This window comes from Winogradskyella pacifica (assembly GCF_003386275.1).
Taxonomy (GTDB): domain Bacteria; phylum Bacteroidota; class Bacteroidia; order Flavobacteriales; family Flavobacteriaceae; genus Winogradskyella; species Winogradskyella pacifica.
The window spans coordinates 57,672-151,423 of the sequence record NZ_QREI01000010.1; the positions used below are offsets into that span (position 1 = coordinate 57,672).

Below are 93,752 nucleotides of genomic sequence, written 5' to 3' on the forward strand. Positions count from 1 at the left end.
TTTGTGAATGGATTAAGGGTGCTGCTGACTCTTATGCTGGAACAGGATTCAAAGTTATAAAATCTAATGACGAAATTATTGTAGTAGGTAATGTTCAAGCTTTTCAATTTTTACCTGAAGAGGTAGAGTTCTTAAGTTCTGACGGGAATAATATAGAAGCCTTATTCTATTCAAGCGATTATTTTTTAGCTATTTATGATACTGATGGAAATATAAAACGAATTTTAACAAATGGTATCAATGAAAATGTTTTTTTTGGTGGAAGAATAAGTGGTTTTTTTAAAGATTCTAATGATAATTATTACTTAAGTAGAAACTTATATTTTTTCGAAGAAAACCCTCAAGATTATATAAATTTTGGGCATATTATTAGAACAAATAGTGGAAATGGATCTGATGGAACCATTTCAAAATTTAAAGAAGATTGTGGTGTAGTTATAGGTGATATAATTAATCAGGATATGCCTAATTTATCTCTATGTGATAACACTTCTGTTGGAACAGATACAGATGGTCTTGTTAATTTTGATTTAACACAAAATGAAGATGAAATATTGATTAATGAACCGCTATCTAACTATCAAATTTCATATTATAAAGATTCAGGATTAACTGATCTTATTTTAAACCCTGAAGTATATGAAAATACATTTCAATCAGAAACAATTTTCATAAAAGCAGAACACTCATTCGACTCTGATAAATATGGAGAGACATCTTTTGAAATTGAGGTATACGCATTACCAATTACTAATACACCAGTGACTTTAAGCCAATGTGACGACGATTTGGATGGTTTTTCTGTTTTTAACCTAATTATAGTTAATGCAGAACTCTCCACCAACGATTTAAATGAAACCATTACGTTTCACGAAACAGAAGTTGAAGCAGATAATGGCGCCAACCCAATACCCAATACAACGGCTTATCCTAATCAAACTGTAAGTACAGATATGGTTTGGGCGCGCATAGAAAACGCAAATGAATGCCACAGAACAGCTGAGGTAAACCTTGTGGTGTCTACCACACAAATCCCAAATAGCTTTACAAAAGATTTTTATCAGTGCGATGATGGTTTAGGCCTAGCGGATGGCATTGCCACTTTTAATTTCAGTACAGTAACGAGTGATATTCAAAACTTGTATCCAACAGGACAACAACTCATCATTAATTACTACCGCAATCAAGCCGATGCATTAGCAGAAACTAATCCTATTGTAGATATTAGCAATTATCAAAATATAGGCTACCCAAACCAACAAAATATTTTTATTCGTGTGGAAAGTGCTACTAATAATGAATGTTTAGGTTTAGGACATCATATAACATTACATGTAGAACCCGCACCTTTAGTTACAGAGGTAATTAATGTAGAACAATGTGATGAAAATAATGATGGTACAGAAGCTTTTTCTACGTCTTCTTTTGAACAAATACTTTCTGAAGGACAAACTATTGATGTCAGTTTTCTTTATAATGATGAAGACGGAAATGCACTGCCTAGTCCTTTACCAGACCCATATATTGCGTCTCAACCTATAACTAATATAACAGTTACTATTGTCAGTGAAGAAGAGAATGATCTAGCAGTTTTATGTGAAGTGACTACAAATATTACATTGGTAATTAATTCTGGTTTTGATACAGGTGAGATTCCAGAGTACTTCGCTTGTGCAGATTCTCTTGATTCTCAGAGTTATACGTTTGACACAAGTAACTTAGAGAGTTCAATTGTAAACGGACAAAGCGATGTTTTAGTTTCATTTTTTGACGAGGGAGATAATCTAATAGAAAGTCCATTTCCTGATGAATACACCTTAACAGAAAGCACTATTATTAAGGCTGCTATTTCTAATGTGTTAGATCCTATGTGCACAACAGAGTTAGATATAAATTTTATTATAACTGAGAAGCCATTATTCTTGCAAATAGAAGATGTCTATTTATGTTTTGAAGAAGATGAAGCTCAGGTTTTTGATTTAAGAAATTATTTGAATAATAATTTAAGCGATAGTATGTTAGAAAATACTCAGATTATTGCTTTTGATGGCGATTTACTTCTAGATGATATCATTAATATTGATTTTGAATCAGATATGATAAACTACAGAATTGAGAATATAAACTATCCTGATTGTTATTCGATAGGTGAGTTTAATATCTATGCATCAGTTGTTCCAGCGATTGGAAATATAACGGATATGGTCATTTGTGACGATGAAAGTAATGATGGATTTGAAGCTTTTAGTTTAGAAACCAAAGATGATGAGGTTTTAAACGGACTACCTTCAGATACTTATGTGGCTTCGTATCATTTGTCTTACAATGATGCTGTCGAGAATAGTAATGCATTATCTAGTCCATATATAAATATCGTAAACTCTCAGACAATATATGCAAGATTATCTTTTCAAAATTATTTAAATTGTTATGACATCGGAGCGTTCGATTTAGTTGTGAAGTCTGTCCCTGATTTTACTGGTATTGAGAACGAGTATTATTTATGTAAAGGAGATGAAGATTTAGTGATTTCTGCAGGTGACGGTTTAGACTATTATTTTTGGTCTACAGGAGCAAGAACAACTAGCGTTACTATATCGGAACCTGGTCAATACACTATAACAGCTATAAGAGATTATGCTAATTTGTCTTGTGAAATTTCAAAGACATTTATTGTTTATGAATCTAGTTTAGCATATCAAATAGAAGTTATTGTATCTGATGGTTCATTAACAGCAAATACTATTGAAATTATAGCTGAAGGTATTGGTGATTATGAGTATTCCATAGATGGAATTAATTATCAAGATTCTAATATGTTTTATGATTTAACTGAAAGGGATTATGTGATTTATATTAGAGATAAGAATGGTTGTGGTGTTGCTACGCACGAATTATTTTTATTACGATATCCAAAATTTTTCACACCCAATCAGGATGCTAAAAACGATTTTTGGCAACTTTACAATTCTTATCAAGAACCTGGTAATATTGTCTCTATTTTTAATAGGTATGGTAAACTTTTATTACGGTTAGATCCTATGACTAGAGGTTGGGATGGTACTTTTAATGGGGTTAAAATGCCAAGTGATGATTATTGGTTTGTGTTAAAACGTCAAAATGGAGAGACATTTTCAGGTCATTTTTCTTTAGTACGCTAGGATATTTTATTAAAGTTGAATCTGGAGATACAGAATCAACTAAAAAATTCATCAAAAACTAAAGCAATCAATACGTTACAGCTAAAAACCTTTCAAGATTAAATTTTGAAAGGTTTTTTTATTGCGTTGGTTTTCTTACATTTAAGAAAACTAATCATTCATGCTTAAAAAAGTTTTCGCAAGTGCCGTTTTTGGTGTTGAGGCTTCTGTTATAACAGTTGAGGTAAACGTAGATATTGGTGTTGGTTATCATTTAGTTGGACTTCCAGATAATGCCATTAAAGAAAGCAATTATCGTATTGCAGCTGCGCTTCAGAATAATGGTTACCGAATTCCAGGTAAAAAGATTACGATTAATATGGCACCCGCTGATTTGAGAAAAGAAGGATCAGCTTATGATTTAACCTTGGCATTAGGAATATTAGCGGCAACAAATCAAATTAAAGCAGAAAATTTAGAAGATTATCTCATTATGGGAGAATTGTCTTTGGATGGAAGTTTACAGCCTTTTAAAGGTGCTTTACCAATGGCTGTAAAAGCGAGAGAAGAAGGGTTTAAAGGTTTTATACTTCCAATTCAAAATGCAAAAGAAGCCGCCATCGTTGATGATTTAAAAGTTTTTGGTGTCGAAAACATAATGCAGGTCATTAATCATTTCGATAAAGGTGAGCCTTTAGAGCAAACCATAATAAATACAAGAGAAGAATTTTATAAAAATTTAGATTTCCCTGAATTCGATTTTTCAGATGTTAAGGGTTAGACAAATATAGTTTTAATCTATTGATATGCAATTGGAAACGATTTTTTTTTTTAAAAAGCGTACAACAATTGTACAACAAAAAAAAGATATTTTTTAATTTTTTTATCAGAAAATAATAACTGATATTTTTTCTAGTTGTCTAAATGTTTTAAAAATTATTCGTTATTTCCCACAATTAGGCTTTTGAGTATAAGGTGATTCTCTGACTATTAAAAACACTTTGAATCCATTACAAACATTACTTTTAGTTTCGAAAAACCAATCAATATCTCTTCCGTGCATTTCACAAGTGTGCTTAGTGTCACACCCATCTTTAACTGTCCATTTAGTATATTTATACATAGTATTTTTATCTGCTCTTTGGTGATTCTTAATCGGAGGTTTAAAATTAGAGCCAAATTCACGATTATCCGCCTTAATAACGACCTCTTGACCTTCGATAATTAATTTGATTTCATTCATAATTTTATTATTTAATCTTCTTAAAGGTAAAATTTATTGAGTAATAATCAGAATATTAAGTAAGTTATTTTTCATTACTTTTTTCTTATTATATTTTAACCAAGGTTTCTATAACTAAAATTATTGCCAACTTAGCAATATATCATTAAATGACCTACAACATTTCAAAATAGATGTGGAATGATACTTTATTATTAAACTTCAATTAAAATTATCATTTATAATTTAAAAAATATTATTACTAGAGCAATTACACCTAAAACAAGTGGGAATACTATATCCAAAACTATGACAGAGTACTTAGTAGCGATACTTCTAGCTTTTGTTTTCTTTTCTAAATCAGCTATTTGATTCCTGATAACAGATTCATTAGGTGATGGAATACGATAGAGGTTTGATATTGAGGATGACCCTATGTTTTCTATTTTCTTGCTGTAAGATTCTTTAAAACTATCATTGTTATATCTGATTATTAAAGCCACAATAAAAAAAGCAATCAAATATCCAATGTAGTTAGGTAAAAAAACAGAATCAACAATAGGTAAGGAGAAGCCTAAAAAGTCAATTGTTCCAGTAGAAAATTTTACAAGTTTTGAAAATAAAATACCAACAGCACTTGTAATCAATAATGATTTTCTAATCTTTTTAACGTCATCAAATTCTAATTCCATACTCTAAAAAATATTTAATATCCCCAATTTAAAAATTCATTTAATACTGAAAAGAGTATTATACCAATGATTAATAATAACATAATAATTCTACCAATCTTAGTGTTGAACATCCACATTCTCCCATCATTTTTATGATAATCTTCCATTCTCTAAAAATAACTAAAAAAAATAATCTTTTAAACTGTACTTTTCTTTGGTTTCTGACTATATATAATTGTAGGCTTTTAGTTCCTAATAGCTTACATATAACATATAGAGTAAAATTAAAAAGAATGTACACAGAAAAAGTAAGCCTTAGATTAAGCGTTGAGGATAAAGAGAAATTACAAATTGAAGCGGATAGTAAAAAGATACCGTTAACAACATTAATAAGAAATAAAGTTAGTGGTGTTGAACTACCCGACAACGAACCAAAAGAATTTGGTCCGAAATTAATAACTACAGATTATAAAGAGTTTCAACGGGCGGAACGAACAACCAACTTAAAAATTAATATGGTTGATGCTGTTGTTAGAGAAGCTAAGAAACATATAACAATACCGAAAAAAACCACTAACGAATTTAAAGAGTTCTTAAACAACCCTGTTGAATACGTTACCAATGATTTATATAGTAAACATTCAAAAGGAATTAGTTTTAAAATAAGCAAATCCAAACTATTGGAACTTATGGAAATTGATTTGAGTTCATTACAAACGGCAACGGATATATTTTTAAAACACAATGGAAATATTATAGTTGATGACAATGGAAATTTAAAATCTGGTGTGAACATTGAGAATTACAGAACGTACACGCAAACCAATGAAGATAACGAGCGTTTACAATTAGCCAATCAATTAATAAATTTTCACAATAAAGCACAGGATTTTGATGCTAGGAAATTTACTAGCGGTAACGTTAAAGACTTCTTTAATCCAATATTGGTACTAAGTAGTATTAATGGTGACAAAGGGAGCTTGTCTCCTTGTGTTGGTTGGGTCTTAGGTAGAGTATAATTTTTTGTGAGTTGTAGAGCTTAGGTCATTTCAATTTATACTAAGCATACAACAAAAAAGCGTCTCATGGAGACGCTTTTTTTATGCAGTTATTTTAACTGTTGTAATGAATTTTAATCGATTGCATTTGCAATCGATTAAAATTTTAAGATACTAAGCACTTGATTTAGTGTAATAGTAATTCGATAACATTTGACCGTTATTTGGTATAGTAGTTAATGTGCCATTATACTCTGAGCCATCGTTAAATATATCAACGTGATAATGATAACCGTTTACTATGGTTGTTAATTCAACGTTATTAATCTCCACATCTTCAAGCTTCATTATAAGTGCATCGTGAAATCTATAATTTTTTATTGGTAAGATATTACTGTAATTCAGCATTAGTTTTTTTTCATTTGCGGTCATAATTTCATAAAACGCTCCTTTAGTTCCATTAGCTGTAAGCCTTGCAAGTTCCAACGCTTTAGCTTCATCATAACCACTCTCTAAATAAACCTTTTTTGCTTTGCTAACAGATAGTAAATGATTGTTAAGGGTTGAGTTATACAATACTTTGGCATCGGTTCGGCTTATACCTTTATTATTCATTAACGATTGGTAAACGTTTAAACCTTGTTTGGTACCTAATATATAATCACAGATTTGAGCGTTAGCACTTGTTAAATCTATACTAACAAACTTAATCGGAATTATACACCTCATTTTTTGCGGTAACTGTGTTATTGGATTGTACTGCCTGTTCTTTACATCTTTAGAATCTGTTATTTTACCATTTGTCAATAAATATAGTAATGCATTTATCATTTTAGATTTAATATTCTTACGGCTGTTATTATGACTAAATGTTTCGTTATTGTCTAAAGCTTTATAAATCGATTTAACGACCTCCTTTAACCATTTCAACTCATTATCATTTGGACTAATTAAGTTATCAATACACCCCTTTAAAATAGCTTTAACGGTGTTCCTTATCCTGTTCTTGTTTCCATCATATTTAATACACAATTCCACATTATAAAACAACTTGTATAGCTTAATTTCACGTTCCACAATTGGAGGGAATACGTTATTTGTAACCAAATGACAAGCATATAAATATTGCCAATCATTTGTTAACCATTTTATCTCATTCAGAATATCGTTATTTATTACACCATTAACCTTTTTAAATTGGTTAGATTGGAATTGTTTAAAATAATAGGTTGTATCTACATTTGACCTGAAAAATAAATCGACTGAATTATAAAATTCGTTTGGGTACACCCTTTTACATTCCAACATTTTAATAATTTGTTTTGCATCTGTTTTTATTATTAAATATGCAGTTAGATACTCTAAAGCTATTTTTTTTGAAAATACACCCTCATCTTTATACTTCAAATTCTTTTTAATGTGTATGTATGAGTAATAAAGTTGTTGTTTATCCAATTCCAATAAATTTTTTAATCTATCCTTAAATTGTGTTTGTGTTGGTGGTTGTATGTCAATTTCATTAGCATTATCATAATCACTTAAAATGAAATTATAACCTCCCAGGACCTCTTTTAAGACACTTTCATTATATAACTGATAATCATTAACAGCCTTTAGGGTTGAAGTCATTAAAAACGCTCTATTCACATAATTTGCTCCTGTAACTTCTTTGTTATCGTAGAACTCAAAATCATACGTTCTATTAATAACCTTTTCACTCCAATAGTTTACATCTTTGTTAGCGTTATTTATTAATTTATCAATATCCTGTTTTGATGTCGGGTAATAAATCGGTGTGCCATTCATTTGCATTGATGCAGTCGCATTTACAAATAAAGAATCGTAAACGGTTGCCCTACATCTACCGTAAGCTTGTACGATGTTGTTAGGTTCGATTTTATACGCTTCATTACCTTGCTCACTAATTATACAGATACTACAATCTTTATCTATATCAAATCCCGCATAATAGGAACTTGAAAGGAATATAATATCATTATCATATAAATCACTATCTAGTTTTAAACCTCGCTTATATGCTTTTAGTTTAATATCTAAATTTTGCCCTACAAGGTTTGTAACTTTATAAGCGGTAAAGGATTTATGATAGTTGATATTATTAGTGAAACACACCACCAATCTTTTTTTATCAATTTGGGATTGAATAAACCTTTTAGCATCCTTAAGATTATTACTAATTGTTAAATGTTTCTTAGCTTCATTGGTGCGACTGATTTTATATACATCAATTATCTTGTCTGTTGGCAAATCGATAAACTCATAATTAGGGGTTGCGGTGCTTAGTTTAAACTTTGCCCTCCATTCATTATAGATTAACTCCATAAACTCCCCTAAAGATTGCCTGTAAGCCGTATCTATTGTGTATGCGTGTGCTTCATCAATAAAAACAGGTGTATCGATTAATTTGGTGTATAGATTAAAATCCTTTGACCTTAGCATTATTATTTGCTCTGGTGTAGTGTTTATAATTACATTAGATGAAATATCTAAATAATCTTTAACATCACTCCATTTGTGAGCGGAACCACCATATATAAAGAATTGTTTATCACTTTTATATTTACCTTGTTGTTTGCTCTTAATCATTCCAACATTTGGACTTATGATTAGGCAATTTGATTTAGTGTAGTTTAATAGGGCGGTTGTACCTCCTATACCTGTACTACCTTTGATTATATATGTGTTATTTGTAAAGTCTGTTATAGTTTGTAAGGCTTGACCGCTCACATATTTAGTATTGAAATTAACTTCATTAATCTTTGTGTCATTCGTTAACATTTAAAAGGTTAGTATTAAAAAAATCCCCTGATTAACCTATACTTTTAAGGTTTTTAGCACTATATATAAGTAGAATGTTTTTAGTGCCTTTAATAGGGTATGTTATTAAAAGTGGTTGCCATGCAACCACTTTTTTTATGCTCTAATTTGAGCGTGAAGCGGTGTATTAAACGACTTCAATAATGTATTCATCAATTATCGAGTTTAATTTTCTCCAATATTGTGACCTTATAGCCTTTTTGCTATTGTAGTTATTGTGGTTAGGTCTTGGTAGTGGGTAAATTTTTCTAACCCATCTATTACGGATTAATTTAATTGCATCCTCACGGTTGCCAGCTTCATTAAAATACATTAGAACTAATAGAACTAATTTCTTTTTACTCGATGGAATTTGGTGCCATTCGTCTTTATGTGTGTACTTTGTTTTCTCAACTTTAGTTTTTGTTTTTTTCATTTTCAATTTTTTTTCGCTTTGTCATTATTTTAGGTTTGCGCTCCCTGTAATTATATATAGTCCAGACCACCTATAAAGTGAAGTTAATTATTGACCTTTTTTTGCATTTTTATCATATTCTTAAAGAAACATCATTACCACTAAACAATTATTAATTTTACCGTGTTTAAATTGAATATTTTGCAATTGAATGTTTAAGGTTATGTTTTGAGTGATTTAGGATGCCAAAAACCAACCAACGGCATCCTAAAACATTTACACTATTTTAGATAAACTCAGTAATAACAAGGGTTTCAAGCGTTTTTTTAATAGCGTGCTAAGCTTAGTATCTTTTAGTATCAATTCTAAGCACGGCATTAAAACTAAACTAAGATGGTTAACATACTTTTTCTACACACGACCTAAAGTAGTTGGTATATAGTAATAATAGTTTAGGTCGCTAGTAGGCTTTAACTTCACATTCAAAATTTAGATACTCTCAATGATAGCTTTCATTATATCCTTTGGCTCTTTACCTTTCGTTAAGGTATTAAGTTTATTATATAAATCATAGCTACGACGATATAGGAGGGCTTTAGAATCACTATCTGTAATCGACTGGTGTATTTTATTCTGTTCACTTATACGCACCTCTAAGACCATTATATTAAATGTATATTGGTACTGCCTAACTCCAATGTGTGGCACCCCATTAGCTTTTAAAAGGTTTGAATAACAGTGAGTAAATTCCATAGCACAAATTTACTATCATATGTAGCTGAGTACTGCTTAAATTTGTAGCGAATAAACAAACCCACCACCACCACCAACAAAATCAATATATCAAGAAATGTATATTGTATTGAATCTGTATTGAATTTGTATTGAATTTGTATAATTTCAGTACAGTTATAAATTTTTTTTTATATATTTGTATAAATAAAATACCCCACCGAAGTGGGGATAGTATTACGAAACATTTAATTGTCTACGAAACTCTTAAATGTTTCTACAGAAAAATCTTCTCTAGTATTATAATAGCGGTGAAACTATGTATATAATACTAGTAACAAAGTAAAGAATAGCTGCAATCCAATATAATGTTTGCAGTTTTTCTTTAGAACTAGGTTCTAACATATAATTTTATATTTTAAGTTAAAATATAGTCTCACTGACCTTCAGGAGACCATCAATTTGTTCAAATATATAGAGAACATTTCAATTTTCAGAAAAGAGTTATCAAGAGTTTTTAACACAAATTTTTTTTTTATATAAATATTTTTTTATATAGGAAACATAAACAATTGATAAACAGTAAGGTAATAAAATGCATTGAAGTGGTTTTTCTACTAATATCCTTCACAAGTTGTTGTAAAGTAGTAACAGGTTAAGTTCTGAGAACATATTTCAGATTCAAAAATCTAAAATACACTAATTATAGGCTTTAGTCTAATCGTGGTACACTTGAAATAATTTTCACAACGATTTTACTAAGCTTCAAGTGTACTAAATATAACCACTCTAAAATTAGTACAATAAATTAATAAAATGTATATTTGCTTAACTTCAAAAATAACTTAGATATGAAAGCAAGGTATAACAGAATTTCAACGACTAGCCAAAAACTAGATAGACAAACTAATAAGGCTAATTCTAATGAATTAATCTTTAATGATGTTATAAGCGGTTCTATTCCATTTAAAGAACGTCCAGAGGGGTTGAAATTGATTGAAGCAATTAACGAGGGGCAAATTAATTATGTGAGTGTATCTTCAATTGACCGCTTAGGTAGAAACACACTTAATATTTTAGAGACAATCCAATTTTTTAACGATAACGCAGTAACATTGAAAGTCGATAATTTAGGTATAGAGAGTTTGACCAATGGAAAGCCTAACAGTACATTTAATCTTATTATTAGTGTTATGGCTAACGTTAGCCAAATGGAGCGTGAAACGCTCTTGGAACGTCAAAGGGAGGGAATCGCAATAGCCAAAGCAAACGGAACGTACAAAGGACGTGTAAAAGGCTCAACGGAATCTAAACAGGAATTTTTATCGAAGCATAAAGAAGTTGTTAAACACTTGAAAGCTAAGCAGTCATTACGAAACACGGCTAAATTATCCAATGTTAGTTTGGGTACGGTTCAAAAGGTCAAAAAATTAGTATTATCATAATCGCGATAAAAAACCCTGCTTATTATATCTATTTTAGTTTATTGATTGTTAAATTATCATATTCTTATTAATATAAGCTTTATGTTGAGAATAATTCAACCCCTTATATAGTACCCTAAGTTTAGGAGGGGTGGAGGGGGTCTGAGGGGTGTTCGATTTATGTCATTCGGTGCAAATTGCTATTAATGAATCCTTGACCTCCCTATATTGTACCCTACATTATGATATACGCAATACTCCAAAACCTTTGCGTTTTAAATACTTTTAAGAGTTGTACATATTCACTAACTATTTAGTTTAATTTAATTGGATGATTTTCTTTATCTTGCAGTTAGAATAAAATGAATTGTAATACTTTATAAACTTCTAAAAAAAGCTTATTTATTAAGGGTTATTCTTACTTTAATTTACTGTTTGTCGAATAATTTAACAATCTATTGCGGTTTATCGAATAAGTAGGTGTCTTAAACGAAATTGTTTAATTATCTTTTTAGCTTTGTGGTAATTAATCCTTTTACCCCTTATTATTATGTTACAAGCTCTACCACTTATTTTAACTACAGCCATTATTTCAGTATTGGTTACAATTGTCTGTAAAAAATATATTGAACCAGAATTACCTGACAAAAAGATATTCATTAAAATTATATCTTACCTACCACCATTGTTGGTACTTGCATATATATTCTTTAATTATGAAAATAATGCGTTAAATATTTATGTTATTTGTTCTTGCTTTTTAATACTTTCAATTTTGATAGTCCGAGATGTGGTTAGTAGATTTATTAAATAATGATTTTCGATTGATAGTGTTTTTAGTAGTGGTTAAAATATAAAACCCTTGATTCTATGTTTAAAAATCAAGAGTTTGTTAATAAAGTTAGAATTAATTATCCGTTATTCTCAATTGCGGTTATTACATCATCTAACCTATTACAAATATCACTAGCATCATAAGCTGGATTAGTATTTGAACTTATACTATCTAGATGACTATTCATTGATTCTAATAATTCTATTATTCTGTTCCCTTGTTCTTCTGTCATTTTATTTATATTTTATGTTAAGCCTAAATTTATGAAATTATTTATCTGTTAACAATGAAAATCTGACGTTTACTTTAAAAAAAAATGCAAATCCTTGTTAACAACTTCGACTTGTAATACATAAAAAAATGTATTTCTTAAAAATTTATTTAATTCTTAAAATTGTACTTTTCAAGTATATTAATAGATACAAGATACGGAATGTTAATTCTTATCATTTGTTTATAAGTTTGTTTTAAAGTAGAAATAAAGTATAGTATCTTTGAATTGTAGGAAACTACAAAAGAAAAGCACCCATTTAATGAGTGCTTGTTATTCAATAGGAAAAGGATTTAAAGATAATCCATATAAATCGAAGGTCTCCAAAACCTTTAGATAGGATTTTACTTTATTTCTGATTAGGCTTCCAAAACCAAATCTCCTTAATTAAACGTCAATGTATCAGCATTGGCGTTTTTTTTTTTTTTAACAACTTTCAAATTTATTTGCAACGTTCTTGTATGTGGTTTGTTGCGTGTGTATAATTAGTTCCGTGGTTCCCTACAAATTTAAACTACAAAATTCAATTAATATAGTTTTGTACAATAAAAATTTACTTTACTATTAACATCTTTATTATGTGTTCTCAGTATACAATAAACACTAGGCTTAATACGTATTATCCCGTACTTCCTTTTGTTCCCTTTAAGTCATTTATTACCATTGTTAATAAAATATTTTGTTATTCTTAATATAAAAACAAGAAATTTCTTCTTATTTGTGTTCATTTCTGTTCTTATATGTGCATATATATTCACATTTCTATTTTTATTAAATTTAATCTATGGAGGTTCATTATTAAAATCTATTGATTTAGTGTTAACAAATCCACCTTATTAATCTAATTATATAGACTTATTTTGTGGAATTGGCGGGTTATTACGATAGTTAGTTGTTAAAACTATCTGAAAGTCCTTTGTTTATATCCAATAGCTTCGCATTAGGTAACTGACTTATATACGTCTGCGTGGTTGTTAGATTTGAATGTCCTAACGCTTTACTAACTGCAATAATATCAGCATCACTATTTAAGATTAACTGCGTGTAGGTGTGCCGTGCAACGTGGCTACTTAAAGTTAAATTAATGTTGGATTGTTTTTGTACTTCTTTTAATAGGCTGTTATAATAACTGCGAGTACCTTGTAACCTCGCATACTGTTTGTCGGTCATATCTTCGCCATCCTTATAATTCTCAAAAAAATCATCTTTAGCGAAAAAATGAAACACAAATTTATTTGCGGTTTCGCCTTTAGATAGTTGGTTTATTAATTTGGCAAATTCATTATGGATTTTCTCATTTGCTTGGGTTAATAGCGTTTCAAATTGTGTGATTAATTTAGTTTGCGTTAGTTCCCATCCTAATCGTGTCGCTTCGTCTTTGTTCCCTTGCTCACTATCCAATAATTGTCTTATTTGGGTCATTCCCTTATCTGTTTCCGTTTGCGCTAATAATTCCTTAGCCCTGTTAATTTCAAACTTATAACGGTCATTGTTCAACTCTAAATCATTAATACGTTCAATTATATCATTGTCGAACAAACTAAGACGTTTTAAGAGTAGTTTACAGGTTAATTGAGTTAGTTTAAGAGTTATTTTTTTCTTGGTCTTATACTGCGTGTAATTAAGTAATATGGTGTTTTCAATCACTTCAAAATTAGACCATTTTAATAATTGCACGTCACTAACTCGCATACCTTGAGCAAACAATTGAAATAAGAAGATGGTAGCAATTTCGTTAAGGCTAATATTTAAACTGTTGTACCGTTTTTTACGAGTGTTTTTAAAATCCGTGGTCAATATGGTGTTAACTTCGTCTTTAGTTAATGTACGATGTTTAGTTTCTGTAAACTTAAATTTTAGCAATGCAAATGGACTATGATAATAATTAATAATTCCTGTTTTAATTGCCTTGTTAATCATAGCCTTAAAACTTTTCATATTGTAATTAGCGGTATTTTGGGCGCAACCATTTGACCGCATATAATTAAAAAAAGCCTGTACGTGGTCTGTGTTTAAGTGGTGGAACTTCAAATCCTCAAAACCTACACTTTTAAGGTATTTAAAAAAATAATCTCTTACACCTTTATATTTGGCTTTAGTTCCTTTATTTGTGGTATTTTCAATAACAGAATCATAAAAGGCTAAAATCGTTTTATTATTGGTCTGTATTGCCTGTTTAGGTGCATCGTATTTGTTTAGTTCTCTTAACGTTTCCTCAATCTTATTATTAATTTCATCTGCGTTAGGTTCATTTTTTGAAACACGTTGTTTATCTTGTAACCAATTACGACCACTAATCTTAATACCTAAACTTTTAATTTTAGTTTTACGTTGTTCGATTATTCGTATTTTTAAAAATCCTTTTTTGTCATTTGGCTTAACTGGTCTGTAAATAATTTTGATACTCATTTGGAATAGGTGTTTAGTTTTTTACTAAATCGTACAACAATTGTACAACAAATTAACTTTGTATACTAATATGAATGAATTAATAAATAATTAAAACATTGAAATACAATATGTTAATGCTTGTTGTTTTGTGATTAGTGTATGTTAAGGGCCAAGAATCTATAAAGCGTTGCATGGAAATAGCGGCAGCTGGTGGTCATAATATTATTTTAATTGGTCCGCCAGGTTCGGGGAAAACCATGTTAGCAAAGCGTTTGCCAAGCATTCTGCCTCCAATGACATTGCACGAAGCTTTAGAGACAACCAAAATACATTCCGTTGTTGGTAGAGTAAAAGAACATACGGGTTTAATGGCGCAACGACCGTTTAGAAGTCCCCATCATACGATATCGAATGTCGCGCTCGTAGGCGGCGGAAGTTACCCGCAACCTGGTGAAATTTCCTTGTCACATAATGGAGTATTATTCTTAGATGAATTACCAGAGTTTAAGCGCGAAGTTCTAGAAGTCATGCGTCAGCCTTTGGAGGATCGAGAAGTGACAATTTCTAGAGCGAAATTTACAGTTACCTATCCATCATCATTTATGCTAGTGGCCAGTATGAACCCGAGCCCGAGCGGTTATTTTAATGATCCAGATTCGCCAATAACATCATCTCCTGCGGAAATGCAACGTTATATGGGGAAAATCTCAGGACCATTATTAGATCGAATTGATATTCATATTGAAGTGACTCCGGTGCCTTTTGAAAAATTAGCAGATGAACGGAATGGTGAGTCTTCAGTAGATATTAGAAAACGCGTAACTAAAGCTAGAGAACGCCAAACGGAGCGTTTTAAAGATTTACCGAATATTCATTACAATGCACAAATGAATACAAAACAAATACGGAAGTATTGTAAACTAGATGACGCCTCTATGCAATTGCTAAAATCTGCTATGGAGCGTTTAAATTTATCGGCTAGAGCTTACGATAGAATTTTAAAAGTAGGGAGAACGATCGCTGATTTAGAAGGTGCTGATGATGTTTTGGGTGCTCATATTAGTGAAGCTATTCAGTATCGCAGTTTAGATCGCGAAGGCTGGTTAGGATAGTCAATTCCTGCGGATGCAGGAATCTCTATTTAATAAGCCAGTAAGTCATTTTAAGCGACAACTACGGTCAAATATTTTTTATTTTAGCCTGAGAAGCATCCATCTTCACAAAAGCCATATTTTTAATACAACAAAACATGAACAAACTATACATACTTTCATTAATTCTATTAGCATTAAGTTGTGGTGACACAAAAGAGCATCAAAACACCACTGAATCTGCTTTAGAGACCGAAAAAATAGCAGGAACACCATCTCTAAGTCTAATTCAGGCCAATCACTTGGCGCAATTACCATTACATTGTATTAATACAGAATACCCAAATAAACTAGGACAAACCATTGGGAGTGCTTTAGATTTAAAAACACCACAAGAGTTGCATCCAGCATTTTATGGCTGTTTCGATTGGCATTCTGCAGTTCATGGGCATTGGAGTTTGGTGTCGTTGTTAAAGCAATTTCCTGATCTGGAAAATAGAGCGGAGATTGGGCGGAAATTGCTTCAAAATATATCGAAAGAAAACATAGAGCAAGAATTGCTATACTTTGATGGTCAGTATAATAAATCTTTTGAACGGACCTATGGTTGGGCTTGGTTGTTAAAGTTAGCTGAAGAATTGTACACTTGGGATAGTGATGTGGCGAGACGGTTAGAAGCTAATCTTCTACCATTAACGAATTTAATTGTTGAAAAATACTTAGAGTTTTTACCGAAATTAAATTACCCAATTAGAGTGGGAGAACATCCAAATACGGCTTTTGGGTTGAGTTTTGCTTATGATTATGCTGTGGCTGTTGAGCATATAGAATTAAAGACATTAATAGAACAAAGAGCGAAAGATTTCTATGAAGATGATCAAGATTGTCCTATAGAATGGGAGCCGAGCGGTTTTGATTTCTTATCTCCGTGTCTAGAGGAAGCGGCTTTAATGAAGCGTGTGTTGTCTGTAGCGGAGTTTAAAGTTTGGATAAACGATTTTATGCCAGAGCTTAGTAATGATGATTTTGATATCGCAGTCGGTGAGGTCTCGGATAGAACTGATGGAAAACTAGTTCATCTTGATGGAGTTAACTTTTCAAGAGCATGGAGTCTTAATTATATAGCTAAGGATTTGCCAGAATATAAGCATCTTCAAAATGTAGCCAATGCACATATTAATTATTCATTACCTAGTATTGTTGGTGATAGCTATGAAGGAGGACATTGGTTAGGGAGTTTTGCTATTTACGCTCTAAATTCGATAGATAACGAATGAAGAAATTCTTTAAAAATATTGGGCCAGGACCTTTAGTTGCAGCCGCATTTATTGGTCCTGGAACAGTGACGGTTTGCACTTTAGCGGGAGTCAATTTTGGTTTTGCATTATTGTGGGCAATGGCATTGTCTATTTTTGCTACCGTTATATTGCAAGAGATGGCTGCACGATTAGGAATCGTATCGCAAAAAGGCTTGTCTGAAATTATTAGAGAAGAAATTAAACATCCAATTGTAAAAGGCATTGCTATATTACTAATTATTAGTGCAATCGTTATTGGGAATGCGGCCTATGAAGCAGGGAATATTAGTGGTGGTGCTTTGGGAATGGAAGCGATTGTCGGGAATGTGGTTTGGGAAATAGGTCAACTAAAACTCAATATTATGAGTTTAATTATTGGTGCTATTGCTTTTGTTTTACTTTATATAGGGGATTACAAAGTATTAGAAAAAGCCTTTGTGTTCTTAGTGATTCTGATGAGTTTTGCTTTTATAACAACAGCGATTCTCACAAAACCCAATCTTTTAGAAATTCTAAAAGCAGTAGTGATTCCAGTCGCACCAGAAGGAAGTATTTTAACAATTATAGCCTTAATCGGAACAACTGTGGTGCCGTACAATCTCTTTCTGCATGCGTCTTTAGCTAAAACCAAATGGAAGTCAAAGAGTGATTTACCCATAGCAAAGAAAGACACTTTAGTTGCGGTGATTTTAGGTGGAACGGTATCCATGTGTATCATTATTGCGGCATCTGCTATTCAAAAACAATCCATTACAAATACATCAGACTTGGCGTTGGGCTTAGAGCCATTATTCGGGAGTTTTGCAAAATATTTTTTGGCTATTGGTTTGTTCGCTGCAGGGATTACAAGTGCGATTACAGCACCGTTGGCTGCGGCATTTGTAACTAGTGGCTGTTTGGGTTGGGAAGCGGATTTAAAATCTAAAAAGTTTAAATCGGTTTGGATGGTGATTGTGGTATTGGGAGTTGTGTTTTCGAGTATTGGGGTTAAATCTATTGAAATTATAAAATTTGCACAAGTCGCTAATGGCTTGTTGTTGCCTGTTATAGCAGGTTTTCTACTCTGGGTAATGAATAAATCTTCTGTCTTAGGGTCTTATGTAAATTCGAAGTTTCAAAATGTTTTGGGTATCATTATTTTAATTATTACAATCTTTTTAGGAGTCAAAGGAATTTTAAGCGTTTTTAATGTGATATAAAATGGAAGACGTATTTAGTGTAGATATTAATGCAGATGTTGGTGAGGGTATCGGTAATGAAACGGATTTAATGCCTTTGTTGTCCTCTTGTAATATAGCTTGTGGTGGACATGCGGGTGATTTAGAAAGCATGAAAGCAGTCGTTAGGCTAGCAAAAAAGTATAATGTAAAAATTGGGGCACATCCTTCATTTCCTGATACATTGAATTTCGGAAGGGAAATGATGCAGCTCTCTGCGTCAGATTTGTATGCGAGCTTAAGGCATCAGGTGAGTGCTTTGCAGACGGTTTTGCATAATGAAGGCGCTTATTTATATCATGTAAAACCTCATGGCGCACTATATAATTTAGCAGCTAAAGATGAAAAAACAGCACGAGTTATTATTGAAGTCATAAAGAGTCTTTCGTCTCCAGTTAAGTTATATGCTCCTTTTAATTCGGTATTAGCTGAAGTAGCAAAAAGTGAAAATATTACAGTTAAATTTGAAGCCTTTGCAGACCGAAATTATAACGATGATTTATCTCTAGTTTCTAGGGTAAATAGTAATGCCATTTTACATGAAAAAGAAGCTGTTTTGAGTCATGTTTTGAGTATGGTAAAACATCAAAAAGTGACATCCGTAAATGGAGTAGAAGTGCCTATAAAAGTAGCGACAGTTTGTGTGCATGGAGACACAGAAAATGCACTTGAAATTTTGAAATATTTATCCGATAACTTGGTGAAAAATAATATTAAAATTCAATAATAATTATGAGTTTTCAGCTTCAGTATTCGCAGTATAATGAGCATTCTATTTTGGTAGAGTGGCCAGCAATTATTGATGAAAAGATACTTCAAGATATCTTAATTTTTAAAGAAAAAATTGAAAATAAATACACTAAACAATCAATTCAAGTAATTTCCGCATATAGCTCAATATTAATATTTTACAATATCACTATTGATAATGTCAATGATGTGTTTTTAGACTTAAAAGAACTATACTCAAGCCAAAGAAATCTGAAACAAATAGAATCAAAAACCTTTAGGGTTCCGGTTTGTTATGATCCTGAATTTGCCATGGATTTGGAAGCGTATTCTGAAGAAATAAAGTTGCCTAAAGATACTATTATAAGATTGCATTCAGACCCAATTTATAGGGTGTGTTTTATCGGGTTTTTACCTGGGTTTTTATATTTAGGAGGGCTCAATTCAACCTTACATTTAGACCGAAAATTAACACCAAATCTAAACATAAAAAAAGGGTCAGTTGGAATTGGTGGAAAACAAACCGGAATCTATCCACAAGACAGTCCAGGAGGTTGGCATATTATTGGAAATTCACCTATCGAATTATTCAATCCTAAACACAATCCACCATGTTTTATTAAGGCAGGTGATAGGGTGAAATTTCATCCAATTTCGAAATTAGAACATCAAAAGATGAAGTCCGAAATCAATAATCCAAAGTTCGATTTCAAAACGTTATTATTAAATGATTAAGGTAATAAAAACAGGATTCTATTCCACGATTCAAGATCAAGGGCGATTAGGCCATCGTAATTATGGTGTGCCTATCTCTGGAGCTATGGATTCATACTCTAGTCAATTTGCAAATGTCCTCGTTGGAAATGATAAAGCGGCTGCGGTTTTGGAAATGACGATGACTGGAGCTGATTTGTTATTTCTAGACCCTATCACAATTGCTATCGCTGGTGCTGATATGAGTGCGAAGTTGAATAATGAAGCTATTCCGATGTTTAAATCTATTATTGTACATAATGGTGATACAATTAATTTTGGACGCTTAGAATCTGGTTTTAGAACTTATATAGCAGTAAAAGGTGGTTTATTAACCGAGATGATTTTGGGAAGTAGAAGTATGTTAAAAGGAATTACAGATGATTTCCGAATCCAAAAGGATGACTGTTTAGAAACAATGAAATCTTCAAAATTAATACTTCCTAAAAATGCAAAGTTAAAGTTTGATGCGTCCTATTTGGATGAGGATACTTTGTGTGTTATGAAAGGTCAGGAATTTGATAAACTCTCTAAAGACCAGAGGGATTTACTTTTAAATACCACGTTTGAAGTTTCAAAATACAACAATCGCATGGCTTATCAGCTTCAGCCTTTAGTTAAGAATGATTTAAAATCTATATTAACCTCCCCAGTTTTGCCGGGAACGGTCCAACTGACTCCATCTGGACAACTTATTGTTTTGATGCGCGATTGCCAAACGACTGGTGGTTATCCAAGAATATTACAATTAACGGAAAAAGCGATTAATATCTTGAGTCAGAAAACCACTGGTAATAACCTCAAGATAAGACTATACCGTAATTAATGTAAGAAAACGTTTGATATAAGTTTTTTATATTGGATAAAATTAATAATTTACAGCCAATATTAACAGAACCAACCAATTATCATGAAAAAATTAGCATTACTTGCCTTAGGAATTGTATTGGGAGCACTAGCTATGTATTTTTACTTCAACATCAACCATAATATGTCAACAAAACCACCAACAATTAACAAAATACCAGGTCTAATCACACCTGAACAGATTAAAACTCTAGATCAAGCTTATAATGAGCGTTATGAAATTATAAATGATTCTTTATTTAAAGGATCTCCAACTGGAGACAACCGATCGTCTTGGTATAAATTAGAAGATATTGAGAATTATTTGGCTCATGCAAAACAACAAGCAAATGATAACGGTTATACCTTAGATGGATTGCGTTTGTATCTTGGAGCTCATCCTGACACTCCTAAAGAAAAAGGCTTAACCACATTGTTTTTCGTGCCTACAGGTTACAAGAATGTATCGGAAGGTAGTATATTTTCTTTACAAGACGGAGGAGGTGATCTAGAAGATGCTGATGGCTTAAACTATGGAGGAAAAGGTAAACCGCCTCGTGCAAATTATCCCCAACAATCTTTTTTTTAATATTTAAAATATAAAACCTTTAAGTGGATAATTACGATGTGTTATTTCATTATTTTGAGTTAGCTGCGGCTTTAGCAGGTTCTTATTATTGGTTAAAAACGAAAGAAGATGCCGTAAGACCATTTGTTTGGTATTTATGGATGACCGTATTCATCGAAACGGTTTCAATGTATACCTACTTGTATAGTTATTTTGATACTCCTTTAATTAATTGGATCGAATCCTCTATTATTAGTAGTAATACGTGGCTGTATAATATTTATGATTTTATTTCCTTAATACTTATTGGAATGTTCATGATTAGAAACACCAATAAGGATTTCTCACACAGAATAATAAAAATAATTGTTCTAATTGGCTCGGTGTTAAAAGTGATCTATTTTTCAATATCTGGCGATTTCTTTATAATGTCACTGCCTTATAATTTGGCAGTTCAGACATTTGCCCTTTTCATTATGTTCTTGTTATATTTAAGAGAGTTAATTCAAAGTGAGCAAATTTTAAACTTTTATAAATCACATGTATTTTATATAAGTTTAGGGATTACGTTATGGTATATTTGTTTAACTCCATTATTTATTTTTGACTCGTACTACAATGCTGTCAATGAAAATTTCATTGTTTTTAGAGGATTGTTTCTAGACACTTTTAACATATTACTTTATTCATGTTACACATTTGCATTCCTTTATTCATTAAGGCACAAGAAACAATTAGCAATGAGTTAATTGCACTTATTTCGTATGTCATTTTCTTTACATTTACACTAATTGTTGTTTTTGTTGTTTTTTTTACAACATTTCAACGACGTAAAAATCAATTACTCTTGGATAAAGTTAACCAGCAAAAGGTGTTTGATGAAGAATTAGTGAAAACCCAACAAGAAATACAAGAAGAAACCTTGAAACATATCGGCAGAGAACTGCACGATAATGTCGGGCAAATGTTAGTTTTAGCAACTATGCAAATGAGCGCTGCTGCGAGTGTTGCAAAAAATGAAGTGAAGTCTAAGGTTGAGAATGCTGCAAGTGCTTTAAAAGATTCATTAGAAGAAGTGAGAGCCTTATCTAAATCATTGAATAGCGATGTAATATTTAATTTAGGCTTTGAAGCTACAGTTAAAAATGAAGTGGCACGTCTAAATAAATCAGGACTCATAGAATCTCGTTTGTCAATAACAGGTGAGAAGGTGAATTTTGAAAACAAAAAAGATGAAATTATTTTATTTAGAATACTTCAAGAGTTTTTTTCAAATACTTTAAAGTATGCTGAAGCTGAACAATTATTAGTGTCTTTAGATTACGAAGAACAATTCTTAAATATTAAAGTAGAAGATGATGGTATCGGTTTTGATGTAAGTAATGCAGAAAAAGGATCTGGACTTATTAATATGGAAAAAAGGTCAGAATTATTGAATGCAACTCTTCAGTTAGAATCTCAACTAGAACGAGGCACCATACTTAATTTGAAATACCCTTATAGAGAAATTTAAGTATTGCAAGCATCCCAAAGAGGATCATTGGGTAAAGGTGCAGTGACGAAAACTTTTTCTTTTTTTACAGGATGCATAAATGTTAAGGTTCTGGCATGTAAACTAATGCTAGCATCTTTGTTACTGCGATCAAACCCGTATTTTAAATCGCCTTTTATAGGACAACCAATTGAGGCTAATTGCACACGAATTTGGTGATGTCGTCCGGTTTCTAAATCAATTTCTAATAAAAAGAAGTTATCGAGTTTTTGGATGACTTTATAATGTAAAACAGCTTTTTTACTAGCGTCAATTTCTTTAATATACGCCGTTGATTTATTGTTTTTTGGATTCTTCTTTAACCAATGAATTAAGGTGTCATTCGTTTTAGGTGGTTGATTCTTCACCAAAGCCCAATATGTTTTTTTAGCTGTTTTTTCTGCGAACAATTTATTAAGTCGAGGTAATGCTTTACTAGTTTTTGCAAACATAACAATACCCGTCGTTGGTCGGTCTAAACGATGTACAACGCCTAAGTAAACATTACCATCCTTATTGTATTTATCTTTTAAATACGATTTAACCACCTCGCTCAATGGTTTATCACCTGTTTTATCACCTTGTACAATATCACCAGCACGTTTGTTAACGACTATGATGTGATTGTCTTCATGGATAACCTGTAGATTGTTTTTGTTAGAAAGGATTTTGTTTGACATTTTAGATCTTTAGACTTTTAGAAAATATTAGATTAAAGTAGATTTAAACTTTGAAATCATTTTGATAATTTCACCTAATTCCGAAAGGCATGATTGGAGTTCTTTTTCTACAATAAAATTTAAATCAGCAGAAATTAGTAGTTGAGTTTCTATTTCATAGGCTGAACCTATTGATAGTTGTAAAAACCGAGCAAAATCCTTATTCGAATTTCTAGAAGATCCTTCAGCTATATTTGAGGGAATTGAAACAGAAGCCCTTCTTATTTGATTAGTTAAGCCAAATTTTTCTGAATCCGGAAACTTTGAAGTAATAGCATAAATTTCAGAGCAGAATAATCTACTTCTTTTCCAAATCTGCAATTCTTTAAATTTATGAGCCATATTTTAAGTTTAGCTATCTAAATAATCTAATAAAATCTAAGGATCTAACAATCTAAACTAATACTGCTCTTCATCATTCGGAAAATCTTCAGATTTGACGTCATCAACATATTGTCCAATAGCAGTAGTCATTTCCTCGTAAAGATTCATATAACGACGTAAAAAACGTGGGTTAAACTCATGAGTCATTCCCAGCATATCATGTAATACTAAAACCTGACCGTCAACACCAGCACCAGCGCCAATACCAATTACAGGAATGGATACACTTTCAGCAACTTCTTTTGCTAATGCAGCAGGTATTTTCTCTAATACAATTCCAAAACAACCCGCTTTCTCTAGCATTAAAGCATCTTCTTTTAATTGCTTTGCTTCTTGGTCTTCTTTGGCTCTTACCGTGTACGTTCCAAATTTATATATAGACTGTGGTGTTAAGCCTAAATGCCCCATTACTGGGATTCCAGCATTTAGAATACGTTTTATAGATTCTTTTACTTCTTTTCCGCCTTCCATCTTCACAGCATGCCCACCTGATTCTTTCATTATTCTAATAGCAGAACGCAACGCTTCTTTAGGATCACTTTGGTAACTTCCAAAAGGCAAATCAACAACCACCAAAGAGCGTTCAATTGCTCTAACTACAGAGGATGCATGATAAATCATTTGATCTAATGTGATTGGTAATGTGGTTTCATGTCCTGCCATAACATTACTAGCAGAATCACCAACTAAAATAACATCAATACCAGCACCATCAACAATTTTAGCCATGGTGTAATCATAGGCTGTAAGCATTGATATTTTTTCACCTTTAGACTTCATATCTACTAAAGTCTTAACCGTGATTCTTTTGTATTCTTTTTTTGCTGTTGACATTGTGTTTTTATTAGTTGTTTGTAAAAGTAAAGAGATTTGCTAAAATAATTATCAATCTAAGACACAAATGCTATCAAATCTGTAATTAGTTGCAAACTAGACATGGTAAACATTTGGGCGACCTGTAAGTTTTAGTCTTATGTAAAAATAAGTCATTTTGGTATTATTCTTTTCCGTTATTGCTGGTTGAAGACCATTGGGGAATTATGTATTTGAAAGATACTAGAAAATTAACAAAGGTTGAAAACAGTAACACTATAGACCTTCCCGCTTTTGAAAACGATGTTATAGCCGCCATAATCATTGAAAATAGTATAGGTGTGAAGATCTTGTATGCTAGTGCGTATGTACTTAGAATATAATTTTATGAATTCAGTTTCAGTTATGGTATGGTCTATAATAGAGTTTTTGTTCATAATAAAAACGCTATTTTCATCTAAAATAATATTGACAATTTCTGCCAAGTTTTCTTCAGGATTAACAGATAACGTCATGTTTTTATAATGATAAAATGTGTCACTATAATAAACTCCACATTCATCACTTATATTTTCGATTTTGAAAGGTTGACCGTAAGTATCAATAACAGTATTTAAGTCTACAATTAGCTTGTTTGTTTGCACTCCTTTTATTTTAAAACTTGCCTTCTCTATATATTTAGTAACCGTTTCTTGTGGTAATGGCTGTTCTAAACCATCAGCTAAAGTCAAATACATTTGTGTAGACTTTATCAACGCTGTATTATTTGTATCCGTGGCGACATCTAGTAAAACAAGATAAGCAGATTTTAGATAAGCGTAGCCGGTATTCCAAGCTAACTCTACTAAGCGTTCGGCAATCTTAAGTCGCTCATTAGTATTGCTTTTTTCTATACTAGCGTAAGTCAATGCTAAAGCATCATAATCTGGACGCTCATTAAGATATTTTCTTTGAATGTAGCGGTTGTCAGAGATATTTACCCATGCATCTTTTTCAACAGGTATATACTTTACTTGTACGGGTTCCCCCATGCTTAAGATGGTTCTGATTTCTCCAGATAAATTGGGTTCACTTCGCGCTCTTAAAGAGGCCACAGTTACAAATAAATGGTGTCCTCCGTAATAGTTATCACCATTTAAAATGGGATTGTCGCTGTCTTCTACAATATTTTGATTTGAATTGTACTTGTCTGAAAGGTGTTTTGACGGTACATAGCCTTTAGTGTCATTATCCGCTTTAACAAAACTCCAATCGGTTGTTTGTGCAGAAAGGACTTCAACGCGTGCATTGACTTTAAAATATCCCTTGAAGCCTTCATTCGTATCAGCTTCGTTGTAAAGACGTGTATCTGCGTTTAAATATTTGTGATTTTGTGCCTGAATGAGCGCTGAAACAAAAAGACATATAAAAAGTATTTTTAACCTCATAAGTCTAACAGTCTGTAAGGTTAACGCCAACAGCTAAACCACCTTCAGAGGTTTCTTTATATTTAGAGCTCATGTCTTTTGCGGTTTCCCACATGGTTTGTACCACTTTATCAAGTGGAACTTTTACGTTTTTAGGATCTGTTTCTAAAGCTAGTTCTGCCGCATTAATGGCTTTAATTGCTCCCATAGAATTACGCTCAATACATGGTATTTGAACTAAACCACCAATAGGATCACAGGTTAGTCCTAAATGATGTTCCATCGCTATTTCTGCAGCAACTAAAACTTGTTCTGGTGTGCCTCCTAATAATTCTGTTAAGGCACCGGCTGCCATTGCGGAAGAAACTCCGATTTCGGCTTGACAGCCTCCCATTGCAGCACTAATAGTGGCATTCTTTTTAAAGATACTACCAATTTCGCTCGCGACTAGTAAGAATCTTTTAATGTGGTCAAAACCAGCATCGTGATTTTCAATCACCAAATAATACATTAATACAGATGGAATAACACCAGCGCTTCCGTTTGTTGGAGCAGTAACTACACGACCCAACGAGGCATTCACTTCGTTAACCGCTAAAGCAAAACAACTGACCCATTTTAAAATCTGGCGGAATTTTACTTCCGTTTTTCTAATGGTCTCGAGCCATTCTTGTGGGTTTTCATAAGTATTATCTCCTATAATATTTTTGTGCATGTCAAAAGCACGTCGTCTTACGTTTAATCCACCAGGTAAATTGCCTTCGGTATGGCAACCTGTGTACATGCATTCTAGCATGGTGTTCCAAATACGTTTTAATTCAAAATCTATAGAGGCTTCATCTCTTATGGATTTTTCATTTTCTAAAACCACACCAGAAATTGGTAATTGTAACTGGTCACAAAACTTAAGGAGTTCTTTTCCGTAAGCCACAGGATAAGGAAATGTACAATAGAAGATTATTTTATTGGCTTTAGATACTTTTCGTTCTTCTTGTACCACAAATCCACCACCAATAGAGTAGTAGGTCGATTTATAATTTCTACCGTTAATTAGTGCTGTAAAAATCATTCCATTAGAATGAAAAGGTAACGATTTACGATTAAATATAATATTCGATTTAAAGTCGAAAGGAATAGCTCTTTCGTTATTAAAGTTTAAAACATGATTTGTCTTAACATCGGTAATAATTGTATCGATATCCTCTATAGGCATACGCTCAGGATCAGTACCAGTTAATCCTAAAATTACAGCAAAATCTGTGGCATGTCCTTTTCCTGTTAAAGATAAAGAACCGTAGAGGTCTACGGTGATTTTTTCAACCTTATCAAAACGGTTTTTAGTTTTTAATTCTTTAATCCAACGTTCGGCTGCTCTCCAAGGTCCTAATGTATGAGAACTTGAAGGGCCTACACCAATTTTTAGCATGTCGAAAACTGAAATACACTCCATCTACGAAATCGTTTTAATTATATTACAAATATAGGTAGATGTTAATTCAATGGTGGCAATTTCCGAAATAAAAAAAGCCTGAAAATTGAATATTCAGGCTTTGTGTTTTTCTTTGAAAGTAAGTTTATAGTGTTTCAAACTCTGTTATATGAAATGCTTCTATGACACTGTCTAAGTTTGCAAAATCAATATCAAGGCTATTAACAGGATCTGCAGGTAAAATAACGATTCTAAAAACCTGATTTTGAGTAAAGCCAGTATCTAAAGTTGAAAGGTTAAAGTTTCCATCTATTAACAATTTAACATCAAAAAAGGTGTGATTAAACACATATTGAATAATATCAGTGTCGTTAATAAAGAAGTTCTGAGGAAGCGGAGACCATGCATCAGTATCTTGTCCGTTAATAGTTACTACTTCATCTAATCTATAAACTAAAACAACATCGCTATCTAGCAAGTCATAAGGCAAAGCTACAATTACTTCCTGAAGACCTGTATTGTTATCGTATTGAAAATTAATTGGCGATACCTCAAATGATTGTGCAGCATATTCATCTGCTGGTATACCTGGTGCACCATCAAAACCTGGAGGGCCTTGGTCTCCTGTACAAGACGTTAATATAAAGGTAAGGGCAAATAATAAAGAGGCTATTTTTTTCATGATGATATAAAATTTAATTAATTACTAATGTATTGCTATTTGTTATCAAACAGCATGCCCTTTTAGATATTATTAAGATTTAACTTCTAAATGAAAAATGATTAAATTATTACAACAAAAAAAGCACCTTCAATTGAAGGTGCTTTTCATGGACATAAATTAGCAGATTTATTTAATTAAAAGCTTGAAGCTTTCTCCATTTCTTGTTTTCAAAATATAAGTACCAGAAGTTAAGCTTGGTAGTTTGAAATCCATTGTATTTTCCTCAGATGTTATTTCACGACCTTGAAGATCAAATAAAGTCACTGAAACCGTTTTATTAAAATATACCATTTGATTCGATTTTGAAGGATTAGGATACATTTTTAAGGATTCAGATTGCAACGTAAATTCATCTGTACTTAAGGCTGTGGCATTAAGCGCATAGAAACTTAATGTAGAACTTACCTCGTTAGCCATAATTACTAAACCTGTATCATTAGGACTGTTTTCTGGCGTCACATAAATAATACCTTCTGGTGCTAAATCACCACCTTCATCGTCGCCTAAATCTCTATTGTTCATGTATTTTTCAAATACCGGATTTGCTGGGTCGGTAATATTATACGTCATAAACCCACCAACACGTTCTAAAGTTATAAACGCATAAAATTGACCATCAATTTCTGTGACCGTTACACCTTCTGGCTCAGGACCTTTATTATCACTTCTGTTTTTAAAGTTATTATTGCTATTGCTTACGTTGAAAAGTGATCCGTAAACAGGATCGTTTGCAGTGATGCGTTCAAAATCATCAGCGCTATCATAAACTAAAGCACCTGTAGTTGCATTCCAAATGCTAAAAGAACGAGAGCCAAACACATGAATTTCATCAAAATCACCATCATTGTCTAAATCACCATTGGCATTTGTAGCGGTTAAGCGACCTAAATTGCTTTCTAGTTGTAAGAATTCCGCGTTCGGAAATACAATTGGATCTAAGTTTAAATCACTCACGTTCACTTCTTCTTCAAAAGTATCATACTCTCTAGCGTCACCTTCATTTGCAGTCACTAAATAAGTCGTTCCGGCAACTTCATAAGAGGCCATAGCATCTGGCATGTACATACCTTTTACTGGCCAATTAGATAAGAACACAAAATCTGTTTTATCTGATGTGTCTAATGTATTTCCTGCTAAAGCATGATTTTTTAAGCCTAAAGGAAGAATAGCTGAGATTGTGTTTGATGCTAAATCAATAACTCCAACGGCATTGTTTTCTTGAAGCGTTACATAAGCAGTTTGAGAATCACTAGAGAATGTAATGTATTCTGGTTCTAAATCTTGAGACACTGAAGCATTTGGTCCAAAGATTCTAACACCATTAGTTTTTAATGTTTCAATTTGAGTATCAAAAGAATTAAAGTTTATTTGCGTAACGTTAGTTTGAGAAATATTACCCAATCCACCTGTAACATCAATAACAGAAATACTACCTTCAGGATCTACAGAATAATCATCATTTGGTTGACCTTCATTAGCGACTAAAAGTTTTGTGCCATCTGGAGTAAATCCAACCATATCTGGAAGATTTCCAGCGGTCACAGTAAAAAGAATTGTACCATCAATATCACAAAAAATAACCACACCATCTTCTAAAGGCCCTTTTGAAATACCAAGAGCGACTATATTATTCATGTAAGCAACACTTGTTGGATCACCATACGTAGATAAATCAATAGCACTAAGTGTTGAGATTGCATTAATATCCGAAAAATCTATTATCTCTAATTTTTGTCCTGTGGAGTTCAATACAAATAAACGTTCAGATACAGGATCGTGAGCTACAATTTCTGCAGATCCATCAGCATCTACTAAATAACTGGTGACATATTCAATATTTAGTAAATCAGTTGCAACAGGAATCGTAGTGTCATTATCTAAAATATAAATACCAACAGTTTCATAAGCGCCAAGCGTTCCATTATTAGGATTTGAAAGCTTTAAAATGAAAAGTTCATCCATTTCGGCAAGTTCATCATCTGTAACAGGAATAGTAAGTGTAATAGCCTCTGTTGAATTTGCAGGAAAGCTAATAGTTTGGTTTACAAAAGTGAAATCATCAGTTTCAGTAGCTGTAAGTAATTCAGTGACTAAGCTAATATCAACAGAAACGATTTCTGATGTAGGTCCAGATAATTCAACTGAGATATCAATAGAAACTCCATCCTCACTAATACTATACGTACTTTGAGTAAAACTAATTTGAGGTGTTACATTAGTGACAGGAGTATAGCTTCCTGGTGAAGCAAAAATAGCGTCACCAAGCGATTGACCAACTAGGTTTGTGGCGGCCGTCCAATTGGTTCCTTCATTAAAGTCCGCATCAGGATTTAATAGCTCTAAAGAAGGACCGTCGCCATCAGCAGAAGTTGGCCAAGGAGCATCGTCGCTATATTCTACTTGAGATATAACATCTCCATTAGAATTTTTAATTTGAAGTAATTCACCACCATTGCCTATAGCATTAGAAATAGCTTGTGGCATATCTAAAAATGTTTCACCATAAAAAGCATCAGCAGTGATTTTGTCAGTAGCTAACAATACGATCTCACTAGCAGCAACTGACATTTCAGGAAATGTAAAATTAAAATTACCTTCATCGTTAACTGTTATACCCCCTAAATTAATAGAAGCTGTACTATTATTATAAATTTCTAAAAACTCTAAAGCATCAGAGTTATCAGAAGGAGCGTTGTACATGATTTCAGTAATAATTAAACCAGAAGTTAAGGCATTGTAAAAGAGGTTTTCACTAACATAAGCCGTTGTTTGTGTATTGGTAAATACATCTTCAAGATTGTTAACGGTTAGATTATATGCCAAACCTTCTGTGAAACCTGAGTGCGTCACAGTTGCTGTCATAGTAGCTATGTCATATACAACAGTGTCAACGGTCAAAGCGGGACTAAAAGTATAGTTAGTTAATATTTCAGCAGTAGTTGTTGTTACATTTTCTGTAAAGACCACTTCTAACGTTGTTTGGTCTAATGAGTATACATTAGCAACACTTGGAGGGTTGGTGTCTGTCGTGGAGATTACAAACGGAGTCGTGTTAAAGGGTAAACTAGCATCTGCTTCAAAATTGTAGTTACTCATATTATTTAAAGCAACATTATAACCATTAGCGGTATACCCCGTTCTTGGGCCATTGTAAACGGCTAATGACGTTCCGTTAACATAAGTTATAGCCGTAGAGCCTTCTGTAAGTCCGGTGCCAATTAAACCTGTTCCAACACCATCATCATAAGCCGAAGCTGAATTTGCAACAGCCGTTATAAATGTAGTAGGTGTATCTATATCGGCACCTTGGTATACAAAGATAGCTTCAGATGATGCCGAAATGCCACCAGGAGAACCAATAATAGTTCCATGAGATACGCTTGGTGTTGCACTAATAGTATAAAAGGTAATAATTGATCCTGCGACAATGACATCTGAACCAGTTTGCCATTCATAATTCGCTTCACCAGAATTAAAAGCGGTGCCTGTCCACTCTTTGTCAGAAAAAAAGATACTACTATTTGCTGGTATGTCAACAAACGTTACCAGAGCAAAGTCGTCATCGTCATTGGCATGAAAAGCCGTAAATGCCATGTCGCCAGTATTGAGCTGAGCACTAGCAATACATGTAAAAAAGATAAAAAATAAGCGTAAAAAATGTTTCATAATTTTTTGGTTGTTTTAGTTCTTGTAAAACTATCAAGCGGAGGTTTCGTTAGTATATACTCAGTATTATAATAGGATGAAGAAATTATTATGAATGTTATCTACAGGTATTTTAAGTGTTATGAGCCATTGTAACTGATAACGATTTATTAAAGTGACATCATGTCATATTTTTTGCCATGGCATAATCATTGACTAATACATACCGAGTTAAAAAAATTATAACACAACAAAACATATATATTTATTATGAGTAAGATTATTGGAATTGATTTAGGTACAACCAACTCTTGTGTTTCTGTAATGGAAGGTAATGAGCCAGTTGTAATCCCAAACGCTGAAGGTAAAAGAACAACACCTTCGGTTATCGCTTTCGTAGAAGGTGGTGAAATTAAAGTTGGTGACCCAGCAAAAAGACAAGCAGTTACTAACCCAACAAAAACAGTTTATTCTATTAAGCGTTTTATGGGTAACAAGTATTCTGAGTCTAAAAAAGAAGCAGAACGCGTACCATATAAAGTGGTAAAAGGTGATAATGACACACCAAGAGTTGATGTTGATGGTCGTTTATATACACCTCAAGAATTATCTGCAATGGTGCTTCAAAAAATGAAGAAGACTGCAGAAGATTATTTAGGAACTGATGTTACTGAAGCTGTAATTACAGTACCAGCATATTTTAACGATGCACAAAGACAAGCAACTAAAGAAGCTGGTGAAATAGCAGGACTTAAAGTTCGTAGAATTATCAACGAACCAACTGCTGCTGCATTAGCATACGGAATGGACAAAAAAGGTGTAGACCAAAAAATCGTAGTATTTGATTTTGGTGGTGGAACACATGATGTATCTATTTTAGAATTAGGTGATGGTGTATTTGAAGTATTATCTACAGATGGTGATACACACTTAGGTGGTGATGATGTTGATCAACGTATTATCGATTGGTTAGCTGAAGAGTTTATCGCTGACGAATCTATGGATTTACGTAAAGACCCAATGGCTTTACAACGTTTAAAAGAAGCAGCTGAAAAAGCGAAGATTGAATTATCTTCTTCTGCACAAACAGAAATCAACTTACCTTACGTTACAGCAACAGCTAGTGGACCAAAACACTTAGTACGTACATTAACACGTTCTAAATTTGAGCAGTTAATCGACGATTTAATCAAACGTACTATTGAGCCATGTGCTTCTGCTTTAAAAGCAGCAGGTTTATCAAAATCTGATATTGACCAAGTTATTTTAGTTGGTGGTTCTACACGTATTCCTGCAGTTGTAAATGCAGTGGAAACGTTCTTCGGAAAAGCTCCAAGTAAAGGTGTAAATCCTGATGAGGTTGTATCTTTAGGTGCAGCGATCCAAGGTGGTGTTTTATCTGGTGATGTAAAGGATGTTCTTTTATTGGATGTTACTCCATTATCATTAGGTATTGAAACTATGGGTAATGTAATGACAAAGTTAATTGAGTCTAACACTACGATTCCTACTAAGAAATCGCAAGTATTCTCAACAGCAGCAGACAATCAGCCATCAGTAGAAATTCACGTATTACAAGGTGAGCGTCCAATGGCAGCAGATAACAAAACGATTGGTCGTTTCCACTTAGATGGAATTCCACCATCAAGAAGAGGAACACCTCAGATTGAAGTAACGTTTGATATTGATGCCAATGGTATCATTAAAGTATCTGCTACAGATAAAGCAACAAACAAAACTCAAGATATCAGAATTGAAGCGTCATCTGGATTAACAGAAGAGGAAATTCAAAAGATGAAAGCTGATGCAGAAGCAAATGCTGAATCTGATGCGAAAGCAAAAGAAACTGCTGATAAATTGAATGAAGCGGATGCAATGATTTTTCAAACAGAAAGTCAGTTGAAAGAATTCGGTGATAAATTATCTGATGATAAAAAAGCACCAATTGAATCAGCGCTTGAAGAATTGAAAACAGCATACGAAACAAAAGATATCGCAGTAATCACTCCAGCTTTAGAGAAAATCAACGAAGCATGGAAAGTAGCAAGCGAAGAAATGTATAAAGCGCAAGCAGAAGGTGGAGCACCAGAAGGTGGACCAACTGACGCAGGTGCTGGTGCAAAAGGACAAGCTGCTGATGATAGTAGTGATGTTGAAGATGTAGACTTCGAAGAAGTTAAGTAAGCAGAGAACCAACTTTTGCTTTTTTGTGAAAGTTGTGTGAATTGCTTATGCCAACAAAGGTGGGCATCTTAGAGAACCAAAATATGTTTTTGGCATATTTTGAGTGAATCACTTATCCCAAACTTGTTTGGGGATCTCAACAACAATTAAAGTCAGAAGCTTGAAGAAGCTAAAGACTGAAATTATATAGTAAAAAACGCAATCATTAATTTGGTTGCGTTTTTTTATTTGCCTTTTTTCTAATTTTTTTTGATTCTCATCCAACCCTTTTAGTTTTAAAAGCGTTTTTAATAATAGAAGCGAAACTTAAGTGAGCTTTAAACAAACTAATAATCATTTAAAAACACATTTTATGAAAAAAGTAAACTACATTATTGTTTTAGCCTTTATCTTAAGTATTAATTTAATATCTGCTCAAGAAGAGAAAACGGATACATCAAAATTTTCATTAGGGTTTACTTTAAGTGAACAGTTGGTTGGTAAAGATTCTGGCGAAAACATTGAAGGAATTTTGGGCTATGCCATTACTTCCAATATGAGCATATATTTGTCAGCGGCAAATGCCACGATGAGAAGTAAAGCATTAGATTCAAATTATAAATTAGATAAATATGCGATTCAAGTTGCTCATGATTTTGCAAAATCTGAAAGCACAAAACTAGAATCTATATTAGGGTTTTCATATCTCAATTTTGATAAAAAAATTCTTGAAGACGATAACAATGGACTAGGTATAGATTTAGGAGTTCAAACCACTTTTAACTTAGAACATAGATTAAATTATGGGTTAAGAATTGTAGTAACTTACAGTAGTTTTTCACCAGGAGCTATATTGAATGCCGGTATTAATTTTAGTTACAGAATATAAATCACTTTTAAATAGCCATATTTTAAATTACCTTATTCAATTATAAGTATAAAATAATGTCAAAACTAGTATCTATAAATCAAAGTGTAAGTGAGCTGGTTGGATTAGCACAAAAATCCAATCAAAAAGCGCAGCTAGCACTATATGATACCTTTTCGGGAAAGATGCTTGGTGTTTGTAGGCAATACATTAGAGATTTACAATTTGCAGAAGATGTAATGATCACATCGTTTCATAAAGCATTTCAAAATATTAATAAATATGAGCCTTATGGTAGTTTTGAGGGGTGGTTAAGACGCATAATGGTTCGCGAATGTATTTCGTATTTACGCATTCAGAAGAATAAATTTAATGTGGTTGAAATTGGAGATTATTATTTTACACAACCAGCGTCAACGACAGACAATTCAACTTCGGATAGTATACAAAAGGCAGTCGACCAATTGCCAATTGGTTGTAAAACAATTTTTAACCTTTATGTGATTGAAGGTTATAAGCATAGAGAAATATCGGAGCTTTTAAATGTAAGTATCGGTACTTCAAAATCGCAATTAGCACATGCTAAAAAGCTTTTAAAATGTAGTCTGGCTAATTTAAATTATAAAGACAATGGAACCCAATAATATAGAAAAGTTAATTCAGGACAATTTTAAAGACCGGCATATAGAGCCGTCTTCACAAGCCAGAGAGCGCTTAATTATAGCCTTAAACTCGAAGCCAAAAAAGAAGAAAAAACTTTGGATACACTATGCGGTAGCTGCGTCTTTGGTTTTAGGTTTGATTTTTGTTGGTGGTACGTTTTTGTTTCATGAAGGAGTCGAAAAGCAAGCCATTGAAATCAGTTATGAAAAGGATGTACCTAAAGAAACACAGCAGCAACACACTTCAGATTCTGTAAATCATAATAAGGCTATAGTATTAGAAGCGCAGCAAGACTCTGAACAAGAACCTAAAATAAGAAAACAGTTTAAAATAGCTTCAAATTTAAATGAAACGGTTTCTAAAAATACAGTTACAAAACAAGACATTGAAACTACTGAGGAAGCTAAATTACTGACGGAAAATTCTACAATTGTTATAGATAAAGATCTTGTAAAAGCTAAAGAATCCGAAGATATAGCAGTTATAAAGTCTCCCCAACAATTTCAATATATTACAGCAGAGGAACTTTTGGCGTCAACAGGAAAGGATAGTAGTTTAAATTTAATTCAGAATAAAAAACAATTATCAGATTCTTATTTAAATGCTGACCAACTTTTACTCGAAATGGAAAAAGAACTATTCGACGAAAAAAACAAAAGCATTTTTAAGAAAGCAGGTAAGCAGCTTAAGCAAATAAACGAAGCTGTTGCCAACAGAAATTACGAACACAACAATTAATCACGTTAAACCATTTTATTATGAAGCAGACCATTTTATTAGTTGCCATACTATGTTGTACGCCATATTTAATGGCACAGACCAATATTTTTGAAGAAAAAGCCGCAATTATTGCTTCGAGAATTGATTCTATCACCACTTCAGAAAAAAGCATCTTAAAAAAAGAGATTAAGAAGATTGATAAGAAGGTAGAAAAAAATGAGATCACCGCAGACACAGCTGAGGTAGAAAAAAAGAAACTAGCCGCTTACCATGCTAAACGTATTAATGCTGCTGTTTTTATTGAAGAACAAAAGCTACAATTATTAATTAAAAATAAAGTTAGAGGTAAATTAGAGCGTACTGAGGAACCAAATAAACCATTCATAAGCGTTTTTGAAGAGGAAAATTTTTATAATGATTCTATTAGCGGTTTAAAAGTTGAAAAGCGTTTCACAACTCAATTTGTCTTTGCTTTAGGTATAAATACCGTTTTAAATGGAGGTGATTATTATGGAGATGGCTTTAAGGTGAATCCGATAGGTTACGGTGAGTTAGGCTTTACTTTTAAATATAGACTTAAAGAAAATACAAATCTTTGGAATCTAAAATTTGGATTATCAATGATGACAGATGAAATAAGACCAAAAGAGGATAATGATGTATTGGTTACTAATGGTAACCAAACGACGCTTGAAGATATTGGTTTTGACTTAAAAAAATCGAGATTAAATAATTTATCATTTGGAATTCCTGTGCATTTAGAATTAGATTTTTCAAAGCCACAATACCACAGTAAAACGGAGCAAACCTATTTAAGATCTCAGCGTGGTTTTAGATTAGGTCTTGGGGGATTTTTCTCAGTAAGGACTCAGACGTCTCAATTTATTAAATATAAAGAAGGAGGTAAAGATATAAAGCAGACAGAGACTTACCACTTTAATATGAACAGTTTTAATTTTGGACCAAGTGTTTATTTTGGTTATAGAGATGTAAGTATTTATGCAAAATATGATATGAATCCCGTATTTAAAGATAATCCTGAAGACATAAATACACTTTCAATTGGTTTAAGGGTGGATATAAATTAGAATGTAAATCCAATTATTTGGTTTGTAAATTCAACGTAATCACTTTAGAATTCCTTAAGTCGATTACGTTTTCTTTTATGAATTTTTGAATCTTCAATTTTAGATGAAAACCAACTCTTTGTATTGATGTTGATCCCAATTATCTTAAGTAACATGTTTAACTGAAAGCATCAATTTTCACTATTATTTATTTAAGTTTTGTACTTTCGAAGTCTAATATATAAGAATGTCTTTTTCAATCCAAATCAAAACCGATTACACCCCAAAACGATTAGCTGTAAAACTTAACGCTAAAGGAGAACAGTTCGTAGTTAAAGGGCATCCTTGGGTGTTTTCTAATAGTATAGTTAAGATTAACGATGATGCTAATACAGGTGATTTAGCTATCATTTTCAGTAAGAATAAAAACAAAGTCGTTGGTTTAGGATTGTATGATGCAGATTCTCCAATCCGTATTAAAATTATTCATAATGCCGAAACTAAAGTTGAGGTTAATGCCGATTTTTTTCAGCATAAAATTAAATTGGCTTTTGAGAAGCGTTCAGAGTTACTTTTAACCAATACTAATAGTTACCGCTTATTATTTGGTGAAAATGATGGTTTCCCTGGGTTAATAGCTGATGTATATGATTCCGTATTAGTGGTAAAAGTATACTCCGAAATTTGGTTGCCTTATTTAGAACCTATTCTAGAAAGTTTACAAAAAACGTCAAAGGCTGAAACCATCGTAATGCGTTTAAGTAGAAGCTTGCAGAATAGTAAAAACCATTCTTTAAAGGATGGTGAAGTTATTTTTGGTACACTAAACAATGAAGTTGTAGAATTTGTAGAACATGGTGTTAATTTTTCTGCCAATGTTATAAAAGGTCACAAAACGGGTTATTTTTTAGATCATAGAGACAATAGACGACGTGTTGGCGAATTAAGTAAAGGCAAATCAGTTTTAGATGTGTTTTCTTATGCTGGTGGATTTTCAGTACATGCTTTAGCAAAGGGGGCAACCGATGTTACAAGTTTAGATATAAGTAAGCAAGCTTTAGATATGGCTCGCGAAAACGGAAAATTAAATGCTTATACAGGTCAACATAAAACTATCTCGGGTGATGCATTTGCAGAAATGAAGGCGTTAATAGCAAAAGGTAAAACCTATGATGTTGTAGTAATCGATCCACCAAGTTTTGCTAAGCAACAATCAGAAATAGATTTAGCAAAAAAGAAATATGCACAATTAGCTGAACTAGGAGAGCAGCTGACTGCTAAAAATGGACTTTTAGTTTTAGCATCATGCTCTTCTAGAGTATTGGCACAAGCTTTTTTCGATTTGAATTCTCAGGTCTTAAATTCTCAATCAAGACTTTTTGAAACAGAACTTAAAACCAAACACGATAGTGATCACCCAATTGCATTCCCTGAAGGAGCCTATTTAAAATGCGGCTATTATCGATTTTTAGAATAATACAAGTTCTTTGTAAATGAAAACTACCAGAGTTTTATGGTAATTTCATAATTTAGAACTCTAATTTTAGTGTTATCTTAATAATGGTGAGATTTATTTCATAATTCGCAACCAACTGTTATGCACGCATAATAAATTACTTTATATTTGTAATCATATAACTAAGTTATAATAATACGTTTTTCATTTTATTAGCAAAAAAACTATGCAAACCAAACTTACTGAATTACTCGATATTAAGCACCCAATTATTCAAGCACCAATGTTTTTAGTCTCTAATGTTGCTATGGTAACAGAAGCTATGAAAGCGGGAATAGCAGGTTGTATTCCAGCATTAAACTACAGAACTTTAGAAGAGTTAAGATCAGCTTTAAAAGAACTTAAGGCTAGTAAAGTTGAAGGTGGTTCGTTTGGATTCAATCTAATTGTGAACAAATCTAATGTAAAGTATAAAGGACAGTTAGAAGTGATTTGCGAAGAAGGTTGTGACTTTATAATTACCTCTTTAGGCAGTCCGGAAGAAACCATCAGACAAGCCCATGCTGTAGGTATAAAAGTGTTTTGTGATGTTACCGATTTAAGATTTGCCAAAAAAGTAGAACAGTTAGGTGCTGATGCGGCAATCGCTGTTAATAATGAAGCTGGTGGACATAGAGGAAATTTATCACCAGAAGAATTAACAAATTTGTTAAGTAAGGAATTATCAATTCCTGTAATTTCTGCAGGTGGAGTCGGTTGCAAAGCAGATATCGATAAAATGTTAAGCTATGGGGCAGATGGAGTTTCCGTTGGTAGTCCTTTTATTGCATCAGTAGAAGGTGGTGTAACGGACGATTATAAACAAGCTTGTGTAGATTACGGAGCTAAAGATATTATAATGACAGAACGTATTTCTGGTACTCCGTGTACGGTGATTAACACACCTTATGTTCAGAAAATAGGAACAAAAGCTACTTGGATTGAAAACCTATTAAATAAGAATAAAAGCCTAAAAAAATGGGTAAAAATGATCCGTTTTTCAATAGGGATGAAAGCGACTGAAAAAGCAGCGAAAAAAGCGACTTACAAAACGGTTTGGGTGGCTGGCCCAAGTATTGAGCATACCACAGAGATTCTTCCGGTAAAAGCTATAGTAGAGAAATTAGTTAATTAATGGCGATAACTTCAAAGACCATCAAGTACAGTATAATTATTATAGGGATTTTAGGATTGCTTTTTATCGGAGCTATACTTTTTTTCATTTTATATGAATCTAAAAAAGATATTTCCAAAGAAGAACCTTATGTTTCTTTTTTAAATAAACCTCAAAAATTAAAAGCAATTAGTACCGTTCGTTGGCATAAAGACAACCTACGTTTTAGTCATTACAGTTTGGAGGTTAATGATGATTCTTACCATAATAATGAAGATGTTAAGTCTGTAAAACAATACCAACCAGGTGATGTAATTACGTTTCATGCAGCAAAATCATATTTTAGTAATCATGTTGGAGAAAGCTTTTATCTTATCGCTCGCGATACTTTAGATACAGGTGAAGTTATAGAATTTCAATATTACTACACACCTGATACTTTACCTTTCGATTAATACGATTCTAATTCAGAAAAAAAAAAGACTTTTGAAGCGGAGATTAGTTTTGATACTATTATAATACTTACTTATAAGAACATAATCGATTATATGACCTATAATGAAATCATAGACTGTCTTTATGACTTACAAGACAAAGATAAAGTGGTGTTTAAAGCGAAGAAACTCGGAATTATCTCAAATAATTCATTAGGCATTTATCATAAGGATTTAAAAGTAATAGCTAAAGAAATTGGTACGGACAACCAACTAGCTTTACAGCTTTTTGATAGCGGAATTTATGAAGCGCGTTTATTATGCAGTAAACTATTTAAGCCCAAAGACGTTACAGAAGCGCTCATGGAAAAATGGGTAAAGACCTTTGAGAATTGGGAAATATGTGATAGCTTTTGTATGGGGTTGTTTTCAAAAAGCGACTTTGCTATTGCTAAAATATTAGAATGGTCAGAAAGAGAATCTGAGTTTGAAAAAAGAGCCGCATTTGCTACTTTGGCATCATATTGTATGGCAGATAAAACTTCAGATAACGGCTTATTTGAACCGTTTTTCTCAGTTATAAAACGTGAGTCTAATGACGATAGAATATACGTTAAAAAAGCAGTCAATTGGACTTTAAGAAATATAGGAAAACGCAATGTAGACCTCAATCGTAGAGCTATAGAAGTCGCTCATGAAATCCTAGAATTTGAAAGTAAATCAGCCCAATGGATTGCAAAAAATGCTATAACCGAATTACAAAAAGAAGGCATTAGAATGTCCGATTATCCGAGAGCTATTTATAGAATTCCGATTGCTAAGATTCATGAAGCTTAAATGTCACTTTATTATTTATAATTTAGATGTATGAAATTAAAGCCAAAATCTATAAGACCATTCATAGGTTCAAAAGATTACAACCTTTCTAGAGAATTTTATCGGGATCTAGGATTTGATGAATTTGTTATTTCTCATAATATGTCTGTCTTTAAAACAGGTGAATTCTCCTTTTATTTACAAGATTATTACGCAAAAGATTGGGTAGATAACACCATGGTTTTTCTAGAAGTTGATAATGTTCAACACCATCTGCAACATTTGAAGCAAAGTAGATTAATAGAAAAGTACGAAAACGTCAGATGTTCAGATATTGTTTATAATGATTGGGGAAATGAGTTTTTTCTTCATGATCCTTCAGGTATACTTTGGCATTTTGGAGAATTCAAAACCGAAGTTAAATAACCGTTTCTAATAGCTTAATATTTTCATAAACTATTGGTACTAAATTTGTTTGTAACAAAACAGCCTGTTTTACGACGTATAATGTAGAACACATGTTTAATAAAAAAAGAAAAAAGTTATGATTAATAAAGGAGCAATAGTATTAGGAGCATTAATTGGAGCAGCGGCAGGAGTGTTGTTAGCCCCAGAAAAAGGAAGCGTTACTAGAGATAAGCTTAAAAAAGAAGGTAAAATAATTAAAGATCAGGTTACTAGCGATTTTTCTGAAGTAAAAGAAGATTTATCTAAAGCAGCCGCTTCTGGTAAAGAAAAGTTTAAACAAGATTTAGAAGATTTCGCTTCAAAATCGAGTTATAAAACAGAACAAGCCATTACCTTTTTAGAAAAGCAATTAGCTATTTTAAAAGATAAGAATAAAACACTACAGAAGACGAGCTGATATAATGTTTTCACTCATATTATAAATTTATTTTTTCGCAAAAATGAGTCTTTTCAAACCTTGAAAAGACTCATTTTCATGTTTTTATAAAAAGAACTACTCAGCGTGGTTTTTATTAACTTAATGTACATCGTTTAAAAATATTAACAAAATTTTTGTATTTTAACATTTTATTTATACGTATTACCCCAAGTCATATTCGTCTTTTTATCTTTTTATAAGTGACTATTAATGAATTGAATGTGTCTCATATAACATATGTATATATGGGCAATATTGTAATATAGCATGTGTATTTAACGCATCTGATTTTATTAACAGATGCATTTGTTTGTAGAAAAACTGTTAATGAAGAGATTAGAACATTCTATCAAAAAAAGATATTTATTATTTATATCTACAATTATATTAATCATTATAGCCGCATTATTTATTCTTCAAAGTAGCGTTAATGATCAAAAAGAAGTGGCTTTATTAATTAATAAAGCATCTGAGCAGTGTATGTTAAACGAACGTATGAATAGCTTAGTATATTCTTTTGAAAGTCTTAATGGAGATACGATCAGCTCAGAAACAATAGGGGCGTTTAAAGACTATGTTGATGAATTTGAAAACACACATCATTATTTAGATTCTGTAAATAAACAAGAAGGAGGAAGTAAGGTATTAGATTCTTTACTTAAAATAACAGATACACAATCACAAAAAATAGTTTCGTCTAGTAGGAATATTATAAACAATCCTAATAAAAATTTAATTGCCGAAGATGTAAATAGTATAGCAGACGCAGAATTGCCTTATTTCTTAACGATGCAGTCTGTAATTAGAGAATATCAAAAGAGTGCTGATAAAAATCTTCAAAATCTTTTACAAACGATTTATACCCTTGCCTTTATTGCAATATTAATATTAATGGGAGAATTCCTATTTATTTTAGTTCCTGCATTAAAGCAATTATTTGAGCAAAATAATAAACTTGTAGAAGTAAATAGTGAATTAGCAAAATCTGAAACCAAGATAAAAGAAAATTTATTAGAGCTAACAAGTCTTAAAATAGATTTAGAAAAAAAAGAGGCTTATAATAAAGTCTTTATTGAGCAAGCACCAACAGCTATTGCCATGTTAGATAATGATATGAGATATATAGCAGTATCTCAGCGGTGGGTCACTGATTTTAAAATGGAGAATGAAGAGATTATTGGTCGTAGCCATTATGATATTTTTCCAGAAATAGGTGAGGATTGGAAAGAGAAGAATCAAAGATGCTTAAATGGTGCTATTGACATTTGCGATGAAGCACCTTTTGTCCGTGCGGATGGAACCGTACAATGGATTTTTTGGGATGTACGTCCTTGGTATATTTCAGAAGGTAAGATTGGAGGTTTGCTAATGCATACAGGTGATATAACACACCTAAAGGAAAAGGAAGATGAAAAAATTCGTATAGAAAAAATATTAGAAAAATCTAATGAAGTGTCTCGTATTGGGACATGGGATATCGATTTAATAAAAGGCGATCTGTTTTGGAGCAAGATTGTTTACGAAATACACGAAGCACCTGAAGGCTTTAAACCAAATTTAGAAACAGCAATTCAATTTTTTAAGGAAGGAAAGAGTAGAGATACTCTTGAAGATGCCGTAAATGAAGCTATAAAGAACGGTACCTCTTATGATGTAGAAGTAGAGTTAGTGACCTTAAGAGGTAATATTGTTTGGACACGTGCTATTGGACAGACAGAAGTTGTAAATGGAAAATGTATACGTGTTTTTGGAGTGTTTCAAGATATAAATGAGAAGAAGCTTTCTCAAATAGCTTTAAATAAGGCGCATACAGAGTTGAAAGCTATTTTTAACTCTAAAGCGATTGCTATTGTTGCTACGACTAAAGATGGTATTATAAGTAAATTTAATCCCGGAGCGGAAGCTTTAACGGGGTATTCTGCAGATGAAATGATAGGTTTAGAAAGACCTATTTTGTACCATTTCAGAGAGGAATTAGATAACTTTACAGCGGATATTGCGAAACAATATGGAAAAAGTCTTACCGGTTTTAGCGCACAACAAGAATTAGCAAAATATAATGCTTACGATACGCGAGAATGGCACTACCTGAGAAAGGATGGATCGATTCTACCTGTTCAATTAACCTTAACATCCATTAAAGATGAGAAAGGTGAAATTATTGGCTTTTTAGGTGTATCTACAGATGTTTCAGAAAAAAGAATGGCTCAAGATGAGCTGTTGCAAAAAAATAAACAATTAAATTTTGCTGAAGAGATAACCCTATTAGGAAATTGGCAATGGGATATAGCTACCGGCAATATTGAAAGTTCTAATAATCTCTATAATATTTTTAATCTCAATAAAGATATCGATGTTTTAAATTTTGATACTTATTTTAATTTGGTTCATCCTGAAGATAAAGAATTTGTAGGTACCTGTGTAAGACAAATTATTGAAGAAAAAACATTTAATAAGTTTATACACCGTATTGTAACAGGTGATGGAGTGGTGAAAACCATTCAGGTATTAGGTGAAGTTGTTACAAATGGTAATGGAGAGATTATTAAAATAAATGGCACTAGCCAAGATATTACAGCGACAAAAGAAGCAGAAATAGAATTGAATAATGCGCACATGCAATTAAAAGCAATCTTTAATTCTGGTCCTATTGCAATTGTCTCTACCGACAATAATGGAATATTTAGTCATTTTAATAGTGGTGCGGAACATTTATTAGGCTATTCATCTTCGGAAATGGTAGGGTTAAAAGCACCTGAAATTTATCATATAGAAGAAGAACTAGACCAATTTAGAATTGATATAGCAGAAAAATATGGTATGGATCCTGATGGATTTGATCCTTATTTGGAATTAGCAAGACGAAATGAATATGATACTCGGGAGTGGACGTATAAAAGAAAAGATGGCTCTACGTTTCCTGTAGAATTAACCTTAACGGCAATTAGGAACGAACAAGGTGAAAAAATTGGATTCTTGGGTGTCGCATTTGATATTACTGAGAAGCAGGTAGTAAAGAATGAGATTTTAAGAAAAAATCAATTATTAAACTTTGCTGAAGAAATTAGCTTATTAGGAAATTGGCAATGGGATACCGTTGCAGATAAGGTAGAATGGTCTAATAACTTGTATAATATTTTTGGGCTCGATAAGGAGGTACAAACATTAAGTTTTAATACGTATTTTAATTTCGTTCATCCAGAAGATAAAGACATTGTAACCGATTATTTTGACCAGACACGTGTAGAGAAAAGACTTAAGCGACTTACCCACCGTATTATAGCAGGTAATGGTGAGGTTAAAACCGTACAACTTCTAGGTGAAGTTATTACCGATCTATTCGGTAATATTATTGAAATGATTGGAACCTGTCAAGATATTACAGCCGCTTATGCCGCAGAAAGAGAATTATTTGATGCCCACACGCAATTAAAAGCAATATTTAACTCTGGTCCATTAGCCATTGTATCGGTCGATAATGATGGTATTATTACGCATTTTAACTATGGTGCAGAATTTTTACTAGGCTATTCCGCTTCAGAAATGATTGGATTAAAGAAACCAGAGATTTATCATTTAGATGAAGAGCTCATTGCTTTTAAGGAAGATATTGCTAAAAAGTATAATAAAGATCTCGACGGTTTTAGTCCTTATTTAGAATTGTCAAAGCATAATGCATACGATACAAGAGAATGGACGTTTAGAAGAAAAGATGGTTCAACGTTTCCTGTAGAGTTAACATTAACGGCCATAAAAAATAACGAAGGAGAAAAAATAGGCTTTTTAGCTGTATCAAATGATATTACTGAGAGAAAAATTACTCAGTGTGAACTGATACGGAAAAACCAAATACTAAATTTTGCAGAGGAAATTACGCTGATGGGGAATTGGCAAGCAGACATTATAAATGATACCGTTAAATGGTCAACGAACCTTTATCGTATTTTTCAATTAGATGAAAGTACTGACACAACACTAAATACATATCTTGATTATACGCACCCAGAAGACAAAGAACGCGTAGCGGAACACATGTGCAAGGCAGTTGAAAATAAAACGTTTACGGATTTGTCGCATCGAATTCAATTAAAAGATGGTACCGTAAAAATTGTTCAACTTTTAGGTCAAGTAATTACAAATGATGTTGGTACTGTTACAGAAATAATTGGGACGTGTCAAGATGTAACAGCTCAGAAAACTGCAGAAATAGAACTTATTCGTAAAAATCACTTTCTAAGTTTTGCAGAACGGATAACCATGATGGGGAATTGGCAATGGGATGTTGTCACCGATAGCTTAAAGTGGTCTTCTAATTTGTATAAAATATTTGAACATGATGAAAGCTTAACGGATTTAAAATATGATACATTCTACAGCTATGTTCATCCAGAAGATAAAGAATATATTACGAAGTATGTAGAGGGTTCATTCTTAGCAAAAAAGTTTCCTAGTAATTTTATACACCGTATTATAACTGGTAGTGGAAAAATAAAAACAGTGCATTTCTTAGGCGAAGTTTTCCTTAATGAGCAAGGTGAAGTTATTGAAATGATGGGTACTTGCCAAGATATTACCGAACAAAAGATGGAGGAAAATAAGTTTAGAGGCTTATTAGAATCGGCTCCAGATGCTATGGTCATTGTCGATGAAAACGATGAAATCCAATTAATTAATAAAGAAGCTGAAAAATTATTTGGTTACCAAAGTGACGAGTTGATTGGTAAGAAGGTAGAAATGCTTATTCCTAAAAGATTTGAAGGCATGTATACAGAACATCGTGCTAGTTTTTTTAGTAATGATCCCGAGAAACGTTTAACAACAGGGAGAAATGAATTATATGGTTTAAACAAGGAAGGTAAAGAAATTCCTATTCAAGTAAGTCTTAGTCCTCTTCAAACTGAACAGGGACTATTATTATCAGCAGCGATAAGAGATATAACGGCTCAAAAACAAGCAGAGAGTGAAATTTTGCGCAAGAATCAGTTATTAACTTTTGCTGAGAAGATAACAATGATGGGGAATTGGCAATGGAATCTTATTACCAACGCTGTAGAATGGTCTGCTAACCTTTATAATATTTTTGGAGTTGAAGAAAATACAACGATATCGTATGATACCTATTTTAGTTTTGTTCATACAGATGATAAAGATCGAGTAACAGCACATGTAGAAAGGTCAATTAAAGATAAAAACTTTATTGATTTAATGCATCGTATCACTTTATTAGATGGAACAATAAAAACCATACAGCTTTTGGCCGAAGTTATCGTAAATACTACTGGTAATGTGGTTGAAATGGTTGGTACTTGTCAAGATGTAACGGCACAGCGAATGGCAGAAAACAAATTTAGAGGCTTGTTAGAGTCTGCACCAGATGCCATGGTAATTGTGAATGCAGAAGAAAATATTCAACTTATTAATAAACAGGCTGAAAAATTATTTGGTTATTCAGCAGAAGAATTAATTAATAAACCTGTTGAAATTCTTATTCCTAAGCAATCTTCAGAAGACTATGTTTCCTATAGTGACGGTTTTTTCTCTAACCTAAATGTAAGTGCTATGGGAGTAGGTAATGAAAAAGAACTATTCGCTATAAATAAAAGCGGCATAGAAATACCAATACAAATAAGTTTGAGCCCGCTTCAAACAGAAGAAGGCTTATTAGTCTCGGCAGCTATACGAGATATAACGGTTCAAAAATTAGCACAAACTAAAATAATAAATGCTAAAAATGATTTAGAAGTTTTAGCACAGAAATTAATTATTCAAAATAGTCAACTTGCAGATTTTGCACAGATTACGTCTCATAATCTCCGAGCGCCAGTAAGTAATTTAAATTCTCTTTTAGGGTTTTATGTAGAATCGGATGATAATGAAGAAAAAGACTTTTTGTTTAAAAAATTCGAAGCAGTTATTAGTCATCTTACCGTAACCTTAAACACGTTGGTAGAGGCGTTAAAAATTAGAAGTGACAATTCTAGGAATAAGGAAGTTATTCGATTTGAAGACGTGCTGAGAACCACAACAGACATTTTAAGTGGAGAAATATTAAAAACTAGTGCTATAATTAAAGCAGATTTTTCTAAATTGCCATCAATAAATTATGATAAAATTTATTTAGAAAGTATTTTCCTTAATTTGATAGGAAATGCTATAAAATATAGGTCTAAAGATAGAGACCCACAGATTAGTATAGAATCTGAAAACCACAATGGGAAAATAAAATTAACAATAACAGATAACGGTTTAGGTATAAACTTAGAGAGACATGGTAATAAAATTTTTGGTTTAAATAAAGTATTTCACAGACATCCAGATGCTAAAGGCGTGGGGCTATATATGACCAAAACACAAATTGAAGCGATGGGCGGAGCTATTAATGTATCAAGTAAAGTAAATAAAGGGACAACGTTTACAATAATTTTTTAATTATGAATAGTAATTACAATATATGTGTAATTGATGATGATGACATCTATCAATTTACAATTGTTAAAATACTTAAGTCCATTGATTTAGATAAGAAAATAAGTCTTTTTTCAGATGGGGAAGAGGCCTTAGAATTTTTAATAGACAATCTCTATAATAATGAAGAACTTCCAGATGTTATATTTTTAGATATTAATATGCCTATTATGGATGGTTTTCAATTTATGGAAGAATACGTAAAAATAAAACCTAAATTAAATAAGAAAATAACGATCTATATGGTGTCTTCTTCTGTTGACCCTGTAGATATAGAAAGGGCTAAGAACATTAGCGACATTTCTGACTATATTATAAAGCCAATAAAAGCAGGACAATTGCAAGAAATTATGAATAACCTTTAAAAGGAGGTTTATTGCTTAAATTTTTCTTAGACTAATTTATCAATAAACCCAACATTAACCACATGTGTTCCTTTAAAAGGTATAATTGAAACCTTGTCCTCAAATAGATGTGTAGCACGTGCTGATTCTAGTTGAATTCTTTGTTCATCTAAATATTCATCTTCAGTGCCATAAATCAATTTCACTTTGGTGTCTTTAGCTAGATACTCAAAATCTTCGGCGGTTAATTCCTTCGGAATTCCGCCAGAATGGAGTACAAGCTGTTGGCATTGTAGCTGTCGTTTTGCTATATATCGCATAGCCACACTTACTCCTTGCGAATAGCCGAAAACGATTAAATGAACACCTTCAGGAATTTTTTCAGCTTCTAATACCGCATCAATATAATTTAGAATATTATCCATTCCAGCTTCAGTATTATCTCGCGTTAGCCAATTAGCACCAACATGCATTTTAGGCTGAATATAAAACTTGCTTGGAGCTTGTGGAGCAATGATGTAATTGTCTTCAGCATTTAAGCCTTTAAAATATTTAATAAAATAACGACTCATATATCCCATGCCGTGACATACCAACCAAACCGTTTTTGTACGTTCAGTAAGTGTATTTAAAGTAGAGTAGGAGTTGGTACTGGTGTATGAGATTTCTTTCTCTTGTGAATTCATTTTTCTAGGCGGTTTCTGTATCTTTGTATTCGATTCAAAAATACTATTTTTATATGCAAATGACTAAAGAGGATTTCTTAGCAAAAGCGAATTTAGCAAGCAAAAACACTTTAATGGAAACCTTAGATATTGAAATGGTGGACTTTGGTGATGATTTTTTAGTAGCCAGAATGCCTGTAACATCTAAAGTGTACCAACCCGACGGAGTATTACATGGAGGAGCCACTGCCGCTTTAGCAGAAAGTGTTGGTAGTTTTGCTTCGCATATTTTTATAGATACGGAGAATATGTTTGTTCGTGGTTTAGAAATTACAGCGAATCATCTTAAAAGTGTTACCGAAGGTTATATCTATGCTAAAGCGACATTTTTACATAAAGGACGTACCACACAGTTATTAGATATTAGAGTAACTGACGAAGCCGATAATCTAATTTCAATATGTAGACTATCTACGATTTCACTTCCAAAAAAGAAATAAGTAATGGATTCTATATCCTTTTTTGATGCTTTAGAGCAGCAATACAAAAACAATTTACCTTTTGTAGTTTACAGCAGACCAATTAATTCAATAATTAAATGTTGGTTGCAAGAGGACGATTCTGTTTATAAATCAGAGACTTTTGCCGAAAGTGGATTTTTATTTGCTCCTTTCGATCTCAAGCAAAACAGTATTCTTTTTCCTAAAGAGCATTGTTTGTATTCTGAAATAACAATTGATAATTTAGACGTTGAAGATTTTGAATCTACTGAGATTCTTCAAAGTAAAAAAGAAAGAATGCAACACATCGATTTGGTTTCTAAAGGAATCGATAGTATTAAAAATAAGGATTTACAAAAAGTAGTGCTTTCGCGTTGTGAAACAAAATCACTTCAAGATACGAATCCATTAAACATTTTTAAACGGCTTTTTAATACCTATGCAAATGCAATGGTGTACTGTTGGTATCATCCTAAAGTAGGATTATGGATTGGCGCTACACCAGAGTTATTGTTAAAAATTGAAGGCAAACGACTCACCACCATTTCTTTAGCGGGAACCCAGCCTTACCAAGAAGACAAGGAAGTAAGCTGGACAAATAAAGAGTTTGAGGAGCAGCAAATTGTAACGGATTACATTACAGAACAACTAAAACCATATGCTTCAAACATCAATGTATCAGAAGTAGATACTGTAAGAGCCGGAAATTTATTACATCTTAAAACGAGAATCATTAGTGTTTTAAAAGATGATGCGGATTTGAAATCGATAATTGAAGCTTTGCATCCAACTCCAGCGGTTTGTGGGTTTTCTAAAGCAAAAGCAAAGGATTTCATACTTAATAATGAAAACTATAGCCGAGAATATTACACTGGTTTTTTAGGAGAATTAAATTTAACACAAAGCAGAACTCGTAACACTAACAGGCGTAACGTAGAGAATAACGCTTACGCTGTTGTAAAAACACAGTCTAATTTCTACGTGAATTTACGTTGCATGCAACTCAAAGACTCCAATGCAAATATCTATGTAGGTGGAGGTATTACCAAGGATTCTAACCCAGAAAACGAATGGGAAGAAACCGTAAATAAAACAGGCACAATTAATACGGTACTTAATTAAATAAAAAATGTAATTAGTTATATTTTTAGTTGAAGCTCTATTTTATTATCTCCTTTTATTAGGTAATTTTGTATTTATATGAAGTACTCAAAAATACCTTTGTCCCAAACTGTAGTTACCTTATGTAAAACACATAACGTAAAGCATATTATAATTTCGCCAGGTAGTAGAAATGCTCCGTTAACAATCGGTTTTACTAACGATGATTTTTTTAAGTGTTACAGTATCGTTGACGAACGTTGTGCTGCGTTTTTTGCATTAGGAATTGCTCAGCAACTACAAGAACCAGTTGCTGTGGTTTGTACTTCTGGTAGTGCATTACTAAATTATTATCCAGCGGTTTCAGAAGCCTATTATAGCAATATTCCTTTAGTCGTTATATCTGCAGACAGACCAAAACATCTTATAGATATCGGTGATGGACAAACTATAAAACAAAAAAATGTCTATGGAGAACATGTAGTGTACAATGCCAATTTAAAATCAGATTTAAAGGAAGGAGAAAACGCTCATACAGATAGTGAAAGAGCTATTCTTAAAAGTATAGAGAATAAGCTAGAGCGTTTCCTAGGGCTTCAAAAAGACATACAGACACATAATGAATCTGAAATTCATGATGCCCTTACGGTTGCGAAATTAAATTCAGGACCAGTTCATATTAATTGCCCATTTGATGAACCTTTATACGAAACGACAGAGGAATTAACCATAAATCCAAAGCCTTTTAAAATTAGAAGTAGAGAGGATAAGGTCGATCGTTTTGAAATTAAGAGCTTACTAGATGTTTGGCATAGTGCTAAAAGAAAAATGATTTTGGTTGGTGTATTAGAACCCAATTCTATTGAAGCACAATGGATACAGGAAATAGCAGATGATGATAGTATAATAGTATTAACTGAAACGACTTCTAATTTGCACCATGCTGATTTTTTCCCTGGCATTGACAAGTTAATTGCACCCTTAGATGAAGATGATTTAAAAGCTCTTCAACCAGACATATTAATTACATTTGGAGGCTTAATTGTTTCAAAAAAAATAAAGGTATTTTTAAGAACCTATAAGCCAGAACTGCACTGCCATGTTGGCTTAACGAGAGCTAATGATACTTTTTTCTGCCTAGAAAAGCATATTAAATTACGTCCCAATACATTTTTAAGTTCATTTTTACCTGAAGTTACGCACCATACAAAAAGTACTTATAAAAGTCAGTGGCTTGCTGTGCGTCAGAAACGACGAAAATTACAAGATGATTATCTGCAAACTCTTCCGTTTTCGGATTTTAAAGCATTCAATTCAGTTTTAAAGAGTATTCCAAAGCAAAGTCAGTTACAAGTGGGCAATAGCTCTGCAATACGCTACACACAACTGTTTCAACTAACAAAAAATATTGATGTATTTTGTAATAGAGGTACAAGTGGTATTGATGGTAGTACGAGTACGGCAATAGGTGCAGCTGTAGCATCAGATAAGCGAACCACATTGGTTACAGGTGATTTAAGTTTCTTTTATGACAGCAATGCACTTTGGAACAATTACATTCCAAAAACCTTCAGAATTATTGTAATTAATAATGAAGGGGGTGGCATTTTTAGAATCTTACCAGGTGATAAAAACACAGAAAATTTTGATCGTTTCTTTGAAACCAAACATCACTTAACAGCTAAGCAATTATCTGAAATGTATGGTTTTGAGTATGCTGTTGCTAAAAATGAAACGGAATTAGAACAGCAATTAGAATCCTTTTATAAAGGAGCTAGAAAACCAAAATTATTAGAGATATTTACACCATCGCGTAGTAATGATAAAATCCTATTAGATTTTTTTAAATACATTAAATAAATGTTGCAAAATAGTAAAGATGTGACTATTTGATTTTTATTGTGTCTAAAAATTGTTACCTTTAAATGGTATAATTTTGAAAACTAAATAACTTAAAACAAATAGAAACATGAGTAAAAGAGATGATTTAATCGTAAAGTATGCGGCAGATTTAAAAGATAAATGTGGTGTTAATGCTGATATGGATTTATTAACTAAAGTAACTATAGGTTTAGGTCCTTCAATTTACAATGCAGATTCATCTACAGTTTCTGGTTCTGATGAAAAAGAATTAGCAACCGTAAAAAACAACTTTTTAATTAAAAAATTAGGATTAAAAGATGGTGCTGAATTAGATAAAGCTATTGATTCTGTAATGGAAACATATGGTCGTTCTAATCGGTCAAAATATAGAGTAGTGGTTTACTACTTATTAACAGTACATTTCAAAAAAGAGTCTGTTTATTCATAGATAAAATTTCAAATACGATTAAGCGTTATAATTTTTAAATTATAACGCTTTTTTTGTGCAGAAAAAATTAATTATACATTCAACTTCTTTTTAAAATCTCATCAAAATATATTTACCTTTGCAACATGATATATTTAGGAGAATACAATACGTTAGAAATTTTAAGAGATACCGAACCAGGATTGTTTTTGGGAGATGGTGCAGATGGTGAAGTCCTTTTACCTAACAGATATGTGCCTAAAGTATTTGATATAGGTGACAAAATTGAAGTCTTTGTTTATTTAGATAACGAAGAACGACCAGTTGCTACAACAGATCAACCTTATATTAAAAAAGGTGATTTTGCTTTATTACGTTGTAACCAAGTTACAGATTACGGAGCCTTTTTAGATTGGGGTTTGGTAAAGGAATTGTTTTGCCCATTTAGAGAACAAGCTTTTAAAATGAAATCTGGTGGTTGGTATCTAGTACATTGTTATTTGGATGAAGAATCTCAGCGACTTGTTGCTTCTAGCAAAACCAATCGTTTTTTAGATAATAAAGAATTAACTGTTGCTCAATTTGACGAGGTAGATCTTATTGTGTCTCACCCTTCAGAATTAGGAATGAATGTTATTGTAAATAAAACGCACTTAGGTCTGGTTTTTAATGATGATATCTATAGAGATATTAGTGTAGGTGATAGATTTAAGGGAATTATTAAAAAAGTCCGTGAGGATAATAAGCTCGATATTTCACTAAATCAAATAGGTTATAGAAATATTGAACCGAATGCAGAGCATATTCTAAACGAATTACATGACAATGGAGGCTTTTTACCTGTGCATGATAAATCGAATCCTGAAGTGATTAAAGATTTATTACAGATGAGCAAAAAGAGCTTTAAAAAAGCGGTTGGTTCGTTATATAAAGAGCGTCAGATAGAAATAAAAGAAGACGGTATTTATTTATTATAAGAATCGTTTTCTGGATTAGCTAATGAGTTTTCAATCCAATCTATAGCGTTTTCAAAATCTTTAAATACTTTTCTGTTGAATTTGAAAAAGTGACTTTCAATTTCAATAATACGTTCAGTAAGATTGCTGTAAACGATTATAGCATAAGCTTTTAGATTCTTGAATGTTTCGTTAAATATTTTAGCGTCATTAAGGTTTATTGAATAAGAATTTTTTCTGTTAGCTATAAAACCAAAAGGTCTATCCTCAAAATGTGTTTTTATTATGAATGCGAGTTCATCAAAGTTTTTGAAAGTTATATCTGCACCTTCATCAAACTCTGATACCAAAAAATTCGAGTAAATATATACGGTTCCTAACTTCAATTTATAGACCTTATATTCTTCATGATGCAGGTTAGGGTTATAATTCATTGTATATTAATATTTTGAACGCAAATATACTATGCTTGCATAATAAAATAAAGTAAAAAATAGTGTTTAGCGTATTATTATTAATTTCTTACTTTTGCGCTCTAAATAGTGATAAATATGAGCCATATAGATTGGAAAGTTGCCAAGTCTTATGAAGATATAACCTATCATAAATGCAATGGGGTTGCCAGAATTGCATTTAATAGACCAGATATACGCAATGCATTTCGCCCAAAGACCACTTCAGAACTTTATGACGCCTTCTATGATGCAGGCGAAGATGTAAATATTGGAGTCGTACTTTTAAGTGCAGAAGGCCCTTCTACCAAAGATGGTATTTGGAGTTTCTGTTCTGGAGGCGATCAAAAGGCTAGAGGTCACCAAGGGTATGTTGGAGAGGATGGTTACCATCGTTTAAACATATTAGAAGTGCAACGTTTAATTCGTTTTATGCCAAAAGCGGTTATTGCTGTTGTGCCAGGTTGGGCTGTAGGTGGAGGCCATAGTTTACACGTGGTTTGCGATTTAACTTTAGCGAGTAAAGAACATGCTATTTTTAAACAAACAGATGCAGATGTTACTAGTTTTGATGGTGGTTATGGCTCTGCGTATTTGGCAAAAATGGTAGGCCAAAAAAGAGCAAGAGAAATCTTTTTCTTAGGACGAAATTATTCTGCCCAAGAAGCTTATGACATGGGCATGGTAAATGCCGTTATTCCTCATGAAGAGTTAGAAGATACCGCATACGAATGGGCACAAGAAATATTAGCTAAATCACCAACATCTATAAAAATGTTGAAATTTGCGATGAATCTTACCGATGACGGTATGGTTGGTCAACAAGTATTTGCAGGTGAAGCTACACGATTAGCTTATATGACAGATGAAGCTAAAGAAGGTAGAGATGCCTTTTTAGAAAAAAGGAAGCCTAATTTTCCAAAAAAATGGATTCCTTAATCTAAACGAAATGAATAAAATTAAACCGTGGCTTTCTGCCATGAGATTAAGAACGTTACCACTTTCTGTTTCTGGAATTATTCTTGGAGGTTGTTTTGCATTTTATAATGGAAAATTTAACCCATGGGTTTTTGCTCTTGCGATATTAACAACAATTGCTTTGCAAGTACTGTCAAACTTAGCTAATGATTATGGTGATGGTATGCGTGGAACGGATAATGATGAACGTGTAGGTCCACAACGGGCCCTGCAGAGTGGTGCCATTACTCCAGATGAAATGATGGATGGTATTAAACTTAATATTATTATCGTTATTATATTAACCATGGTCCTTATTTGGAGCGCTTTTGATTCTGGGAGTATTTTATATATTTTATTATTTTTAGTACTTAGTGGATTTTCAGTTTATGCCGCTTTAAATTACACTATGGGAAGGTCTCCTTATGGTTACCGTGCACTTGGAGATGTTTTTGTATTCATCTTTTTTGGGTTAATTAGTACCTTGGGGTGTTATTTTCTTTTTATGCATAGATTAGATCATGTTGTCATCTTACCAGCTATTTCAATAGGTTTATTAAGTGTAGGTGTGTTAAATTTAAACAACATGCGAGACATTGATTCTGATACCAATGCAGGGAAAATTACTTTAGCAATTAAACTCGGAAAGAAACGTGCTAAACAGTATCATTTTGCGCTTGTAATAGGTGCTATGTTAGTCTCAGTACTATTCTCAATATTATATTATGTTGAGCCTTATAATTTTATGTATTTATTAGCATTTATCCCTTTATTAATTCATCTTAAAAAGATAAAAGCAGCAGAAAAACCTAATGATTTCGATAGTCAATTAAAGGTTTTAGCCCTGTCCACATTCCTCATTGCAATACTTTTGGGAGTTGGATATATTTTATATTAGATTATTTAAACATAGTTACTTATAAAAATTTTTATAAAACTTAAGCTCGTAAATGCTTAAGTTTTTTTTATTTTAACACTTTAATTAATTTACATAAATGATATGAAAAAGCTATTTACGTTAATCCTATTAATTTTATTTACAATTAGTAATGCGCAAAACACAACCTTAAATATCAGCGAAAGCGCAGAATACAAGGATAAAGAAAAAGCAATAGATGTATTAACGATTCATACTACTGAAAATGGCTTAACAGGGATAGTTAGAGAGAGTAAGCATGATATATTGTTCGATGTTTTTGACAATGACCTCAATAAAACACATAACCTAGTCGTAAAAAGTGACAAAAAGGAAAGGTATATAGGCGAAGTTGTCTATGGTGATGAAATTAAAGTGTTTACGGTGTTTTCGCCTAAGGCTAAAGAGCGTTTGGTTTACTGTCATACATTTAATATCAAAAGCGGATCACATAGCAAAAAGAAATTATTCGAAGCTACAGTAGCAAAAAAAAGATTCTTATTTGGTAATCGAAAAGATCGTCAAACCAGTATAGATATATCTCCAAATGGAAAATATTTGGCAATGGCTACAGATAATATTTATAAAGATGTAAATGATTATGCCATAAGAGTGTTTGATGCTACTACCTTAGAGCACATATACACTAAGAGTTATCAAAAGCATGAAGAAAAATATTTTCAACATAATGATATTTCTATAAATGACGAAGGTGTGGTATTTGTATTAGGAAAACTATACGAAAATGGCAAAAAAGAAAAGAAAAAAGGAGAAGCGAACTATAGTTTTATTTTAAATAAAATTACAGAAAAAGCTAACGAAGAAATATCTATAAGTCTCGATGATCAGCATATTAGAAACTTAAGGATTTCAATAGTTGATAATAAACTGCACCTCATTGGTTTTTATTCAGAAAAAAGAACTGGTAAGATTAAAGGGGGCTGTAATTTTATCATTGATTCTGATATTTTCTCGGTTGCTAGTAAAAATAATTATGAGTTACCTTTAGATGTATATGAAGATTTGTATGGTGATAAAAAAGGCTCAAGAAAAAAAGAAAAAGGAAAAGAACTGACTAATTTTTACATAGATTATGTTTTAAAAGATTCACAAGGCAACACGTATTTATTAGCTGAAGAGTTTTATATCACACAAACTTATGTTTCTACAGGTATGAATAATGGTTATTGGCAAACCGTTTATCATTATGATGATATCCTTATTTTTAAATTTGGTGCCTCTGGAAATTTAGATTGGGGAAGAAGTATCTTTAAACGCTCTAATTCTCCTTCTTATAACGCATTTTTAAAAAATGATGAATTGCACGTGCTTTTAAACTCTGGTAAAAACCTTCTCGAAAAAGATGATGGCAGAACTAAAGTTTCTAAAGGTTGGTTTGAATCGTCATCACTCTACGATATTGTTTACAACAGCTCTGGGAAGTAATATATAGTAAGATTCAAGATAATAAGGGTAAAACCTATTATCAACCTTTTTATGGAACTTATCAAGACGGAAAATTTATTATGATGAGTTCTGGTCGAAAGAAAAGACAATTTATGATTTTACAATAACGTAAATATATAATTATGAAAATCACATTTTACGGTCATGCCGCTTTAGGTATTCAAATTAAGGACATTCATATTTTAGTAGATCCTTTTATTACGGGGAATGATAAAGCTTCAAAGATAGACATAGATATGCTTAAGGCCGACTATATTCTCGTAACACATGCACATCAAGATCATATTTTAGACGTAGAAGCCATTGCTAAACGTACAGGTGCTATTATCATTTCTAATTTTGAAATTGTAACGCATTTCCAAAACAAAGATTTAGAAGGTCATCCTATGAATCATGGTGGATCATGGGATTTCGAATTTGGGAATCTTAAATATGTCAATGCCATTCACACCTCGTCATTTCCTGATGGTTCCTATGGCGGACAACCTGGTGGGTTTATTATTGAAGGCGAGCATAAAACCATTTACATTGCAGGCGATACCGCTTTGACTATGGACATGAAATTAATTCCGATGCAAACCAAACTCGATTTGGCCATTTTACCAATTGGAGATAATTTTACTATGGGTATTGATGATGCTATTTTAGCAAGCGATTTTGTTGAATGTGATAAAATTCTAGGTTATCATTTCGATACCTTTGGGTATATTGAGATTAATCATGAAGAAGCCAAACGGAAATTCTTCGATAAGGGTAAAGACTTAATGTTGCTAGAGATTGGAGAGCGTATAGAGTTATAAGTTTAATCGTGTTTAAATATTAAACTAGAGCAAAACGGACACTAGAGTTGGTGTGTTTTTATAGTTGGTTGTTTTATAGTATTTTGCATTGATAAAACGTTCAACTTTTAAAAATGTTTATAATCTATTAATAAAAACTCAAAATATGAAAAATCTAATATGTTGTTTTCTAATTAGTGTTGTTGTTTATAGCTGCTCAAATGCACCACAGTATAACGATCCTATTCCTCCACATGATAATTTTAAGATAGAATCTACAATTCTAAATGAAACGCGCGTTATTAACGTTTGGACACCTCCAAATTATAAAACGAGTACTGATTCTTTACCAGTAATTTATATGCCAGATGGTGGTATTGTAATGGAGGATTTCCCACATATTGCAAATACGATTTCTAAACTTGTTGAAAATAAAAGTATAGATCCAATTATCCTTGTTGGCATAGAAAACATAGATAGAAGAAAAGATTTGTCTGGTGCTTCTGAAGTAAAAGCAGATGAGGAGTATTGCCCATTAACAGATGGTGCAAAAGATTTTAGAGCTTTTATTACAGATGAATTAATGACGGACATTAATGGTAAGTATAGAACGGCTAATAAAACAGGTATTATTGGAGAATCTTTGGCTGGCTTATTTGTAATGGAAACGTTTCTTCTTAACCCAGATACGTTCGATTTTTATATAGCCATGGATCCGTCATTATGGTGGAACGATCATTATTTAGTAAAAAACACGGAAAACTATTTAGAAAATTTCCCAGAAAGACAGACTAAACTTTGGTTTGCCGCTTCTGGTGCAAAAGATATTTCTATTCACTCTCAAAATATTGCTGAAATTTTAGAAAATAAATCACCTAAGCAGTTAGTGTGGAAATATTCAGACGAACCAAATGAGCAGCATAATACCATTTTTAGAGCGACAAAAGAAAAAGCTTTAATCTGGACGTTAAACGCTAGTAAAACAGATTGATTAGATCAAATAGGTTTGATAAAAGGTATATCGTATTGTGAAACATTAACTTTAATAATTAGATGCTTCTATAATTGAAATGAAAAGAACATTAGTTAAATTTAGGAGTAGTGTTTTTCGGGAATTCATACGTAAGCACGAGAAATATGCACCTATTATTTTCTTTATCGGTGGATTTGTTTTCGATACGTTAACACTTGGACGCGTTGATCGCTTATATGATTTAACCGTTTTAAGTCTGCATATGACGTTTTTAACGATTACGATTTACTTATTTAACTTAGCAGACGATTTTAAATGGAAAAATAGATTTTTACTAAGATTAAGAGACTATTACCCCTTAGCTATTCAATTCTTCTTTGGAGCACTGTCAAGCGCGTATGTCATCTACTTTTCTAGAAGTGTTTCTCTATCTAAGACGATGTCGTTTTTTATCATCTTATTAGTGCTTCTCTTTGCGAACGAGCTTCTAAAAAAACGAATCTCCAATAAGTATTTACAATTCAGCGTTTACTTTTTTATCAACTTCACATTTTTCTCTTTCATTATACCAGTGCTCATCAAAGTAATGAATACGAATGTCTTTATTTTGTCGGGTCTTATTAGTTTCGCATTAACATTGACTTTAATTAGCGTTATTTATTTAAAAAGTCCTAGTACTAGAGCTGAAATTAAACTAGGAAAGGTGATAGGACTTGTATTTGGACTTTACGGTATGATTAACTTGTTCTATGTTTTTAATCTAATTCCGCCTGTGCCTTTGGCTTTAGAAAATGGATTAGTGGCACATAATATTAAAGTTGAAAACAATACGTATAAAGTGACATTTGAAACAGACGACTGGTATATATTTTGGCGAGATCATCGGTTAAAATTTATTTCAGAGCCTGAAGAAACGGTTTATGTTTTTACATCCATATTTGCTCCAACTGATATCGAAAAATCAATTTATCACCGTTGGAAATGGTATAATAATCAAACTGAAGAATGGCAAACTATTGAAGATATTGGTTATACCATAAAAGGAGGTCGAAATTATGGGTATCGTGGCTACACCTATAAAAGTAATACGATGCCAGGGTTGTGGAAAGTAGAAGTAATAACCGAAGAAGAGTTAATCATAGGTGTAGTTGATTTTGAAATTATTATTAACGACACGCTCAAGCCGGTTAACCTAATAGAGAAGATATTCTAAGTATCATTGCTAAATTTACCTTATCCTTCTTATGTCTTATGTCTTATGTCTTCTGTGTTTTCTGAAAATTACATGCATATTTTATAGTTATCTCTATGAAAAGATGTGAGATAATTTAATTCGTTTTATAGCATACACTTTAAATTTATAATTATTTATTAGAGAGTTCAGTTAAAAAACATATCTTTATATGAACTTGATTCATAGCTACATACATCATATTATTCACTTGTTAGTTCAGGAGGTATATACAATCCTATAGGTTGTACATATTTTTTGTAAAAGTAAATATGCTTTAGTCACCTAGCATAGTGTGTTAATTTGATGATTAAAAAAATGAAAATTATTTAATTCTCTTTTTAATAGTTATGAAAATCGTATACCTAGCTAGATATTTACCTGCTGAAGGTTCAACAACACATATGTATTCTGTTGCTGAGAACCTTATAGAAAGAGGACATTCTGTTTATATCCTTTCGGGTGGCCACGGAGATAATCCAAGTGCCTTAACGTTATTCGAAAAGGTAAAAAGCAGTGGTGTAAAATTTATTAAACTGCCTTTTCCTATATATAACAAGATTAATTTTCGTACTAAGTTATATCAGTTATTCTCATATATTTTTTCAATTCCATTTGCCTTGTTTTATTTGTTTAAGCTTAAGCCAGATGTCATTCATGCCCATTATCCAGTAACTACCTATTTAGCTGCTATATATAGGTTTCTAACGGGCAAAAAATTTATTGTGACACATCACAACATGAAAATCCCAAAGCACATGTTCAATAGAAAAGGAGACTATGTAATTGCAATTAGTAGAGAGCTAGAAATCAATTTAGTGTCTGATTACAACTATAAAAAAAGTGAAGTTAAACTTATTTTCAACGGAGTTAAAGATCATAAGTATACCCTAGATAAAGACAGTGTTTTAAATTTAAAGAGAATTAATAATATACCTATTGATAGGGTTATTTTTGGTTTTGTAGGCAGGATAAGTCATCGTAAAGGAGTAGATATTTTAATTGCAGCGATAGACCGGTGTAAACATTTAAAAATACATCTAATCATAGTAGGTGATGGGAAAATAGATTGGTTAAAGAACTTAATCGATGCCAAAAAATTGTCAAATTTAGTCACGCTAATTCCTTTTAGAGATCCAAGAGATATTTATAATATGATAGATGTGTTAATTCTACCATCAAGAATGGAAGGCTTTCCATTAGTGCCTTTAGAAGCAATGATGATGAGAAAACCCGTGATTAGATCTAATATTGAAGGAGCCAAAGACCAAATTAATGAGGGGGAGAATGGATTTCTTTTTGAATCTGAAAATGTCGTACAATTAGCAGCTATTATTGAAACTATCGTCTCACACCCGAATACTTTAAAGGCGTTGGGAGAAAATGCATATAAACAGGCTGTTAATCATTTTTCTGAAGACATAATGGTTAACAAAATGCTGAAAGTTTACAGTTTAACGCTATAAATCAATAGCATGTGGATTAAAAGTAACTAGAATTATTTTTTTCGCATTAACCATTCATTTCTTAAATCATTACTGATTTTGCCTGTTCCATCATGTTTCCAACCGGGCGGTTTAATAAGGTAGAGTAGTCTGTTTTTTAATGATTTTTTTCCTGAAGAGGCGTCTTTCAATAACAACCACCATTCAATAAATGCAATTTTAATTGGATTATATGTTTTAATATTTGTGACCAAACCATACCTTACTTTTTCGTCGCTTAATTCAGGTTGAAATGTTCCAAATAGTTTATCCCATATAATTAGAATTCCAGCATGATTACGGTCCAAATAAATCGGATTACTGCCATGATGCACTCTGTGATGTGATGGGGTATTAAAAATAGCTTCAAACCATCTGGGCATTTTATTAATAGCTTCCGTATGAATCCAGAATTGATACAACAAGCTAATAGACATTTGTAATAAAATCATAGCTGGATGAAAGCCTAACAACGGTAACCATAACCAAAAGATAAAGGTGTAAAAACCGCCAGACCATGTTTGTCTAAGTGCTGTACTTAAATTGTAATGTTCTGATGAATGATGAACGACGTGTGAAGCCCAAAATAGGCGACATTCATGCGAGACGCGATGAAACCAATAATAAGCAAAGTCATCCGCAAAAAATAGAATTAAAAAGGACCACCAAGCCACAGGAATAGTAAACAATCTAAAGTTATCATAAACCAAAAAGAAAACCAATAACACCAAAACTTTACTCGCAAAACCCAAAAACACGTTTCCCAATCCCATAGCAATAGAGGTAAAGGCATCTTTAGATTCGTAAGTCTTAATATGTTGTTTAGTAGTTACATATAACTCTAACACCATTGCCAGTACAAAAAACGGGATAGCATAAAGAATAATATTAGGAAAATTTGGCATTTTGTATTGTTAATTGAGCTCTAATTTACGAAAATAATTAAGTATTTTTGATTACTATGATGAGAGCAGAATACAAACACTATGTTTTAAAATTTAAACGTCCCAGCGGCACATCGCGAGGAGTGATGACAACCAAGGAAACTTGGTTTATAATTTTAGAAAATGAAGATAAAACGGGCGTTGGCGAGTGTGGTATTTTAAGAGGTTTATCTATTGATGATCGGCCAGATTTTGAAGATAAATTAAAATGGACTTGTAACAACATTCATCTTGGGTTAGAAAAACTTTTAGCAGAGTTGATAGAGTTTCCAAGTATACAGTTTGGATTGGAAACCGCTTTTAAATCATTAGAACGTACAGATCAGTTTCAATTATTTCCTTCTGAATTTTCAAAGGGAGAAGACAGTATACCAATTAACGGCTTAGTTTGGATGGGCAAGGAAGACTTTATGCGCTCTCAAATTAAGGATAAAATTGAGGCAGGTTTTAGTTGTATTAAATTAAAAATTGGGGCTATTGATTTTCAAACGGAATTAGATATCTTAAAATCGATACGGAATGAGTTCTCAGTTTCAGATATCGAATTAAGAGTAGATGCCAATGGAGCCTTTTCACCTAATGATGCTTTAGAAAAGTTAAAACGATTATCAGAATACCAGTTACATTCCATTGAGCAACCCATAAAACCAAAACAATTTGATGCGATGGCTCAGCTTTGTCAAGCAACTCCATTGCCTATTGCTTTAGATGAAGAATTAATTGGTGTGTTTTCTAAAGAAAATAAGCAAGACTTACTTCAAACTATAAAGCCGCAATACATCATTTTAAAACCGAGCTTAGTTGGTGGGTTTGGAGGTAGTCAGCAATGGATTGATAGTGCAGAAAATTTAAATATAAAATGGTGGATAACCAGTGCGTTAGAAAGTAATATTGGATTGAATGCCATAGCGCAATGGACGTATACATTAAAAAATACAATGCCTCAAGGTTTAGGAACCGGAAGTTTATTTACTAACAATTTTATTTCTCCATTAAGTGTAAAAAACGGTACTTTGCATTACGATTTAAAACAACACTGGAACTTTAATTTATAACATGAATTACATACAACAAGCTTATAAAGGACAACGCGAACTTTGGATGTTTGTCCTTACAACAATCTTAGTCGCAGGTATTTTTATTAGTAATTTTATTTTTTATTTAGTGTCTGACCCAAGTGATTTAGATGCTGCGATGGATGCTATGAATAGCTGGGGTTTACCCGCAAATGTTTTGTTAGTTATTAATCTATTGCCTTTTGTGTTTTTGCTCGGTCTGTTATTTATTTTGGTTAAATTTATACATCAACGGAGTCTTTTATCCTTAACAACATCACGAAATAAAGTTGATTTTAAACGTATTTTGTTCTCATTTTTAATGATTACAATTTATACCGTTGTTTCGTTTTTTATAATGTATTCTATAGATTCATCTGAAATTGTGTTTCAGTTTAATCCTGTTAAATTTTCAATTCTATTTATAATAAGTATTATTCTATTCCCGTTTCAAATAGGATTAGAAGAGTATCTATTTAGAGGTTATTTAATGCAACACATAGGTGTCTTAGTAAAGAACAAATGGTTTCCTTTAATTTTTACCTCAATATTATTTGGTGTTGCGCATAGTGCAAATCCAGAGGTAGGTGCTATTGGATTTTGGCAAATGATGATTTTTTATGTTGGTACAGGATTGCTCTTAGGAATTATGACCTTAATGGATGAAGGTTTAGAGCTAGCTTTAGGATTTCATTTAGGTAATAATTTAATTGCATCATTATTAGTAACAGCAGATTGGACAGCATTGCAAACTGATGCCCTTTTTAAAGATACGTCTGAACCGGGATTAGGATCAATTTCAGAAATTATGTTACCTGTTTTAATAGTGTATCCTATAATGCTATTAATACTTTCAAAAAAATATGGATGGAGCAACTGGAAAGATAAATTATTCGGAAAAGTAGAAGAACCACCAAAAGAAAATTATAAAATAATTGAGTAGAATATGACACCAGAATATAACAAAGTACACAACCGTTTTAAGTTTAATGGACTTCATTTTAGTCACGAAGATCTAAAAGAAGTTGCTTATAGTCTCATAAAAGAAGGCGAAGCTTACGAAAAAGTAACAGGTAATTTTTTAATCGATTGGTTAAATAATAAGGACTTTTTATATGTAACGACTTCGGGCTCTACAGGTCAGCCAAAAGAAATTAAATTAATGAAACAAGCGATGGTGAATTCTGCCATAGCTACAGGTAATTTCTTCGGTTTAGAACCAGGTGATAAAGCTTTACATTGTTTACCAAGTCATTTTATTGCTGGTAAAATGATGTTTGTACGTGCTTTGGTTCTAGGATTAGAAATTGATTTTGTAGAACCGTCTGCACATCCAATTTTTGATTATGAAAAGACTTATGATTTCTGTGCGATGGTGCCAATACAATTAAAACACACTATTAATTATATTGAGAATATTAAATCAATTATTGTTGGAGGGTCTAAAGTCACTAAACCGCTGTTAGAAAAAATTAAAAACTGTGAGCCTAAGTTTTTTGAAACTTACGGAATGACAGAAACCGTAACGCACGTTGCTGTAAGACAGTTACAATCTAAATCTGCTGAAAAAGAACCGTATTTTAAAGCTTTAGAACATGTCACTTTTGAGCAAGACGATAGAAACTGTTTAGTAATACACGCTCCAAAACTGGTTGAAGAAGCCTTAATTACTAATGATATTGTAGAATTACAATCGGAAACTAGCTTTCAGTTATTCGGACGTTTTGATAATGTTATCAATTCTGGTGGAGTAAAACTATTCCCAGAACAAATAGAAGATAAATTACAGCCCGCTATAAAACAACGCTTTATTGTTGCAGGTGAAGACGATGTAACTTTAGGCGAAAAATTGATTCTTATTGTTGAAAATCCGACGGATTCTAAAGTAGATATGGTAAAGGCTATTAAAGAATTAAAAACTTTAGGTAAGTTTGAAATTCCTAAGGAAATTTATACTACAGAGAAATTTTCAGAAACTGTAAACGGAAAAATTCAACGTAAAAAAACCATAAAAGCTGTTTTAGGGAGTTAACTCATTGAAACGCATACTTTACTCATTATAAGTTTTATTTTATTGGTTTGGCATTTAGTTTTGATTGAACTTTAAATGCTAAACCAATGAAAAAACTACTCCTTTTAATACTTGTATTGATGCAATCAGTAGCAAGTTATTCCCAAAATTTCCCATCCGTAAAATTAGAAGATAAGTCCAAGTTAAAACTAGATAAACTACAGGTAAATGTAGCGGTTTCTGGAAACTACGCGACCGTGACTTATGACATGACGTTTTATAACGGACTCAATAGAGTTCTCGAAGGAGAATTAGCTTTTCCTTTAGCGCAAGGGCAGAGTGTTTCTCATTTTGCTATGGACTTAAATGGAAAACTACGCTCTGCGGTTGTTGTGGAGAAAGAATTAGGCCGAGTGGCTTATGAAAACACCATTAAACAACGTATAGATCCAGCGCTATTAGAGCAAACCCAAGGCAATAATTACAAAGCTAGAGTTTATCCTATTCCTGCTAAGGGTTATAAACGAATTGTTATTACCTATGAGCAAAATTTATTGGTAAATGAAGGGAACTATCAGTTTGGGATTCCTTTTGGTTTTAAAGACGCTCTAAATGATTTTAAAATTGAAATTAAATGCAACAATCTAGATCAAGTACCGGTTGTAACAGAAAGTTTTAATAAAACGCTTAAATTTATTAATACCGATAACGGTCTTTCTGCTACATATCATGAGAAAAAAATACTACTAGATAAAGACTTAAAATTAGAAATACCTATTACAAATGTTTTTGCACTACAAACTTTTGAAGAGTACTTTCATTTGAGTAAAACTTTTGTTCCTAAAAAAAGACTAAAAACAAAACCTAGATCCATCTCAATTCTTTGGGATGCTTCGTATTCTATGCATTACAGAAAGCTAGACAAAGAGTTAGATGTTATCTCTAATTATTTGGAATATCTAAGTGATGTAAAAGTGATAGTAGTGGTATTTAGTAATACCGAAATTAGTAATACGGTCTATAGAATAAAAAAAGGGAAGAGTATGGAGCTCATAAATGCCCTAAAAGAAATTACGTACGATGGTGGTACATCTTACAAAGGGTTGTCCATTCCTAAATCTGATGAAGTTCTACTATTTTCTGATGGTCTACATAATTTAGGAACATTAAATCTACAGAATAAGTCTACACTGTATTGTTTAAATTCTGTTAGTTCTGCAAATCATCAATTATTAGGTGTTATGGCATCTGATCATGGAGGCAATTATATAAATTTGAATACGACGTCTACAAATTCAGCTTTAGAAAAATTAAAACATAAAGCTTTTCAGTTTCTCGGTGTAAAGCATAATAATTCACTTTATGAAATGTATCCAAAAGCTCATACTATTGTTGATGAAAATTTCAATTTAAGCGGAAAATATATTGAAGCGAAACCTATTGAATTATTGTTTGGTTATGGCGATGAAATTACGGAACGCATTAAAGTAGATATCTCTTCATCTTCAAATTCTGATATATCTAAACGCCTTTGGGCAAAAGCGAAGCTTAATTATTTAACTAAAAACAAAGAAGAACATAAAAGTGATATAATAGAATTGGCTAAAGCTTACCATTTAATTTCACCTTATACATCAATGATTGTGCTAGATCGCATAGAAGATTATGTGCGTTATAAAATAGAGCCTCCTTCAGAATTAATGGAAGAGTATAAGCGTAGATTATCACAATCAAAATTACAACAGCAAAACTTACTTGCTAATTTAGAAGGTAGAAAATCAAATTTAAAAGATGATTATAAGACTATAAGAGATTGGTACAACAAAGATTTTACTCTTAAAACGACACCAATAAAGAAGAAACCCAAAGTTAATAATGTAAATAATACGACTAATACTAATACAGAAACACGCATAGTTAATAATAGTTCTCACAGCTTAAACACAAGGCCAGTTGCTACACATCATATAGATTCTACAAAAGCTATAGTAAGTGGTACTATTATTTCATCTAGTGATGGTTTACCATTACCAGGCGTATCGGTTATTGTTAAAGGAACAACTAGAGGTGCACAAACAGATTTTGATGGGAACTTTGTAATTAATGCCTCACCAAACGAAACACTAGTGGTTTCATATGTAGGTATGGATAGCGTAGAACAGAAATTAAGTTCTGAAACAACACTAAATATTGTATTAATAGAAGATGCTTCAACTTTAGATGAAGTTGTCGTTATGGCTTATGGGACAACAAGGAAAGCATCTATTACAAGCTCTGTAACGAGAATAACATCTGAAAGTATAGAAAGTAAGGTTTCTCAATCTTTAATGGGACAAGTTTCAGGAGTTAATATTACTGAATCTAATGGGAGTTCCGGATCAAACTCTACTATTAAAATTAGAGGTTTAGGAACTGTAAACGGAAGTCAAGAACCTCTTTATGTTGTTGATGGTTTACCTTATACTGGTCATATCTCTGATATCAATACGCCAGACATACTTACTATATCTGTATTAAAAGATGCCGGAGCCACTGCTATCTATGGTTCTAGAGGTGCTAATGGCGTTATTATTATTACAACAAAGAAAGGTGAAAAAACAAATAGAAAAGAGATTGAAGAATTAAATAAAAAGATAGCAGAGCAATCCACATTACAAAGTTGGGATAAGAATGCGTCTTATATTCAGTATTTGAGCGAACAAAACTCCGCAGAAGAAGCTTATATAGCTTATTTGAAAATTAGAGAAAACTACAGAAACACACCGTCTTTCTTTTTAGATGTAGCAGACTTTTTTGAAACTAAAAACAGAATAGATTTGGCCTTAAGAGTCGCAACAAACCTAATAGAAATTGAATTAGATAATCACGAACTTATTAGAGCGTTAGCTTATAAACTAGAGCAATATAAAAAGTATGATTTAGCTATTTATGTTTATAAGACTGTGTTAGAGTTGCGCCCTGAGCATCCACAATCTTACAGAGATTTAGCTTTAGCTTATGAAGCAAATGGTGATATTGATGCTGCAATTGATCTGTTTTTAAAAATCATTAATGGTGATTTACTAGAAAAAGATGAAGAGGAAATGTATTATGGCATAGAGCAGAATGCTTATGTTGAGTTGTGTCATTTAGTAAATACAGACAACAGTATTCGATCTAAAGAACTAAGGGAAACATATAAATCTGTAGAAACAGATATTAGAGTGGTGGTCGATTGGAATCACGGTGAAACAGACCTCGATTTATACGTTAAAAACCCAGATAATGAAGTGGTTTACTATGGTCATGACACTTCGAAATTTGGAGGTCGATTATCAGAAGATTTAACGGAAGGGTACGGTCCGGAAAGTTATTGGATTAAAGAGGCTCAAAAAGGGGATTATAAAGTTTCGGTAGATTATTACTCTGATCGTGTTCAGAAGATTACAGGACCAGCGAGTTTAAAAGTTACTATCTATAGAAATTATGGAAAACCTAATGAGGAAAAATCCATTAAGGTTATAAGGTTAAGTGATGATGACTCAAAAAGAGACATTGAAACGATAACTATTTAAAACAAAAAGCCCAATGCAAACGCATTGGGCTTTTTTATATTAAAATCTATTAGGATTATTTTCCTTCAGATAAATTTTTCATTTCATTTTCAACCATTTCATAGAATTGGTCAATTTTAGGCATTACAACAATACGCGTACGTCTGTTTTTTGCTCTGTTTTCAGCAGTATCGTTTTCTACTAAAGGCACGTAAGAACTACGACCAGCAGCAATTAATTGTTGTGGATTAACATCTAAGCTCTCTAAAACTCTTACTACAGAAGTAGCACGTTTTACACTTAAATCCCAGTTGTCAACTAATGGTGGCTTGTTATAAGATAAATCATCTGTATGAGACTCTACCATAGCTTCAAAATCAGGTTTGCTGTTTATTACTTTAGCAACTTTAGCTAATATTTCGTTAGCTCTCGTTGTTACAGTATAGCTTCCACTTTTAAATAATAATTTATCAGCAATAGAAATGAATACAACTCCCTTTTCTACATTAATTTCGATATCTGGATCGTTAATTCCAACGGCTTTCTTAAGGCTAGTTACAACAGCAAGTGTTACACTATCCTTTTTCGTTAACGCATCTTGTAATCTTGTAATTTTTAAATCACGTTCTTTTAAACTCTCTAAAGACTTCTCAAGGTTTTCAGAACCTTTTTTAGTTAAGATTGTTAAATCTCCTTTGGTATCAATTAAATCTTGATTTGATTTACGTAAATCAGCCAATTGATCTTTCATCGTTTCTACTCTCGCATTTGCAGCAGCAACATCAGAGAGACAACTGTTTAATTTAACGGTTGCAGTATTTAATAAATCTTGGGTTTCTTGATATTTTTCTTGTAGCGCAACATGTTCTTTCTTAGACACACAAGATGCTAAAAACAACATTGAACAAACACCTAATAACATTAATTTTTTCATAATTGAATTTTAGTTTAAATTGTTAATTTTAACATAGCAAAATTATGGAAAACAAAAGTTCTCCTATCATGGATTAACATAAATTTTAACAGTTTTGTAAACATTTAAAACTGAGACCGTTTATTTATGAAATAAGACCAAACTATAGACGCTGTTTCGTAATAACCAGAACGTTTAGGAAGTTGTTTTCTTTGTTTTAAAAGTCGCGGTAAATTATAGTAAAATGACAAATGTGCTTTTAAAATAGCGAATAGAAATGTTGGTTTCAATTGAAACAAGAAACGCATCGCTGCAACACCATCCAATAGCATTCGAAACAATATTCTAAAAATTAAATTAGTATCTGTATTTTTTACAAGCGTAAATAAGCTATTTCTAAAATTGAGATAGGTTTTCTTAGGATTGGTAGTATTTAATGTCGCACCACCAACATGATAGACTGTTGAAGTTCCGATATACTTTGTGGTATAGTTAGCATTAAATGCACGCCAACACAAATCAATCTCCTCCATATGTGCAAAATAGGTTTCATCAAAACCGTTTAAGCTTTTATAAGTTTCATTTTTTATAAAAAAGCAGGCGCCAGATGACCAAAAAATTGTTTTGGTATCGTTGTATTGACCGTTGTCTTCTTCAATGGTGTCAAAAATTCGGCCTCTGCAATACGGATAACCATATTTGTCTATAAATCCGCCAGCAGCACCAGCATATTCAAAATGAGATTTATTTTTGTAATCTAAAATTTTAGGTTGAATGATGGCTGTATTGTCATTGCTATTAAATTCTGAAATAATAGGTTGAAGCCAATTTTCTGTAACCTCAATATCGCTATTAAGTAAGCAGAGTAGAGGTTCTTCAATATGTTTTAAAGCATCGTTATAACCTTTAGCATACCCACCGTTTTCACTATTCTGAATAACAACTACATTCTTAAAATGCTCAGCAACAAATGCCACAGAATCATCAGTTGAAGCATTATCAGCGAGATAGATAATAGCATCATTAGAATGTTTTATAACAGAAGGTAAAAACTGTTCAAGCAAAGCTTTCCCATTCCAGTTTAAAATAACAATCGCTATATCTTTAGTTTGTAACATTTAGTGTGGTGTATAATTGGGAATATCTCTTAAAAAGGAAAAGCGTTCAGCATCAAAATCCATTTCACAATAATAATGATTTAAACCATTAGTAACCATTAAAAAGGACGCATTTAAAGCTAAGTTATAACGTGCTATCTGATCAAAAGTAGTCTGGTCTATTGGTATGTTGTGCGATTTACATTCTACAATTAAATGAATACTACCATCCGAGTTAAAAATGACGATATCATAACGTTTTTTTAAGCCGTTTATAATCAGTTCTTTTTCAACATTAATCAATGATTTTGGGAATTTTTTCTCATTAATTAAATAATGAACGCAGTGTTGTCTTACCCATTCTTCGGGTTGAAGAATGATAAATTTTTTCCGAATGACATCAAAAATAGAAACTTTATTTTCTGTACTTTTGAAACGGTATTCAAACTTTGGAAAGTTGAGTTCTTGCAACACCTTGGATAGCTTATTTTTTTCAAAGTTAAAGCAGAATAGCACAAATCACAATTTTCAATTACTAAAATCTATATAATTTAGTGTAAAGCTGAATTAAGCGTTTAGATTTTGAAATTTTTAACTTGGTATTTTTACAATTTGGACGAAATAAAAGAAATAGTAGCTGCAATCAAAAAGGGAGATATAAAACCTATTTACTTTTTAATGGGTGAGGAAGCCTATTATATTGATAAAATATCAGACTATATTGAAGAGCATCTTTTAGATGAGGCTGAAAAAGGTTTTAACCAAATGGTGCTTTACGGACGCGATGTAACTATAGATGATATTGTGAGTAATGCCAAACGTTATCCTATGATGGCAGAACGCCAAGTTGTGATTGTTAAAGAAGCTCAAGATTTAAGCAGAACCATAGAGCAATTAGCAAAATACGCAGCTAATCCGCAACCTTCAACAGTTTTAGTGCTCAATTATAAGTACAAAAAAATAGATAAACGTAAGGCTTTATATAAGGCCATCAATAAACACGGTGGTATTGTTTTCGAAAGTAAGAAAATGTATGAAAATCAGGTGGCTGATTGGATTAGACGTGTTTTAGCTGGTCAGGATTATAATATATCTCCAAAGGCTGCTCAAATGTTAGTCGAATTCCTTGGGACGGATCTTAGTAAAATCGATAACGAACTTAAGAAACTTAAGATTGTTCTACCTGCAGGTACTCAAATTACACCAGAGCACATAGAGGAAAATATTGGTATAAGTAAAGATTACAATAATTTTGAATTACGTAAAGCTGTCGGTAGTAGAAATGCGATAAAGGCGCATCAAATTGCGAAGTATTTTGCCGAAAACCCAAAGGATAATCCTATTGTTGTTTCTGTTGCTTTGTTATTTGGCTTCTTTTCTCAATTATTACACCTTCATGGTATGTCTGATAAAAACCCTCGTAGTGTAGCTTCGGCATTAAAAGTGAATCCTTATTTTGTGAATGAATATTTAGATGCTGCTCGTAATTACCCCATGAAAAAAGTAAGCTATATTATTGGTGTGCTTCGCGAAACAGATGTAAAAAGCAAAGGTGTAGGTGCTAATGCAATACCTCAAGGTGACTTGCTTAAGGAGTTGTTAGTTAAAATCTTAGGTTAATTTTTTTATTTTCTATAATTGATTTGGCTTTTATTACAGGTGAATTACGAGCTACAATTTAGTACTTATTTTTTCTGATTACTTTAAGTATTTGCTTGTTAGTAGTTTCATTTTAACTTTCAAATAATTAGAGGCTCTACGTTCATAAAATTCACTTAAAATATATGATATCAGAATCATAAGAAAAGTTGTCGAAATTACCACGACATATTTATTCGTGTCATTTCCTAAATTATCGAAAATAATGTATCCAATTTTTTGATGAATTAAATAAAGAGGATAGGTCAGCATTCCAATTTTTATAAATTTTGAAGAATTGATACTTTTCAGTTTACCACAGGCCACAAGTAATATGAGTAAGTAAAATAGAACAATGATGCCGCAAGCAATTAGCGGAGAGAATTCAATATTAAAATGATTTGCTTTTTTAGCCGTTTCAGTTATAGTATGTTGTATGGATGTAAATAGTGCAATGGATAATAATAAAGCATATTTTATATTTAATTTACTTTTATAAATCTGATATAAAATCATGCCTGCAATAAAGTAAGAGCTCCAGTCTAAAATAAAAAGCGATTTACCAATTCTAAAGATAGGGAGTTCACTAAAGTAGAGATATAATACCGACAGCGTCAGCCATGCATATATTAAATAATCTAATTTTATTGATTTAAATTTATTCAAAATTAGAAAAGAGCCAATGATGAAAATATAGAATTTCATTTCTATAAAGAGCGTCCAATAAACTCCATCAATACTTTCAACTCCAAGGTAATTATGAAACATGGAAAGGTTGAAGATAAACTGCCCTAATTCTGCTGTAAATCTAGGAACTCCAAATAAAAGGATTACAACGAAAGTTATTAAAACACATATCCAATAAATGGGGTATAATCTTGATAGTCTTGAAATTATAAATGAGGTTAACGATCTATCTTTGATCGACAATGAGATCACAAACCCACTAATAATGAAGAATATATTTATACCTAGAAAACCATATTTAAAGTAATCACTAATTTCACTAAAGTCTAAATCAGATAAATTATCTGCCGCATAGCCTCTAAAAAAATAATGATAAAGAACAACAATTAAAGCCGCAAAAAACCGAAACAAGTCTAATTGATAAATTCTATTTTTTGATTTTATGGACACTATCTAAATGTTTAATAGCGCATAAATACAAATTATAAATTTCCCAAAGTTACATTCCAAGATTTTTTTTAAACGGCAATTTTGTTATTCTTTATCATTTTTAAATACCTGAACTAAGAAATAAGTCTAACTATTTAGTCTCACGAACAGGAAATCCACGATCTTTCATTAAGGCTTCAATCTTAGCATCACGTCCTCTAAATTTTCTATAAGCTTCTGCAGGATCCATAGCGTTACGAGGTGCAAACAAATACTTCACTAATTTATCGGCAACGGCTTTGTCGTAAAAACCACCTTCGGCTTCTCTAAAGGCTTCAGACGCATCACTTGTTAAGACATCTGCCCACATATAACCATAATAAGCGGTTGCATAGCCTTCTCCAGAGAAAACGTGTCCAAACTGTGGTGTTCTGTGACGCATCGGTAATTCTTTTGGCATACCCAATTCGTCTAAGGTTTCACGTTCAAATTTATCAATGTCAATATCTGTTGGGTCTGCTAAATGTAATTTCATATCAATTAAAGCAGAAGCTAAATATTCTGTGGTTCCAAAACCTTGATTAAATGTAGAAGCGTTCTTTATTTTCTCAACTAATGCAGCAGGAATTGGCTCACCTGTTTTATAATGTACTAAAAATTGATTAATGACTTTATCTGTAGATAACCAACGCTCTAATAATTGCGACTGGAATTCCGTGTAATCTCTAACTCCTCCATTTAAGGTTGGATATTTTACATCGGCAGAGAAGAAGTGAAGGGCATGGCCAAACTCATGAAAAAATGTCGTTGCATCATCCCAAGATACTAAGACAGCTTCTCCTGGCGCTGGTTTTACAAAGTTAGAATTGTTAGAGGCTAAAACATTTTTCTCTCCTTCAAAAGAATCAGAACTTCTATAAGTGGTTGCCCATGCACCAGAACGTTTACCTTGGCGTGCAAACGGATCTAAATACCATAAGCCAATATGTTTTCCGGAATCTTTGTCGGTCACTTCCCAAACCTTTACATCCTCATGAAACACAGGGACAGAGCCTTCTGCAACTGGTGTGAATTTATAATTAAACAATTCGCCAGCCGTAAAGAACATAGCTTCTGTTAGTTTGTCTAATTGTAGATATTGCTTCACTTCGTCACTATCCAAATCGTATTTCTTTTTACGTACTTTCTCTGCGTAGTATCTATAATCCCATGGTTCTATAGTAATGTTGTCGCCAAGTTCGTTAGCTACTGTTTGCATATCTGCAACTTCTTCTTTTACTCTGGCAGTTGCAGCAGGCCAAACAGCCATCATTAAATCCATGGCGTTTTCTGGTGTTTTTGCCATACGATCTTGCAATCTCCATTCTGCATAATTGTCATATCCCATTAAACCGACACGTTCTTTACGTAGTTTTAATATTTCAGCAATGATTTTATTATTGTCATATTCATCTCCATTGTCTCCTCTAGAATAATAGTTTTCCCAAACTTGCTTACGTAATTCGCGTTCTGTAGAGTAGGTGAGGAACGGATCCATTGATGAGCGTGTGTTGGTAATAGCATATTTTCCATCTTCCCCTTTATCTGTTGCTATTTTTGCAGCCGATTTTATAAAACCATCTGCCAAACCACCTAATTGGTCTTCGTTTAAATAGGTGATATAATTTTCTTCATCATGTAATACATTATTTGCAAAATCGGTATAAAGTGTAGATAATTCTTTGTTGATTTCAGCATAACGCTTTTTCTTTTCAGCATTGAGGTTGGCGCCATTCATTTCAAACTGCTTGTAGGTTAAATCTACCACACGCTGTGCTTGTGCTTCTAATGGTGTTTTTTGAGACGCATCATAAACGGTTTTTATACGTTGGAACAATTTTTCGTTCTGAGAAATTTCTGATCTAAAATCTGAAAGTTTTGGTGCTAACTCGGCTTGTACCGTTCTGAATTCTGGTGAAGACACATTACTTCCCATAATACCATAATAAGCAAAGACGCGACTTAGCTCTTTCCCTGCACTTTCCATAGCCACAATAGTATTTTCAAAAGTTGCAGGCTCAGGATTATTAGCAATAGTTTCAATCTCAGTAAGATTACGTTTCATAGCTTCTTCCATTGCTGGTTTTATAGCTTCGACTGAAACTTTATCAAAAGCAGGAACACCGTTGTAAGGTCCTGTCCATTCTTGGATTAATACATTATCACTCATGGTTTTTTCGGGAGTTTTAGTGGTGTCTTCTTTACAACTCGAAAAAAGTACAATACTACAAATTAAGGTAGCTTTAATTGATTTAGATATCATAATTGGTGGTTTTTATAAGGAAAACAAGGTACTGAAAATAGGGAGGATATTTCTTAAATATTTTATAATTCTTAAGGCAAGTTACACAGCGATTAAAAGTGTTTTAAAGAATAGGATGATAAATTATTAGTTATAAAAACGGACACATCTGTTATCTTTTATATTGAAGCTTTGCGACTTAGCGAGAAAAAATTACACTGAGATTCACGGAGTATTCACAGAGACTCACAGAGAAAAAGTTTGGTACGACTTTCACGAGTCATTTCATATAAAAAGTGTACGCTCCAGTTTTCTTTTATTTTGAATTTTTTTTGCTTTGCAACTTTGTCGCTTTGTCGTTTTGTGACTTTACGGCTTTTACGTCTTAGCGAGAAAAAATTACACTGAGATTCACGGAGTGCTCACAGAGACTCACAGAGAAAAAGGTTGGTACGACTTTCACTAATCATTTTATATAAAAAATATACGCTCTAGTTTTCTTTTACTTTGAAACTTTTTATGCTTTGCAACTTTGTCGTTTTGTGACTTTGCAACTTTGTTACTCAATCAACTCCACCTTTCTAATATAAACATTACTTAAAGGCCAATCTCCATCATCTGTTTTAACAGCGTTAATTTTATCTACGACATCCATTCCTTTGGTGACTTCACCAAAAACAGTATAATCGCCATCTAAATAATCAGCTCCTCCATTACGTTGAATGATAAAAAACTGAAAAGGAGAGGCTAGCTTGTAGGCATTTTCAATTTCACTACTTGGCATAGAAACGGCTCCACGTTTATGAGTGTAACCCCTTTTGGTGTCTGGAGGTAATAAGTAATGACCAATTTTCTGTCGTCTTTCGGCAATATTATAATCGTCGCTACTGCCGCCTTGAATTACAAAGTCTTTGACGACTCTATAAAACAGTGTGCCATTAAAATATTGGCGTTTGGTTAGGTAAACGAAATTGGCTCTATGGAATTTAGTTTTATCATACAGCTGAATTTCTATAATTCCGAAATCAGTGGTTATTCTCACTTTATCTTCTTGGTTTTCCTTTTCGTATTCTAAAAAGAATTCCATTGCATTGTTATCTGTAAGTAATGGGAACTCTGATGTGGTTGTCTCTTTAGTTTCAACTTTTGGTTTCGATTTAATAGAATCTTTTACAACTGTTGTATTTGTTTTTTTTGAAGTTTGTTTATCTTCACAACTCAGAAGTAATAATCCAAATCCAATAATCATTGGAATCACTAATTGAAATCTCATAAATGCTTTTTAATACGTTTTTAGAATCTGTAGTAAAAATAAAACATCTTGAGCTTTCAGGCGAAGACTCTCATGCAAAAATGTCTCCTCCTTATCGATTAGAATTGGCCAAAAAAGTAAGAGAGAAGTCTAAAACCGCTAGAAAGGCTGGGGTTATGGCTTTGTTTTATCCCAATACGAATGACGAAACCTATCTCGTTCTTATTCTCCGCAAAACGTATAAAGGAGTACATTCTGCCCAAGTCGGTTTTCCAGGAGGAAAATATGAAGATGAAGATGATAATGATTTAATGATCACTGCTATTAGAGAGACGGAAGAAGAGATTGGTGTTAACCGAATACATATAGATGTTTTAAAAAAAATGTCACCATTATACATTCCGCCAAGCAATTTTATGGTGCATCCTTACATTGGGATTTCAAAAGAATATTTAATTTTCACCAAACAAGATGAAGAAGTAGAAGCGATTATTGAAGTAAAGTTGAGTGATTTTCTAAGTGACAACAAAATATTAACCACCACAGTACCAACATCTTTTGATGAAGCGGTAGATGTACCAGCTTTTAATTTTAATGGCCATATTGTTTGGGGTGCAACCGCAATGATGCTAGGAGAAATAAAAGACTTGTTAAAACAAGTTTTATAATTTAACTTAATGGTTACATTTGTAATTGACAAAATTTGAAAATTTACTATGGGATTATTTAAAAGAAATCCTTTTGGACATATACTTTGGGTTAAAAAATGGTTGATTAGAATCTTAGGTGCCTTAACGCATCGTCGTTTTAGAGGATTCAATGAATTACAGATCGAAGGTTCAGAAATTATTAAAAATCTTCCAGACAATAACGTCTTATTCATTTCTAACCATCAAACCTATTTTGCAGATGTAATTGCAATGTTTCATGTGTTTAATGCAAGTTTAAGTAATCGTGATGATTCTATTAAGAATATAGGATATCTATGGAATCCTAAACTTAATGTGTACTATGTAGCAGCGAAAGAAACTATGAAATCCGGACTTTTACCAAAAGTCTTGGCTTATGTAGGTTCTATAAGTATAGAGCGTACGTGGAGATCTCAGGGTAAGGATGTCAATCGCCAAGTAAAAATGAGTGATATTTCTAGTATTGGGAAAGCTTTAGACGATGGCTGGGTTATTACATTTCCGCAAGGAACAACCACACCGTTTAAACCGATTAGAAAAGGAACTGCTCATATTATAAAACGCTACAAACCTATTGTTATACCAATTGTTATTGATGGTTTTAGACGTTCGTTTGATAAAAAAGGGTTACGCGTTAAAAAGAAAAATATATTTCAATCTTTTGAAATAAAAGCTCCTTTAGAAATAGATTATGAGAATGAATCTATTGATTCTATCGTTGAAAAAATTGAATATGCTATTGAGCAACACCCTTCGTTTTTAAAAGTAATTCCGCAAGACGTACTTGAGGAAAATGAGCGTTTAAATAAGGAATTGCGAGATATGTAGATTTGAGATCTTTATAAAATTCTATACCATCGTTTAAATTGTAAAGCTTAGAATTTTGTGCAAGTACTTATTCACGTTTTATTATTTTATGCTTTATAACAAGTAGTACGTATTATGAAAAACTCATATGTGAATAGAAACTATAATTAAGCTATACGTTTTAGACTATATGATCTATTTAAAAACCGAGTTCATAATCTTATTGGGGTTATGAACTCGGTTTTTATTGTAAGTATGTATTATAGATTTTAGTTATCTAAACTTCCATCTTCTTTAATTCGTTATAATTTTTGTTAAGACGTTTAATTAAGATGCCATAAATTAATCTATAAAACAGCCAAACAAATAATAAAAATACTAAAGTTATACCTATAACAGCAGCAGACATAACTATGAGCTGTGTAGGTGAGGCTAAATTTAGTTTTTCTGAAATTTCAGGGTGTTCATTAAGCGAAGAATAAAAAGCCAAAGGCATACTAATAAGTCCTAATAGTAAATTAAATAGCACATAGTATTTAATGATTTTTCGGGTCTTAAGAATACTTTCCATCAACTTTTTTGCATTATCAGTTACCGAAATGGCTTTTTGAGATTTCCAAAGTAGAAATACAAATGTTATAATTACAGAATAACTTAGGATGTTCATTCCTATATATACCCAACTATGACTCATTTCTTCAAACTGTGCCTTTATCTTACTTGATAATACAAAAGGCAATAAATTAATCAATACCCAAAAGACTAATTCAGCAATACTTATGTAAAATAATGTTTTTACAATGCTCGACGATTTTTTATGACTCATGTTATAGATATCACTATCTGTAAATGATTTATATTGATTCTCGGATTTATTCCAATCCTTCTTTAATAATTCTAATTCATCCATAATGTTACGGATTAAGTATGGTTCTTAATTTCTTTTTAACGCGATTCATTTTCACTCGTGCATTCACTTCAGATATACCTAGAGTCGCGCTTATCTCTCTATAATCTTTGTCTTCTAAATACAAGAAAACTAAAGCTTTTTCAATATCATTTAATTGATGTACAGCTTGGTATAAGAGCTTTAGTTGCTGCTCTTCTGTATCATCGTATTCTTCCGCTTTTATTTTAAACTCAACGGAATCAAATTCCTGAGTATTTATACTTCGTTTCGATTTTCTGTATAACGTAATTGCGGTATTTAACCCTACACGATACATCCAAGTGCTAAATTTAGCATCTCCTCTAAACTTAGGGAAGGCTCGCCATAATTGTATGGTGATTTCTTGAAACAAATCGTTATGCGCATCTGCATTGTTGGTGTATAAACGACACACCTTATGCACAATGTTTTGATGCTTTTGCAACTGTTCTACAAAACTATGTTCTAGTTCTTTGTTCAATTGATGAAATTAGTTGGTTATCTAATTAGTAGTAAGAGTTTCTGTTTTGTTACAAATTTATTCAACTATTGTTTTAAAAGACAATTTTAGGTTTGATAATTCGTATTTTTGTAGCTGAAATTACAATAGATATTTAATGAATATTCCTCAGTCTAATCTACCAAGAATCGTCATTATAGGTGGTGGTTTTGCTGGTATAAACTTAGTCAAATCTTTAGCCAATAAAAATTTTCAAGTGGTCTTAATAGACAAACGTAACTACCATACGTTTCAACCATTATTATACCAAGTCTCTAGTTCGGGTTTAGAACCAGATTCTATTGCGTATCCGCTTCGAAAGATTATAAAAAAGCATCATACTACATTTTTCCGTTTAACAGAGGTTGAACAAATTCTACCAGAAAAGAATGAAATTATTACATCTATTGGTCATTTAACTTATGATTACTTGGTTCTTGCCACTGGAACAAAAACCAATTATTTTGGCAATAAGGCGATTCAGTCATCTAGTATGCCAATGAAAACGGTACCACAAGCTTTGGATATACGAAGTTTAATTTTACAAAATTTTGAAAAAGCCGCCATTGCAGATTCAAAAGCAGAGCGCGAAGCGTTTCTTAATTTTGTGATTGTTGGAGCAGGACCAACAGGAGTAGAGCTCGCTGGTGCCATAGCAGAGTTAAAAAATAATATTTTACCTAGAGATTATCACGATTTAGATCCTGATGATATGCACATTCATTTATTAGAAGGTGCAGATCGTGTATTGCCGCCAATGAGTGAACATGCTTCAAAAAAGGCGACACAATTTTTAAATAAATTAGGTGTTAAAATACACTGCAACACGTTTGTAAAGCATTACGACGGTACAATGGTTACGACGAATTCTGAATTAAAATTAGAATCTGAAACCTTAATATGGGCAGCAGGTGTTACTGGTGCTCCGGTACAAGGGTTAAAAGCTGAGGCTTTAATAGAAGGTGCAAACCGCTATAAGGTGAATCAATTTAATCAAATAGAAGATTACGCTAATATTTTTGCTGTTGGAGATATTGCTTTAATGGCTTCGGAAGAATATCCTAAAGGGCACCCTCAAGTTGCACAACCGGCGATACAACAAGGTAATTTATTAGGGAAAAACTTAGTCCGATTAATAGAAAATAAACCCTTGAAACCCTTTGTATATAAAGACAAAGGCTCTATGGCTACTATTGGTAGAAATAAAGCCGTTGTGGATTTAAAACATTATAAGTTCGGTGGTTTTTTTGCTTGGTTTATATGGATGTTTGTACACTTAATGTCGTTGGTAGGTTTTAGAAATCGAGTGATTGTATTATTCAATTGGACGTATAATTACATCAATTTTGATAAAGCAGCACGACTGATAATCCGACCGTTTAAGAAATAGGGTGTAAGGTCTTATTTGAAACTTTAGATTTAAAGTGCTTTAACAATGATTAAAACGAGCTGTTACTTTAGAATTATTTCAGTTTTTAGCTTTAAAATCCCAATAACAATTAAGTATTGCGCTAAAGCATAGGTTATCATAATACTAAAGTCAGAATAATTTAGTGGTGCATAAAACTTATTAAGCGCCAAAATGCTATCTGAAACCATAAATAGTAAAGCTCCTAAAAATACGAGGCCGTAACTCAATATATTTACCGTGTCTTTTCTTAAATAAGCTGCAGTTGCCATGCTTAAAATAACCAGCATGTAAATAACAACCGGAATAAACATATTTCCTAAATTTCCATTTAAAAAATAGAATAAGCTCGCTGCATAAACGAGTAAGACTGCTATAAATCCTAAAGGTGATTTTTGCTTGTTTCTATGTTTCAAAAATACCAAAACATACATTAGATGAGCTGTTAAAAAAGCAACTAAGCCCAATGTAAAAAAGTGAGGTGATTTATCTACAAACATTAGTAATATGTCTCCTAGAACAGAAAAAACCAAAGCTAAAAGCGTTCCGTTTTTTATCGTTTTAGGTAGTGATTCAGACGTATTTAAAAAGAAAACAATAAGACTAATCACAATAGCTGGTTTCGCGATATAATGAACTGTTTTTAGAGATTCTACACTTCCTGTTGCAAGTTCGATAAGCACAATAATAAAGAAGAGAATGCTGAATTGTTTTTCTGTTTTAGATAACATTTAGGTGGTTTTATGGAATGTGTGTATGCGTTGAACCAAATATATTCAATTCGTCATAGAAAATATACAGTTCGGTAAAATAGAATTCATGTTCACTTAAAAAGACGTCAAATTTGTGCTATCAACAAAAAACGAACTTTTTAATCATCAATCAAATCATGAAATCACAGATTCACAACTACCCAGAGAACACTAGAAAAATGGTGCTTAAAACTCTAATCACAATTATTGCACTTTTAATTAATACCATTATATTTTCACAAACTACTATTTCAGGAAAAGTTACAGATACTAAAGGCGAAGCTATTATTGGGGCTAATGTGTATTTAGAAGGTACTTATGATGGAGCTACTTCAGATGACCGTGGTAAATTCGCTTTTTCAACAGTCGAAACAGGAATACAAACCTTAAGCATTTCCTTTTTATCTTTTGAAACTAAAACGATTGTTGATAATGTTTCAAAATTTCAAAACCTTCAAATAAAGTTACGAGAAGACGTAGAATCTTTAGATGCCGTAATTATTAGTGCAGGTATTTTTGAAGCGAGTGATAACTCTAAGGTTTCTGTTTTAAAACCGTTAGATGTGGTGACTACAGCAAGTGCTTTAGGTGATTACGTCGGTGCACTACAGACCTTGCCAGGAACGTCGAATGTTGCAGAAGATGGTCGTTTGTTTGTGCGTGGTGGAAATGCCGATGAAACTCAAATTTTTATAGATGGTATTCGCGTGTTTACACCTTACACGCCAACTACTAATGACATTCCGACGCGTGGACGTTACTCTCCATTTTTGTTTGATGGTATTACATTTTCAACAGGTGGATATGCTTCAGAATTCGGACAAGCATTATCGAGTGTACTACTTTTAAATACTATTGACGAGCCAGACCAAGAGAAAACTGATATTGGTATTATGAGTGTTGGTGCTAGTTTAGGCAATACACAGAAATGGGAGAAATCATCTTTGAGTTTTAGTGCTAGTTACATTAATCTGGCACCTTATTTAGCCATTTTTGAAGATAAAAACGAATGGAAAACTCCTTTTGTAGGGGCACAAGGTGAAACTGTTTTTAGACAAAAATTGAATAATGGCATGTTGAAGTTTTATGCTGCATTTGATGCTACAAAATTCGAATTAAATCAAGAAGATATTAATTATAAAGAGGGTATCGATTTTAAATTGAATAACAATAATTTCTATCTCAACACATCGTATAAAGGGGTTTTAGGGTATAATTGGTCATTGTCTTCTGGTGTGAGTTATACGTATGCTAAAAATAAAATAGGCATTGAAATGACTGAGATAAATGACACTGAAAATTCTGCACATGTAAAATTGAAATTAAAAAAACGATTCAATAGTAGATTTAAGTTGAGTTTTGGCGCCGAACAGTTTATAACCGATTTTGACGAGAATTATAAAGAAGATACTATAGATGAAACGTATGGTTTTAATAATAATATAACTGCAGCATTTGCTGAAGCAGACGTCATTTTTTCTAAAAATCTAGCCCTAAAGGTTGGAGTGAGAGCAGACCATAGTTCTATATTTAATTCTACAGATATTGCACCAAGGGCTGCATTGGCTTATAAAAGTTCTAAAAATGGACAGTTCTCTTTAGCTTATGGTAACTTTTTTCAAAATCCAAATAGTACTATTTTAAAATTTGCACACAATTTAAAAGCACAAAAAACATCACATTATATAATTAATTATCAATATGTAAATGATGGAAAAATATTTAGAGCAGAAGCCTATCGAAAAGATTATGATAACCTCATAAAATTTGATGGTGAGTTTGAAACCTTTACGACTAATTTTGAATCTACAGGTGACGGCTATGCGCTGGGGCTCGATTTATTTTGGAGAGATAACACGAGCATTAAAAATTTAGATTATTGGATCAGTTATTCCTATTTAGATACCGAACGCGATTATAGAAATTATACAACTGCAGCACAACCAAGTTATGCGACCAATCATAATCTATCTATTGTAGGAAAGTATTGGATAGAAAGTTTAAAAAGTCAAGTTGGTTTTGATTATGGCTTTTCTTCTGGTCGTCCTTATACCAATCCTAATACAACTGATTTTCTAAATGAACGCACAAAACCATTTAATAGTCTAAGTTTAAATTGGGCTTATTTATTAGACCAACAAAAGATTCTTTATTTCTCTGTAAATAACGTATTAGGGTTTAAAAATGTAAATGGTTATCAGTACGCAGATACACCAAATTTAAATGGCCAATTTAGCAGAAGGGCATTAACTCCTGCTGCAGATCAATTCTTTTTTGTTGGGTTCTTTTGGACCATAAGTGAAAACGGAAATGACAATCAATTAAATAACTTATAACTCTTAAGGCATTGATAATAAGTGAAACATGACATAAGTCATGATTTTTTAGCATCATGATACTTACTTTTATGTAACAAAATTAAACGTCATGGAACTCAAAAAAAACCCAAAAGCCAATGTAGGTCGAAACAGCAGTTTATTTTTTGCTGTTGGCTTAAACGTAATGTTACTTTTAACGTATTTAGGATTGGAACATAAGACTTACGATATAGAAGCCGTTAAAATTGACGTCTTAATGTTAGAAGATCAATTTGATGAAGATATTCCGATAACAATAATCGATGTATTACCACCACCACCTCCTCCGCAGCAACAAGTCGTAACAGAAGTTATTACCATAGTTGAAGACGTTGCAGATGTTGAAGAAAGTGTTATTCAAAGTACAGAAATAGGACAAGACGATACTATTGATGAGCGTGAAGTTGGTATTGAAGATGTTGCTGTAGAAGACGTAGAAGAAGATATTGAAGTGCCTTTTGCATTGATTGAAAAAGTGCCGCAATTCCCAGGGTGTACAGGGAACAATAAAGAATTAAGAGCGTGTTTTGAGCGAAAAATTCAAGAACATCTGCACAAACACTTTAAATACCCAGAAGCAGCCGCAGAACTAAATATTGATGGTAAGGTGTATGTATTCTTTTTAATTGATAAATATGGAAATGTTACTAAAGTTAAGAGTAGAGGACCAGACCAACTTTTAGAAACAGAAGCAGAGCGTATCATTAATTTATTACCCAAAATGGAACCAGGAAGACAGCGTGATATGAATGTAAGTGTTCCTTATAGTATTCCTATTAACTTTAAATTGCAACAACAATAATAATAATAATAATAATAATAATAATAATAATTTTTAAACCGCTTACATAATATTAATCCTAAGTTTAGTTTGATTGAAATGTCATATTGAGTGCAGTTGAAAACATTAGCAATAAAATGTGCTTTAGCTGTGCTCATAATGGCATTTTTTATAGCGGATTCTGTAATTCATACCAATTGCATACATCACCTTCATACTCAAAAGTACCTTTGTGCTGCATACCAATTTTTCTTAGAATAGTATTAGAAGCTATGTGATTAACATCAGCAGCGGCTCCGATTTTTTCGAGTTTTAAATCTTTAAATCCATAGTCTAAAGAAGCAAGAGCCGCTTCCGTAGCATAACCTTTACCCCAAAATTGCTCTTTTAGCCTGTAACCTATATCATAATAGTTAAATTCTTTTCTGAGTATGGTTTCATATTTAAGTCCAGACCAACCTATAAAGGCATTTGTATTTTTTTCTATTAATGCTAAACGCCCTATATGATTTGTTTCGTATTGTTTTAAAATATTCGCAATCATAACTTCAGATTCTTCAAGCGTTTTTACTGGGGTATTTCCAAGATAAACATGAACATTAGGATTAGAATCTAATTCAAAAAAATCGTGTACATCTTGTTCTGTAATTGGTCTAAGGATGAGTCGTTCGGTTTCAATAATTTTCATATTCATAATTATGTTTATTTCCTCTTTTTAGTTCACTATTCACTAATCTTCAAAAAAATGAATTTAAGTTATAATCTTTTATGATGTTATTATTTTTAGTTTAAATAATTATTTAACTTTAAAAATTAGATATCAAAATTTAAACTATGAATCAAATTATTACATTCGGAGAAGTTTTAATGCGTATTTCACCAAGAGGAAATAAAAAGTTTATGCAATCTAATATTGCTGAATTTTATTTTGGTGGTACCGAGTTAAATGTTGGTATATCTATTGCAAATTTTGGTGGTAAAGTGAAACATATCAGTGTTGTTTCCGATGATTTTATTGGAGATACTGCTTTAGCATACATTAGAAAGTTTGGGGTGAGTACATCTTCTATAGAATATTCAAAACGACCTCTAGGAGTCTATTTTTTAGAAGTAGGAGCTGTAATGCGCCCAAGTAAAATTTCGTATAACAGATCGCATTCGTCGTTTTCGGAAATAGTGCCGGTAATGGTCGATTGGGAAAAGGCATTGAGAAAAGCCAATTGGTTACATTGGACGGGTATTACACCAGCGCTAACACAAGGTGCTTTTGACACATTAAAAGAAGGTCTTGTTTTAGCTAGAGAGAAAGGAATTACCGTTTCTGCAGATCCAACGTATCGCAGTGGTTTATGGCAATATGGCAAAGATGCTAAATCGTCTTTAATAGAATTATTGCACTATTCTAATATTTTTATTGGTGGTATAAATGAAATTAATGAAGTTTTGGGGACTAATTATAGTTATTCAAATGAAGATTTTCTGAAAGCAAGTCAAGAACTTATGGAAACATTTCCATCAATTGAAAAGGTGTTTGATAAAATTAGAACCTCGCTAAATTCATCATGGCATCGTATTAGAGCAAGAATGTGGAATGGTGTAGAATTTAAAGAATCTGAAGATTTAGATATTACCCATGTTATAGATAGAATTGGTACGGGTGATGCATTTGCTGCTGGATTAATTCATGGTTTACAAGAGTATGATGATTTTAAAGCAATGCAATTTGCAAGTGCAGCTTGCGCATTAAAACATACTTACGAAGGTGATGTTAACTATGCTAATGCAGACGACGTTTTATCTATTTTGGATGGTAATATTTCTGGACGTTTTCAACGTTAAATAGTTTTTGAAATTTAGAACAGTCAAATTTGAAAAATTCAGAACCAGATAGGACTAAGGTTCTAAGTAAATCTCATTCGCTTTTCTATATTCAGAAGGGCGTTTTCCCATGATATTGCTAAATGTATTACTAAAAGTAGGTAAACTACTATAGCCCACCATATGGGCAATTTCAGATATATTATAATCGGAGTTCATTAAATATTCTAAAGACTTAAATATGCGTAATTGCGTATAATACTTTATAAATGACATGCCCACATCTTTCTTAAAAAGGCGGTATAGGGATTTATCTGTCATGCTAAATTTTGAAGCCAATTGCGGTAATAAATGTTCTTGGTGTATTTGATCTTTAAGATAATTCGTAATATTAATTAATCGGTTGTCAGTAGGGTGAGGCAGTTCTAAATGTAGGGATTTTGAAACTGTTTGCTCTAAAAGCACCTTAAATGAACTGACAATGAGATACTTGTTTTTTTGCGATTTTAAAATATCACCATTCCAAGTTTTTGTAAAAAGTAACATTTCCATGAGTAAGTTATTTATAGGGTAAATACCTTCTTTACTATAAAATACTGAGGAGATAGATGATACTGGGAAATAAAGATTTCGCATTACAACTTTTGGAGAGCTAGGATAGATGGAGTGTCTTACTCCAGACGGAATCCACATATAATGGCGTGCTGGTAGATAATACATTCTAGTATTGGTTTTTATATGGACCACACCACCTTCAACATATATAAATTGGCCTTTATCATGACTATGCGTTTCTATGAATTTTTCTCCCATTAAGTTATGGTAGCAAAATATGCTTTGTGGATTCTTATCAACTTCGGTTAAATAATACTTAGAATTCATAATATATCTATACAGGAACTTATTTGCACTAAATTAATAAAATATTGTCTTTTTTCAATAAATAGACAATAAATATCTTCTATAAATTGCAACTTCGTTTTATTAAAAACATAATAAAATGAGCGATAAGAATATAAAAGGTAATTTTTTTAGCAAAATTTTGTAAAATGATCAATAATAAACAAAGAATAAAATATTTCCCTTATTTAGATAAAATTCAAACTCCAGAACAGGCGGCTTTATTGATAAAAAATAAAGATGTGTTAGGTGTTAGTGGTTTTACCAAAGCAGGTGATAGTAAAACAGTGCTCCCTCAATTTGCAAAAAGAGCATTGCACGAGGATTTAAAAGTTACTGTATTAAGTGGGGCTTCTTTGGGGTATGATACAGATGCAGATTTAGCTAAAAATGGAGCCTTATACAAAAGAATGCCGTTTCAGGCAGATCCTACATTGCGAAAAAGTATTAATAGTCATGAGGTGCTTTATGTCGATCAACATTTGGGTCAAACCGCAGATATGCTTCAAAAAATTGATAAGTTTAAAATTAATATCGCAATAATTGAAGCCGTATCTATCACAGATGAAGGTTTTATTGTACCGACCACTTCAGTTGGAAATTCGCCTATTTTCGCAGATAATGCAGATCAGATTATAATCGAAATTAATACTACTTTTCCAGAAAGTCTTGCCGGTATTCATGATGTAAAATTATTGAAAAAACAACCCAATCGCGAGATTATTCCGGTATTAGAATCCGATTCACGAATAGGTGATCCTTATATTAGAATTGACCCTAATAAAGTAGTGGCTATAGTTTTTACTAAAGTTCCGGATAGTCCTGCTGTTATCGCTGATCCGGATGAAAAAACGACAGCAATCTCTAATCATATACTTAAGTTTCTAGAAAAAGAGGTGGAGGCGGGGAGGCTGACAGAATCGTTATTGCCTTTACAAGCCGGAATTGGTAAGACGGCAAATGCTATTTTATCGGGTTTTACCAATAGCAAGTTTAAGAATCTTACGATGTATTCTGAAGTCCTTCAGGATAGTACATTCGAGTTATTTGATTCTGGTAAATTGTTATTCGCGTCAGCTTCATCAATTACGGTAACCGAATCGTGCTCAAATAAGATCTTCAGTAATTTTGAAAAATATAAAGAAAAATTACTATTACGACCACAGAATATTAGTAATGCAGCTGAAGTTATTAGTCGTTTGGGGGTAATAGGGATTAATACAGCGATTGAAGTAGATATATACGGAAATGTAAATTCTACACATATCGCTGGTACTAAAATGATGAATGGCATTGGAGGTTCTGGTGATTTTGCAAGAAATGGTTACCTAAGTATATTTGCTTGCCCTTCGATCTCTAAAGAAGGTCGTATATCTCATGTTGTTCCAATGGTCGCTCATACGGACCATACAGAGCACGATGTTGATATTTTAGTTACCGAACAAGGTTTAGCAGATCTTAGAGGTTTAGCACCTGTTGAAAGAGCGCGATTAATTATTGAAAATTGTGTACACCCAGATTATAAAGATCAATTATTAACTTATTTTGAAGAGGCTTATGCCTTAGGAGGACAAACTCCTCACATTCTCGAAAAGGCCTTTAGCTGGCATACAATGTTAAAAGATAAAGGAACCATGAAAGTTGAAGAACTTGTTGATAATTTACATTAATACGAAAGTTAGGTAGAATGTTGTAAATAAAACCCATTGAATGGTTTGATTTATTTGTCACTTAAAATTCTTCTTACAGAGGTCCAAAAACTTAATAATGAGGCTTTAGATTTATCCGAAAGCATAGAAAGTAGTAATAAGTTGTTAATGTATTCTTTGATACTTTCGCTATTAGGTTTGTGGTAAGCCATGTTCCATTCGGTGAAAAATCGGTCTTCGACATTGTTTTCCCAAAGTAAAGTTATTGTATGATGGCGTTGATCGTTTTTAATTTTTTCAAAAACTTGTAGGACATCGTTTTTATGTCCTTCAAGGATTTGAACGAAACTTTTATTATGGTAAATAAGACAGCCTGTAATATTTCTTTCCGAGTTTACAATATTGGCTTTCGCAAGGATATTGTCTAAATCTTCAAGTTCTAGTCCTAATTTTGATTTAGAATGGTAATTTAATTGATACATATTTTTGAGATTAACTTATTCTAAACGGAATTGTGTTTAATAATTTGAATGATTAAGTTGGTAAGTTAGTAAATATAAACGGACTGAAAGTAAACTACTAAAACAGGCCTATGCAATGGCCAAATCGGGATTAATATATGATGAAAATTATAAAAGTACTTTAGTGTAAAATTAATGAGTTTTTACTTGTTTTTTACCACAGTACTTTGTTAGCAGCTGCCTTTTCCTTTATTCCGCTAACATTATTTCGTTAAAATTAATGTCAAATTCTTGTTCTAAATATTCTATTGTTTTCGGTTGTCCTTGCAAAGAAGCCTTGATTAATTGAGAGGAAAAAAGTCCGTTGTTAGATTTCCATTTTCCGTCTTTTCTGTCAACACTTTTAATCCACTCAATTCTTATTGGAAATTCCGAGTTCTCGTTGTCGCAATTGTCATAAATATCCAATGTTTTTAAATCAAGCGTGTTTAATAATTTCCCGTCAATTTTAAAATCATTTACTCTAACTGCTTGTTCTTTTACTCGTCCAATTCCAACATAACCTTTTCCTTTCAAATATGCAGCAACAATGTCGCCTTGCATTAATGTTCGGATTGGGTCGCTGTATTTTCTGTCTTGACCTGCTGATAAAAACCCATATTTTCTACAATCGTCCCAATGTCTATGGTCGCCTTCGCCAACATTTACGTAATAAAGTCCATTTTTAAAATCAAAATGAGCTAAATCAAGATGCATTGTGTCGTGAGGTCGAAATTTATCGGCAAAATGTCCTGACGATTGATTGGTCAAATTTTTTCCTAATTTCCAGATTAATGTTTTTTCTATCAAAAAAGCCTCTCTTTCGGTCAGTTCTTTGGCAATCACTTTTATTATCGGTCTCAAACCAGCTTTTTGGATTGCTTTAATCTGTTTTGATTTTTCGGAATCCGAGTTGTCTTTCAGATGAGCATCTTTCCGGTTAGCTTTTCCTTTTCCGTAATAAAATTCCTCAAAATTTCTTGGGTCAATATAGACGTAAACGTAATATTCGGCTGTTTTTTCTTTCAATCTCGATGTTTCTTAGGTTGCTGCTAACGTGTTAGTATATGGAAAGTTGCGGTTTTGTGTGCGAGGATTTTCCGAAGGAAAATCAGACGTAACAAAACAAGCAACGACCTTTGTTTAAGCCAAATACCAGCAATTTTTTATATACTGTGTTGGCAACTGTATTTTTTAATTTTCCGCTAATTCTTTTTCATCAGTTTCTTCTGGTGATAATCGTGCAATTAGCATTGGTGTCAATATGCAGACAATTCCGATTATTGATTTAGAAATTCCGAAGTCGCCAATGAAATTCATAGCAATTAAATAAATTCCACAAATCAGAAAAATTATATTAGTCAGTTTTTTGTTCCAAATAAAACCTCCAACTAAATATGCAATTCCGATTAAAGTAAACATTCCAGAGTTCAGAATTTGATTAGTTTCATGACTATAATTCAGAAACCAATTAGATATTTTTCCGATTAATATAATTCCAATTAAAATTCTAAAAATTGTAAATAATGTTTTTTTCATTCCTTTTGCGTTTTGTTCAGATATGTCTTGCCCTAAAATATGGCTACAGGTTAAAATTGATTTTATGCGGTTAATTTATAGACCATATTTGGTGTTTTGAAGTCTAAAGATAAATGTAATCTTATTTCATTGTATAAATTAATTGCATTTTTTGCTACTGCTTTCGCGCGTGCTACGTTAGCAAAGGTCTGGTCAAGAAAAAATTCATCTTTTAAGATCCCGTTTACCCGTTCTGCCATTGCGTTTTCGTAACAATGATTTTCTTCTGTCATACTAATCTCTATTTTTTTTCTTTTGAGTATATTGGTGTAAACATTGCTGCAATACTGTATTCCTCTATCCGAATGATGTATGAGTCCTTCAATACTTTTAGCTTGATAAATAGCCTTATTAAGGGCTCTCACGCA

At 32.4% G+C, this 93,752-nt stretch carries 78 protein-coding genes and 2 pseudogenes (1 of these 80 only partly in view); 50 read left to right on the plus strand and 30 right to left on the minus strand.

Features of this window, described 5'->3' with window-relative positions; translation table 11 throughout:
- Together DFQ09_RS16995 and DFQ09_RS17000 are read left to right on the plus strand one after the other, a co-directional pair.
- Positions 1–3,161, plus strand: the 3' portion of a protein-coding gene (locus tag DFQ09_RS16995) for a T9SS type B sorting domain-containing protein (RefSeq protein WP_115812509.1). The gene continues 1,171 nt to the left of window position 1, outside the view; only the last 3,161 of its 4,332 coding nucleotides appear in the window; its start codon lies off the left edge, out of view; it ends in the stop codon at positions 3,159–3,161.
- Between the two features lie 160 nt (positions 3,162–3,321).
- Positions 3,322–3,918, plus strand: a pseudogene (locus DFQ09_RS17000) (magnesium chelatase domain-containing protein); the annotation flags it as partial.
- Positions 3,919–4,083: 165 nt separating this feature from the next.
- On the opposite strand, the gene DFQ09_RS17005 reads toward DFQ09_RS17000, so the two are convergent.
- Positions 4,084–4,383 (minus strand): hypothetical protein, encoded by a 300-nt coding sequence (locus DFQ09_RS17005; protein ID WP_115812511.1) that lies wholly within the window; start codon positions 4,381–4,383, stop codon positions 4,084–4,086.
- Between the two features lie 218 nt (positions 4,384–4,601).
- Complete coding sequence (locus tag DFQ09_RS17010) at positions 4,602–5,054, minus strand: hypothetical protein (RefSeq protein WP_115812513.1); 453 nt, start codon at positions 5,052–5,054, stop codon at positions 4,602–4,604.
- A 275-nt stretch (positions 5,055–5,329) separates the two neighbouring features.
- Between DFQ09_RS17010 and DFQ09_RS17015 the strand changes: the two genes are divergently transcribed.
- Positions 5,330–6,055 carry a hypothetical protein gene (locus tag DFQ09_RS17015; protein WP_115812515.1) on the plus strand — a complete coding sequence of 242 codons (726 nt, stop codon included), beginning with the start codon at positions 5,330–5,332 and terminating at the stop codon, positions 6,053–6,055.
- Between the two features lie 153 nt (positions 6,056–6,208).
- On the opposite strand, the gene DFQ09_RS17020 is transcribed toward DFQ09_RS17015, so the two are convergent.
- Positions 6,209–8,833 (minus strand): DEAD/DEAH box helicase family protein, encoded by a 2,625-nt coding sequence (locus DFQ09_RS17020; protein WP_115812517.1) that lies wholly within the window; start codon positions 8,831–8,833, stop codon positions 6,209–6,211.
- A 166-nt stretch (positions 8,834–8,999) separates the two neighbouring features.
- The gene (locus DFQ09_RS17025) at positions 9,000–9,287 is read right to left on the minus strand and encodes a hypothetical protein (protein WP_115812519.1); all 288 of its coding nucleotides are present in this window, start codon (positions 9,285–9,287) and stop codon (positions 9,000–9,002) included.
- 1,562 nt (positions 9,288–10,849) lie between these two features.
- Between DFQ09_RS17025 and DFQ09_RS17035 the strand changes: the two genes are divergently transcribed.
- The gene (locus tag DFQ09_RS17035; RefSeq protein ID WP_115812523.1) at positions 10,850–11,443 is read left to right on the plus strand and encodes a recombinase family protein; all 594 of its coding nucleotides are present in this window, start codon (positions 10,850–10,852) and stop codon (positions 11,441–11,443) included.
- A gap of 1,973 nt (positions 11,444–13,416) precedes the next feature.
- Here DFQ09_RS17035 and DFQ09_RS17045 read toward each other — a convergent pair.
- Entirely contained in the window at positions 13,417–14,937 is a 1,521-nt protein-coding gene (locus DFQ09_RS17045) for a site-specific integrase (RefSeq protein WP_115812527.1), read from the minus strand.
- A gap of 143 nt (positions 14,938–15,080) precedes the next feature.
- On the opposite strand from DFQ09_RS17045, the pseudogene DFQ09_RS17050 reads away from it, so the two are divergent.
- From DFQ09_RS17050 to DFQ09_RS17090, 9 genes and pseudogenes are all read left to right on the plus strand, one after another.
- Positions 15,081–16,031: pseudogene (locus DFQ09_RS17050) on the plus strand (YifB family Mg chelatase-like AAA ATPase); the annotation flags it as partial.
- 137 nt (positions 16,032–16,168) lie between these two features.
- The gene (locus DFQ09_RS17055) at positions 16,169–17,287 is read left to right on the plus strand and encodes a DUF2891 domain-containing protein (RefSeq protein ID WP_115812529.1); all 1,119 of its coding nucleotides are present in this window, start codon (positions 16,169–16,171) and stop codon (positions 17,285–17,287) included.
- Entirely contained in the window at positions 17,284–18,507 is a 1,224-nt protein-coding gene (locus DFQ09_RS17060) for an Nramp family divalent metal transporter (RefSeq protein ID WP_115812531.1), read from the plus strand. Before DFQ09_RS17055 ends, DFQ09_RS17060 begins: the two co-directional genes overlap by 4 nt.
- 1 nt (position 18,508) lies before the next feature.
- Positions 18,509–19,252 carry a 5-oxoprolinase subunit PxpA gene (gene pxpA, locus DFQ09_RS17065; RefSeq protein WP_115812533.1) on the plus strand — a complete coding sequence of 248 codons (744 nt, stop codon included), beginning with the start codon at positions 18,509–18,511 and terminating at the stop codon, positions 19,250–19,252.
- Positions 19,253–19,257: 5 nt separating this feature from the next.
- Positions 19,258–19,989, plus strand: a complete 732-nt coding sequence (pxpB, locus tag DFQ09_RS17070; RefSeq protein WP_115812535.1) for a 5-oxoprolinase subunit PxpB — start codon at positions 19,258–19,260, stop codon at positions 19,987–19,989.
- The gene (locus DFQ09_RS17075) at positions 19,982–20,833 is read left to right on the plus strand and encodes a 5-oxoprolinase subunit C family protein (protein WP_115812537.1); all 852 of its coding nucleotides are present in this window, start codon (positions 19,982–19,984) and stop codon (positions 20,831–20,833) included. The genes pxpB and DFQ09_RS17075 overlap by 8 nt, the downstream gene beginning before the upstream one ends.
- Positions 20,834–20,917: 84 nt before the next feature.
- The gene (locus DFQ09_RS17080) at positions 20,918–21,442 is read left to right on the plus strand and encodes a hypothetical protein (RefSeq protein ID WP_115812539.1); all 525 of its coding nucleotides are present in this window, start codon (positions 20,918–20,920) and stop codon (positions 21,440–21,442) included.
- A 23-nt stretch (positions 21,443–21,465) separates the two neighbouring features.
- Positions 21,466–22,170, plus strand: coding sequence for a hypothetical protein (locus DFQ09_RS17085; RefSeq protein ID WP_115812541.1), 705 nt, complete (start codon positions 21,466–21,468; stop codon positions 22,168–22,170).
- Between the two features lie 98 nt (positions 22,171–22,268).
- Positions 22,269–22,934 carry a sensor histidine kinase gene (locus DFQ09_RS17090; protein ID WP_245940385.1) on the plus strand — a complete coding sequence of 222 codons (666 nt, stop codon included), beginning with the start codon at positions 22,269–22,271 and terminating at the stop codon, positions 22,932–22,934.
- Here the strand turns inward: DFQ09_RS17090 and DFQ09_RS17095 are convergent.
- The 7 genes from DFQ09_RS17095 to DFQ09_RS17125 form a co-directional block, all read right to left on the minus strand.
- Complete coding sequence (locus DFQ09_RS17095) at positions 22,931–23,632, minus strand: RluA family pseudouridine synthase (protein ID WP_115812545.1); 702 nt, start codon at positions 23,630–23,632, stop codon at positions 22,931–22,933. The two genes, DFQ09_RS17090 and DFQ09_RS17095, sit on opposite strands and share 4 nt — an antisense overlap.
- 27 nt (positions 23,633–23,659) lie before the next feature.
- Positions 23,660–24,013, minus strand: coding sequence for a four helix bundle protein (locus DFQ09_RS17100; RefSeq protein ID WP_115812547.1), 354 nt, complete (start codon positions 24,011–24,013; stop codon positions 23,660–23,662).
- A 57-nt stretch (positions 24,014–24,070) separates the two neighbouring features.
- On the minus strand, positions 24,071–24,889 hold the full coding sequence (gene panB, locus DFQ09_RS17105) for a 3-methyl-2-oxobutanoate hydroxymethyltransferase (protein ID WP_115812549.1): 819 nt from the start codon (positions 24,887–24,889) through the stop codon (positions 24,071–24,073).
- Between the two features lie 230 nt (positions 24,890–25,119).
- Positions 25,120–26,295: an SH3 domain-containing protein gene (locus tag DFQ09_RS17110; protein WP_115812551.1), complete on the minus strand. Its 1,176-nt coding sequence runs from the start codon at positions 26,293–26,295 to the stop codon at positions 25,120–25,122.
- Positions 26,296–26,299: 4 nt separating this feature from the next.
- Positions 26,300–27,724, minus strand: coding sequence for an L-serine ammonia-lyase (locus DFQ09_RS17115; RefSeq protein WP_115812553.1), 1,425 nt, complete (start codon positions 27,722–27,724; stop codon positions 26,300–26,302).
- Positions 27,725–27,848: 124 nt separating this feature from the next.
- Positions 27,849–28,385 carry a collagen-like protein gene (locus DFQ09_RS17120; protein ID WP_115812555.1) on the minus strand — a complete coding sequence of 179 codons (537 nt, stop codon included), beginning with the start codon at positions 28,383–28,385 and terminating at the stop codon, positions 27,849–27,851.
- Positions 28,386–28,553: 168 nt separating this feature from the next.
- Entirely contained in the window at positions 28,554–32,093 is a 3,540-nt protein-coding gene (locus tag DFQ09_RS17125; protein WP_115812557.1) for a choice-of-anchor I family protein, read from the minus strand.
- A gap of 249 nt (positions 32,094–32,342) precedes the next feature.
- On the opposite strand from DFQ09_RS17125, the gene dnaK reads away from it, so the two are divergent.
- The 13 genes from dnaK (at position 32,343) to DFQ09_RS17190 (ending at position 49,128) form a co-directional block, all read left to right on the plus strand.
- A complete protein-coding gene (gene dnaK / locus DFQ09_RS17130) occupies positions 32,343–34,256 on the plus strand; it encodes a molecular chaperone DnaK (RefSeq protein WP_115812559.1) in 1,914 nt (637 codons plus the stop codon).
- 352 nt (positions 34,257–34,608) lie between these two features.
- Positions 34,609–35,124: an outer membrane beta-barrel protein gene (locus tag DFQ09_RS17135; RefSeq protein ID WP_115812561.1), complete on the plus strand. Its 516-nt coding sequence runs from the start codon at positions 34,609–34,611 to the stop codon at positions 35,122–35,124.
- 56 nt (positions 35,125–35,180) lie between these two features.
- Positions 35,181–35,747 (plus strand): RNA polymerase sigma factor, encoded by a 567-nt coding sequence (locus DFQ09_RS17140; protein ID WP_115812563.1) that lies wholly within the window; start codon positions 35,181–35,183, stop codon positions 35,745–35,747.
- On the plus strand, positions 35,734–36,504 hold the full coding sequence (locus DFQ09_RS17145; protein WP_115812565.1) for a hypothetical protein: 771 nt from the start codon (positions 35,734–35,736) through the stop codon (positions 36,502–36,504). The genes DFQ09_RS17140 and DFQ09_RS17145 overlap by 14 nt, the downstream gene beginning before the upstream one ends.
- A 20-nt stretch (positions 36,505–36,524) precedes the next feature.
- Positions 36,525–37,574: a hypothetical protein gene (locus DFQ09_RS17150; RefSeq protein WP_147298367.1), complete on the plus strand. Its 1,050-nt coding sequence runs from the start codon at positions 36,525–36,527 to the stop codon at positions 37,572–37,574.
- Between the two features lie 226 nt (positions 37,575–37,800).
- Positions 37,801–39,030 (plus strand): class I SAM-dependent rRNA methyltransferase, encoded by a 1,230-nt coding sequence (locus DFQ09_RS17155; RefSeq protein ID WP_115812569.1) that lies wholly within the window; start codon positions 37,801–37,803, stop codon positions 39,028–39,030.
- Between the two features lie 205 nt (positions 39,031–39,235).
- The gene (locus DFQ09_RS17160) at positions 39,236–40,183 is read left to right on the plus strand and encodes an NAD(P)H-dependent flavin oxidoreductase (RefSeq protein WP_115812571.1); all 948 of its coding nucleotides are present in this window, start codon (positions 39,236–39,238) and stop codon (positions 40,181–40,183) included.
- Entirely contained in the window at positions 40,183–40,617 is a 435-nt protein-coding gene (locus DFQ09_RS17165) for a hypothetical protein (protein WP_115812573.1), read from the plus strand. The genes DFQ09_RS17160 and DFQ09_RS17165 overlap by 1 nt, the downstream gene beginning before the upstream one ends.
- Before the next feature lie 93 nt (positions 40,618–40,710).
- Complete coding sequence (locus DFQ09_RS17170) at positions 40,711–41,433, plus strand: DNA alkylation repair protein (protein ID WP_115812575.1); 723 nt, start codon at positions 40,711–40,713, stop codon at positions 41,431–41,433.
- A 30-nt stretch (positions 41,434–41,463) separates the two neighbouring features.
- Complete coding sequence (locus DFQ09_RS17175) at positions 41,464–41,838, plus strand: VOC family protein (RefSeq protein ID WP_115812577.1); 375 nt, start codon at positions 41,464–41,466, stop codon at positions 41,836–41,838.
- A gap of 118 nt (positions 41,839–41,956) precedes the next feature.
- Positions 41,957–42,277: a YtxH domain-containing protein gene (locus DFQ09_RS17180; RefSeq protein WP_115812579.1), complete on the plus strand. Its 321-nt coding sequence runs from the start codon at positions 41,957–41,959 to the stop codon at positions 42,275–42,277.
- Between the two features lie 348 nt (positions 42,278–42,625).
- Positions 42,626–48,727 (plus strand): PAS domain-containing sensor histidine kinase, encoded by a 6,102-nt coding sequence (locus DFQ09_RS17185; protein ID WP_181897208.1) that lies wholly within the window; start codon positions 42,626–42,628, stop codon positions 48,725–48,727.
- 2 nt (positions 48,728–48,729) lie between these two features.
- Complete coding sequence (locus DFQ09_RS17190; protein WP_115812583.1) at positions 48,730–49,128, plus strand: response regulator; 399 nt, start codon at positions 48,730–48,732, stop codon at positions 49,126–49,128.
- Positions 49,129–49,154: 26 nt separating this feature from the next.
- Here DFQ09_RS17190 and DFQ09_RS17195 read toward each other — a convergent pair whose 3' ends face one another.
- Positions 49,155–49,793 carry an alpha/beta hydrolase gene (locus tag DFQ09_RS17195; RefSeq protein ID WP_115812585.1) on the minus strand — a complete coding sequence of 213 codons (639 nt, stop codon included), beginning with the start codon at positions 49,791–49,793 and terminating at the stop codon, positions 49,155–49,157.
- 53 nt (positions 49,794–49,846) lie between these two features.
- On the opposite strand from DFQ09_RS17195, the gene DFQ09_RS17200 reads away from it, so the two are divergent.
- The 5 genes from DFQ09_RS17200 (at position 49,847) to DFQ09_RS17220 (ending at position 54,640) form a co-directional block, all read left to right on the plus strand.
- A complete protein-coding gene (locus DFQ09_RS17200; RefSeq protein WP_115812587.1) occupies positions 49,847–50,272 on the plus strand; it encodes a PaaI family thioesterase in 426 nt (141 codons plus the stop codon).
- Positions 50,273–50,275: 3 nt separating this feature from the next.
- Entirely contained in the window at positions 50,276–51,394 is a 1,119-nt protein-coding gene (locus DFQ09_RS17205; RefSeq protein ID WP_115812589.1) for a chorismate-binding protein, read from the plus strand.
- 78 nt (positions 51,395–51,472) lie between these two features.
- The gene (menD, locus tag DFQ09_RS17210; protein WP_115812591.1) at positions 51,473–53,233 is read left to right on the plus strand and encodes a 2-succinyl-5-enolpyruvyl-6-hydroxy-3-cyclohexene-1-carboxylic-acid synthase; all 1,761 of its coding nucleotides are present in this window, start codon (positions 51,473–51,475) and stop codon (positions 53,231–53,233) included.
- A gap of 109 nt (positions 53,234–53,342) precedes the next feature.
- Positions 53,343–53,684, plus strand: a complete 342-nt coding sequence (locus DFQ09_RS17215; RefSeq protein ID WP_115812593.1) for a DUF2853 family protein — start codon at positions 53,343–53,345, stop codon at positions 53,682–53,684.
- Positions 53,685–53,809: 125 nt separating this feature from the next.
- Positions 53,810–54,640: a CvfB family protein gene (locus DFQ09_RS17220; protein ID WP_115812595.1), complete on the plus strand. Its 831-nt coding sequence runs from the start codon at positions 53,810–53,812 to the stop codon at positions 54,638–54,640.
- On the opposite strand, the gene DFQ09_RS17225 is transcribed toward DFQ09_RS17220, so the two are convergent.
- Complete coding sequence (locus DFQ09_RS17225; RefSeq protein WP_115812597.1) at positions 54,628–55,053, minus strand: hypothetical protein; 426 nt, start codon at positions 55,051–55,053, stop codon at positions 54,628–54,630. The two genes, DFQ09_RS17220 and DFQ09_RS17225, sit on opposite strands and share 13 nt — an antisense overlap.
- 117 nt (positions 55,054–55,170) lie before the next feature.
- On the opposite strand from DFQ09_RS17225, the gene DFQ09_RS17230 reads away from it, so the two are divergent.
- The 7 genes from DFQ09_RS17230 (at position 55,171) to DFQ09_RS17260 (ending at position 62,860) form a co-directional block, all read left to right on the plus strand.
- Positions 55,171–56,010 carry a 1,4-dihydroxy-2-naphthoyl-CoA synthase gene (locus DFQ09_RS17230; RefSeq protein WP_020894547.1) on the plus strand — a complete coding sequence of 280 codons (840 nt, stop codon included), beginning with the start codon at positions 55,171–55,173 and terminating at the stop codon, positions 56,008–56,010.
- Between the two features lie 10 nt (positions 56,011–56,020).
- Positions 56,021–56,926 (plus strand): 1,4-dihydroxy-2-naphthoate octaprenyltransferase, encoded by a 906-nt coding sequence (menA, locus tag DFQ09_RS17235; RefSeq protein ID WP_115812599.1) that lies wholly within the window; start codon positions 56,021–56,023, stop codon positions 56,924–56,926.
- 102 nt (positions 56,927–57,028) lie between these two features.
- Complete coding sequence (locus DFQ09_RS17240) at positions 57,029–58,390, plus strand: hypothetical protein (protein ID WP_115812601.1); 1,362 nt, start codon at positions 57,029–57,031, stop codon at positions 58,388–58,390.
- A gap of 143 nt (positions 58,391–58,533) precedes the next feature.
- The gene (locus DFQ09_RS17245) at positions 58,534–59,211 is read left to right on the plus strand and encodes a metal-dependent hydrolase (RefSeq protein ID WP_115812603.1); all 678 of its coding nucleotides are present in this window, start codon (positions 58,534–58,536) and stop codon (positions 59,209–59,211) included.
- A 145-nt stretch (positions 59,212–59,356) separates the two neighbouring features.
- Positions 59,357–60,181, plus strand: coding sequence for an alpha/beta hydrolase (locus DFQ09_RS17250; RefSeq protein WP_115812605.1), 825 nt, complete (start codon positions 59,357–59,359; stop codon positions 60,179–60,181).
- Between the two features lie 79 nt (positions 60,182–60,260).
- Entirely contained in the window at positions 60,261–61,376 is a 1,116-nt protein-coding gene (locus DFQ09_RS17255) for a DUF2914 domain-containing protein (RefSeq protein WP_115812607.1), read from the plus strand.
- Positions 61,377–61,744: 368 nt separating this feature from the next.
- On the plus strand, positions 61,745–62,860 hold the full coding sequence (locus tag DFQ09_RS17260) for a glycosyltransferase family 4 protein (RefSeq protein WP_115812609.1): 1,116 nt from the start codon (positions 61,745–61,747) through the stop codon (positions 62,858–62,860).
- Positions 62,861–62,892: 32 nt separating this feature from the next.
- Here DFQ09_RS17260 and DFQ09_RS17265 read toward each other — a convergent pair whose 3' ends face one another.
- Positions 62,893–63,783: a sterol desaturase family protein gene (locus DFQ09_RS17265; RefSeq protein WP_115812611.1), complete on the minus strand. Its 891-nt coding sequence runs from the start codon at positions 63,781–63,783 to the stop codon at positions 62,893–62,895.
- Between the two features lie 59 nt (positions 63,784–63,842).
- Here DFQ09_RS17265 and DFQ09_RS17270 point away from each other — a divergent pair, with 59 nt between their 5' ends.
- From DFQ09_RS17270 to DFQ09_RS17285, 4 genes are all read left to right on the plus strand, one after another.
- Complete coding sequence (locus DFQ09_RS17270) at positions 63,843–64,877, plus strand: o-succinylbenzoate synthase (RefSeq protein WP_115812614.1); 1,035 nt, start codon at positions 63,843–63,845, stop codon at positions 64,875–64,877.
- A gap of 1 nt (position 64,878) precedes the next feature.
- Positions 64,879–65,820: a CPBP family intramembrane glutamic endopeptidase gene (locus DFQ09_RS17275; protein WP_115812616.1), complete on the plus strand. Its 942-nt coding sequence runs from the start codon at positions 64,879–64,881 to the stop codon at positions 65,818–65,820.
- Between the two features lie 3 nt (positions 65,821–65,823).
- A complete protein-coding gene (locus DFQ09_RS17280) occupies positions 65,824–66,909 on the plus strand; it encodes an AMP-binding protein (RefSeq protein WP_115812618.1) in 1,086 nt (361 codons plus the stop codon).
- Positions 66,910–66,995: 86 nt separating this feature from the next.
- Complete coding sequence (locus DFQ09_RS17285; RefSeq protein ID WP_115812620.1) at positions 66,996–70,442, plus strand: VIT domain-containing protein; 3,447 nt, start codon at positions 66,996–66,998, stop codon at positions 70,440–70,442.
- A gap of 55 nt (positions 70,443–70,497) precedes the next feature.
- Here the strand turns inward: DFQ09_RS17285 and DFQ09_RS17290 are convergent, their stop codons facing one another.
- The 3 genes from DFQ09_RS17290 to DFQ09_RS17300 form a co-directional block, all read right to left on the minus strand.
- Positions 70,498–71,355 carry an OmpA/MotB family protein gene (locus DFQ09_RS17290; RefSeq protein WP_115812622.1) on the minus strand — a complete coding sequence of 286 codons (858 nt, stop codon included), beginning with the start codon at positions 71,353–71,355 and terminating at the stop codon, positions 70,498–70,500.
- A 104-nt stretch (positions 71,356–71,459) separates the two neighbouring features.
- Positions 71,460–72,452: a glycosyltransferase family 2 protein gene (locus DFQ09_RS17295; RefSeq protein WP_115812624.1), complete on the minus strand. Its 993-nt coding sequence runs from the start codon at positions 72,450–72,452 to the stop codon at positions 71,460–71,462.
- A complete protein-coding gene (locus tag DFQ09_RS17300; protein ID WP_245940386.1) occupies positions 72,453–72,902 on the minus strand; it encodes a type I restriction enzyme HsdR N-terminal domain-containing protein in 450 nt (149 codons plus the stop codon). It lies immediately after the preceding gene.
- A 141-nt stretch (positions 72,903–73,043) separates the two neighbouring features.
- Between DFQ09_RS17300 and holA the strand changes: the two genes are divergently transcribed.
- Positions 73,044–74,051, plus strand: coding sequence for a DNA polymerase III subunit delta (holA, locus tag DFQ09_RS17305; RefSeq protein WP_115812628.1), 1,008 nt, complete (start codon positions 73,044–73,046; stop codon positions 74,049–74,051).
- A gap of 78 nt (positions 74,052–74,129) precedes the next feature.
- On the opposite strand, the gene DFQ09_RS17310 is transcribed toward holA, so the two are convergent.
- The 3 genes from DFQ09_RS17310 to DFQ09_RS17320 form a co-directional block, all read right to left on the minus strand.
- Complete coding sequence (locus DFQ09_RS17310) at positions 74,130–75,206, minus strand: acyltransferase family protein (RefSeq protein ID WP_181897209.1); 1,077 nt, start codon at positions 75,204–75,206, stop codon at positions 74,130–74,132.
- Positions 75,207–75,336: 130 nt separating this feature from the next.
- Positions 75,337–77,487, minus strand: coding sequence for a M3 family metallopeptidase (locus DFQ09_RS17315; RefSeq protein WP_115812632.1), 2,151 nt, complete (start codon positions 77,485–77,487; stop codon positions 75,337–75,339).
- A gap of 538 nt (positions 77,488–78,025) precedes the next feature.
- On the minus strand, positions 78,026–78,739 hold the full coding sequence (locus DFQ09_RS17320) for a peptidylprolyl isomerase (protein WP_115812634.1): 714 nt from the start codon (positions 78,737–78,739) through the stop codon (positions 78,026–78,028).
- 2 nt (positions 78,740–78,741) lie between these two features.
- Here DFQ09_RS17320 and DFQ09_RS17325 point away from each other — a divergent pair, with 2 nt between their 5' ends.
- Together DFQ09_RS17325 and DFQ09_RS17330 are read left to right on the plus strand one after the other, a co-directional pair.
- Positions 78,742–79,386 (plus strand): NUDIX hydrolase, encoded by a 645-nt coding sequence (locus DFQ09_RS17325; protein WP_115812636.1) that lies wholly within the window; start codon positions 78,742–78,744, stop codon positions 79,384–79,386.
- A gap of 48 nt (positions 79,387–79,434) precedes the next feature.
- Positions 79,435–80,235, plus strand: a complete 801-nt coding sequence (locus DFQ09_RS17330; RefSeq protein WP_020894519.1) for a lysophospholipid acyltransferase family protein — start codon at positions 79,435–79,437, stop codon at positions 80,233–80,235.
- A 256-nt stretch (positions 80,236–80,491) separates the two neighbouring features.
- Here DFQ09_RS17330 and DFQ09_RS17335 read toward each other — a convergent pair whose 3' ends face one another.
- Positions 80,492–81,124 (minus strand): hypothetical protein, encoded by a 633-nt coding sequence (locus DFQ09_RS17335; protein ID WP_115812638.1) that lies wholly within the window; start codon positions 81,122–81,124, stop codon positions 80,492–80,494.
- A gap of 4 nt (positions 81,125–81,128) precedes the next feature.
- A complete protein-coding gene (locus DFQ09_RS17340) occupies positions 81,129–81,623 on the minus strand; it encodes an RNA polymerase sigma factor (protein ID WP_115812640.1) in 495 nt (164 codons plus the stop codon).
- A 136-nt stretch (positions 81,624–81,759) separates the two neighbouring features.
- Here DFQ09_RS17340 and DFQ09_RS17345 point away from each other — a divergent pair, with 136 nt between their 5' ends.
- Entirely contained in the window at positions 81,760–83,031 is a 1,272-nt protein-coding gene (locus DFQ09_RS17345) for an NAD(P)/FAD-dependent oxidoreductase (RefSeq protein WP_115812642.1), read from the plus strand.
- Positions 83,032–83,093: 62 nt separating this feature from the next.
- Here the strand turns inward: DFQ09_RS17345 and DFQ09_RS17350 are convergent, their stop codons facing one another.
- Positions 83,094–83,780 carry a lysoplasmalogenase gene (locus tag DFQ09_RS17350; RefSeq protein ID WP_115812644.1) on the minus strand — a complete coding sequence of 229 codons (687 nt, stop codon included), beginning with the start codon at positions 83,778–83,780 and terminating at the stop codon, positions 83,094–83,096.
- A gap of 158 nt (positions 83,781–83,938) precedes the next feature.
- On the opposite strand from DFQ09_RS17350, the gene DFQ09_RS17355 reads away from it, so the two are divergent.
- Positions 83,939–86,137 carry a TonB-dependent receptor gene (locus tag DFQ09_RS17355; RefSeq protein WP_245940387.1) on the plus strand — a complete coding sequence of 733 codons (2,199 nt, stop codon included), beginning with the start codon at positions 83,939–83,941 and terminating at the stop codon, positions 86,135–86,137.
- Positions 86,138–86,228: 91 nt separating this feature from the next.
- Positions 86,229–86,960, plus strand: coding sequence for an energy transducer TonB (locus DFQ09_RS17360; protein WP_115812646.1), 732 nt, complete (start codon positions 86,229–86,231; stop codon positions 86,958–86,960).
- A gap of 148 nt (positions 86,961–87,108) precedes the next feature.
- On the opposite strand, the gene DFQ09_RS17365 is transcribed toward DFQ09_RS17360, so the two are convergent.
- Positions 87,109–87,627, minus strand: a complete 519-nt coding sequence (locus DFQ09_RS17365; RefSeq protein ID WP_317124911.1) for a GNAT family N-acetyltransferase — start codon at positions 87,625–87,627, stop codon at positions 87,109–87,111.
- Between the two features lie 146 nt (positions 87,628–87,773).
- Between DFQ09_RS17365 and DFQ09_RS17370 the strand changes: the two genes are divergently transcribed.
- Complete coding sequence (locus DFQ09_RS17370; protein WP_115812650.1) at positions 87,774–88,778, plus strand: sugar kinase; 1,005 nt, start codon at positions 87,774–87,776, stop codon at positions 88,776–88,778.
- 54 nt (positions 88,779–88,832) lie between these two features.
- On the opposite strand, the gene DFQ09_RS17375 is transcribed toward DFQ09_RS17370, so the two are convergent.
- A complete protein-coding gene (locus tag DFQ09_RS17375) occupies positions 88,833–89,639 on the minus strand; it encodes an AraC family transcriptional regulator (protein WP_115812652.1) in 807 nt (268 codons plus the stop codon).
- A 167-nt stretch (positions 89,640–89,806) separates the two neighbouring features.
- On the opposite strand from DFQ09_RS17375, the gene DFQ09_RS17380 reads away from it, so the two are divergent.
- Entirely contained in the window at positions 89,807–91,327 is a 1,521-nt protein-coding gene (locus tag DFQ09_RS17380) for a succinate CoA transferase (protein ID WP_115812654.1), read from the plus strand.
- Positions 91,328–91,377: 50 nt separating this feature from the next.
- Here the strand turns inward: DFQ09_RS17380 and DFQ09_RS17385 are convergent, their stop codons facing one another.
- From DFQ09_RS17385 to DFQ09_RS17400, 4 genes are all read right to left on the minus strand, one after another.
- The gene (locus tag DFQ09_RS17385; protein ID WP_115812656.1) at positions 91,378–91,788 is read right to left on the minus strand and encodes a BLUF domain-containing protein; all 411 of its coding nucleotides are present in this window, start codon (positions 91,786–91,788) and stop codon (positions 91,378–91,380) included.
- Between the two features lie 228 nt (positions 91,789–92,016).
- Positions 92,017–92,835: a GIY-YIG nuclease family protein gene (locus DFQ09_RS17390; protein WP_115812658.1), complete on the minus strand. Its 819-nt coding sequence runs from the start codon at positions 92,833–92,835 to the stop codon at positions 92,017–92,019.
- Positions 92,836–93,000: 165 nt separating this feature from the next.
- The gene (locus DFQ09_RS17395) at positions 93,001–93,345 is read right to left on the minus strand and encodes a hypothetical protein (RefSeq protein ID WP_115812660.1); all 345 of its coding nucleotides are present in this window, start codon (positions 93,343–93,345) and stop codon (positions 93,001–93,003) included.
- Between the two features lie 62 nt (positions 93,346–93,407).
- On the minus strand, positions 93,408–93,752 hold a 345-nt coding region (locus tag DFQ09_RS17400; protein WP_147298368.1), incomplete at its 5' end, for an integrase core domain-containing protein.

Bases quoted from the DNA above. Each gene is read 5' to 3' on its own strand.
- DFQ09_RS17005 (WP_115812511.1), bottom strand. From the start codon at position 4,383: ATGAATGAAATCAAATTAATTATCGAAGGTCAAGAGGTCGTTATTAAG.
- DFQ09_RS17010 (WP_115812513.1), bottom strand. From the start codon at position 5,054: ATGGAATTAGAATTTGATGACGTTAAAAAGATTAGAAAATCATTATTG.
- DFQ09_RS17015 (WP_115812515.1), top strand. From the start codon at position 5,330: ATGTACACAGAAAAAGTAAGCCTTAGATTAAGCGTTGAGGATAAAGAG.
- DFQ09_RS17020 (WP_115812517.1), bottom strand. From the start codon at position 8,833: ATGTTAACGAATGACACAAAGATTAATGAAGTTAATTTCAATACTAAA.
- DFQ09_RS17025 (WP_115812519.1), bottom strand. From the start codon at position 9,287: ATGAAAAAAACAAAAACTAAAGTTGAGAAAACAAAGTACACACATAAA.
- DFQ09_RS17035 (WP_115812523.1), top strand. From the start codon at position 10,850: ATGAAAGCAAGGTATAACAGAATTTCAACGACTAGCCAAAAACTAGAT.
- DFQ09_RS17045 (WP_115812527.1), bottom strand. From the start codon at position 14,937: ATGAGTATCAAAATTATTTACAGACCAGTTAAGCCAAATGACAAAAAA.
- DFQ09_RS17055 (WP_115812529.1), top strand. From the start codon at position 16,169: ATGAACAAACTATACATACTTTCATTAATTCTATTAGCATTAAGTTGT.
- DFQ09_RS17060 (WP_115812531.1), top strand. From the start codon at position 17,284: ATGAAGAAATTCTTTAAAAATATTGGGCCAGGACCTTTAGTTGCAGCC.
- pxpA (WP_115812533.1), top strand. From the start codon at position 18,509: ATGGAAGACGTATTTAGTGTAGATATTAATGCAGATGTTGGTGAGGGT.
- pxpB (WP_115812535.1), top strand. From the start codon at position 19,258: ATGAGTTTTCAGCTTCAGTATTCGCAGTATAATGAGCATTCTATTTTG.
- DFQ09_RS17075 (WP_115812537.1), top strand. From the start codon at position 19,982: ATGATTAAGGTAATAAAAACAGGATTCTATTCCACGATTCAAGATCAA.
- DFQ09_RS17080 (WP_115812539.1), top strand. From the start codon at position 20,918: ATGAAAAAATTAGCATTACTTGCCTTAGGAATTGTATTGGGAGCACTA.
- DFQ09_RS17095 (WP_115812545.1), bottom strand. From the start codon at position 23,632: ATGTCAAACAAAATCCTTTCTAACAAAAACAATCTACAGGTTATCCAT.
- DFQ09_RS17100 (WP_115812547.1), bottom strand. From the start codon at position 24,013: ATGGCTCATAAATTTAAAGAATTGCAGATTTGGAAAAGAAGTAGATTA.
- panB (WP_115812549.1), bottom strand. From the start codon at position 24,889: ATGTCAACAGCAAAAAAAGAATACAAAAGAATCACGGTTAAGACTTTA.
- DFQ09_RS17110 (WP_115812551.1), bottom strand. From the start codon at position 26,295: ATGAGGTTAAAAATACTTTTTATATGTCTTTTTGTTTCAGCGCTCATT.
- DFQ09_RS17115 (WP_115812553.1), bottom strand. From the start codon at position 27,724: ATGGAGTGTATTTCAGTTTTCGACATGCTAAAAATTGGTGTAGGCCCT.
- DFQ09_RS17120 (WP_115812555.1), bottom strand. From the start codon at position 28,385: ATGAAAAAAATAGCCTCTTTATTATTTGCCCTTACCTTTATATTAACG.
- DFQ09_RS17125 (WP_115812557.1), bottom strand. From the start codon at position 32,093: ATGAAACATTTTTTACGCTTATTTTTTATCTTTTTTACATGTATTGCT.
- dnaK (WP_115812559.1), top strand. From the start codon at position 32,343: ATGAGTAAGATTATTGGAATTGATTTAGGTACAACCAACTCTTGTGTT.
- DFQ09_RS17135 (WP_115812561.1), top strand. From the start codon at position 34,609: ATGAAAAAAGTAAACTACATTATTGTTTTAGCCTTTATCTTAAGTATT.
- DFQ09_RS17140 (WP_115812563.1), top strand. From the start codon at position 35,181: ATGTCAAAACTAGTATCTATAAATCAAAGTGTAAGTGAGCTGGTTGGA.
- DFQ09_RS17145 (WP_115812565.1), top strand. From the start codon at position 35,734: ATGGAACCCAATAATATAGAAAAGTTAATTCAGGACAATTTTAAAGAC.
- DFQ09_RS17150 (WP_147298367.1), top strand. From the start codon at position 36,525: ATGAAGCAGACCATTTTATTAGTTGCCATACTATGTTGTACGCCATAT.
- DFQ09_RS17155 (WP_115812569.1), top strand. From the start codon at position 37,801: ATGTCTTTTTCAATCCAAATCAAAACCGATTACACCCCAAAACGATTA.
- DFQ09_RS17160 (WP_115812571.1), top strand. From the start codon at position 39,236: ATGCAAACCAAACTTACTGAATTACTCGATATTAAGCACCCAATTATT.
- DFQ09_RS17165 (WP_115812573.1), top strand. From the start codon at position 40,183: ATGGCGATAACTTCAAAGACCATCAAGTACAGTATAATTATTATAGGG.
- DFQ09_RS17170 (WP_115812575.1), top strand. From the start codon at position 40,711: ATGACCTATAATGAAATCATAGACTGTCTTTATGACTTACAAGACAAA.
- DFQ09_RS17175 (WP_115812577.1), top strand. From the start codon at position 41,464: ATGAAATTAAAGCCAAAATCTATAAGACCATTCATAGGTTCAAAAGAT.
- DFQ09_RS17180 (WP_115812579.1), top strand. From the start codon at position 41,957: ATGATTAATAAAGGAGCAATAGTATTAGGAGCATTAATTGGAGCAGCG.
- DFQ09_RS17185 (WP_181897208.1), top strand. From the start codon at position 42,626: ATGAAGAGATTAGAACATTCTATCAAAAAAAGATATTTATTATTTATA.
- DFQ09_RS17190 (WP_115812583.1), top strand. From the start codon at position 48,730: ATGAATAGTAATTACAATATATGTGTAATTGATGATGATGACATCTAT.
- DFQ09_RS17195 (WP_115812585.1), bottom strand. From the start codon at position 49,793: ATGAATTCACAAGAGAAAGAAATCTCATACACCAGTACCAACTCCTAC.
- DFQ09_RS17200 (WP_115812587.1), top strand. From the start codon at position 49,847: ATGCAAATGACTAAAGAGGATTTCTTAGCAAAAGCGAATTTAGCAAGC.
- DFQ09_RS17205 (WP_115812589.1), top strand. From the start codon at position 50,276: ATGGATTCTATATCCTTTTTTGATGCTTTAGAGCAGCAATACAAAAAC.
- menD (WP_115812591.1), top strand. From the start codon at position 51,473: ATGAAGTACTCAAAAATACCTTTGTCCCAAACTGTAGTTACCTTATGT.
- DFQ09_RS17215 (WP_115812593.1), top strand. From the start codon at position 53,343: ATGAGTAAAAGAGATGATTTAATCGTAAAGTATGCGGCAGATTTAAAA.
- DFQ09_RS17220 (WP_115812595.1), top strand. From the start codon at position 53,810: ATGATATATTTAGGAGAATACAATACGTTAGAAATTTTAAGAGATACC.
- DFQ09_RS17225 (WP_115812597.1), bottom strand. From the start codon at position 55,053: ATGAATTATAACCCTAACCTGCATCATGAAGAATATAAGGTCTATAAA.
- DFQ09_RS17230 (WP_020894547.1), top strand. From the start codon at position 55,171: ATGAGCCATATAGATTGGAAAGTTGCCAAGTCTTATGAAGATATAACC.
- menA (WP_115812599.1), top strand. From the start codon at position 56,021: ATGAATAAAATTAAACCGTGGCTTTCTGCCATGAGATTAAGAACGTTA.
- DFQ09_RS17240 (WP_115812601.1), top strand. From the start codon at position 57,029: ATGAAAAAGCTATTTACGTTAATCCTATTAATTTTATTTACAATTAGT.
- DFQ09_RS17245 (WP_115812603.1), top strand. From the start codon at position 58,534: ATGAAAATCACATTTTACGGTCATGCCGCTTTAGGTATTCAAATTAAG.
- DFQ09_RS17250 (WP_115812605.1), top strand. From the start codon at position 59,357: ATGAAAAATCTAATATGTTGTTTTCTAATTAGTGTTGTTGTTTATAGC.
- DFQ09_RS17255 (WP_115812607.1), top strand. From the start codon at position 60,261: ATGAAAAGAACATTAGTTAAATTTAGGAGTAGTGTTTTTCGGGAATTC.
- DFQ09_RS17260 (WP_115812609.1), top strand. From the start codon at position 61,745: ATGAAAATCGTATACCTAGCTAGATATTTACCTGCTGAAGGTTCAACA.
- DFQ09_RS17265 (WP_115812611.1), bottom strand. From the start codon at position 63,783: ATGCCAAATTTTCCTAATATTATTCTTTATGCTATCCCGTTTTTTGTA.
- DFQ09_RS17270 (WP_115812614.1), top strand. From the start codon at position 63,843: ATGAGAGCAGAATACAAACACTATGTTTTAAAATTTAAACGTCCCAGC.
- DFQ09_RS17275 (WP_115812616.1), top strand. From the start codon at position 64,879: ATGAATTACATACAACAAGCTTATAAAGGACAACGCGAACTTTGGATG.
- DFQ09_RS17280 (WP_115812618.1), top strand. From the start codon at position 65,824: ATGACACCAGAATATAACAAAGTACACAACCGTTTTAAGTTTAATGGA.
- DFQ09_RS17285 (WP_115812620.1), top strand. From the start codon at position 66,996: ATGAAAAAACTACTCCTTTTAATACTTGTATTGATGCAATCAGTAGCA.
- DFQ09_RS17290 (WP_115812622.1), bottom strand. From the start codon at position 71,355: ATGAAAAAATTAATGTTATTAGGTGTTTGTTCAATGTTGTTTTTAGCA.
- DFQ09_RS17295 (WP_115812624.1), bottom strand. From the start codon at position 72,452: ATGTTACAAACTAAAGATATAGCGATTGTTATTTTAAACTGGAATGGG.
- DFQ09_RS17315 (WP_115812632.1), bottom strand. From the start codon at position 77,487: ATGATATCTAAATCAATTAAAGCTACCTTAATTTGTAGTATTGTACTT.
- DFQ09_RS17320 (WP_115812634.1), bottom strand. From the start codon at position 78,739: ATGAGATTTCAATTAGTGATTCCAATGATTATTGGATTTGGATTATTA.
- DFQ09_RS17325 (WP_115812636.1), top strand. From the start codon at position 78,742: ATGCTTTTTAATACGTTTTTAGAATCTGTAGTAAAAATAAAACATCTT.
- DFQ09_RS17330 (WP_020894519.1), top strand. From the start codon at position 79,435: ATGGGATTATTTAAAAGAAATCCTTTTGGACATATACTTTGGGTTAAA.
- DFQ09_RS17335 (WP_115812638.1), bottom strand. From the start codon at position 81,124: ATGGATGAATTAGAATTATTAAAGAAGGATTGGAATAAATCCGAGAAT.
- DFQ09_RS17345 (WP_115812642.1), top strand. From the start codon at position 81,760: ATGAATATTCCTCAGTCTAATCTACCAAGAATCGTCATTATAGGTGGT.
- DFQ09_RS17350 (WP_115812644.1), bottom strand. From the start codon at position 83,780: ATGTTATCTAAAACAGAAAAACAATTCAGCATTCTCTTCTTTATTATT.
- DFQ09_RS17355 (WP_245940387.1), top strand. From the start codon at position 83,939: ATGAAATCACAGATTCACAACTACCCAGAGAACACTAGAAAAATGGTG.
- DFQ09_RS17360 (WP_115812646.1), top strand. From the start codon at position 86,229: ATGGAACTCAAAAAAAACCCAAAAGCCAATGTAGGTCGAAACAGCAGT.
- DFQ09_RS17365 (WP_317124911.1), bottom strand. From the start codon at position 87,627: ATGAAAATTATTGAAACCGAACGACTCATCCTTAGACCAATTACAGAA.
- DFQ09_RS17370 (WP_115812650.1), top strand. From the start codon at position 87,774: ATGAATCAAATTATTACATTCGGAGAAGTTTTAATGCGTATTTCACCA.
- DFQ09_RS17375 (WP_115812652.1), bottom strand. From the start codon at position 89,639: ATGAATTCTAAGTATTATTTAACCGAAGTTGATAAGAATCCACAAAGC.
- DFQ09_RS17380 (WP_115812654.1), top strand. From the start codon at position 89,807: ATGATCAATAATAAACAAAGAATAAAATATTTCCCTTATTTAGATAAA.
- DFQ09_RS17385 (WP_115812656.1), bottom strand. From the start codon at position 91,788: ATGTATCAATTAAATTACCATTCTAAATCAAAATTAGGACTAGAACTT.
- DFQ09_RS17395 (WP_115812660.1), bottom strand. From the start codon at position 93,345: ATGAAAAAAACATTATTTACAATTTTTAGAATTTTAATTGGAATTATA.